Source organism: Pseudomonas sp. LABIM340, assembly GCF_040017195.2.
In the GTDB taxonomy this organism is placed as follows: domain Bacteria; phylum Pseudomonadota; class Gammaproteobacteria; order Pseudomonadales; family Pseudomonadaceae; genus Pseudomonas.
On the sequence record NZ_CM200227.1, the window covers coordinates 3,775,333 to 3,890,675 of the forward strand.

Annotated in this window: 94 protein-coding genes (2 of these 94 only partly in view); 57 read left to right on the forward strand and 37 right to left on the reverse strand. The window is 66.5% G+C overall.

Annotation, left to right across the window (positions count from 1 at the left end; all coding sequences use genetic code 11):
• From ABKS89_RS17290 to ABKS89_RS17305, 4 genes are all read right to left on the reverse strand, one after another.
• Positions 1 to 4,598, reverse strand: the start of a protein-coding gene (locus tag ABKS89_RS17290; RefSeq protein WP_348586270.1) for a non-ribosomal peptide synthase/polyketide synthase. Its footprint begins 8,170 nt before the window's first position; the window shows 4,598 of its 12,768 coding nt (coding positions 1-4,598); it begins with the start codon at positions 4,596 to 4,598; its stop codon lies off the left edge, out of view.
• A gap of 154 nt (positions 4,599 to 4,752) precedes the next feature.
• Positions 4,753 to 5,739 carry a TauD/TfdA family dioxygenase gene (locus ABKS89_RS17295; protein WP_348586271.1) on the reverse strand — a complete coding sequence of 329 codons (987 nt, stop codon included), beginning with the start codon at positions 5,737 to 5,739 and terminating at the stop codon, positions 4,753 to 4,755.
• A gap of 22 nt (positions 5,740 to 5,761) precedes the next feature.
• Positions 5,762 to 6,484, reverse strand: coding sequence for a thioesterase II family protein (locus ABKS89_RS17300; RefSeq protein WP_138214345.1), 723 nt, complete (start codon positions 6,482 to 6,484; stop codon positions 5,762 to 5,764).
• A 3-nt stretch (positions 6,485 to 6,487) separates the two neighbouring features.
• Positions 6,488 to 6,706 (reverse strand): MbtH family protein, encoded by a 219-nt coding sequence (locus ABKS89_RS17305; protein WP_138214346.1) that lies wholly within the window; start codon positions 6,704 to 6,706, stop codon positions 6,488 to 6,490.
• A 347-nt stretch (positions 6,707 to 7,053) separates the two neighbouring features.
• Between ABKS89_RS17305 and ABKS89_RS17310 the strand changes: the two genes are divergently transcribed.
• Entirely contained in the window at positions 7,054 to 7,590 is a 537-nt protein-coding gene (locus ABKS89_RS17310; RefSeq protein WP_138214347.1) for an RNA polymerase factor sigma-70, read from the forward strand.
• A gap of 3 nt (positions 7,591 to 7,593) precedes the next feature.
• On the opposite strand, the gene ABKS89_RS17315 is transcribed toward ABKS89_RS17310, so the two are convergent.
• Positions 7,594 to 8,391, reverse strand: a complete 798-nt coding sequence (locus ABKS89_RS17315; RefSeq protein ID WP_348586272.1) for an AraC family transcriptional regulator — start codon at positions 8,389 to 8,391, stop codon at positions 7,594 to 7,596.
• Between the two features lie 94 nt (positions 8,392 to 8,485).
• Between ABKS89_RS17315 and ABKS89_RS17320 the strand changes: the two genes are divergently transcribed.
• Positions 8,486 to 9,379, forward strand: coding sequence for a DMT family transporter (locus tag ABKS89_RS17320; protein WP_348586273.1), 894 nt, complete (start codon positions 8,486 to 8,488; stop codon positions 9,377 to 9,379).
• Positions 9,380 to 9,475: 96 nt separating this feature from the next.
• Here ABKS89_RS17320 and ABKS89_RS17325 read toward each other — a convergent pair whose 3' ends face one another.
• Positions 9,476 to 10,531 (reverse strand): NAD(P)H-dependent flavin oxidoreductase, encoded by a 1,056-nt coding sequence (locus ABKS89_RS17325; protein WP_348586275.1) that lies wholly within the window; start codon positions 10,529 to 10,531, stop codon positions 9,476 to 9,478.
• A gap of 108 nt (positions 10,532 to 10,639) precedes the next feature.
• Between ABKS89_RS17325 and ABKS89_RS17330 the strand changes: the two genes are divergently transcribed.
• On the forward strand, positions 10,640 to 11,512 hold the full coding sequence (locus ABKS89_RS17330; protein ID WP_138214351.1) for a LysR family transcriptional regulator: 873 nt from the start codon (positions 10,640 to 10,642) through the stop codon (positions 11,510 to 11,512).
• Entirely contained in the window at positions 11,509 to 12,669 is a 1,161-nt protein-coding gene (locus tag ABKS89_RS17335) for a YbfB/YjiJ family MFS transporter (protein ID WP_348586276.1), read from the forward strand. Before ABKS89_RS17330 ends, ABKS89_RS17335 begins: the two co-directional genes overlap by 4 nt.
• 73 nt (positions 12,670 to 12,742) lie before the next feature.
• On the opposite strand, the gene ABKS89_RS17340 is transcribed toward ABKS89_RS17335, so the two are convergent.
• A complete protein-coding gene (locus ABKS89_RS17340; protein WP_081516986.1) occupies positions 12,743 to 13,183 on the reverse strand; it encodes a carboxymuconolactone decarboxylase family protein in 441 nt (146 codons plus the stop codon).
• 149 nt (positions 13,184 to 13,332) lie between these two features.
• Here ABKS89_RS17340 and pdxR point away from each other — a divergent pair, with 149 nt between their 5' ends.
• On the forward strand, positions 13,333 to 14,763 hold the full coding sequence (gene pdxR, locus ABKS89_RS17345; protein WP_348586278.1) for a MocR-like pyridoxine biosynthesis transcription factor PdxR: 1,431 nt from the start codon (positions 13,333 to 13,335) through the stop codon (positions 14,761 to 14,763).
• A 311-nt stretch (positions 14,764 to 15,074) separates the two neighbouring features.
• Positions 15,075 to 15,365, forward strand: a complete 291-nt coding sequence (locus ABKS89_RS17350) for a putative quinol monooxygenase (RefSeq protein WP_138214354.1) — start codon at positions 15,075 to 15,077, stop codon at positions 15,363 to 15,365.
• Between the two features lies 1 nt (position 15,366).
• Here the strand turns inward: ABKS89_RS17350 and ABKS89_RS17355 are convergent, their stop codons facing one another.
• On the reverse strand, positions 15,367 to 16,155 hold the full coding sequence (locus tag ABKS89_RS17355; RefSeq protein ID WP_348586280.1) for an SDR family NAD(P)-dependent oxidoreductase: 789 nt from the start codon (positions 16,153 to 16,155) through the stop codon (positions 15,367 to 15,369).
• 405 nt (positions 16,156 to 16,560) lie between these two features.
• Between ABKS89_RS17355 and ABKS89_RS17360 the strand changes: the two genes are divergently transcribed.
• The 5 genes from ABKS89_RS17360 to ABKS89_RS17380 are packed head-to-tail and all read left to right on the forward strand — an operon-like array spanning position 16,561 to position 32,967.
• Positions 16,561 to 27,138, forward strand: a complete 10,578-nt coding sequence (locus ABKS89_RS17360) for a cadherin-like domain-containing protein (RefSeq protein ID WP_348586282.1) — start codon at positions 16,561 to 16,563, stop codon at positions 27,136 to 27,138.
• Between the two features lie 38 nt (positions 27,139 to 27,176).
• A complete protein-coding gene (locus ABKS89_RS17365; RefSeq protein WP_348586284.1) occupies positions 27,177 to 28,766 on the forward strand; it encodes a TolC family protein in 1,590 nt (529 codons plus the stop codon).
• On the forward strand, positions 28,753 to 29,529 hold the full coding sequence (locus ABKS89_RS17370) for an efflux RND transporter periplasmic adaptor subunit (protein ID WP_348586286.1): 777 nt from the start codon (positions 28,753 to 28,755) through the stop codon (positions 29,527 to 29,529). Before ABKS89_RS17365 ends, ABKS89_RS17370 begins: the two co-directional genes overlap by 14 nt.
• Positions 29,522 to 30,862: an efflux RND transporter periplasmic adaptor subunit gene (locus ABKS89_RS17375; RefSeq protein ID WP_138214359.1), complete on the forward strand. Its 1,341-nt coding sequence runs from the start codon at positions 29,522 to 29,524 to the stop codon at positions 30,860 to 30,862. The genes ABKS89_RS17370 and ABKS89_RS17375 overlap by 8 nt, the downstream gene beginning before the upstream one ends.
• Before the next feature lie 5 nt (positions 30,863 to 30,867).
• Entirely contained in the window at positions 30,868 to 32,967 is a 2,100-nt protein-coding gene (locus tag ABKS89_RS17380) for a site-2 protease family protein (RefSeq protein WP_348586288.1), read from the forward strand.
• Between the two features lie 97 nt (positions 32,968 to 33,064).
• Here ABKS89_RS17380 and panB read toward each other — a convergent pair whose 3' ends face one another.
• Positions 33,065 to 33,889 (reverse strand): 3-methyl-2-oxobutanoate hydroxymethyltransferase, encoded by an 825-nt coding sequence (gene panB / locus ABKS89_RS17385; protein ID WP_348586290.1) that lies wholly within the window; start codon positions 33,887 to 33,889, stop codon positions 33,065 to 33,067.
• A gap of 86 nt (positions 33,890 to 33,975) precedes the next feature.
• Between panB and ABKS89_RS17390 the strand changes: the two genes are divergently transcribed.
• From ABKS89_RS17390 to ABKS89_RS17415, 6 genes are all read left to right on the forward strand, one after another.
• Positions 33,976 to 34,770: an AraC family transcriptional regulator gene (locus ABKS89_RS17390; RefSeq protein WP_348586292.1), complete on the forward strand. Its 795-nt coding sequence runs from the start codon at positions 33,976 to 33,978 to the stop codon at positions 34,768 to 34,770.
• 177 nt (positions 34,771 to 34,947) lie between these two features.
• Positions 34,948 to 37,245 (forward strand): 5-methyltetrahydropteroyltriglutamate--homocysteine S-methyltransferase, encoded by a 2,298-nt coding sequence (gene metE, locus ABKS89_RS17395; RefSeq protein WP_348586293.1) that lies wholly within the window; start codon positions 34,948 to 34,950, stop codon positions 37,243 to 37,245.
• A 216-nt stretch (positions 37,246 to 37,461) separates the two neighbouring features.
• Positions 37,462 to 38,226 carry a precorrin-6A synthase (deacetylating) gene (gene cobF / locus ABKS89_RS17400; protein ID WP_348586294.1) on the forward strand — a complete coding sequence of 255 codons (765 nt, stop codon included), beginning with the start codon at positions 37,462 to 37,464 and terminating at the stop codon, positions 38,224 to 38,226.
• A gap of 120 nt (positions 38,227 to 38,346) precedes the next feature.
• The gene (locus ABKS89_RS17405) at positions 38,347 to 38,913 is read left to right on the forward strand and encodes a cysteine dioxygenase family protein (RefSeq protein WP_138214364.1); all 567 of its coding nucleotides are present in this window, start codon (positions 38,347 to 38,349) and stop codon (positions 38,911 to 38,913) included.
• A gap of 118 nt (positions 38,914 to 39,031) precedes the next feature.
• Positions 39,032 to 40,165, forward strand: coding sequence for an HD domain-containing phosphohydrolase (locus ABKS89_RS17410; RefSeq protein ID WP_348586296.1), 1,134 nt, complete (start codon positions 39,032 to 39,034; stop codon positions 40,163 to 40,165).
• A gap of 48 nt (positions 40,166 to 40,213) precedes the next feature.
• Positions 40,214 to 44,194, forward strand: a complete 3,981-nt coding sequence (locus ABKS89_RS17415; protein WP_348586297.1) for a hybrid sensor histidine kinase/response regulator — start codon at positions 40,214 to 40,216, stop codon at positions 44,192 to 44,194.
• Positions 44,195 to 44,204: 10 nt separating this feature from the next.
• Here the strand turns inward: ABKS89_RS17415 and ABKS89_RS17420 are convergent, their stop codons facing one another.
• On the reverse strand, positions 44,205 to 44,981 hold the full coding sequence (locus ABKS89_RS17420; protein WP_253450500.1) for an IclR family transcriptional regulator: 777 nt from the start codon (positions 44,979 to 44,981) through the stop codon (positions 44,205 to 44,207).
• Between the two features lie 177 nt (positions 44,982 to 45,158).
• On the opposite strand from ABKS89_RS17420, the gene ABKS89_RS17425 reads away from it, so the two are divergent.
• The 4 genes from ABKS89_RS17425 (at position 45,159) to ABKS89_RS17440 (ending at position 48,707) form a co-directional block, all read left to right on the forward strand.
• Positions 45,159 to 45,917, forward strand: a complete 759-nt coding sequence (locus tag ABKS89_RS17425) for an ABC transporter substrate-binding protein (protein ID WP_138214368.1) — start codon at positions 45,159 to 45,161, stop codon at positions 45,915 to 45,917.
• A gap of 110 nt (positions 45,918 to 46,027) precedes the next feature.
• Positions 46,028 to 46,684: an amino acid ABC transporter permease gene (locus tag ABKS89_RS17430; RefSeq protein WP_138214369.1), complete on the forward strand. Its 657-nt coding sequence runs from the start codon at positions 46,028 to 46,030 to the stop codon at positions 46,682 to 46,684.
• A complete protein-coding gene (locus ABKS89_RS17435; protein ID WP_081516968.1) occupies positions 46,681 to 47,424 on the forward strand; it encodes an amino acid ABC transporter ATP-binding protein in 744 nt (247 codons plus the stop codon). The genes ABKS89_RS17430 and ABKS89_RS17435 overlap by 4 nt, the downstream gene beginning before the upstream one ends.
• The gene (locus ABKS89_RS17440) at positions 47,421 to 48,707 is read left to right on the forward strand and encodes an NAD(P)/FAD-dependent oxidoreductase (protein WP_348586299.1); all 1,287 of its coding nucleotides are present in this window, start codon (positions 47,421 to 47,423) and stop codon (positions 48,705 to 48,707) included. The genes ABKS89_RS17435 and ABKS89_RS17440 overlap by 4 nt, the downstream gene beginning before the upstream one ends.
• Positions 48,708 to 48,730: 23 nt before the next feature.
• Here ABKS89_RS17440 and ABKS89_RS17445 read toward each other — a convergent pair whose 3' ends face one another.
• Positions 48,731 to 49,504, reverse strand: coding sequence for an AraC family transcriptional regulator (locus tag ABKS89_RS17445; protein ID WP_253450511.1), 774 nt, complete (start codon positions 49,502 to 49,504; stop codon positions 48,731 to 48,733).
• A gap of 221 nt (positions 49,505 to 49,725) precedes the next feature.
• Here ABKS89_RS17445 and ABKS89_RS17450 point away from each other — a divergent pair, with 221 nt between their 5' ends.
• The 4 genes from ABKS89_RS17450 (at position 49,726) to ABKS89_RS17465 (ending at position 54,823) form a co-directional block, all read left to right on the forward strand.
• On the forward strand, positions 49,726 to 50,820 hold the full coding sequence (locus ABKS89_RS17450) for a polyamine ABC transporter substrate-binding protein (RefSeq protein ID WP_348586300.1): 1,095 nt from the start codon (positions 49,726 to 49,728) through the stop codon (positions 50,818 to 50,820).
• Positions 50,821 to 51,028: 208 nt separating this feature from the next.
• Positions 51,029 to 52,387 carry a glutamine synthetase family protein gene (locus ABKS89_RS17455; protein ID WP_138214373.1) on the forward strand — a complete coding sequence of 453 codons (1,359 nt, stop codon included), beginning with the start codon at positions 51,029 to 51,031 and terminating at the stop codon, positions 52,385 to 52,387.
• Between the two features lie 40 nt (positions 52,388 to 52,427).
• Complete coding sequence (locus ABKS89_RS17460) at positions 52,428 to 53,513, forward strand: polyamine ABC transporter substrate-binding protein (protein WP_138214374.1); 1,086 nt, start codon at positions 52,428 to 52,430, stop codon at positions 53,511 to 53,513.
• Positions 53,514 to 53,527: 14 nt separating this feature from the next.
• Complete coding sequence (locus ABKS89_RS17465) at positions 53,528 to 54,823, forward strand: NAD(P)/FAD-dependent oxidoreductase (protein ID WP_348586301.1); 1,296 nt, start codon at positions 53,528 to 53,530, stop codon at positions 54,821 to 54,823.
• A gap of 189 nt (positions 54,824 to 55,012) precedes the next feature.
• Here ABKS89_RS17465 and ABKS89_RS17470 read toward each other — a convergent pair whose 3' ends face one another.
• Positions 55,013 to 55,816, reverse strand: a complete 804-nt coding sequence (locus ABKS89_RS17470; protein ID WP_348586303.1) for a helix-turn-helix domain-containing protein — start codon at positions 55,814 to 55,816, stop codon at positions 55,013 to 55,015.
• Between the two features lie 245 nt (positions 55,817 to 56,061).
• Between ABKS89_RS17470 and ABKS89_RS17475 the strand changes: the two genes are divergently transcribed.
• Complete coding sequence (locus ABKS89_RS17475) at positions 56,062 to 56,472, forward strand: MAPEG family protein (protein WP_138214377.1); 411 nt, start codon at positions 56,062 to 56,064, stop codon at positions 56,470 to 56,472.
• Between the two features lie 7 nt (positions 56,473 to 56,479).
• On the opposite strand, the gene ABKS89_RS17480 is transcribed toward ABKS89_RS17475, so the two are convergent.
• Complete coding sequence (locus ABKS89_RS17480) at positions 56,480 to 57,520, reverse strand: RNA methyltransferase (RefSeq protein WP_348586304.1); 1,041 nt, start codon at positions 57,518 to 57,520, stop codon at positions 56,480 to 56,482.
• Between the two features lie 111 nt (positions 57,521 to 57,631).
• Between ABKS89_RS17480 and ampC the strand changes: the two genes are divergently transcribed.
• Positions 57,632 to 58,774 (forward strand): class C beta-lactamase, encoded by a 1,143-nt coding sequence (ampC, locus tag ABKS89_RS17485; protein ID WP_348586306.1) that lies wholly within the window; start codon positions 57,632 to 57,634, stop codon positions 58,772 to 58,774.
• Between the two features lie 526 nt (positions 58,775 to 59,300).
• Positions 59,301 to 60,386, forward strand: a complete 1,086-nt coding sequence (locus tag ABKS89_RS17490) for an MBL fold metallo-hydrolase (RefSeq protein WP_138214380.1) — start codon at positions 59,301 to 59,303, stop codon at positions 60,384 to 60,386.
• A 109-nt stretch (positions 60,387 to 60,495) separates the two neighbouring features.
• Here ABKS89_RS17490 and ABKS89_RS17495 read toward each other — a convergent pair whose 3' ends face one another.
• Positions 60,496 to 61,200 carry an MgtC/SapB family protein gene (locus ABKS89_RS17495; protein WP_138214381.1) on the reverse strand — a complete coding sequence of 235 codons (705 nt, stop codon included), beginning with the start codon at positions 61,198 to 61,200 and terminating at the stop codon, positions 60,496 to 60,498.
• A gap of 357 nt (positions 61,201 to 61,557) precedes the next feature.
• A complete protein-coding gene (locus ABKS89_RS17500) occupies positions 61,558 to 62,502 on the reverse strand; it encodes a GlxA family transcriptional regulator (protein WP_348587593.1) in 945 nt (314 codons plus the stop codon).
• A 119-nt stretch (positions 62,503 to 62,621) separates the two neighbouring features.
• On the opposite strand from ABKS89_RS17500, the gene ABKS89_RS17505 reads away from it, so the two are divergent.
• Complete coding sequence (locus ABKS89_RS17505) at positions 62,622 to 63,416, forward strand: alpha/beta fold hydrolase (protein ID WP_138214383.1); 795 nt, start codon at positions 62,622 to 62,624, stop codon at positions 63,414 to 63,416.
• A gap of 202 nt (positions 63,417 to 63,618) precedes the next feature.
• On the forward strand, positions 63,619 to 64,239 hold the full coding sequence (locus ABKS89_RS17510; RefSeq protein ID WP_348586307.1) for a cell wall hydrolase: 621 nt from the start codon (positions 63,619 to 63,621) through the stop codon (positions 64,237 to 64,239).
• Positions 64,240 to 64,250: 11 nt separating this feature from the next.
• On the opposite strand, the gene ABKS89_RS17515 is transcribed toward ABKS89_RS17510, so the two are convergent.
• Entirely contained in the window at positions 64,251 to 64,772 is a 522-nt protein-coding gene (locus ABKS89_RS17515; RefSeq protein ID WP_138214385.1) for an RrF2 family transcriptional regulator, read from the reverse strand.
• Between the two features lie 323 nt (positions 64,773 to 65,095).
• Here ABKS89_RS17515 and ABKS89_RS17520 point away from each other — a divergent pair, with 323 nt between their 5' ends.
• Positions 65,096 to 66,298, forward strand: a complete 1,203-nt coding sequence (locus ABKS89_RS17520) for an NAD(P)/FAD-dependent oxidoreductase (protein WP_138214386.1) — start codon at positions 65,096 to 65,098, stop codon at positions 66,296 to 66,298.
• Positions 66,299 to 66,607: 309 nt separating this feature from the next.
• Here the strand turns inward: ABKS89_RS17520 and ABKS89_RS17525 are convergent, their stop codons facing one another.
• Positions 66,608 to 67,216 (reverse strand): TetR/AcrR family transcriptional regulator, encoded by a 609-nt coding sequence (locus ABKS89_RS17525; protein ID WP_348586309.1) that lies wholly within the window; start codon positions 67,214 to 67,216, stop codon positions 66,608 to 66,610.
• A 103-nt stretch (positions 67,217 to 67,319) separates the two neighbouring features.
• Here ABKS89_RS17525 and ABKS89_RS17530 point away from each other — a divergent pair, with 103 nt between their 5' ends.
• From ABKS89_RS17530 to ABKS89_RS17540, 3 genes are all read left to right on the forward strand, one after another.
• Positions 67,320 to 68,552 (forward strand): oxygenase MpaB family protein, encoded by a 1,233-nt coding sequence (locus tag ABKS89_RS17530; RefSeq protein ID WP_348586310.1) that lies wholly within the window; start codon positions 67,320 to 67,322, stop codon positions 68,550 to 68,552.
• Between the two features lie 102 nt (positions 68,553 to 68,654).
• Complete coding sequence (locus tag ABKS89_RS17535) at positions 68,655 to 69,353, forward strand: AzlC family ABC transporter permease (RefSeq protein ID WP_138214389.1); 699 nt, start codon at positions 68,655 to 68,657, stop codon at positions 69,351 to 69,353.
• Positions 69,350 to 69,664: a branched-chain amino acid transport AzlD family protein gene (locus ABKS89_RS17540; protein ID WP_348586311.1), complete on the forward strand. Its 315-nt coding sequence runs from the start codon at positions 69,350 to 69,352 to the stop codon at positions 69,662 to 69,664. The genes ABKS89_RS17535 and ABKS89_RS17540 overlap by 4 nt, the downstream gene beginning before the upstream one ends.
• 13 nt (positions 69,665 to 69,677) lie before the next feature.
• Here ABKS89_RS17540 and ABKS89_RS17545 read toward each other — a convergent pair whose 3' ends face one another.
• Positions 69,678 to 70,238 carry a TetR family transcriptional regulator gene (locus ABKS89_RS17545; protein WP_518300947.1) on the reverse strand — a complete coding sequence of 187 codons (561 nt, stop codon included), beginning with the start codon at positions 70,236 to 70,238 and terminating at the stop codon, positions 69,678 to 69,680.
• Positions 70,239 to 70,439: 201 nt separating this feature from the next.
• Between ABKS89_RS17545 and ABKS89_RS17550 the strand changes: the two genes are divergently transcribed.
• From ABKS89_RS17550 to ABKS89_RS17585, 8 genes are all read left to right on the forward strand, one after another.
• The gene (locus ABKS89_RS17550) at positions 70,440 to 70,775 is read left to right on the forward strand and encodes a hypothetical protein (RefSeq protein ID WP_081516947.1); all 336 of its coding nucleotides are present in this window, start codon (positions 70,440 to 70,442) and stop codon (positions 70,773 to 70,775) included.
• A 74-nt stretch (positions 70,776 to 70,849) separates the two neighbouring features.
• On the forward strand, positions 70,850 to 71,515 hold the full coding sequence (locus ABKS89_RS17555; RefSeq protein ID WP_138214392.1) for a M24 family metallopeptidase: 666 nt from the start codon (positions 70,850 to 70,852) through the stop codon (positions 71,513 to 71,515).
• A gap of 15 nt (positions 71,516 to 71,530) precedes the next feature.
• The gene (locus tag ABKS89_RS17560) at positions 71,531 to 71,872 is read left to right on the forward strand and encodes a gamma-glutamylcyclotransferase family protein (protein ID WP_138214393.1); all 342 of its coding nucleotides are present in this window, start codon (positions 71,531 to 71,533) and stop codon (positions 71,870 to 71,872) included.
• A gap of 285 nt (positions 71,873 to 72,157) precedes the next feature.
• Positions 72,158 to 72,373, forward strand: a complete 216-nt coding sequence (locus ABKS89_RS17565; protein ID WP_138214394.1) for a hypothetical protein — start codon at positions 72,158 to 72,160, stop codon at positions 72,371 to 72,373.
• 374 nt (positions 72,374 to 72,747) lie between these two features.
• On the forward strand, positions 72,748 to 74,250 hold the full coding sequence (locus ABKS89_RS17570; protein ID WP_348586313.1) for an APC family permease: 1,503 nt from the start codon (positions 72,748 to 72,750) through the stop codon (positions 74,248 to 74,250).
• A 104-nt stretch (positions 74,251 to 74,354) separates the two neighbouring features.
• A complete protein-coding gene (locus ABKS89_RS17575; RefSeq protein WP_348586314.1) occupies positions 74,355 to 75,536 on the forward strand; it encodes an iron-containing alcohol dehydrogenase in 1,182 nt (393 codons plus the stop codon).
• A gap of 270 nt (positions 75,537 to 75,806) precedes the next feature.
• A complete protein-coding gene (locus ABKS89_RS17580) occupies positions 75,807 to 76,490 on the forward strand; it encodes a DUF2272 domain-containing protein (RefSeq protein WP_138214397.1) in 684 nt (227 codons plus the stop codon).
• 32 nt (positions 76,491 to 76,522) lie between these two features.
• Entirely contained in the window at positions 76,523 to 77,131 is a 609-nt protein-coding gene (locus ABKS89_RS17585; RefSeq protein WP_138214398.1) for a hypothetical protein, read from the forward strand.
• A gap of 1 nt (position 77,132) precedes the next feature.
• Here ABKS89_RS17585 and ABKS89_RS17590 read toward each other — a convergent pair whose 3' ends face one another.
• A complete protein-coding gene (locus tag ABKS89_RS17590; RefSeq protein ID WP_348586316.1) occupies positions 77,133 to 78,035 on the reverse strand; it encodes a LysR family transcriptional regulator in 903 nt (300 codons plus the stop codon).
• Positions 78,036 to 78,179: 144 nt separating this feature from the next.
• Between ABKS89_RS17590 and ABKS89_RS17595 the strand changes: the two genes are divergently transcribed.
• A complete protein-coding gene (locus tag ABKS89_RS17595; protein WP_348586317.1) occupies positions 78,180 to 78,665 on the forward strand; it encodes a GFA family protein in 486 nt (161 codons plus the stop codon).
• Positions 78,666 to 78,668: 3 nt separating this feature from the next.
• Here the strand turns inward: ABKS89_RS17595 and ABKS89_RS17600 are convergent, their stop codons facing one another.
• Positions 78,669 to 78,884: a DUF1127 domain-containing protein gene (locus ABKS89_RS17600; protein ID WP_348586319.1), complete on the reverse strand. Its 216-nt coding sequence runs from the start codon at positions 78,882 to 78,884 to the stop codon at positions 78,669 to 78,671.
• A gap of 107 nt (positions 78,885 to 78,991) precedes the next feature.
• On the opposite strand from ABKS89_RS17600, the gene ABKS89_RS17605 reads away from it, so the two are divergent.
• Positions 78,992 to 80,500 (forward strand): winged helix-turn-helix domain-containing tetratricopeptide repeat protein, encoded by a 1,509-nt coding sequence (locus ABKS89_RS17605; RefSeq protein WP_348586321.1) that lies wholly within the window; start codon positions 78,992 to 78,994, stop codon positions 80,498 to 80,500.
• A 241-nt stretch (positions 80,501 to 80,741) separates the two neighbouring features.
• Positions 80,742 to 81,731, forward strand: coding sequence for an AraC family transcriptional regulator (locus ABKS89_RS17610; RefSeq protein ID WP_138214403.1), 990 nt, complete (start codon positions 80,742 to 80,744; stop codon positions 81,729 to 81,731).
• Positions 81,732 to 82,017: 286 nt separating this feature from the next.
• Here ABKS89_RS17610 and ABKS89_RS17615 read toward each other — a convergent pair whose 3' ends face one another.
• Together ABKS89_RS17615 and ABKS89_RS17620 are read right to left on the reverse strand one after the other, a co-directional pair.
• Positions 82,018 to 83,955 carry a tyrosine-protein phosphatase gene (locus ABKS89_RS17615; protein WP_242015351.1) on the reverse strand — a complete coding sequence of 646 codons (1,938 nt, stop codon included), beginning with the start codon at positions 83,953 to 83,955 and terminating at the stop codon, positions 82,018 to 82,020.
• A 130-nt stretch (positions 83,956 to 84,085) separates the two neighbouring features.
• Positions 84,086 to 84,478 (reverse strand): GFA family protein, encoded by a 393-nt coding sequence (locus ABKS89_RS17620; protein WP_348586323.1) that lies wholly within the window; start codon positions 84,476 to 84,478, stop codon positions 84,086 to 84,088.
• 214 nt (positions 84,479 to 84,692) lie between these two features.
• On the opposite strand from ABKS89_RS17620, the gene ABKS89_RS17625 reads away from it, so the two are divergent.
• Positions 84,693 to 85,907, forward strand: a complete 1,215-nt coding sequence (locus ABKS89_RS17625) for an MFS transporter (RefSeq protein WP_138214405.1) — start codon at positions 84,693 to 84,695, stop codon at positions 85,905 to 85,907.
• A 192-nt stretch (positions 85,908 to 86,099) separates the two neighbouring features.
• Complete coding sequence (locus ABKS89_RS17630; RefSeq protein WP_348586325.1) at positions 86,100 to 88,370, forward strand: TonB-dependent receptor; 2,271 nt, start codon at positions 86,100 to 86,102, stop codon at positions 88,368 to 88,370.
• Positions 88,371 to 89,016: 646 nt separating this feature from the next.
• Here ABKS89_RS17630 and ABKS89_RS17635 read toward each other — a convergent pair.
• Together ABKS89_RS17635 and ABKS89_RS17640 are read right to left on the reverse strand one after the other, a co-directional pair.
• On the reverse strand, positions 89,017 to 90,393 hold the full coding sequence (locus ABKS89_RS17635) for an ATP-binding protein (RefSeq protein ID WP_348586326.1): 1,377 nt from the start codon (positions 90,391 to 90,393) through the stop codon (positions 89,017 to 89,019).
• Complete coding sequence (locus ABKS89_RS17640) at positions 90,393 to 91,115, reverse strand: response regulator (RefSeq protein WP_138214408.1); 723 nt, start codon at positions 91,113 to 91,115, stop codon at positions 90,393 to 90,395. The genes ABKS89_RS17635 and ABKS89_RS17640 overlap by 1 nt, the downstream gene beginning before the upstream one ends.
• A 188-nt stretch (positions 91,116 to 91,303) precedes the next feature.
• Here ABKS89_RS17640 and ABKS89_RS17645 point away from each other — a divergent pair, with 188 nt between their 5' ends.
• Genes ABKS89_RS17645 through ABKS89_RS17655 form a run of 3 tightly spaced genes read left to right on the forward strand, consistent with a single transcriptional unit; the run spans position 91,304 to position 94,286 of the window.
• Complete coding sequence (locus ABKS89_RS17645; RefSeq protein WP_348586328.1) at positions 91,304 to 92,449, forward strand: ABC transporter substrate-binding protein; 1,146 nt, start codon at positions 91,304 to 91,306, stop codon at positions 92,447 to 92,449.
• Complete coding sequence (locus ABKS89_RS17650) at positions 92,446 to 93,510, forward strand: FecCD family ABC transporter permease (RefSeq protein WP_348586329.1); 1,065 nt, start codon at positions 92,446 to 92,448, stop codon at positions 93,508 to 93,510. Before ABKS89_RS17645 ends, ABKS89_RS17650 begins: the two co-directional genes overlap by 4 nt.
• Positions 93,507 to 94,286, forward strand: a complete 780-nt coding sequence (locus ABKS89_RS17655) for an ABC transporter ATP-binding protein (protein ID WP_138214411.1) — start codon at positions 93,507 to 93,509, stop codon at positions 94,284 to 94,286. Before ABKS89_RS17650 ends, ABKS89_RS17655 begins: the two co-directional genes overlap by 4 nt.
• 4 nt (positions 94,287 to 94,290) lie before the next feature.
• Here ABKS89_RS17655 and ABKS89_RS17660 read toward each other — a convergent pair whose 3' ends face one another.
• Positions 94,291 to 94,782: a DinB family protein gene (locus tag ABKS89_RS17660; RefSeq protein ID WP_348586330.1), complete on the reverse strand. Its 492-nt coding sequence runs from the start codon at positions 94,780 to 94,782 to the stop codon at positions 94,291 to 94,293.
• A gap of 116 nt (positions 94,783 to 94,898) precedes the next feature.
• Here ABKS89_RS17660 and ABKS89_RS17665 point away from each other — a divergent pair, with 116 nt between their 5' ends.
• Entirely contained in the window at positions 94,899 to 95,741 is an 843-nt protein-coding gene (locus tag ABKS89_RS17665; RefSeq protein WP_138214413.1) for a LysR family transcriptional regulator, read from the forward strand.
• Between the two features lie 3 nt (positions 95,742 to 95,744).
• Here the strand turns inward: ABKS89_RS17665 and ABKS89_RS17670 are convergent, their stop codons facing one another.
• From ABKS89_RS17670 to ABKS89_RS17710, 9 genes are all read right to left on the reverse strand, one after another.
• Positions 95,745 to 95,870, reverse strand: a complete 126-nt coding sequence (locus ABKS89_RS17670; RefSeq protein WP_277873402.1) for a hypothetical protein — start codon at positions 95,868 to 95,870, stop codon at positions 95,745 to 95,747.
• Between the two features lie 100 nt (positions 95,871 to 95,970).
• Positions 95,971 to 96,894, reverse strand: a complete 924-nt coding sequence (locus ABKS89_RS17675; protein ID WP_348586332.1) for a 2-hydroxyacid dehydrogenase — start codon at positions 96,892 to 96,894, stop codon at positions 95,971 to 95,973.
• A 109-nt stretch (positions 96,895 to 97,003) separates the two neighbouring features.
• On the reverse strand, positions 97,004 to 98,026 hold the full coding sequence (gene souR, locus ABKS89_RS17680; RefSeq protein WP_348586334.1) for a transcriptional regulator SouR: 1,023 nt from the start codon (positions 98,024 to 98,026) through the stop codon (positions 97,004 to 97,006).
• A gap of 123 nt (positions 98,027 to 98,149) precedes the next feature.
• The gene (locus tag ABKS89_RS17685) at positions 98,150 to 98,623 is read right to left on the reverse strand and encodes a BRO-N domain-containing protein (RefSeq protein ID WP_348586335.1); all 474 of its coding nucleotides are present in this window, start codon (positions 98,621 to 98,623) and stop codon (positions 98,150 to 98,152) included.
• A 312-nt stretch (positions 98,624 to 98,935) separates the two neighbouring features.
• The gene (locus ABKS89_RS17690; RefSeq protein WP_348586337.1) at positions 98,936 to 100,162 is read right to left on the reverse strand and encodes an MFS transporter; all 1,227 of its coding nucleotides are present in this window, start codon (positions 100,160 to 100,162) and stop codon (positions 98,936 to 98,938) included.
• Positions 100,163 to 100,186: 24 nt separating this feature from the next.
• Positions 100,187 to 100,927: an SDR family oxidoreductase gene (locus ABKS89_RS17695; protein WP_348586339.1), complete on the reverse strand. Its 741-nt coding sequence runs from the start codon at positions 100,925 to 100,927 to the stop codon at positions 100,187 to 100,189.
• A 68-nt stretch (positions 100,928 to 100,995) separates the two neighbouring features.
• The gene (locus tag ABKS89_RS17700; RefSeq protein WP_348586341.1) at positions 100,996 to 101,580 is read right to left on the reverse strand and encodes a TetR/AcrR family transcriptional regulator; all 585 of its coding nucleotides are present in this window, start codon (positions 101,578 to 101,580) and stop codon (positions 100,996 to 100,998) included.
• Positions 101,581 to 101,660: 80 nt separating this feature from the next.
• Positions 101,661 to 102,029, reverse strand: coding sequence for a hypothetical protein (locus ABKS89_RS17705; protein WP_138214418.1), 369 nt, complete (start codon positions 102,027 to 102,029; stop codon positions 101,661 to 101,663).
• Between the two features lie 336 nt (positions 102,030 to 102,365).
• The gene (locus ABKS89_RS17710; RefSeq protein WP_348586342.1) at positions 102,366 to 103,949 is read right to left on the reverse strand and encodes a GMC family oxidoreductase; all 1,584 of its coding nucleotides are present in this window, start codon (positions 103,947 to 103,949) and stop codon (positions 102,366 to 102,368) included.
• 128 nt (positions 103,950 to 104,077) lie between these two features.
• Between ABKS89_RS17710 and ABKS89_RS17715 the strand changes: the two genes are divergently transcribed.
• A complete protein-coding gene (locus ABKS89_RS17715; protein WP_138214420.1) occupies positions 104,078 to 105,124 on the forward strand; it encodes an AraC family transcriptional regulator in 1,047 nt (348 codons plus the stop codon).
• A gap of 12 nt (positions 105,125 to 105,136) precedes the next feature.
• Here ABKS89_RS17715 and ABKS89_RS17720 read toward each other — a convergent pair whose 3' ends face one another.
• The 3 genes from ABKS89_RS17720 to ABKS89_RS17730 form a co-directional block, all read right to left on the reverse strand.
• Positions 105,137 to 107,671, reverse strand: coding sequence for a LuxR C-terminal-related transcriptional regulator (locus ABKS89_RS17720; protein WP_348586344.1), 2,535 nt, complete (start codon positions 107,669 to 107,671; stop codon positions 105,137 to 105,139).
• 136 nt (positions 107,672 to 107,807) lie between these two features.
• Complete coding sequence (locus tag ABKS89_RS17725; RefSeq protein WP_138214422.1) at positions 107,808 to 109,178, reverse strand: DUF1329 domain-containing protein; 1,371 nt, start codon at positions 109,176 to 109,178, stop codon at positions 107,808 to 107,810.
• A 16-nt stretch (positions 109,179 to 109,194) separates the two neighbouring features.
• Positions 109,195 to 111,090, reverse strand: coding sequence for a DUF1302 domain-containing protein (locus ABKS89_RS17730; protein WP_348586346.1), 1,896 nt, complete (start codon positions 111,088 to 111,090; stop codon positions 109,195 to 109,197).
• Between the two features lie 344 nt (positions 111,091 to 111,434).
• Here ABKS89_RS17730 and ABKS89_RS17735 point away from each other — a divergent pair, with 344 nt between their 5' ends.
• From ABKS89_RS17735 to ABKS89_RS17755, 5 genes are all read left to right on the forward strand, one after another.
• A complete protein-coding gene (locus ABKS89_RS17735; protein WP_138214424.1) occupies positions 111,435 to 112,046 on the forward strand; it encodes a hypothetical protein in 612 nt (203 codons plus the stop codon).
• Between the two features lie 215 nt (positions 112,047 to 112,261).
• Positions 112,262 to 112,852 (forward strand): c-type cytochrome, encoded by a 591-nt coding sequence (locus tag ABKS89_RS17740; RefSeq protein WP_348586348.1) that lies wholly within the window; start codon positions 112,262 to 112,264, stop codon positions 112,850 to 112,852.
• A 9-nt stretch (positions 112,853 to 112,861) separates the two neighbouring features.
• Positions 112,862 to 113,917, forward strand: coding sequence for a c-type cytochrome (locus ABKS89_RS17745; RefSeq protein WP_348586350.1), 1,056 nt, complete (start codon positions 112,862 to 112,864; stop codon positions 113,915 to 113,917).
• 325 nt (positions 113,918 to 114,242) lie between these two features.
• Positions 114,243 to 115,079, forward strand: a complete 837-nt coding sequence (locus tag ABKS89_RS17750) for a PhzF family protein (protein ID WP_348586351.1) — start codon at positions 114,243 to 114,245, stop codon at positions 115,077 to 115,079.
• A 42-nt stretch (positions 115,080 to 115,121) separates the two neighbouring features.
• On the forward strand, positions 115,122 to 115,343 hold the start of the coding sequence (locus ABKS89_RS17755; RefSeq protein ID WP_348586353.1) for an alpha/beta fold hydrolase. It continues 687 nt past the right edge of the window; 222 of the gene's 909 nt are visible here — the first part of the coding sequence; its start codon is at positions 115,122 to 115,124; the stop codon falls past the right edge of the window.

The window sequence follows — 115,343 nt, forward strand, 5'->3', positions numbered from 1 at the left end:
TCGATGCGGAAGCCGCGAATCTTCACCTGCTGGTCGACGCGGCCGAGGTAGTCCAGCGCGCCGTCTTCACGCCAGCGCACGCGGTCGCCGCTGCGGTACAGGCGGAGGCCGTCGGAATAAGGGTCGGCCACGAAGCGTTCGGCGGTCATGCCGGCGCGCTGGTGGTAACCACGGGCCAGGCCATGGCCGCCGATGTACAGCTCGCCGGCCACACCGCGCGGCAGTGGCTGCAGGCGGTCGTCGAGGATGTACAGGCTGCGTTCGCCGACCACTTCGCCAATGGGTGCGTAGGCGGCGCCGCAAGTGGTGCGGGCGTCGGCTTTCCACAGCATGGGAGTGACCACGGTTTCGGTCGGGCCGTAGCCGTTGATCAGGTGTTCGGGTTTGAGCGCCCGGTGCGCCAGGTGGTAGGCCGCTTCGGGCACCGCATCACCGCCAAAGCAGTAGATGCGCATGCTCGGCGCGTGACCGGTGATCAGAGCTTGTTCAGCCAACTGCTGCAGGTAGGCCGGCGGGAAGGCGGCGACCGTCACGGCATGGCGGCGCAGCTGGTCCAGGGTCTGCTCGGCGGTCCACAGCGCGTCATTGCGGATCAGCAGGCTGCCACCGTGGGACAGCGCGGTGAGCCAGCGTTCGTGGGCGCCGTCGAAGGCGAAGGACATGAAGATCAGCTCGCGGTCCGCCTCGCTCATGGCGTAGCGCTGGCCGATGGCGCGGCAGTGCGCGGCGATCTCGCCGTGGGCGACGGCAACGCCCTTGGGCTGGCCGGTGGAGCCGGAGGTGTAGATCAGGTAGGCGAGGTTCTGCGCCTGGATGCGCAGCAGCGGACGCACGGCCAGGGCGTTGCCGAGGTCGGCCTCTTCCAGCACCAGGCGCTCGACGCCTTCGGGCAGCGGCAGGCGCTCGGCCAGCTCGGCGTTGGTCAGCAGCAGGTCGACGCCGGCGTCCTGCATCAGCCAAGCCAGGCGCTCCTCGGGGTAGTCGACGTCCAGCGGCAGGTAGGCGCCTCCGGCTTTCATGACCGCCAGCAGGGCCAGCGGGATGTCCACGCCGCGCGGCAGCGCCACGGCGACCCGGCGTTCCGCACCGATGCCGCGCTGGATCAGGCGTTGCGCCAGGCGGTTGGAGCGATCCTCCAGTTCGGCGAAGTTCACCTCGCGCAGCTGGTCGATCAGCGCGACCTTGGCCGGATGGCGGCGGGCCTGGGCGGCGATGGTCTCGCTCAGCGCCTCAAAGGCCGGCGCGTCACCGGCCACGGCGATACTCCAGTCGCTGGCGGGCAGCCAGTCGCGGGCGTCCAGCACGGCGTCGGCATTGAGCTGCGGCAAGGCGCGCAGCAGGTCGAGGAAGTGCCCGACCAGGCGTTGCATGCCGTTGGCGGCGTAACGCTCGCGGGCATAGCAGAAGCTAAGACGCAGGCTCTGCTCGCCCTCACGGACGCGCAGCACCAGGTCGAAGGGGGTTTCCAGGTCGAGCTGTTCCAGCGCTTCCACGCTGACGCCGGGCAGGCCGTTGCCGGCGCGCGGCTGCCACTGGTGGTCGAAGGCGACCTGGCACAGCGGGTGGCGGCCGTGGCCGCGTTCGGGTTGCAGCGCCTCCACCAGTTGCTCGAACGGCAGGCCCTGGTGCGCCTGGGCTTGCAGGAGGTCGTCGCGTAGTTGGCGGAGCACGCCGCGCAGGCTCGCGCCTTCGGGCAGCTCGCTGCGCAGCACCAGCAGGTTGACGAAGAAGCCGACCAGTCGCTCGCTGTCGAGCTGCTCGCGGCCGGCCTGGGTCAGGCCGATGCGCAGGTCGTGCTGGCCGCTGTAGCGCTGCAGCAGCAGGTTGTAGGCGCTGAGCAGGAGCATCGGCAGGGTCGCGCCGTGGGCCTGGGCGAGGCTGCGCAGCTTGCCGGTCAGCTCGGCGTCCACTTCGCGCTCGATCAGCTCGGCGCTCTGGCCTTTTTCACCGGTCGTAAAAGGCAGCTCCAGCGGCGAGTGCTGGTTGCCCAGGCGCTCGCTCCACCAGTCCAGCAGGCGGGCGCCCTCGCCCGCTTCCAGCTTGTGCTGCTGCGCGGCGGCGAGGTCGAGGTACTGGCGCGAAAGCGCCGGCAGCACCGGCTCGCGCTGTTCGACGATGGCGCGGTAGCACTCGGCGAACTCGTCCAGCAGCAGGTTCAGCGACCAGCCGTCAGCGATGATGTGGTGCACGCAGAGCAACAGCGCCTGGCGGCCGCCGCCGAGGTTCTGCAGGCGCAGGCGCAGCAGCGGGCCGCTGGCCAGGTCGAAGGGTTGCGCGGCGAAGGCCTCGGCGTCCTCGCGGGCGGCGATGTCGCGGCGGGCGTTGCCCAGGGAGCTGAAGTCGCTCTCGGTGAGTTCTACCTGCGTCTCATCGGACAGGTTCAGCGACACCTCGCCATCGGCCTGTTCGATGAAGCGGCTGCGCAGGGTTTCATGGCGGCCCAGCAGCACGGCGAACGCCTGCTCCACTGCTGGCCGGCGCAGTTCACCGCGCAGGTTCATACGCCCGGCGATGTGGTAGACGGCGCTTTCCGGCTCCAGCTTCCAGAGGAACCACAGGCGGCGCTGGGCCGGCGACAGCGGCAGCAGACCGTCACGCGTGACTTGCGGCACGCTTTCGACTTCAGTGATCGGCAGGGCTGCCAGGGCGGCGACGAAGGCACCGAGCTCCGGCGCTTCGAACAGCAGACGCAATTCCACAGCGCGGCCGAGGCGTTCGCGCAGGCGCGCCATCAGCTGGGTGGCCTTGATGGAGTTGCCGCCGAGGGCGAAGAAGTTGTCGTCACGGCGGATCGCCGGCAGCTCCAGCACTTCGCTCCACAGCGCGGCGATGGCTTGCTCCTCGGTCGAGAGCGGCGCAACCGGCTTGGCGCTGGCGCCATCGCTGATCGGCTCGCCGGCGCGCTGGATGGCGTAGGCCTGCAGGCTGCCATCGAGCAACTGGGTGCGGCAGGCCGAGCGTTGCAGCTTGCCGCTGGAGGTCTTGGGCAGTGCGCCCGGCTCCAGCAGCGCCACCACCAGCGGCGCTTCCTGGAAGGTTTCCGCCACGGCGGCGGAGATGGCCCTGGCCAGCGCCTCGGCGGAGATCAGCTTGCGCACGCTGCGCCCGACTTCGGCGGCGATACCGATACCTTCGCGGCCCTGATGCTCGATGGCGAAGGCGGAGACGCGCCCTTTGCGCACCAGGTCCACCTCTTCCTCGACGCAGCGTTCCAGGTCCTGCGGGTAGAGGTTCTGGCCACGGACGATGAGCATGTCCTTGAGGCGGCCGGTGACGAAGAGTTCGTCGTTGTGCAGGAAGCCCAGGTCGCCGGTGCGCAGCCAGGTGCGGCCGTCCTTTTCGACGAAGGTGCGCGCGCTGGCTTCCGGGTTGCGCCAGTAGCCGAGGGCGACGCTGGGGCCGCTGCTCCAGATTTCGCCGACGCGATCCGGGCCGAGGCTTTCGCCGCTCACCGGGTCGACCAGCAGGATTTCATGGTCGGGCTGGGCCCGGCCGCAGTTGATCAGCGAGGTACCGCGACCCGGGCGGGCGATGTTCTCGCCCAGGGCATCGAGGTCTACTTCCAGCTGGCCGATACCGTCGCCGCGTATGCCGCCGGTGACGAACAGGGTCGCTTCGGCGAGGCCGTAGCAGGCGTAGAAGGACGAGGCGTCGAACTGCGCCGGGGCGAACCAGGCGGCGAAGCGCTCCAGGGTGTCCGGGCGGATCGGCTCGGAGCCAGAGAAGGCCACGCGCCACTTGCTCAGGTCGAGGCCCTCCATGGCCGCCTCGTTGACCCGTTCGCAGCACAGGCGGTAGGCGAAATCCGGCCCGCCGCTGACCGTGCCGCCGAAGCGGGCGATGGCTTCCAGCCAACGGCGCGGACGCTCGAGGAAGTAGCGCGGCGACATCAGCACGCATTCGATGCCGCTGTAGATCGGCTGCAGCAGGCCGCCGATCAGGCCCATGTCGTGGAACAACGGCAGCCAGCTGACGATCACGTCGTCGTCGCCGATGCCGAAGCCGTGGCGGATCAGGCGCTCGTTGGCCACCAGGTTGCCGTGGCTGACCTGCACGCCCTTGGGCGTCGAGGTGGAGCCGGAGGTGTACTGTAGGAAGGCGATGTCGTCGTCGGCCAGCTCGGGCATCTGCCACTCGACGGCCAGCGCCGGGTCGGCCTGGTCCACCGCCAGCAGCAGCGGGCTGTCGCCGTTCTCGCGCTCGCAGGCCGGACGCAGGGCTTCGATCAGCGTGGAATCGGTGAGCACCAGGCTCGGTTCGGCGTCATCGAGGATCGAACGCAGGCGCGCCAGGTGCTGTGGGCGCACGGATTCCGGCGGATAGGCCGGCACGGCGATGATTCCCGAGTAGAGGCAGGCGAAGAACGCGGTGACGTACTCCGGGCCGCTGGGCAGCAGCAATACGGCGCGGTCGCCGTGCTGGCCGTGGCGCAGCATCCAGGCGGCCATGGCGCGGGCGCGCTCGTCCAGCTCGCGGAAGCTGATGGGCTGTTCGACATTCTCGGCGATGAATCGCAGGGCAGTCTTGCGCGGCATTTCGCAGGCGCGTTGCAGCAGGGCCTCGACCAGGTTTCCTGCGGCTTCGTAACGGTCGTTCATGACATCACCTGTTCTGTCGGCGGGCGCGTGGGGCCCGCCGGAGGGAAATTCGTGGGTTCAGCTGTTTTGCGCTCTGGGGATCGGAGAGCCGAACTGCTCACTCGCTCCGATCAGTCCCCTCTCCCTCTGGGAGAGGGAGCTATCCGTGCAACCTTCAGGCTTGCGCGTCAGCGCCATGCCCTTCCGCCATCGCCACAACTACCTTGCGCGGGCCGCTGAACGGCGAGCGCGCGTGGGCGGCGAGCATGTTGTCGAGCATCAGGACGTCACCGCTGTACCAGGGGAAGCTCACCTTGGCCTCCTCCAGCACGCCGCGGATTTCGTCGAGTACAGAGGGCTCGATAGGGCTGCCGTCGCCGTAGTAGACGTTGCGCGGCAGGTCTTCCTCGTCGACGATTTCCAGCAGGCTTTCGCGCACTTCCGGCGGCAGATTCGAGACGTGGAACAGGTGCGCCTGGTTGAACCAGACCCAGTCGCGGGTGACGGGGTGCTGCGCCACCGCCTGGCAGACCTGGCGGGTACGCAGCTCGCCGTCTTCCTTCCACTCCCAGCCAATCTGGTGGGCCTTGCAGTAGGCCTCGACCACCGCCGGATCATCGCTGTTGAACACCTGCTCCCAGGCCACGTCCAGGCCGTTGCCGAAGTTGCGGGTGTACATCAGCCCGCGTTCGCTGAAGCGGCGACGGATGCCTTCGTCGACCCGGCGGTAGATCTCGCGGCTGTCAGCGATCGGTGTCTCGCCGCCGCTCTGCGCGGCCTGCACGCAGTAAAACCAGATCTTCATCGGCCACTCGCGGGTGTAGGCCTGCTCGTTGTGCAGCGGGATGTGCTGGTGCGGCGGGTATTCGGTAGAGGTGTACACACCGCTGGTGACGTTGCTGCGCGGGGTGGAGCCGAACTCGTAGTTGAGCAGCGAATGGCCGAAGCCGGCGGCGAACTCACGGAAGCGCTCTGCCGCGCCGACCTGGAAACCACGGAAGAGGATGCCGGCGCAGACCGGCAGGCGTTCATCCACCAGAGGGCGCAGCTCGGCCAGGGCGTCGAGCAGGTCGATGCCTTCGCCGCGAGCCTGCACCAGCAGCGGCAGGCCGCCGCGTGCTTCGGCCAGGGGAGCAATGTCGAACAGAGTGGAGCTGGGCATCGGGAGTCTCCGCTTGAATCGATCAGGCCAGCGCCGCGCTGGTCGACTGTCCGGGCTGGCGCAGGTGGCCGAGCAGCAGCTCGAGCAGGCGCGCCTCGCCGGCATTGAGGAAGAAGTGGCCGCCATCGAGCATCTCCAGGGAGAAGCCGGCGCTGGTCTCGTCCTGCCACGCGGACAGGGACTCCACCGAGAGCCGGTCAGCCTTGCCGCCGAACACGTGGATCGGGCAGGCCAGCGGCGCTCGGCGGCGGTAGTCGTAGAGGCCGCACAGGAGGAAGTCGGCGCGCATCACCGGCAGGGTCAGGCGCAGCATTTCCTCGTCGGCGAACACCGCTTCGGGCGTTCCGCCCAGGCGGCGCATGCGCTCGATCAACTGGGCATCGCTCTGCTCCTGCGCCAGCTCGCGATGGCTGTCGCGGCGCGCCGGCGCAGAGGCCGCCGAGGCGAACAGCGCCTGCGGCACCGGCAGGCCGCGCTCACGCAAGGCGTGGGCCAGTTCGAAGGCCAGCAGGCCACCGAGACTGTGGCCGAAGATGGCGTAGGGCTGGTCCAGGCGCGCAGCGATTTCATCGGCCAGCTGGCTGGCCAGGGCGCGCAGGTCGGTCTGCAGGTCTTCGGCGAAGCGCCGGCCACGGCCGGGCAGCTCCACCGGGCAGACTTCGATCCAGCCCGGCAGCTGGCGCTTCCAGCGCGCATAGACCATGGCGCTGGCGCCGGAATACGGCAGGCAGAACAGACGCAGCATGGATCAGTGCCCCGCCGCCTGACCGTCCATCTTCTGTCGCAGGCTGAGCGGGCGCATGTCGGTCCAGTTGGCTTCGACGAAGGCCAGGCACTCGGCCTTGCTCCCCTGCTTGCCGGCTTCGCGCCAGCCGGCCGGGACTTCCTTGTACTGCGGCCACAGCGAGTACTGCTCTTCACCGTTGACCAGCACCTTGTAAACCGCATCTTCGCGATCGAACGCCATCGCCCTTCTCCTTCCGCTGTATGGGATGCCGGCCACCGGCCATTACCGATGTTTTCCAGCTCTGCCAAGAAGACGAGGGAGACAATGAAATAGTTAGTGTTCTCGGATGCGATTAATTCTCATAAGATATGCGCCGGCGAAATTTCCTGGCTTGCCCTTCACCCGAGTGCCGAGAGATCTGACGAATGGATGCGAATGAAAAATCTTCACACTTGTGTGGGAACCCTGTCGCAGAGCGATAGTCGGAGTCTCTCGAATAAATTGATAATAATTATCATTTGATCTAGATTGGCCGCCTCAACCCATGTGGACGTCCCCGCCTCCGCCGCCGCATAGGAAACCCTTGCATGTCCAAGCCAATGCCCGCCGAGTCGCGCCCCGCTCTCCACGAGCTGTTCGCTACCCACCGGCAGACCTTCATCAATGCGGCCGCACGCATCCTCGGCTGCCGCAGCCATGCCGAAGACGTGGTCCATGATGCGTACATCAAGCTCAATGCGAGCGACCTCACTCCCGGCATCCAGTCGCAGAGCGGCTATCTGATGCGCGTGGTGCGCAACCTGGCCATCGACCTCTATCGCCGCCAGGCGCTGGAGAAGCGCTACTCGGGTAGCGAGGAAGAAGGCATGCACATCGCGACGCCGTCCGCGTCACCGGAGATCGAGCACGAGGACCGGCAGACCCTGGAGGCCATCTCCAGCGCCCTGCAGACGCTGCCCGAGCGCACGCGCTACGCCTTCGAGATGTATCGCCTGCACGGCCGCACGCAGAAGGAAATCGCCGAAGAACTGGGCGTCTCCCCGACCCTGGTGAACTTCATGGTGCGCGATGCGCTGATCCATTGCCGCAAGACCCTGAAGGGCCTGGAGGACGGCAAGCTGTAAGCCTCAGCCTTCCGCCAGGGCGCGGAAGGTCGAGCGATACTGCTCCGGCGTGGTGCCCGACAGCCGCCGGAACATCGCGATGAACGCCGAAGGGCTGCTGTAGCCCAGGTTGAAGGCGATCTGCTGTACCCCTTCCCCCGATGCCAGCGCCTCGATGGCGGCGAGAAACCGCAGGCGCTGGCGCCATTCGCCGAACGACATCCCCAACTCCCGCTGACAGGCCCGCGCCAGGGTGCGCTCGGTGCTGTGCACGCGCTCGGCCCATTGCGCGAGGGTGCGGTTGTCGCCGGGCTCGGCCTGCAGCGCGGCCAGCACTTCGCCGAGCGCGCCGCCACTGGCGTACGGCAGGTAGTCGTCGTGGGGCTGCGCGGCCTGCAACTGGTCGATCACCACTTCGGCCAGGCGCTGGTCGGCGGCGCTCTGCGGGATGTTCACCTGGCGTGCGGCGAAGTCGGAGAGGATCGCCTTGAGGATGTCGCTGATGGCCAGGGTGCAGGGGCTCTGCGGCAGCTTGCGCGCCAGTTCGGCGGACACGTAGAGCGAGCGGTAGATGATGGCCTGGCGGTTGTAGCAGCTGTGTTCGAGCCCCGGCGGTACCCACACGGCGTACTGCGGCGGCGAGAGGAAGCGCTGGCCGTCCACTTCCAACTCCATCACCCCGTGGGACGCGTAGTTGAGCTGACCCCAGGCGTGACGATGGCTGGGGGAATGGGTTCCAGCGTCGAACTCGTCGTAGCGGAAGTACAGATCGGCGGGCAGCTGGTCGATGTCGGGAAGCGGGAGCGGCAGTACGCGGGTCATGTCCGAATGCCGGGGTGGATTGTCCGGTTTTCATTATACGTCTGGTTTCGGACGAGCAGACAATACGCTCCGTTATCCCCGGAAGCGTTCCTCCATGAATTACCTGTTCCCCCTGCTGGCCGTGGTCATCTGGTCCGGCAATACCGTCGTCAACAAGCTCGCCGTCGGGCAGATCGCCCCGGCGGAGATCGGCTTCTACCGCTGGGTGCTGGCCGGCGCGCTGCTGACGCCCTTCCTGCTGCGTGCCACCCTCGCCCACTGGCCGGTGATCCGCGCCAACCTGCGCAAGATCGTCACCCTCGGCCTGCTCGGCATGGCCGTCTACCAGTGCCTGGCCTACTACGCCGCCGCGCTGACCTCGGCGACCAACATGGGCATCATCCTCTCGCTGATGCCGCTGATGTCCCTCGCGCTGGCGTCGGTGCTGCTGAGCCACAAGCTGAGCGTCGCTGCCGTGCTGGGAGCGCTGGTCTCGCTGGGCGGCGTGCTGCTGGTGATCACCCAGGGCAACCCGCAGCAACTGATCAGCCACGGCGTGAACCTGGGTGACGGCATGATGATCGTCGCCACCCTCGCCTACGGCGTGTATGGCGTGCTGCTGAAGAAGTGGAACCTGCCCCTGCCGCCGCTGCTGATGCTGTACCTGCAGGTGCTGGTGGCGATTGTCGCGCTGGCGCCGCTGTACCTGGCCTCGCCGCACCATGGCCTGAACGCCGCCAACCTGCCGCTGGTGCTGTATGCGGGCCTGCTGGCCTCCATCGTCGGCGCGCTGGCGTGGATGCAGGGCGTGCAGCGCATGGGGCCGAGCCGCATGTCGCTGTTCTTCAACCTGCTGCCGGTGCTGACCGCTGCCATCGCCGCCGTGGTGCTGGACGAACAGCTGACCAGCTACCACCTGGTGGGCGGCGCGCTGACCCTGGCGGGCGTGCTGCTGGCCGAACTGTGGCGACCGCAGGAGAAGCCCGCCGCCGCCGTCAGCGCACGTTGAGTCGGGGGCTTTTGTAGGGCGCATAACGCGCCAGCATTATCCGCCGTGAATCCGCTGTGAGTGGCTCGGCGGATAACCTGTTCCAGGTTATGCGCCCTACGCTCGACCGGCGTGGAACTCGGTCATCAAGGTCGCGACCAGCTTCGCCGCCGACATTTCCCGCGATAGCGGCGCGCCCTGCCCGGCCCATTGCACGGCAAAGTCCGTGTTGCCCTTGGCGGTCGCGGCGGCGGTCAGCGCCTTGGCGGCGTCATAGGTGATCGGGTAGTCGGGCAGCGCTGGCGCATCAGCACTGCCCAGATCGGTGAACAGCCGGTTGACCATGCCCCGCGCCGCGCGGCCGGAAATCGCCGCTGTCACTTCGGTTCGCTCCCCGCGCTCGACCCGCAGCGCCGCCTTGAACGCGGCGTTGGCCGAGGACTCGTCGGCGGAGATGAACGCCGTGCCCATCTGCACCGCCTGCGCGCCCAGTTCGAACACCGCACGCATGCCCTGCCCGTCCATGATCCCGCCCGCCGCGATCACCGGCAGCCCGGTGCCTTTCACCAGCGTACGGACCAGTGCGAAGGTGCCAATGCGCGCGTCCTTCTCCGGCTCGAACACGCCCCGGTGGCCGCCAGCCTCATAGCCTTGCGCAACGATGGCGTCGATGCCCGCCGCCTCGATGGCGCGACCTTCCTCCAGACAGGTGGCGGTGGCCAGCAGGCGGATGCCGGCGGCTTTCAGGCGGTCGATCCAGTCCTGCGGCGGCAGGCCAAAGTGGAAACTGACCACGGCCGGGCGCGCCTCGATGAGGAATTCCAGCATCTGCGGATCGGCCAGGAAGCTGCGGTAGATCTCGGTGATCTGCGCTGGCGGCCGCGCATCGAACTCGGCGAACAGCGGGCGCAGGTGTTCCAGCCACGCGGCCTCGCGAGCCGGGTCCGCCACGGCCGGGCGGTGGCAGAACAGATTGAGGTTGAGCGGCTTGTCGGTCAGCGCGCGGGTCTGCTCCAGCAGGGCGCGGGCCTGCGTGGCATTGCTCGCGCCCAGCCCGATGGAACCCAGCCCGCCGGCATTGGACACCGCAGCGGCCAGCGCCGGGGTGGATACGCCGACCATGGGCGCCTGGATGATGGGGTGCTGGATGCCGAGCAGTTCGGTGATGGGCATGACGGGGTCCTCGTGGTCGGCAATAGGGCCGACTGGCTGATTGGCACTTGACCAACAATCTCACAAAGAGAATATTAACGGCAACTTGTTCTCTAACGAAGATCAATCATGGATCTCTCCAGCCTGGAAATCTTCCGCTGCGTGGCCGAGGAACAGAGCGTCACCCGCGCCGCCGCCCGCCTGCAACGCGTGCAATCGAACGTCACCACGCGCATCCGCCAGCTCGAGGAAGACCTCGGCGCAGCGCTGTTCCTGCGCGACGGCAAGCGCATGACACTGACCGACCAGGGCCGCGAATTCCTCCGCTACGCCGAGCAATTGCTGGCCCTGGCCAGCGAGGCGCGGCAATCGCTGCACCCGCACAGTGCCACCGGCAGCCTGCGCCTGGGCAGCATGGAGGCCTCCGCCGCCAGCCGCCTGCCCGAACCGCTGGCGCGCTTCCACCGCGCCTACCCCGAGGTGGAACTGCACATGACCACCGGCCACAGCCAGAAGCTGCTCGGCGAAGTGCTGAACCGCCAGCTGGACTGCGCGCTGATCGCCCACCCGGACATCCTTCGCGCCGAGCCGGGCTTCGAAGCGAAGCTGGAGCGCGGTCTGCGCGCAGAACCAGTATTCCGAGAGGAACTGCTGCTGGTGCTGCCGGATAACCATCCGCCGGTACGCCGGCCGGAGGATGTGCAGATTCGTACCCTGGTCGGCTTCACCCGTGGCTGTACCTATCGCCAGCTGGCAGAAGGCTGGCTCAAAGGCGCTCCGCTGGCGGTGCAGGAAGTGGGCTCCTACCACGGCATCCTCGCCTGCGTGAACGCCGGCTCCTGCATCGGCGTGCTGCCGCGCTCGGTGCTGGAGCTGCAACGGGACGTGCCGGACCTGCAGGTGGTGCCGCTGATGGAAGTGGACACCCTGCTGATCTGGCGCGATGGCTACGCCACCGGCGCCTTCCAGCGCTGGCGGGAAACCCTGGAGGCACGCCCATGAGCCGCGCTCGTCGCCTGCCCGCCGCGTTGTCGGCGGCACTGATCCTGGCCGTCGGCATGGGCTTCGGCCGCTTCGCCTTCACTGGACTCTACCCGTTGATGGTGCGCGACGGAGTGCTCAGCGTCACCGGCGGCTCCCTGGCTGCCTCGGCCAACTACGCCGGCTATCTGCTTGGCGCGCTGCTGCTGGCACGCAGCCACGAACGGCATGCCGCGCGCATCTGCGTGATCGCGCTGGTCGGCACCTTGGCTACCCTCGCCGCCATGGCTGTTCCGGCACCGGCCTGGTTCGCCATCGGCGTGCGCCTGCTGGCCGGCGTGCTCAGCGCCATGGCGCTGGTCAGCGCCGCGCAGTGGCTGTTGCAGAGCATGGGCGAAAGCCATGGCGCACCGATGATGTTCGCTGGCGTGGGGATCGGCATCCTGGTCTCGGCGGAGCTGATCGCCGCTGGCAACGCCTTCGGCCTGGGCAGCGCGGCGATCTGGTGCGTGCTGGCGCTGGCCGGGCTGGTGCTGTCGCTGCTGGCCGCGCCTGCGCTCGGCCGGGAAGCGCCGGCCAGGCCGCATCAGGCAGTGAACGGAGCGGGGCCGGCTCCGGAGCTGTCCGCGCCGATCATCCTGCTGGTCTACGGGCTGGCCGGCTTCGGCTACATCATCACCGCCACCTACCTGCCGCTGCTGATGAAGAGTGGCCTGGGCGCCATCGACCCGTTGCAGGTCTGGGCCGCGTTCGGCCTCGGTGCTGCGCCATCCTGCTTCCTCTGGCATCGCCTGCACCTGAAGCTGGGCGGCCGGCGCGCATTGGCGCTGAACCTGCTGGTGCAGGCAATGGGCGTGATGCTGCCGGCGCTGGGCGACTCCGCCTTCCTTTACCTGGGCAGCGCGGTGCTGGTGGGCGGCAGCTTCATGGGCACCGTGACCATCGCCATGCCAGCGGCCCGAGCGGTGGCCTCGCAGGTGCGCTTCAACATGCTCGCGGCGATGACGGCGCTGTATGGCGTCGGGCAGATCGTCGGGCCACTGGCCGCCAGCGCCCTGCGCGGGCTGACCGGCAGCTTCATCCCGGCGCTGGGGGCTGCGGCCAGCGCGTTGCTGGTTGGGGCGCTGTGCTGTCTCCCCCTGCGTCACGCCGAGGTGGAGCCCACGCAGGGCGCATAACCTGGAACAGGTTATCCGCCAGCTGCCGCGCGGCGGATAACGCTGGCGCGTTATGCGCCCTACAAGGTGCAACTCACGCAGGCGGCTGCTGGCGGAAGGACACGCCCAGGCGGTTCCACACGTTGATCGCGCCGATGGCCACGGTAAGGTCCACCAGCTCCCGCTCGCTGAACTGCTCGCGGGCGAGCTGGAAGACCTCCAGCGGCACCTTGGATTCAGACAGCAGCGTCACTGACTCGCACCAGGCCAGTGCCGCGCGCTCGCGCTCGGTGAAGAACGGCGACTCACGCCAGACGCTGACGGCGAACAGGCGCCGCTCGGTCTCGCCGTTGCGGCGCGCTTCCATGGCGTGCATGTCCGCGCAGAACGCGCAGTTGTTCACCTGCGATACCCGCAGGCGCACCAGTTCCAGCAGCGGCTTCTCCAGCGACAGCTCGAAGATCGCGGCTTCCAGCGCCAGCACCGCCTTCAGCGCTTCCGGCGAGGCGGTGTAGTAATCCAGGCGTGGCTCCATGACGGCACTCCAGAAGTTGACCGTGCCATTGTGCGCCGAGGCGTGCCAGCCACAAGTGACCAATCCGCGGAATTTCGACCGCGCAACTTCACCGCGCCCCGCGCCGGCGCTACGCTTGCGCCACTGCCCAGAAGCTGCGGAGTTCGCCCTTGGAGCTGCACCTGATCATCCACGGCCAGAAGGATCTCGCCGGGCAACTCTATCGCCAGCTGCGCGAAGCCATCGACTCCGGCCGCCTCGCCGCCGGCACCCGCCTGCCGCCCAGCCGGCTGTTGGCCGAACAGTTGGGCATCTCGCGCAAGACCATCTCCGACACCTACGCCCAGCTCACCTACGAAGGCGTGCTGGTGGGCAAGATCGGCAGCGGCACCTTCGTCAACACCCATCTGCCGCGCCACGACCGGCGCCAGGACGGCGTGCGCTTCGCCAGCCAGGACAACATCGAACGCTGGGCCAATCTCGACACGCGCCTGCGCCACCCCGGCGCGGGCACGGCGAAGGCCGACTTCATCGGCGGCGCCACCACCCAGCTGCAGTTCCCCCAGGAGGAATGGCGGCGCTGCGTGAACCATGCCTTGCGCCAGATGACCGGCCTGCGCGGGCACTACAGCTCGCCCGAAGGCATCGCCCCGTTGCGCGACGGCATCGCCCGGCACATTTCCTATGCCCGTGGGGTGAACTGCCAGCTGGACGACGTGATGGTCTGCAACGGCGCGCAGCAGGCGCTGGACCTGCTCGCCCGCGTCATGCTCCGCCCCGGTGACAAGGTGGCCATGGAAGACCCCGGCTACACCCCGGCGCGGCTGATCTTCCAGACCCTCGGCGCCGAGGTGGCCAGCGTGCCGGTGGACGCCGAGGGCATCTGCGTCGACCTGATCCCCGACGGTACGCGGATGATCTACACCACGCCGTCGCACCAGTTCCCGCTGGGCATGCCGATGAGCCCGGCACGCCGCGAGACCTTGCTCGCACGCGCCCGGGAACTGGGCGCACTGGTGATCGAGGACGACTACGACAGCGAATTCCGCTACGAAGGCCGGCCCACCGACGCGCTGCAGAGCCTCGACCGTCACGGCGTGGTCGCCTATATCGGTACCTTCTCCAAGGTGCTGCTGCCGGAACTGCGCCTGGGCTACCTGATCCCGCCGCCCAGCCTGTTCACGGCGCTGGTGCGGGCGCGGCAGATTTCCGACTGGCACAGCTCGACGCTGCCGCAGTGGGCGTTGGCCAAGTTCATCAGCGAGGGCTACCTGCTCAAGCACATCCGCCGCTGCCACGGCATCTACGCCGGGCGCCGCGAGCGCATCCTGGCGCGGCTGGCGGGCGACCTGTCGCCCTGGCTGGAAGCGGTGCCGTCGGTGGCCGGCTTCCACCTCACCGCCCTGCTGCGCGAGCCGGTCAACGTGGCACTGCTCTGCGAACTGGCGCGCAAGGTCGAGGTCGGCCTCTACGGGCTGGCGCCCTTCCATCATCAGGCGCCGGTGCGCGACGGCCTGCTGCTGGGTTTCGGCGCCATCGACACGCTGGACATCGACCCGGCGCTGGACAAGGTGCGCGACCTGTTGCAGCAGTTGGCCTGAGCCTGGTTATCCCTCATACGCGCCCTGGAGCGCAGGAGCGGGCTCTTTCCACGATCAGTTCCGGCCGCTCCGTGCCTATCCGGCTGACAGCATTCCTGGTTTGTCCCCTGCCAAACCCTGCCTCCGGCGTACCAGCGTCCCGTGGATGCCCCCCATCACTGGATTGGCCCGGCGGTTTTCCCCGGAATTGGCGGTTCAGCCAGAAGCGGCGCGGCCGTAACCTTTCCGCATCGGTTTTGAAAGCCGGTTCCGGCCTTTACCGGACCCCAGCGTCAGCGCCCAATGGCCACCCAGCACAAAGGAGCCTCGCCATGTCCCCGTCCGCCATTGCCATCGTTCGCGTCCAGGCATTCCCCGGCCAGGCTGCCGCGCTGGGCGAGCATCTCACTCAATTGGTCGGCCAGGTCCGCCAGCAACCCGGCTGCCAGGGCAGCGAGTTGCAGGAATTGGCCGCCGACCGCTGGCAGGTGCTCACCCGCTGGGCCAGCCAGGCCGAGCTGGAGGCGCATCTGGCCGGCCCGAAAGCGCAGCAGTGGCTCGGCCAGCTTGGCTGTGGCGACCTGGCACTGGGGCTGGAGTTCGAAAGCCGCAGCGCCGACTGACTCAGAACGCCGTGCGCACCAGCCCGCCATCCACCCGCAGCGCCGCGCCGTTGGTGGCCGAGGAAAGCTCCGAGCAGACATAGATCACCAGGTTGGCGATCTCCTCGGGACGGGCGAAGCGCTGCAGCAGCGAGCCCGGCCGCGCGGTGCGGAAGAACTCCGCCTCGAATTGCTCGAACGGCTGGCCGCCGGAGAGCTTGTCGACGAAATCACCCACGCCCTCGGACGCGGTCGGCCCCGGCAGCACGGCGTTCACCGTCACCCCGGTGCCCGCGCAGTATTCGGCCAGACCGCGGGACAGGCCGAGCTGGGCGGTCTTGGTGACGCCGTAATGAATCATTTCCAGAGGAATCTGGATGCCGCTCTCGCTACTGATGAACACCACCCGCCCCCAGTTCTTCTGCTTCATGCCCGGCAGGTAGGCACGGGACAGGCGCACACCGGACAGCAGGTTGACGTCGAGGAAGCGCAGCCATTCCTCGTCGGCAATTTCCTCGAAGGGCTTGGGATCGAAGATACCCAGGTTGTTCACCAGCACATCCAGCGCCGGGTAGCGCTTCACCAGCGCGGCAATCTGCTGCGGGTCAGAGAGGTCACCGGCGAAACCCTCGACCTTCGCATCGGCCTGCCCGTCGCGGATGCGCGCCAGGGCATCGTCCACCGAGGCCTGGCTGCGGCCATTGAGGATCACCCTCGCCCCTTCGCGGGCCAGGCCCTGGGCAGTGGCGAAACCGATGCCCTTGGTCGAACCGCTGACCAGGGCGAGCTTGTCTGACAGGTGCAGATTCATGGTGCCTCCAACGGTGGGAAAGACAGGACCCGGTAGTGAACCGGGGAGCGAAGGAAGGAAAGAGAATAGGCGCTGGTTTCCACCCGCTGCCAGTTGCTCCCGAGCAACACTCCAGAAAAGCCAGCGCCCGCCGATCGTCATCAGTACGCGCCACGCTCGGCACAACCCCCCACAAGCTCTAGATCGGGCAATTCGCCCGACTCCTGTCCAGATGCCTTGTCTGACGGGCCTTTCGCCATCTCTTTGTATGATCGCTGTTACATTTCCGCGACATTTTCAGTGCCAATGTGTCGGTTATGTCCCTGTTCTGCTGGCGAAAATTCCAATCCCGACTAGCGTCAATTCCGTAAGCAGATATGCGTAGGACTGCTTTTCTCTGGGGATTTACCAGCCGGAAATAGGGAAATGCAGGCCAAATACCGCTCGAAGCTCTTCCAGCCAGTCGCCCACGCCCTGGCCCTGGAACAACGCATCCTGTTCGACGGCGCCGCCGCCGCCGCCGTCGATCAGCAGCATCACGACAGCACCGCTGCCGAGGCGAAGGACACGGCCAAGCCGGCCACCGCCGTCGAGGCACGCGCGCAGGCAGCCGCACCCACGCAGACGGCGCCGCGCAACCTGGTGGTGATCGATGCCCGCCTGGAGAACCGCGACCAGCTCGCCGCCAATCTGCCGGTGGGCACCACCGCGCTGGTGGTGGACGCCGGGCAGGACGCCGTCGCGGCCATCAGCAACGCGCTGACGCAACTGGGCAAGGTCGACTCGATCCAGATCTTCTCCCACGGCGCCACCGGCCAGTTCACCCTGGGCAACCAGACCTTCACCAGCCAGAGCGTCGACCAGCTCGGCGATCGCCTGAGCGCCTGGCGCGGCGAGCTCAATGCCGGTGCGGACATCCAGCTCTATGGCTGCGACGTCGGCGCTGGCAGCGCCGGACAGGCGCTGGTCAACGAGCTGGCGCGCTGGACCGGCGCGGACGTCGGAGCCTCCAGCAATGCCACCGGTTCCACTGGTGCGGGCGGCGACTGGAACCTGGAAGTGCGCGCGGGCGACGTGGACAAATCCATCGCCCTGAGCGCCGATACCCTGGTGAGCTTCCAGGGCCTGCTGGCCGATGCCAGCCCCACCGTGGCCATGGGCAGCGGCGGCTCAACGGTGCGCCTGGGCGATACCTTCACCTTCGACGTCATCTTCAGCAACCCGTCTACCCAGGTTGGCTACGCGCCCTACATTGACCTGTTCATGCCGGCCACCGGCCGCGACGGCGATGACGGCGCCACCTTTGTTTCCGCCACCTACCTGGGCCAGGCGGTGAACAGCTACGTACTCACCTTCGACGCCAGCGGCAATGCCACCCATCCCCTGGCCAAGGATGCCAACGGCAATGCCCTGGTAATCAACGCCGCCAGCGTCGGCATGAAGCCCGGCGACCAGATGGTCGTGCTGCAGTTGCCCTACGCCAGCGTCACCAGCGGCCAGCCAGCCATCGACATCCAGATCACCGCGCAACTGAGCAACCTGGCCGATACCAGTTATTCCGACGGTGCGCCCAACCTCACCATCAATGCCCGCGGCGGCTTCGAGTACGGCAACGATTCGCTGAACAACCCGGCGCAGGACCCGACCCTGGTGGAGGCCGCGCTGCACAGTTTCGTGGTCACCCCGACGCTGCTGTCAGTAACCCAGACGGTGAATATGCCCGAGGGCGAAACGGTCACCGGGCCGAACTTCACCCGTACCGAAACGGTGACCGTGACCCCGGCTACCGGCCAGACCCTGAACAACGTGACCGTCACCCAGACGGTGCCCGACCAGGTCCACGTCAGCTCCATCACCCCGGGCCCCGGCGGCACCCTGGCGTCGATCACCCTGCACGACGGCACCGTGCTGACCAACCCGACGCTGATCGCCGCGGCGCTGAACAACCCTAACACCTTCGTCGCCAGCTACACCATCCACTACGACACCCTGACCGGCCCCAGCACCACCCAGGTCGGTTTCTATGTGCCGGAGATCGACGCGGCCGGGCGACCGGTGCTCGACCCCGCCACGGGCAACCCGCGCACCATCACCTTTGGTACCGCCACGGTGAACGGCGACTGGAACCCGCTGGACACGCGCGACCGACCTACCGACCCGGACGGCTATCCCTTCACCGTCACCGGGGACGGCGCGGGGATCACCTTCGTCGCCAAGTCGATCACCCTGCTCAAGACGGTGAACCTGCAGACCGACGTCGGCACTCCCGGCATCACCCCCGGCGACACCCTGCGCTACACCATGGACGTGGCCATCTCCGACTTCTACGCCTTCGGCAAGAACATCCTCGGCCAGGGTACCTTCACCGTCACCGACCAGCTCAGCGACGGCCAGACCTTCTCCGCCGCCAACGCGCCCACCATCGTCATCCAGCAACACGGTGCGTCGCAGGTCATCCCGGTGATCTACACCGCCACAGTGAATGCCGATGGCAGTACCACCATCGTCTTTGATATCGGTGCTTCCATCGCTGCAGCCATCCAGGGGCCGGGCGTCTATGCGCTGTTCGGCGATCTCTGGGACGATGATGTGCAGGAAGGCGCCACGCGGATGTCCATCGTCTACGACGCCACCATCGACACCACCTACACCTCCGACCACCCGCCCCATGACCAGCTCAACGAGGGCGACAGCGTCAGCAACAATGCAACGGTGGATGCCACCGTGCTGCGCGACTCGCTGAACATCGGCGGCGAGCAGACCGACGGCTCCGGCACCACCAGCACCATCGACACCTCCAACATCGATATCACCCTGACCCAGGTGAACGGCGGCAACCCGCCGGCCAACGGCGAACTGCGTCCCGGCGACGTGGTCACCTTCACCATTACCTACGACCTGCTGGTGGCGGACTACGAGAACTTCAAGCTCACCGCCTACCTGCCGTTGCCGCTGCTCAACGCAACGGGCATCAACTGGAGCATCGGCAACGGTGTCGGCCAGTGGAGCTTCGGCGCCGGCAACAGCATCCTCGACGTGCCCGACAGTGTCACCACCGGGGCCGGCAACTCGATCATCTTCGACTTCGGCAACTATGTTTCCGGCGGCCTCAACGGCGGCACCGTGCAGGTGCGCTTCACCATGGTGGTCGGCGATCAGCCCTATGCCGACCAGCGCGAACTCGACGTGCTGGCACAGTCCAGCCAGACCACCACCATCGACAAGACGCCGCTGATTTCCTCGGATGTCGCGGTCATCGAATCGGTCGCCGAACCGGTGCTGGACATCAAGCACGGCGTGGTTTCCACCACCAACGGCACGGTCACCGGCACCACCGGCACCTGGGCCCAGCCGGGTACCACCGGTGTTCCCTTCAGCGGCAGCGTCACCAGCCTGGCGGCCGTGGACGGCAACGTCAGCGGCATCGACGGCGCCGATACACTGCGCCTGGCCACGGCGATCAAAAACAGCGGTGGCGGCGGCGCCTACGATGTGACCACCAGCATCACCCTGCCGGCGGGCCTGGCCTTCGTCGGCGGCGGTCTGTCGACGGCCAACCTGCAGATCTATCGCGGCGACGGCACTCTGCTGGTACTCAACACCGACTACAGCGTCAGCGGCAACAGCATCACCTTCATCGACCGCAACAACCAGGGCGCCCTGCTCGCCGGCCGCGCCGGTGCCCCTGACGGCAACGACGCCGCCGGGCGCAATGTGGTGGTGATCACCTACGACGTCACCGTGAGCAACGCCATCCTCGCCTCCAGCACCCTGCAAAGCAGCGCGGCGCTGACCCACTACGCCAGCGTTGAGGGCGGGCAGGACTTCACTCCGGTGGACATCGTCGAAGTCGCCAACCAGCAGGTGGCCGCGCCGACCATCACCAAGACCTACCAGGACGGCAGCCTCACCAACGACGACTCCAGCGCCGGCCACACCAGCGGCAGCAACCTGGTGATCGGCGAGAAAATGACCTACGACATCGTCGTCACCCTGCCCGAAGGCAGCACCGCCAACCTGCGTCTTTCCGACCTGATCCCGCCGGGGCTGCGCCTGGACCTCACGGCCTTCGGCGGTGCGGGCTACCAGATCATCTACAACGCCGCAGACAACGGCATCGATCCGTTCAGCGGCGCGCTCACGCAGGCCTTCGCCGGCTCTGTCAACGTCCTCACCTTCAGCGGCGACGGTAGCGATGGCGGCGACCTGAACCTGCTGTTCAGTGCCGCCGGCTCCACGGCAGACAACAACATCGGCAACAACGCCTTCGTCATCCGCCTGGTGCTGGTGGCGAGCAACGTGCAGAGCAACCAGCAGGGCGTCACCCTGAACAACGGCGCGCAGCTGACCTATAGCGACCCCGACGGCGATACCCCCAACGGCGCCACGGCGGTGGACCGCACCGTCGCCAGCCCGCAGCAGCCTTCGGTGACCATAGTCGAGCCGACCCTCACGGTGAGCCAGCAGGTCACCTCCACGCCCACCTACGGCGGCTTCGACGAAGGCGACACGGTCACCTACACCATCACCATCAGCAACACTTCCGGCACCAATGCCTTCGATCTCAGTCTGCTGAACATACTGCCCACGCAGCTGGACAACATCGTGATCACCGGCAAGGTCTACAACGGCGCCACCAACAACGGCGGCGTGGACTTCATCATCCAGAACGGCCAACTGGTCACCGCCAGCGGCGCCAACATCGATATCGCCAATGGCGGCAGCATCATCATTTCCCTCTCGGGCGTGGTGAACGACACGGCAGCCGGCCAGGCAGTCATCACGAACAACGTCGTGGTGCGCTGGACCAGCCTGGACGGCCTGAGCAACACCACCGACACCGGCGCGGGCGAGCGCGGCGGCGACGACGGACTGCTCAATTCCGGAGTGCTCAACGACTACCGGCAGATCAGCACGCTGCTGATTCCCGTCACCAATGGCATCCAGGTCTCCCGCGTCGGCGGCCTCGACGCCACGCCGCCAGCGACCAACTCCTCCGGCGCCACCGATACCGCCGGCCTGGAAGAAACCGTAGTGGTCGGCGAGATCGTCCGCTACCGCGTGGCGATCGTAGTGCCCACCGGCGTGAACCCCAATTACCAGATCCGCATCGAGTTGGCTCCCGGGCTGGAGTTCATCCCCGCCGACCTCAACAACATCCTTATCGCCCTGGGTTCCAGCGCCATTGGCGGCCTCACCACCGACGCCACCGACCTGATCAGCGGCGGCACCCTGGGCATGGTCGGCAACCAGAACAGTGACGTATCGCTGCCGATCCATCCCGACCTGTCCGGCGACAAGCCCACCGGCATCTTCAACATCAACAGCGGGCGCCTGCAGATTTCCCCTGATGGTCGGACCATCACCTTCAACCTGGGCAACCTGACCAACAACGAGATCAACGACGGCGATATCGAAGGGGTGATCCTGGAATTCAACGTGCGCGTCGCCAACATCGCCAGCAACCAGTCCGGCGCGCAGCTGAGCATGAATGTGTTCGAACATGTCGGTGCCGGCGCCGGGGTCGACCGCGGGCACAGCGCCACGATCTTCGAGCACGTGGTAGAGCCAGGTTTCACCGGCATGGACAAGTCGGTCATCGACATCGCCACCGGCAGCGTCGCCGGCACGACCCAGGCGACGGTCTCGGTCAGCTTCACCCAGAACGGCGAAGTACCGGCCTACAACGTCGTGCTGCGCGACCAGTTCCCCAACGGCAGCGACTACGCGATCCAGAGCATCGTCATCAACGGCACCAGCTACACCACCGGCAACCTGCCGGCGGGCGTCACCGCCAGCGTGGTGGGCGGCCAGGTGGTGCTCAACTTCGACCAGCTGAACGTCAACGACAAGGTACAGGTGATCTACAGCGTCACCCTGCCCAACACCATCGTTCCCGACGACGTCACCAGCTCTGCGGTCCTGACCTGGACCAGCCTGCCCACCAGCTTCGAGAACGCCGGCTGGGGCGGCTCGCTGCCACTGACCGCCGGCGGCGCCGATGGCGAGCGCACCGGCCAGGACGGCGTCAGCGGGCTGAACAATTACATCCTCAGCGATGGCGCCGGCATGGGCGTGGTGCAAGGCACCCTGTGGGATGACACGAAGTCCGCCACCAACAGCATCACGCCCGACGGCCCCGGCCTGGGCGGCATTGACGTGACCCTGACCTGGGCCGGCGACGACGGCGTGTTCGGCAACGCCGACGACCGCACCTTCAGCACGGTGACCGCCGCCGACGGCACCTACCAGTTCGCCATCCTGCCCTCAGGCAATTACCTGGTGGCGGTGGCGCAGAACTTCGCTCAGGCGAGCAACAACCGCTTCCACGTGCGCGTCGACACCGACAGCGGGACTGCCACCGTCGGCCTGGGCAACATCAACCTGAACCTCGCCGAAGGCGCCATCGGCATCGCCAATGCCGGCTACGTGCATATCAACGAAGCGCCGATCAACACCGTCGCCGACCAGCATGGCCAGGAAGACACGGTGCTGCACATCGTCGGCCTGGCCACCAGCGACGTGGACGTCGACGCCGGCAATGCCAACGGCATCATGACCGTCACCCTCAGCGTGGTCCACGGCGTGCTCTGGCAGACCGGAACGGCACCAGGGCCGAACGACGCCCCGCCTGCCGGCGCCGGTCGCACCCTGGTGCTCACCGGCACCCTGCAGCAGATCAACGTGTTGCTCAGCCAGATCTATTACAAGGGCGACCAGGACTTCAACACCGCCCGCAATGCCGAAACCCTCACCATGGTCACCAACGACCAGGGTAATTTCGGTGACGCGGACGGCGACGGCATCCCCGGCGAAAACCCCGACGACGCCCTGAAAGACACCGACACCCTGAACATCGTCATCGACCCGGTGAACGATGCGCCCATCGCCCATGACGACATCGCCATCGCGGTGGAAGCCGGCGGCCTGAACAACAACGCTCCGGGTGTCGACCCCACCGGCAACGTGCTGGACAACGATACCGACGTCGACATCCAGACCAACAACGATGTCCTGCGCGTCACTCACATCGCCAGTGTCGTCAACACCACCGGCATCGCCGTCACCCTGGGTAGCCCCGTCGTGATCCAGGGCCGCTACGGCACCCTGACCATCACTGCCACCGGCGGTTTCCAGTACGTGGTCGACAACAACAATGCCGAGGTGCAGGCGTTGCGCACCGCAGGCGACTTCATCATCGACACCTTCCAGTACACCGTCAGCGACCTCGGTGGACTGACCAGCCAGGCGTTGATCACCGTCGACATCCACGGCGCCAACGACACACCGGTGGCGCAAAACGACACCGGTGCCGCCATCGAAGCCGGCGGCACCAACAACGGCACCCCCGGCAGCGATGCCGTCGGGAACGTTCTGGACAACGACAGTGACGTGGACGCAATAGTCTACGGCGAGACCAAGGCCGTCAGCCTGGTCCGCTTCGACGGCACCGGCGGTGGCGCTATCCTGCCGGTCGCCCCCGGCTCACCGACCACCGTTGCGGGCCTCTACGGCAGCCTGACGATCAACTCCGACGGCACCTATCGCTACGTGGTGGACAACAACAATCCCGTGGTCCAGGCGCGGTCCCCCAGCGACCCTCTCCTCTCCGAGCAGTTCACCTACCAGGTCACCGACAAGGGCGGCCTGAGCGCCATCGCCACCCTCACCATCACCATCCAGGGCGCCAACGACGCGCCGGTGGCAGTGGACGACCACGGCAGCGCCACGGCCGGCGCCAGCGACGGCAGCCCGGCACCGGTCAACGCCAGCGGCAACGTGATCACCGGTAACGCCGGGGTGGGCACTGACACTGACGTCGACAACGTCGACCGGCCCAACGCCGACAAGCTCAAGGTCGACGGCGTGCGCTCCGGCCTGGAAAGCGCCGGCGGCACCCTGACCGGTGTCGTCAACGGCATCACCACCAACATCGCCGGCACGGTCGCCCGGCTGGCCAACGGCAGCATCATCAGCGGCAACTTCGGCCAGCTCAGCCTGAACGACGACGGCACCTACACCTTCGTGGTCAACAGTGCCGATCCGGCCATCCAGGCACTCACGGCGAACCAGAGCCTGGACGTCATCTTCACCTACCGCATCCACGACACCGGCGGGTTGACCGACCAGGCGCAGCTGGTGATCACCGTACTCGGTGTGAATGACCCGCCCGTCGTGCAACCCGTCGTGATCCACGCCACCGAGGCCGGCGGCCTCCTCAACAACGTCGCAGGCCTCGACCCGACCGGCAGTATCCGGGGCTCCTATGTCGATCCCGACGGCGATGTCCTGACCATCACCGCCGTGGTCAACCCCAACGGCGTCAGCGGCAACGTGGGGGCGGACCTGGCGGGCAACTACGGCGTACTGCTGCTCAACGCCGACGGCAGCTACCGTTTCGTGGTCAACAACCTCGACCCGGCGGTGCAGTCGCTGCGTACCTACAACGACACGCTCAGCGAAGTCTTCACCTACAGCGTCAGCGACGGGAACGGCAAGACGGTCACCCGCACGTTCACCATCATCATTCACGGGCAGAACGATACCCCTATCGCCGCCGACGATACCGGGACCGCCATCGAGGCCGGCGGCACGCTGAACACCACGCCCGGAGCGCCCGCCACCGGCAACGTGTTGCCCAACGATCTGGATGTGGACGGCGCGGCTTACGGAGAAACCCATGTGGTCGACGCTGTGCGCACCGGCACCAAAGGCGCCGGCGGCACGCTGATTGACCTGACCGCCAGCGGCGGCGTGATCGCTGGCACCTACGGCACCCTGACCCTCAATGCCAACGGCACCTATACCTACACCGTCAACGACAGCCTGGCCGCCGTGCAGGCACTGAAGAACGGTGATTCGCTGACCGAAGCCTTCACCTACCGCATGCACGACACCGCTGGCGCCAGCTCCATCGCGCAGTTGACCATCACCATCGAAGGCCGCTACGACGCCCCGGTGGCCAACGACGACATCAACTACGCGGTGGCCAACCTCGACGGCAGCGGCGGGCGGAACCCCGCCGGCAACGTGATCACCGGCCTGACCGGGATCTTTGCCGGCATCGGTGCCGACACCGACGTCGATGCCGGCGACCACATGCGCGTCACCACCATCGCCGTCGGCCCGGAAGGCGCGCAGGTAAACACCGTGACGGTGACACCCGGCAGCCCGCAGACCATCGTCGGCGCGTTCGGCACCCTGGTGATCAATGCCGACGGCAGCTACCAGTACTTCGTCGACAGTACCAACCCAGACATCATCTCCCTCGGCCCGCTGGCCTTCGCCCTGGAATCCTTCACCTATCAGGTCACCGACGATGGCGGACTGAATGACCAGGCCACACTGATCATCCTGATCCGCGGGCGCAACGAACCACCAGTGACCGAACCCGATTTCGGCTCCGCCGTGGAGGACGGCGGCCTGCACAACAACGTGCCGGGCAGCAATCCATCGGGCAACGTGCTGGCCAACGACACCGATCCGGACACCATCACCACCATCCCGCAGGACGTGATGCATGTGGTCTCCTACTGGGCCGGCGACGGCCCCCTTCCGCCCGATGCCAGCGTTCCCGGCCAAAGCCTGCGTGGCCAGTACGGCACCCTGACGCTCAACGACGACGGCAGCTGGAGCTACGAGCTGGACAACTCCCTGCCGGAAGTCGAAGCCCTGCGTGCCAGCGGCCAGACCCTGCAGGACAAGTTCACCTACCTGGGTGCGGATATCTGGGGCGGCGCCACGCCCGGCCTGCTGACCATCACCATCGACGGGCGCAACGACACGCCCATCGCCAGTGACGACAACGCGCAGGCGGTGGAAGCCGGCGGTGTCAACAACGGCACGCCCGGCATCGACCCGCGCGGCAACGTGCTGGACAACGACACCGACGTCGACGGCGTGCAGTACGGCGAAACCAAGTCGGTCGTGGACTTCACCAACCAGAACGGCAGTACGGCCAATGCCGGCAGCGTCCTGCAAGGCCTCTACGGCAAGCTGGTCATCAATGCCGACGGCAGCTACGAGTACCGCGTCGACAACGACAACCCCACCGTGCAGGCCATGCGCAGCGCCAACGAGAAGCTGCAGGAAGTCTTCACCTACCGCATGCGCGACACCGCTGGCGCCACCTCGGACGCGCGCCTGACCGTGGTCATCCAGGGCGCCAACGACAACCCGGTGGCACGCGACGACAGCAACAGCGCCACCGACCAGACGCCGGCCCCGCAGGCCACCGGCAACGTGCTGCCCAACGACAGCGACGTGGATGGCGGCGACTCGCTCACCGTCACCGGCATCCGCACCGGCCAGGAAACCGGCAGCGGCACTGCGGGTGTGATCGGCCAGCCGATTGCCGGGCGCTACGGCACGCTCGTGCTCAACGCCGACGGCAGCTACACCTACACCATCGACCTGACCAATCGCGAAGTGCTGGCGGCAGCAGGCCTGGGGCAAGTACTCAAGGACTACTTCACCTACACCATCAGCGACCTGGCCGGCGCCACCGACGATGCCGTGCTGACCATTACCCTGGACATCGCCACACCGTACATCCCGCCGGGCCCGCATTTCGACCGCTTCGGCGACGACGGCTACCCGCGTGACCGCCTCCCGGACGTAGACCCGGCGATCTTCGTGCAGCCGGTGGTCGAGCGCATCGACGATCGCCTGTCGCTGTCCAACTGGGGCGCCGACGGCAGCAACATCGACATCTTCGCCACGCCGGAAATCGAGAGCCCGTCGCTGGGCTCACAGCTGGGCCAGGTCAAGGGCCAGTTCGTCGCCCGCGCCGTGGCCGAAAGCCGCCGCGCGGCAACTCTGGACAAGAACTGGGTGGACGGCCGCCACGGCGTCATCAGCCTCAGCGCCGACGGGCTGTTGCCCGACCCGTCGATCTGGGCGCCCTTCCCCGCCGACATGGTCGGCAAGGCTGACAAAGCGCAGAACACCCAGGGCTTCCGTGCCCAGCTGCGCGAGGCCGCCCAGCGTCGGAGCGGCCAATGAGGAACTCGCGACTCTTTAGGATCGATCAAGGACAGACTATGCCTGCCTACGCACTGAAATGCCTGAGCGCCACCATCACCGTCAGCCTCTTCCTCAGCGCCTGCTCGGCGTTCGAGCCCAAACCCTACACCGAGGAGGAAATGCGCCAGCGGGTGATCGACGACCAGGCGCGGATGTACAAGGAGCAGGAACCGGTCAGCGGGCCGATCACCTTCTACGAAGCCTCCGCCCGAGCATTGAAATACAACCTCGACTACCGCCTGAAGCTGCTGGAAAGCGCGCTGGCCTCTGACCTGCGTGACGTCACCAGCCACGAGATGCTGCCGCGAGTGGTCGCCTCCGCCGGCTATGCCGGGCGCAACAATGACTCCGGCGGCACCTCCATCGGCATCGAGGACCGCCAGGTCAGCCTGCGTCCGTCCACCTCGGAAGAGCGCTATCGCCAGCTCTACAGCCTCGGGCTGTCCTGGAGCCTGCTGGACTTCGGTGTCGCCTACTACCGCACCCAGCAGAAGAACGACCAGATGCTGATGGCCGAGGAACGCCGCGAGAAGGTCGCGCAGAACGTCCTGCAGGACGTGCGCAACGCCTACTGGCGCGCGCTGGGCGCCCAGCGCCTGCTGCCGGAAGTGGACGGCCTGCTGATGCGCACCCACCGCGCGCTGACCTCCGCCCGCGAGGCCGAGGGCAAGGGCCTGCTGCCGCGCCAGGACATCCTTGCCTACCAGCGCGCCCTGCTCGACTCGGTGTACATGCTCACCGTGCGCCGCCAGGACCTGGAATTCGCCCGCGCCGAACTGGCCGCGCTGATGTCGCTGCCGCCGAACACCAAAATGGTCCTGGCCGACCTCGGCGAACAGCCGCTGCCGCTGGTGACCAACAACGTCGAACAACTCGAACGCCTGTCCCTGGAACGCCGCCCGGAGATCATGGAGGAGTGGTACCGGAAGCGCGTCGACATGAACGACCTGAAGATCGCCAAGGCCCAGCTGTGGCCCAACGTGAGCTTCAACTACGGCTACGAGTACGACTCCAACAAGTACCTGTACAACAACGACTGGAACCAGACCGGCATCAACGTCTCGATGAACCTGCTGCGCCTGGCGCAGTACCCGGACATCAAGGCCGCCGAAGCCAGCCAGGAAAAGACCGACGACATGCGCCGCACCGCGCTGTCCATGGCCATCCTCACCCAGGTCCGCGTCGGCCTGCTGCGCTATCAGTTGGCGAAGCAGGAAGTGGAGTTCGCCGACGAGAGCCTGCGCGTCGACCAGAGCCTGCTCAGCTACGCCCAGTCCGCCCGTGGCGCCGCCCTGGGCAGCGAACTGGAGCTGATCCGCGCCGAGGGCCGCTTCCTGCTCTCGCGCTACCAGCGCGAAGCCGCCTACTCCGACGCCCAGGCCGCCTGGGGCCGGCTGTACAACTCGGTGGGCTTCGAGGTGATGCCCCGGGAGATCGAGAACCACGACGTGAAGACCCTGGCGCGGGAAATCCAGCGCACGCTGGAGCAGCAGACCAGCACCAACCTGCTCGCCAGCAGCGGCGCCACGACCATGAAATCAACCGTTCAACCGACCGCTGGGCAAGCATCCGCAGGGCAGAAGGAAATCGCCAATGCCGCGCAGTAAGCCGTACCTGCTCCTCCCGCTATGCCTGATGCTGCTCCAGCCGGCGCTGGCCGATGATGCGCCCAGCGGCCTGCCGCCACTGCCCGACAACCAGGACCCCGGCGCCATCCGCGTGCTGCTGGTGTCCAACCTGGAAACCACCCTCTCCGCGCAGATGAACGGCACCCTCGGTGCGCTCAAGGCAAGCCTGGGCGACAAGGTCGCCAAGGATGCCGAGCTGGCCCAGCTCAACTGCGTGGAGGTCAACGCCCGCGCCAAGGTCGCCGCCGCCGAACTGAACATGGCCCGCTCCAATCTCGCCGCCAAGCAGAACCTGCGCAAGCTCAATGCCGTGGGCGACCTGGAAGTCGCCATGGCCAACACCGAGGTGCAGAAGGCCGACGGCGCCCTCACCCTGGCCCGCGCCCAGGCCGGCTACTGCCTCGTCGATGCGCCCTTCTCCGGGCGCATCGCCAAGGTCTACGTCAAGCCGTACCAGACAGTGACGGCCGGTACGCCGCTGTTCGACCTGGTCAGCGACGGCGCGCTGAAGGTCCGTCTCAACGTGCCCTCGTCCATGCTGCCCAGCCTGCGCCCGGACATGCCGCTGGAAGTGGACATCCACGAAACCGGCAAGCACTACCCGGCCAAGGTCAGCGTGATCAACGCGCGGGTCGACGCCGTGGCGCAGACCGTGGAGCTGGAAGCGAAACTGGACGCCAGCTACCCCGAACTGATCGCCGGCATGAGCGGGGTCGCGCGCTTCCCCGAAAGCCATGAGTGAGCTGCTGCCGCCACCCCAGCTGCTGCTGAGCCTGGCCAATGTGCGCGACAAGGCTCTGACGGCCGACTCCCTCGGCGCCCTCGCCTTCAGCATCGCCAACGACCTGTTCCCGCTGCTGCGCTTCCACCAGGCGCTGGTGTTCGCCTGCCATGAGTCGCGCAACGAGCTGCTGGCGGTGTCCGGCCTGGCCAAGCCCACAGAAGACTCGCCCTATCTGGTCTGGCTGGAGCGCGCCAGCCGCTGGGTCGCCGGACAACTACCCGACGCCACGCCCACCTGGCTGGCCCGCGACGCCATCGAACCGCCTGCCGACATCGCCGAAGGCTGGAGCGAATGGTGGCCCGCCGGACTCTGGTGCGTGCCGCTGCACGACCGCGCCGGCAAGCGTCTGGGGCTGGTGCTGTTCCTGCTCGACGAGCCGCCGGCGCGGAACCTGCAGCCGCTGCTGCAGGGCATCTGGCAGACCTGGGCGCACGCCTGGGCATCGTTCGGCCCGCGCACCCGCCTGCGCTACTGGCGACCGAGCAAGCGCCAGGTGCTGGTCGGCGTGATCGCGCTGGCCGCACTGCTGCTGATCCCGGTGCGGCAGACCGCCCTGGCGCCGGCGGAAATCGTCTCGCGCAACGCCCAGGTGATCAGCTCGCCCATCGACGGCGTGATAGTCCGGATGCTGGTGCGGCCGAACCAGAGCGTCGAGGTCGGCACGCCGCTCTTCGAACTCGACGAAACCACCCTGCGCAGCCGCGCCGATGTGCTGGCCAAGGAAGTCGCCGTGGCCGACGCAGAACTCATGGCCGCCAGCCAGCGTGCCTTCGACAACCCGCAGAGCAAGAGCGAGCTGTCGGTGCTCGACGGCCGCTCTCGCCAGCGCCGCGCCGAACTGGCCGCCGTGCAGGCGCAACTGGCGCGCACCCGCGTACTCGCGCCGCGCGCCGGCGTGGCCGTGTACAGCGACCCCAACGACTGGCTGGGCAAGCCGGTGGTGACCGGCGAACGCATCCTGCAGATCGCCGACCCGAAGGCACCGGGCATGCGCATCCAGCTGCCGGTAGCCGATGCCATCGCGCTGGAGCCGGGGGCACCCGTGGCGTTGTTCCTCACCGCCTACCCGCTCGACCCGCTGCACGGGGAAATCCTCGACACCAGCTACCAGGCCAAGCCCAGCGATGAAGGCGTGGCGTCCTATCGCCTGCTGGCCAGCGTGCAGGACGCCCCGCCCCATGCGCGCCTGGGCCTGCACGGCACCGCCAAGCTCTACGGCGAGCGCGTGGTGCTCGGCTACTACCTGCTGCGCCGCCCGCTGGCGTCCCTGCGCGCCTGGACCGGCTGGTAACGGCGATGGACATTGCCGCCGAAGACCTGCCCACCCCGCCGCTGCGCGACGACCTGCGCCTGGACGAAGCCGCGCCCGGCCCGGACGGCGAGCCGGTATGGGTGATCCAGGACAGCGTGCTCAACCGCTTCTACCGCATCGGCTGGCTGGAGTTCGAATGCCTGCTGCGCTGGGAGCAGACGCCCCGGCAGATCAGCGAGCAGATCGCCGAGCAGACCGCGCTCAAGCCCGATGCCGAGCAGGTGCTGGGTTTCCGCCAGTTCCTCGAACACCACCAGTTGCTCCGCCCCGGCCCCGAAACCCTGGCGCGGCTGGCCGCGCGCAGCGAAGGCAAACAGTGGACGACCTGGAACTGGTGGCTGCACCACTACCTGTTCTTCCGTATCCCGCTGCTGCGCCCGCAGCGCTTCCTGCGCGCCATCGCCGGCAGCCTCGACTGGCTGTTCAACCGCTACGTGGCGATGCTGGTGCTGCTGCTCAGCCTCGCCGGCATCGTGCTGGTGGCGCACCAGTGGGACACCTTCACCCACGACGTGGTGGAGTCATTCTCCTTCGAGGGCCTGCTCAGCTTCGCCGCCGCACTGGTGGTGGCGAAGACGCTGCATGAGCTGGGTCACGCACTGGTGGCGACGCGGCTGGGGCTGAAGGTCGCGCACATGGGCATCGCCTTCGTGGTGATGTGGCCGATGCTCTACACCGACACCGGCGAGAGCTGGAAGCTGCGCAGCAACCGCCAGCGCCTGGCGATTGCCAGCGCCGGGATCATCACCGAACTGGGTCTGGCCGGGTTGTCGACGCTGGGCTGGGCACTGGCCGACCCTGGTCCCTTCCGCAACGGGTTGCTGTACCTGGCGACCACCAGCTGGGCGCTGTCGCTGGCCCTGAACGCCAGCCCCTTCATGCGCTTCGACGGCTACTTCATCTTCTCCGACCTGCTCGACTTCCCCAACCTGCACGAACGCGCCGGCGCCCTGGCGCGCACCACGCTGCGGCGCAACGTGCTGGGGCTGGACGAACCCTGGCCGGAGCACTTCCCCACCGGCAAGCGCCGAGCGCTGGTGGCCTTCGCCTTTGGCACCTGGGTCTACCGCCTGCTGCTGTTCCTCGGCATCGCCGTGGCGGTCTACTACTTCTTCTTCAAACTGCTGGGGATCTTCCTGTTCGCCGTGGAAATCAGCTGGTTCATCGTTCAGCCTGTGTGGCGCGAACTCAAGGTCTGGTGGCAGCGCCGTGCGGAAGTGAAGCCGCGGCGCAAGCTGGTGTTCCTCGCGCTGCTCGGCGCCATCGTCCTGCTGCTCGCCATTCCCTGGCGCACCCAGGTGCATGCCATGGGCGTGGCGCGTGCGGCGCAGCAGCTGCACGTCTATGCGCCCTTCCCTGCGCTGCTGCGCGACCTGCGCCCGGGCGGCGAAGTCGGCAAGGGTGAAACCCTGGCGGTGATGGAAGAGCCCGACATTGCCGCCAAGGTAGCTGGCAGCGAGGCGAGTATCCGCGGTTACCAGGGGCGGCTGGCGGGTATGCTGGCCGACCCGTCCGGACTGACCGAGGAAGCCGTCACCCGCCAGCGGCTGGGCGTGGAGTACCAGCAGGCCCGCGCCGCCCGCAACGAAATGGCCCGCCTCAACCTGCAGGCGCCGTTCGCCGGGCGCTGGATGGACGTCAACCCGGACTGGAAGCCCGGCCAGTGGATCAACACCCGCGAACCCATCGGCGTGCTGGTGGACCCGCAGCACTGGCTGGTGGACGCCTACGTCAAACAGGACGAAGTGCAGCGCCTCACCGACGGCGGCCAGGTGCGCTTCTACCCCGAAGGCGTGCCGCGTCCCATCGAGGGTCAGGTGGTGCTGATCGGCACCACGCGTATCAGCCAGCTGGAACTGCCGATGCTCGCCTCGCGCTACGGCGGCCCGTTGAACGTCAATCCGCAGGGCGAAGCGCTGGTGCCCAACCCGGCGCTGTTCCATGTGCTGGTAAAGCTGGATGGCGCGCCGCCTGGGCTTCACGAAACCCGTGGTCACCTGCAGATCGAGGGCGCCCGGCGCAGCTGGCTGGGCGAAGGTTTCACCCGCCTGCTGGCTGTCGCCCTGCGCGAGAGCGGGTTCTAGCGCCGGAGCTTACCCGTAGGAGCGCGCCATGCGCGCGACCGCGGGCGTGGTCCGCTCCTACAGGTTGATGATCCGTGCTTGCGGCCCCGCGCCGGGCTCACTCCTTCGCCATCCCGAAACAATGCCGCGCCTGCGGGAACTGGCGCTCACGCACCTCGCTGGCGAAGCGTTCGGCCGCCGCGCCGATCAGCTCGTCCACCCGCACGTACTGCTGCGCGAAGCGCGGAATCTGCTCGCCGGACAGCCCGAGCATGTCCTCGGTCACCAGCACCTGCCCGGCGCAGGCAGGTGAAGCGCCGATGCCGATCACCGGGATCTCCAGCCGCTCGCAGACCTGCCGCGCCACAGGCTCCAGCACGCCTTCGAGCACCACGCTGAAGGCCCCGGCGGCAGCGATGGCATCCGCCTCGCGCAACACCCGCGCAACGCCGGCTTCCTCCTTGCCCTGCACCTTGAAACCACCGAGGGCGTTGACTTTCTGCGGCATCAGGCCGATATGCGCCATCACCGGAATGCCGCGCTCGACCAGGAAGGCGATGGTCTCGGCCATCTCCGCGCCCCCTTCCAGCTTCACCGCCTGCGCGCCACTTTCGGCAAGCACCCGCGCGGCGGCGATAAACGCCTGCTGTGGCGAGGCCTGGTAGCTGGCGAAGGGCATGTCCACCACCACGCACGCCCGTTGTGAGCCCCGGACCACCGCGGCGCCGTGGGCGATCATCATGTCGAGGCTGACGGCCAGGGTGTGCGGCATGCCGTAGAGCACCATGCCCAGCGAATCCCCCACCAGCAGCACATCGACGTGCGGGTCGAGCAGCCGCGCCATGGGCGCCGAGTAGGCGGTCAGCACGACCAGACTGCCGGGCTCGCGGCACTGGCGGATGTCGAGGATGGAAAAACGTTGTTGCGGACGGTGAGTACTCATCGGGCTCTCCCACTTCGGGCTGGATTTGACCGGGGAAGACGCTACCATCGGCCCTCCATGACCCACTTCCGACAGTGAGACAAGCTATGCCGCCAGCGGGACAGGATGCTCTGGCACTTCCCGGCTTCACTTCGCTGCCACGCCCGGTGTGGCTGCGTGCCTTCGACATGCCCGCCGGCCACGAGGTGGAGCCCCACTCCCACCCCTGGGGCCAGCTGATGTACGCCGCCAGCGGGGTGCTCGAGGCAACGACCGAGGAGTACGCCTGCGTGATTCCACCGCGCCGGGCGATGTGGCTGCCGGCGGGCGTTCGCCACAGCGCCCGTGCGCGCACGCTGGTGGTGCATCGCAGCTTCTACCTGGCGCCGGAACTGGCAGTCGGCCTGGGGCCGTGCCGCGTGCTGGAAATCTCGCCGCTGCTGGACAACCTCATCCAGCGCGCCAGCGAGTTCCCCCGCGACTACCCCGACGAGGGGCCTGAAGCCCGGCTCATGCAGGTGCTGGTGGACGAGCTGCACAGCGCGCCGAACTCCGGCCTGGCCCTGCCGCTGCCGCGTGACGCCCGCCTGCGGCGCGTCACCGATCACTTGCAGGAACACCCCGGCGAGCGCCTGGGCATCGAGGACTGGGCGCAGCGCGTCGGCGCTTCAAGGCGCACGCTGGCGCGGCTGTTCCGCGACGAGACCGGGCTGTCGTTCCGCGAATGGCGCGAGCGGGTGCGCCTGCTGGCAGCGCTGCCGAGACTGGAGCGCGGCGAGTCGGTGACGCTGATCGCCGGCGAGCTGGGCTACGAATCCACCTCGGCGTTCATCGAGCTGTTCCAGCGCCAGCTGCATACCTCGCCCGGCGCGTTGGCGCGGCAGATGCGCGCCGGCGGGTAGCCACACCGGGGCAGCGCCTGGCTGCGGACTTTGTCCGCGGTCGCGGGCATGGCCCGCTCCCGCAGGGAGCGACATCAACATGAGAATTTCTTATGTTCATCACAAGAACATTGAGTTTGTCTCATGAAGGCCGCGCCGGGAGAATTTCCCCATCGTTGATTCAATGGAGAGATTCACATGGCGCTGGCACACAACCTCGGCTTTCCCCGCATCGGCCGCGACCGCGAGCTGAAGAAAGCCCAGGAAGCCTTCTGGAAGGGCGAGCTGGACGAAACCGGCCTGCGCGCCATCGGCCGCGAACTGCGTGCCGCCCACTGGCAGGTGCAGAAGAACGCTGGCATCGAACTGCTGCCGGTGGGCGACTTCGCCTGGTACGACCAGGTGCTGACCCACTCGCTGACCTTCGGCGTCATCCCAGAACGCTTCCGGGGCCATGGCGAAGCCAAGCCCACCCTGCAGACCCTGTTCGCCATGGCGCGAGGCGTCAGTACGGGGTGCTGCGGCGCGCATGCCCAGGAGATGACCAAGTGGTTCGACACCAACTACCACTACCTCGTCCCCGAGTTCAGCGCTGACCAGCAGTTCGAACTGAGCTGGGAGCAGTTGTTCGAGGAAGTGGAGGAAGCCCACGCCCTCGGCCATCAGGTGAAACCGGTGGTAATCGGCCCGCTGACCTACCTCTGGCTGGGCAAGACCAAAGGGGCCGACTTCGACAAGCTCGACCTCGTGGAGCGCCTGCTGCCGCTCTACGGCCAGATTTTCCGCCGTCTGGCCGCGCAAGGCGTGGAGTGGGTGCAGATCGACGAACCGATTCTCGCCCTCGACCTGCCGCAGGACTGGAAGAATGCCTTCGAACGCACCTACAACCTGCTGCAGAGCGAGCCGCTGAAGAAGCTGGTAGCCACCTATTTCGGCGGCCTGGACGACAACCTGGGCCTGGCCGCCGGCCTGCCCGTGGACGGCCTGCACCTCGACCTGGTGCGCGCACCGGAGCAGTTCCCGACTATCCTCGACCGCCTGCCGGCCTACAAGATTCTTTCCCTCGGCGTGGTCAACGGCCGCAACGTCTGGCGCTGCGACCTGGAGAAGAGCCTGGAAGTGCTGCGCCACGCCCATGACCGGGTGGGTGATCGCCTGTGGGTCGCGCCGTCCTGCTCGCTGCTGCACAGCCCGGTGGACCTGGAGCGCGAAGACCAGTTGGATGCCGAGCTGAAGAGCTGGCTGGCCTTTGCCGTGCAGAAGTGCGCCGAAGTCGCCCTGCTCGCCCGCGCCGTCAATCAACCCGAGGCTCCGGAAGTCATCGCCGCGCTGGAGCAGAGCCGCACCGTGCAGGCCAGCCGCGCCGCCTCGCCACGCATCCACAAACCGGAGGTGAAGGCCCGCCTCGCGGCGGTGAAAGCCGCCGACTGCCAACGCCAGTCGCCCTTTGCCCAGCGCATCGTCAAGCAACGCGCCGGTCTGAACCTGCCGGACTTCCCCACCACCACCATCGGCTCCTTCCCGCAGACCTCGGCCATCCGCCTGGCGCGCCAGGCCTTCAAGCAAGGCAAGCTCAGCGTCGCTGACTACACCGAGGCCATGCACAGCGAAATCCGCCATGCCGTCGAGACCCAGGAAAACCTCGGACTCGACGTACTGGTGCACGGCGAGGCCGAGCGCAACGACATGGTCGAGTACTTCGCCGAGCAGCTCGACGGCTACCTCTTCACCCGCTTCGGCTGGGTGCAGAGCTACGGCTCGCGCTGCGTGAAACCGGCGGTGATCTTCGGCGACCTGAGCCGGCCGAAGGCAATGACCGTAGAGTGGATCCGCTACGCCCAGAGCCTCACCAGCAAGGTGATGAAGGGCATGCTGACCGGCCCGGTGACCATGCTGATGTGGTCCTTCCCGCGCGAGGACGTCTCCCGCGAAACCCAGGCGCGCCAGCTGGCCCTGGCGATCCGCGACGAGGTCGTCGACCTGGAGCACGCCGGTATCAGGATCGTGCAGATCGACGAAGCCGCCTTCCGCGAGGGCCTGCCACTGCGCCGCAGCGACTGGGGCCGCTACCTCGACTGGGCCACCGAAGCCTTCCGCCTGTGCGCCTCCGGCGTGCGCGACGAAACCCAGATCCACACCCACATGTGCTACAGCGAGTTCAACGACGTGATCGAATCCATCGCCGCCATGGACGCCGACGTGATCACCATCGAAACCTCGCGCTCGGACATGGAGCTGCTGGAGGCCTTCGAGAAGTTCGAGTACCCCAACGAAATCGGTCCGGGCGTCTACGACATCCATTCGCCACGTGTGCCGGGCAAGGACGAGATGGTCAAGCTGCTGCGCAAGGCCGCGCAGCGGATTCCCGCCGAGCGCCTGTGGGTCAACCCCGACTGCGGCCTGAAAACCCGTGCCTGGCCGGAAACGGAAGCGGCGCTGGTGAACATGGTCGCGGCCGCCCGCGAGCTGCGCAAGGACGTGGCGCTGCTGGGCTGAGAGGGCGCTCCACCCATCCTGCGGGCTGAGGGCGATGACGCCCGCGTAGGGCGCATAACGCCCCAGGCGTTATCCGCCAAGGCGGATAACCCGTGCCGGGTTATGCGCCCTACGTTGCCGCAGGTTCATCTCGTACCGCGGCGATCCGGCAGATGAGCGTGGCGCCGGACAGGCATAATCTGGAGCCCCTCCGAACGAAGACACGCAGGACCAGACATGAAGCAGCTGCTCATCATCGGCATCGGCGCCGGCGACCCTGAATACCTCACGGTGCAGGCGATCAACGCGATGAACCGCGCGGACGTGTTCTTCCTCATGGACAAGGGCGCGGCCAAGGACAAGCTGATCCAGCTGCGCCGCGATATTCTCCAGCGCTACGTCTCCCATAGCGATTACCGCATCGTCGAAGCCGACAGCCCCGAACGCGTGCGCGAAGGCGACTACGCCGGGCAGGTGCGCGACCTCAACCAGGCCAAGCAGCAGGTTTTCAAACGTCTGATCGAGGACGAACTGCAGGACGGCCAGTGCGGCGCCTTCCTCGTCTGGGGTGACCCCTCGCTCTACGACAGCACCCTGCGCATCCTCGATGCCGTCCTGCGCGAGGGCCGGGTGAAGTTCGACTACCAGGTGATCCCCGGCATCACCAGCGTGCAGGCGCTGGCCGCACGCCATAAGGTGCCGCTGAACGCCATCGGCCAGTCAGTGCAGATCACCACTGGTCGCCGCCTGGCCGAGGGCTTTCCGGCCAACGCGGAAAGCGTCGTGGTGATGCTCGACGCCGAGGACACCTATCGCCAGCTGAACGACCCGGACCTGGAAATCTACTGGGGCGCGTACGTTGGCACGGCGGACGAGATCCTCCGTAGCGGGCGGCTCGCCGAGGTCGGTGAAGACATCCAGCGCACCCGCCAGGCGGCCCGCGAGGCCAACGGCTGGATCATGGACACCTACCTGCTGCGGCGCGCGCCGAAGGACGGCTGAGCAGACACGCAGGGCGCATGACGCCCACGGCGTCATCCGCCGTACCGTTCTGAGCAGGCTCGACAAAAGCGGCTAGAGTCATTTCGTTGTGTCGCCAACGCCCGCCGGAGCGCACCGCTCATGCCGAACGCCACCCTCGCCCGCTTCATCGAACACGCCACCCAGCTCAGCCGGCAGGAATCCGAACCCTGCCAGTGCGTGGCCTCGCTGGCGCCCTTCATGATGGAGCTGCTGGCCCATGCCGGCGACTTCCTCGAAGCGCACCACTACCAGAGCGACCCGTTCCACTATGCGCGCAACCTGATCTACCAGGCGCCGGACGACAACCTGTCGCTCTACGCCCTGGTCTGGTCGCCGGGCCAGTGGACGCCGGTGCACGACCACGGCAGCTGGGGCGTGGTGGGGATAGTCGAGGGGGTACTGGAGGAACGCAGCTACGTCTGCCTGTCCGCTGACCGCAACCGTGACGAGGGCATCGAACTGGTCAAGGGCGGCATGATCCTGCTGCCGCCCGGCGCGGTCACCAGCTTCGTCCCCAACCCCGACCACATCCACGTCACCGGCGTCCCCGCCGACCGCCCGCGCGCAGTCAGCCTGCACCTCTACGGGCGGATGATGAACAACTACCACATCTATGACGTCGAGGCCGGCACGCGGCACTTCGTCGAGGTGGAACACAACGGCTGAAATACCCGCCGAACACGCCTGCCGGATCACCCCGGAGGCTTGCCCGGCGCGATCTATACTCACACCGGCGCACGGGCAGGAAGTCCCGCGGCGCATGCCCTGTGGCGGAGGATGGTCAATGAATGCACCTGGTCCCGTTGTTCGTCCGACGATCCTGATCGTCGACGATGCTCCCGAGAACCTCACGCTCCTCTCGGAACTGCTCAAGCTGCTGTACCGCGTCAAGGCCGCGCGAACCGGCGAGAAGGCACTGCAGATCGCCCAGTCCGACGATCCGCCGGACCTCATCCTGCTGGACGTGATGATGCCCGGCATGAACGGTTTCGAGGTCTGCCGACGTCTGCGTGAAGACGCCCGTACGCAACGCATCCCGGTGATCTTCATCACCGCCCAGGTCGCCGCCGACGAAGAAATCCGCGGCCTGGAACTGGGCGCCGTGGACTACCTGACCAAGCCGATCAACCCGCCCACCGTGCTGATGCGCGTGGACAACCAGCTGCGCATCAAGGCCGCCGCCGACTTCCTGCGCGACCAGAACGAATTCCTCGAACAGGAAGTACAGCGCCGCACCCGCGAGCTGGCGGCCATCCAGGACGTCACCATCATCGCCATGGCCTCCCTGGCCGAAACCCGCGACAACGAGACCGGCAACCACATCCGCCGCACCCAGCACTACGTCAGCGCGCTCGCCGAGCACCTGCATCAGCACCCGCGCTTCGCCGCCGAGCTGGACGAGGAGACGCGGCAGCTGCTGCTGAAGTCCGCGCCGCTGCACGACATCGGCAAGGTCGGCATTCCCGACCACATCCTGCTCAAGCCCGGCAAGCTCACCGCCGAGGAATTCGAGCTGATGAAGAAGCACACCACCCTGGGGCTCGATGCCCTGGAGAAGGCCGAGGAGCGCCTGGGCATGGACGTGCCCTTCCTGCGCCTGGCCAAGCAGATTGCCTACGGTCACCACGAGAAGTGGGACGGCTCGGGCTACCCCGAAGGCCTGGCCGGCGACGCGATCCCGCTGTCGGCGCGGCTGATGGCGGTGGCCGACGTCTACGACGCGCTGATCAGCAAGCGGGTCTACAAGCCCGCCATGTCCCATGCGGTGGCGGTGGAGTACATCCAGTCCCAGCGCGGCATGCACTTCGACCCGGACATTGTCGATGCCTTCCTCGCACTGGAAGACGAGTTCCGCGGCATCGCCGAGCGCTTCAACGACAGTGACGCCGACCCGGCCGTGGCAACTCCAGCGGCCTGAAGGGCATAACCCGAAACGCCCGCGCCAACCCTGCCAGGAGGCGGCCCGATGGTGAATCTGCTCGGCTATCTGCAGCGCCTGAAGCTGCGCACCCGGCTGGTGGTCGGGTTCGGCGGCATCCTCCTGCTGGCCCTGTTCCTGGGCCTGTACAGCCTGCATGTGCAGCGCCAGCAGATCGAGCAGATCAACGTCATCTATGAAAAGGAAATGCTCGGCCTCTCGCATATCGAGGCGGCCCGCGTCTCGCTGGCCGGCATGGGCCGGAGCATCCGCCAGTTCGTCCTCGCCACCGACGAGAACGGCAGGGCCCAGGCGGTAAGGCAGTTCAATGAGGTCAGGGCGAATCTGCGCGAGGAGATCGAGCTGGCGAGGCCCCTGATCTACCGAACCCCGGCGCTCCAGGGGCTGGTGCGCTTCGAGGCGGCCTACGAGGAATACCAGGAGCAGGTCCAGCGTGTCCTGGCGCTGAACGACAAGCCGATCCGCCCTGGACAGTCCACCGATCTGGGTGCCATAGCCCTGCTGTCCTCCACTGCGCTGCAGCGTCCGGGCGAGGTGGCCAACCAGGCCCTGGCCGAGGTAGCGCAGATCAAGCGCGAGGGCGCCGACCTGGAAGTGAACATGGCCACCGAGCGCTTCCACCGCAGCGTCCAGCTGACCATCTGGCTGTTGGCGATGGGTCTTGGCGGCGGCATCCTGTTCGGCACCCTGATCAGTTGGTCGATTCGCAAACCTGCCGACGGCCTGCGCTTTTCGGTCGATGCACTGAGCAAGGGCGACCTGGATATCGAGGTGCCCTTCCAGGACTTCCCCAACGAGATCGGCGAACTGGCCCGGGCCATCACCGCGCTGCAGTCCGAGGCGCGGCAGATGGCCAACCAGCGCTGGGTGAAGACTCAGCTGGCGACCCTCAGCAGCCGCATGCAATCCGTTGCCGGCTCCAGCGAGCTGGGCGACCAGACCCTGGCTGCGCTGGCTCCACCACTGGAATTGCGCCGCGCCTCCCTGCATGTGCATGAAGAGGACACTGCCGAACTGGTCCTGCTGGGCAGCTACGCGGCACCGCCGGACCTGCCCCGCCGCTTGCCCCTGGGCCAGGGATTGATCGGCCAGTGCGCCAAGCAGCGCGAGCCGATCCAGCTGCGCCAGCCTGACCGCGCTCTGGAAGGCGAATACGCACCGCCGCTGTTCCTCGACGTCCTGCCGCTGATCCATGGTGAGCGCCTGGTCGGCGTGCTGGCCCTGGAAGGCTTGAGGGAAATGGGGTCGAGCCGGCGCGCCCTGCTCGAGGAGTTCATCCCGATGCTGGCGATGAACCTGGAAATCCTGGAGCGTTCTTCGCGCACCGAGCAGTTGCTGAAGGAAACCCTCACCCAGGCCGAGCAGATGGAGCAGCAGGCGGCCGCGCTTCAGGAAAGCGAAACGCGCCTGCAGTACATCCTCGACTGCAGCCCGGTCAGCGTCGCCATTTCCACCCATGGAGAGCTGCACCTGGTCAACCCGGCCTTCGTCGCGAGCTTCGGGCTCAAGGCTGGCGACGAGGCTGCCGGGCTCTATGTCGACGAGGCCGAGCGCGAAGCGGTCTGGAATGAGCTGCTGTCCGGTGAGCGGATGCTCGAGCGCGAGGTTCGCCTGTATGACGGCCAGGGCGGCGAGCGCAATATCCTCGCGACCTACCTGCCGATCATCCACCACGGCGAGCCCGCCATGCTCGCCTGGCTGTACGACATCACCGAGCGCAAGCTGGTCGAACAGCAGATGCGCCGCGCCAAGGAGCTGGCCGAAGAAGCGACCCGCGCCAAGAGCGAGTTCCTCGCCAACATGAGCCACGAGATCCGCACGCCGATGAACGTGATCATCGGCATGAGCAGCCTGGCCCTGAAAAGCGGGCTCGATGCGCGCCAGCACAACTACGTGCAGAAGGTGAACCGCTCCGCCGAGGGGCTGCTGGGCATCATCAACGACATCCTCGACTTCTCGAAGATCGAGGCCGGCATGATGAGCGTCGAGCACGTCGAGTTCCGCCTGGAGGACGTGCTCGAGCAGTTCTCCGCGCTGGTCGGATTCAAGGCCGAGGAGCGCTCCCTGGAGCTGCTCTTCCAGCTCAGCCAGGACCTGCCGACCTCCCTGGTCGGCGACCCACTGCGCCTGGGGCAGATACTGCTCAACCTGGGCAACAACGCGGTGAAGTTCACCGAACGCGGGGAGATCGTCCTCGGCATCGAACCCGTGGCCCTGGGCAGCCAGGACGCGGAACTGCACTTCTGGTTGCGCGACACCGGCATCGGCATGACCGCCGAGCAGTGCGGACGCATGTTCCAGTCGTTCATCCAGGCGGACTCCTCCACGTCGCGTCGCTACGGTGGCACCGGGCTGGGGCTGTCGATTTCCAAGAGCCTGGTGGAACTCATGGACGGACGCATCTGGGTGGAGAGCGAGCCGGGCAAGGGCTCAGTGTTCCACTTCCACGCGCATTTCGGCATCCCCGAGGCCGCCGCGCCCCGACGCATGCTGCGGGCGGACGAACTGCTCGGGGTGCGCGCCCTGGTGGTCGACGACAACGCCTCGGCGCGGGAGATTCTCTCCGGCATGGCGCTCAGCTATGGGCTGGAAGTGGATGTCGCGCGCAACGGCAGCGAGGCCCTGGAGTGGATCAGCGAGGCGGAACAACGGCATTTACCCTACCAACTGGTGCTGGTCGACTGGCAGATGCCGGGCATGGATGGCATCGAGGTGGTCGCGCGGCTGCATGACGGTCACTGCGAGAACGTCCCGGCGGTAATCATGGTCACCGCCTTCGGCCGCGAAGAAGCACTCGACGCCGCCCAGCAGCGCGGCGTCGAACTGGGCACGGTGCTGACCAAGCCGGTGACACCCTCCACCCTGCTGGAGTCGATCAACATCGCCCTGGGCAAGCAGAGCGTCGTCGAGCCGCGCAGCCGCGAACGGCAGAGCGCCACCGACGAGGCCCTGGCCCGCGTCACTGGCAGCCGGGTATTGCTGGTGGAAGACAACGAGCTGAACCAGGAGTTGGCGATGGAGCTGCTGGGCGATGCCGGCATCGAGATCGTGCTGGCCTGCAACGGCCAGGAAGCGCTGGACCGGCTGGCCGTCGACCGGCGTTTCGACTGCGTACTGATGGACTGCCAGATGCCGGTGCTCGACGGTTACGCGGCAACCCAGGCACTGCGCCAGCGCCCGGAACTGGCGCAGCTGCCGATCATCGCCATGACCGCCAACAACATGGCCGGGGACCGCGAACTGGCGCTGGCCGCCGGCATGAACGACCACATCGCCAAGCCCATCGACCCGCCCGCGATGTTCCTCACCCTGTCGCGCTGGATCGAGCCGCGGCAGCGCCCGGAGGCTGCGAGCGCACCGACGCCGACCTCACCGCCTGCCAGCCAGTTCGACCTGCCGGGTATCGACAGCCGCGCCGGACTGGCCACCTGCGCCGGCAAGGCGGCACTCTACGAACGACTGCTGCAGCGCTTCCGCACCAGCTACCTGGACTTCGTCGGCGAGTTTCGCGCCCTTGACTCGGAGGCCGACCCGACGGCCCGTCGCCGCGCCGCCCATACCCTGCGCGGGGCAGCCGCCAACATCGGCGCCCTGGCGCTGGCACGGGCTGCCACGGTGCTCGAAGACGCCTGCCAGGGGCCTTCCCCGGAAGAGCTGATCTCACGCCTGCTGTTCGATGTGCAGGCGCAGTTGGAAACGGTGCTGACGAGCCTGGCGAACCTTGGCGCAGCGCCACCCGCAGTGCCTTCCGCAGCAGCGCCTGCTGCCGCCATGCCCGAGGAGCAGATCAGCGTCCTCCTCCAGCAGCTGCACGTCTTGCTTGAGGACAGCGACACCAGCGCCGGCGAGCTGATCGGCCGGCTGGGCAGCGCTTTCGCAGACCCACCACGGGCCAGGCTGCTGCGGGAGATTACCGAAGCCGTCGAGGGCTTCGACTACGAGCGCGCCCTGACGCAGCTGCAACGGCTGCAGGACGCGGCGCCCGAGCCTCTGCAGCCGCAAGCCTGAGCGTGCGGCCTCAGAGCGTCCGGATCGAGGTGCTGATCGCCCGTGCGCATTCGATGGCCGCCGGCGCCAGGCGGCGTTCGGCGTCCTCGCGGGTCCAGCGGCTGGTGGGCGCCACCACGTGCACCGAAGCCACCGGCCGGCCCTGGCTGTTGCGCACCGGCGCGGCCACCGCCATGTCGCCCAGGAACAGCTCCTCGCTGTTGATCGCATACCCCTTGCGGCGGATCTCGGCGATCTCCGCGAGGATTTCCTCCAGCGAGGTGCGGGTGTACTGGGTGTGGCTGGACAGGTCGCTGCCCTGCAGCAGTTCCAGCACCTCGTCATCGCTCAGCGCACTCAGGAAGGCGCGGCCCGAGGCGGTGCAGTACATGGGGATGCGGCTGCCGATGGGCAGATGGATCGGGATGAACTTCGGCCCCACGAAGCGCGCGACGTAGAGCATGTCCGTGCGCACCGGCTCGGTGAGGTTGGTGGTCTCGCCGGTGGTCTGCGCCAGCTCCGCGAGGAAGGGATTGGCGACGTCCACCAGGGTGTCGGCGGCGAGGTAGTTGTAGCCGATCTCCATCACCTGCGGCGTCAGCTGGAAGCGCTTGGTCTGCGGATGCTTGCTGACGTAGCCCAGCGCTTCGAGCGTGTGGATCATCCGCTGCGCCGAACTCTTGGTGATGTCAGCGGCCTCGGCCACCTCGGCCAGGTTCATGGTGCGGTTGCTCGCATTGAATCCGCGCAGCACGGCCAGGCCCTTTTCCAGCGACTGGTTGAACAGGCTGTTTTCGTTGTCGCTCATGTCTCGTCCTTGGCAAGGAACACGCCTTTATCAGGCATTAAATATCGATATGCGATATTTATAAATCTCTTTACGATTCTTGTAAATCATTTATATTGCGACTAACGCCTCCTGCCGATACTCGAGGCTATCCATAACGCATAAAGACAACAATCCGCGTCAAATGGGAGTTCACCAATGCATCCTCGCCTCCGCGTGTTTTCCTGCGCCCTCGCGCTCGTCGCCAGCTGCGCCGCATCCCTGGCCGCCCAGGCCGAACCTCTGAAGGTCGGCGCCACCGCCACCGGCGTGCCGTTCACCTTCCTCGACGTCAAGACCAACAGCATCCAGGGCATGATGGTCGACTCCGCCCAGGCCGTGGCCAAGGCCGGCGGCTTCGACGTGGAAATCGCCCAGACCACCTTCGCCGCGCTGATCCCCTCGCTCACCGCGAAGAAGATCGACCTGATCTCCGCCGCCATGCTGCGCACCCCCGAGCGGGAAAAAGTGGTGCAGTACTCCGACCCGGTGTTCGAGTACGGCGAAGGCCTGGTGGTGCGCGCCGACGACGACAAGGCCTACACCAGCATGGATGACTTCAAGGGCGAAGTGGTCGGTGCCCAGGTCGGCACCATCTTCATCGACAAGCTCAACCAGCGCGGCATCTTCAAGGAAGTGCGCGGCTACGACTCCCTCGCCGACCTCACCCGCGACCTGGCGCTGGGCCGCATCAAGGCCGGCTTCGGCGACCACCCGATCCTCGCCTACCAGATGGCCAAGGGCAGCCTGAAGAAGGTGCGCCTGGTGGACAGCTACCAGCCGCAGATCAAGGGCGAGGTCTGCCTGATCCTGCGCCAGGGCGACCCGCAGCTGCTCGCCCAGGTCAACCAGGGCATTGCCAGCATCAAGGCCGACGGCACCCTCGCCGCCATCATCGGCAAGTGGCACCTGGACTGACGTCCGCCTTTCTTCACGCCACCCCCGAGACTTACCCGCACCTTTCGCCGGAGCCCAGCGCCCGGTGAAGGGTGACGGCCGCCCTCAGTTTCCCGCTCACGGACATCCCTATGTTTCTCCAGAATGCCCTGGACTTCCTGCCCATTCTATTGAGTGGCGCGGTGGTCACCGTGCAGGTCACGATTGCGTCCTTCCTGCTCAGCTCGCTCATCGGCCTGGCCTTCGCCCTGATGATGGTGTCGAAAATCCGCGCCGTGGCGCTGTTCGGCATCTCCGTGGTCAACGTGATCCGCGGCCTGCCGATCATCGTGCAACTGTTCTATATCTACTTCGTGCTGCCGGACTTCGGCGTGCAGCTTTCCGCCATGCAGGCCGGCATCATCGGCCTGGGCATCGCCTACTCGGCGTACCAGGCGGAGAACTTCCGCGCCGGCATCCAGGCCATCCAGCAGGGGCAGATCGAAGCCGCCGAATCCCTCGGCATGCGCGGCCCGATGATCATGCGCCGGGTGGTGCTGCCGCAGGCCTTCCGCATCGCCCTGCCGCCCTACGGCAACACCCTGGTGATGATGCTCAAGGACTCCTCGCTGGTGTCCACCATCACGGTGGCCGAGATGACCCGCGCCGGCCAGCTGATCGCCTCCTCGACCTTCGAGAACATGACCGTTTACACCCTGGTCGCCCTGCTCTACCTGGCCCTGAGCCTGCCGCTGTCGTTCGCCCTGCGCCGCCTCGAAGCGCGCATCGCCACGAGGAAGAAAGCATGATCCGCATCCAGTCGCTGCACAAAAGCTACGGCAGCACCCGCGTCCTCGAAGGCATCGACCTGTCGGTGGAGAGCGGCCAGGTGGTGTGCCTGATCGGCCCGTCCGGCTCGGGCAAGTCGACCCTGCTGCGCTGCATCAACGGCCTGGAGACCTACGAGGGTGGCGACATCCTGGTCGGCCAGGAACGCGTCGACCGCCACGCCCACTCCATCCATGAAATCCGCACCCAGGTGGCGATGGTGTTCCAGCGCTTCAACCTGTTCCCTCACCGCACCGCCCTGCAGAACGTCATGGAAGGCCCGGTGTACGTGAAGAAGGAGCGCCCGGACGCCGCCCGCGAGCACGCCCGCGCCCTGCTGGAAAAGGTCGGCCTGAGCCACCGCATGGACGCCTACCCGGACGAACTCTCCGGCGGCCAGCAGCAGCGCGTCGCCATCGCCCGCGCCCTGGCCATGCGGCCCAAGGCGATTCTCTTCGACGAGCCGACCTCGGCGCTGGACCCGGAGCTGGTGGGCGAAGTGCTGGCGGTGATGCGCAAGCTCGCCGACGAAGGCATGACCATGGTGGTGGTGACCCACGAGATGGGCTTCGCCCGCGAAGTGGCGGACAAGGTCTGCTTCCTCTATGGCGGGCGCATCGTCGAGGAAGGCGCGGCCAAGGATGTGCTCGGCGCGCCGAGCCAGCCGCGTACCCAGGAATTCCTCCGCCGTCTGCTCAACACCGACGGGGGCCAGGCATGAACGCCCAGCCCCTGGCACTGCCGCCCTCGCTCTGGGCAGCCACCGCGAACGCCGGCCCGGCCACACCGGCGCTGGCTGAAGACAAGCAGGTCGACGTCGCTATCGTCGGCGCCGGCTATACCGGGCTGGTCACCGCCCTGCACCTGGCCCGCAACGGCGTGCGCGTCTGCGTGCTGGATGCCGGCGAGCCGGGCTGGGGCGCTTCCGGGCGCAACGGCGGGCAGGTGATCCCCGGACTCAAGCATGACCCCGACGACCTGCGGCGCATGTTCGGCGGCGACAAGGCCGAACGCCTGATCGACGTTGCCGGCGGCGCTGCCGATGAAGTCTTCGAGCTGATCCGCCGCTACGACATCGACTGCGAAGCAACCCGCAAGGGCTGGATCCAGCCCGCCGCCTCGCCCACCGCCCTGCGCGCCATCGAGAAACGCGCCGAGCAGTGGCGCCAGCGCGGCGTGCCGGTGGAGATGCTCGACAAGAGCAGCGTCGCCCAGCGCATCGGCAGCAACGACTACCTCGGCGCCTGGGTCGACCCGCGTGCCGGCAGCGTCCAGCCGCTAAGCTATGTGCGTGGCCTAGCCCGTGCTGCGTTGAGTGAAGGTGCCGCGATCCACGGCCACACCCGCGTGAGCAACCTGCGTCGCCACGGCAGCGGCTGGCAGCTCAGCACCGATAGCGGGCACAGCGTGACCGCCGAACGGGTGATCCTCGCCACCAACGGCTACACCGACGACCTCTGGCCGAAACTGCGGCAGACGGTGATCGCCGCCAACAGCTTCATCGTCGCCACCAGGCCCCTGCCGGACCACCTGCGACGCAGCGTGCTGCCCAATGGCGAAGTCTGCTCGGATGCGCGCCGGCTGCTGCTGTACTTCAAGCAGGACGCCCGTGGCCGGCTGTTGCTGGGCGGTCGCGGGCCGTTCGCCGAGCCGCGTTCGCCCAGCGACTGGCTGCACCTGAAGCGCTCGCTGCTGGGGCTGTTCCCGCAGCTGGCCGAGGTCGAGTTCGAGTACCAGTGGAGCGGCCGCGTGGCGCTGACTCCGGACTTCATGCCGCGGCTGCACGAACCGGCGCCGAACCTGAGCATCCTGCTGGGCTACAACGGTCGCGGCATCGCCATGGCCTCGACCCTGGGCCGTCACCTGGCGGAACGTGTGCTGGACCGCGAGAAGGACTTTCCCTTCCCCGTCACCCCAGTGCGGCCGATTCCCTTCCATGGGTTGCAGCGCCTGTACCTGGGTGTGGGCATCGCCTGGTATCGGCTGCTCGACGCCGTTCTCTGAGAGTGCCCGGCCTGGCGCCTACGTCAGGCCGGGCTGCCTTCCTGCAGCGCTGCCAGGTAGGCACGCGGCGGCTGCCCGGTGTGCTCGCGGAAGCAGCGATAGAACACCGACAGCGAATTGAAGCCCACGGCGAAAGCCAGTTCGTCGATGCGCGCCGCCGGTTCCTCGCGCAGGCGCTCCAGCAGATGGCCGATGCGCGCCTGGTTCAGGTAGCGGTAGAAGCTCTGCCCGAGCACCTGGTTGAGCAGGTAGGAAATCTGGTTGCGCGTGTAGCCGGTGGCCCGCGCCAGGCGCTCCAGGTCCATCTCCGGATCGAGATAGGGATGGGCGCTGCCGAAGTAGGACTCGATATCCAGCAGCATCTTGCCCACCTGGGCCGAGTTCAGGCCCAGGCGGCGCTGATCCTTGACGCCCTCCTCGCGCTGTTCGCGCACCGGCGTAGCGTACTCGTGGACGCGCCAGATCAGCCCGTCGCGCACAGTGATCGCCTCGCTGGCGCGGAACGACGCCAGCCGGCTGCTGCGCCGCAGCGTCAGGCGCGAGCGGTACTGGATGAAGGCCGTGTCGCCATCGGCGCGAATCTGGTCGATGTGTTCGATGTGATGCTGCGGGCTGCGCGGCATGGCCGTGCGGATATAGCCGGGCAGCTCGCTGGCGGGGATTTCCAGGTCGTTGTAGAAGTCGCAGTACTGCACCTGCGGATGGAACATCGCCAGCACGCCTTCGACGTCGCGGTTCATCCAGCACTGGTGGTAGCGCGTGACCACTTCGCGGGTGCGCTCGGTTTCATCATTCATGGTTTTCCCTCCGCCTGGGCCGCAGCGTAGGGCGCGGGCAGCGCGCTGCACAGTGCCGCGGGTCCGCAGCAGCATCGCCGATTCCGCCCGTGCACGGAAGAACGACGCAAAGCCGCGCCGCGCCTAGTTTTCGGCCAGGGCCGAAAACAACAGAACAAGGCCCGTTTCCCACCTGCCGATCGCATTGGCGCCGCGCTAGCCGGCGTCCTCCAGGAGTGAAGATGAACAAGCGTGCTTTGGGTTGTCTGGCCGGTCTGCTGGCCGGTGCCGCGTTGCCGGTGCTGGCGGCGCCGCAAGAGGTGCATTTCGCCAACTGGGCCGACTACATCGGGCCGACCGTGCTGGCGGACTTCCAGAAGGAAACCGGGATCAGGGTGGTGCTCGACGCCTTCGAGTCCGACGAAGTGCTGGAAGCCAAGCTGCTCACCGGGCATTCCGGCTTCGACGTCGTGGTGCCCTCGGCGGACTTCCTCGCCCGCCAGCTCAAGGCCGGCGTCTACCGCCCGCTGGATGACGCGCTGCTGCCCAACCGCAAGAACCTCGACCCCGACCTGCTGGCCCGCGTGGCGCAGTCCGACCCGGGCAACCGCTTCGCCGTACCCTACCTCTGGGGCACCGTCGGTATCGGCTACAACCCGGCGAAAATCAAGGCCGCGCTGGGCGCCGACGCGCCGCTGGACTCCTGGGACCTGGTGTTCAAGCCGGAGAACCTCGCCAAGCTCAAGGGCTGCGGCGTGGCCTTCCTCGACTCGCCGGCGAAGATCCTGCCGCTGGCCCTGCACTACCTGGGCAAGGACCCGAACAGCAACAACCCGGCGGACTACGAGGCCGGCACCAAGCTGCTGGAAAGCCTCAAGCCCTCGGTGACCTACTTCAGCTCGACCAAGTACATCGCCGACCTTGCCAACGGCAACGTCTGCGTGGCCATCGGCTTCTCCGGCGACGTGCTGCAGGCGCAGAAAAGCGCGCAGGAAGCCGGCGGAGCGGTGGACGTGCAGTACAGCGTGCCGAAGGAAGGCACCAACATCTGGTTCGACAACCTGGCCATCCCCAAGGACGCGCGCAACCCCGAAGGCGCCCACGCCTTCATCAACTACCTGATGCGCCCGGATGTGATCGCGAAGACCAGCGACTACCTGCACTACGCCAACGCCAACGTGCCGGCCAAGGCGCTGATGGACCAGAAAGTCCGCGAGAACCCGGCGGTCTACCCCAACGCCGAGCTGGTCAAGGGCATGTACGTCAGCCTGCCGCCGAGCCCGTCGATCCTGCGCCTGATCACCCGCGACTGGAGCCGGATCAAGTCCGGGGTCTGATCCCGCAGCCGTTGCGTTCACACCAGCAGCCCCGGCCGCCACGGCGTCCGGGGCTGTCTGCATGGGAAGCGGGAGCTTTTTGACGACGATTCCCAAGCCTTGCGGAAAGTGGATAGAACGCACGCCTGCCTCCGGCCGACACTAGCCTCGCCTGGCAGCAAGACGCTGCACGTGCACCCATTACAAAACCAAAAAGACCGAGGCTTGTATGACCACCCCCGCCGAGCAACTGGAGCAACGGCTGAAGCAACAGAAAATCACCGAAGTCGAATGCGTGGTGAGCGACCTCACCGGCATCGCCCGCGGCAAGATTTCCCCCACCAACAAGTTCCTCGGCGAAGGGGGCATGCGACTCCCCGAAAGTGTCCTGCTGCAGACCGTCACCGGCGATTTCGTCGATGATGACATCTACTACGACCTGCTCGACGAAGCGGACATCGACATGGTCTGCAAGCCCGACCCGGACGCCATCTACCTGGTGCCCTGGGCGCTGGAACCGACCGCGATGGTCATCCACGACACCTTCGACAAGGTCGGCAACCCCATCGAACTGTCCCCGCGCAACGTGCTCAAGCGCGTACTCAAGCTCTACGCCGACAAGGGCTGGAGCCCGGTCGTGGCGCCGGAGATGGAGTTCTACCTGACCAAGCGCAGCAGCGACCCGGACTTCCCGCTGGAAGCCCCCGTCGGCCGTTCGGGCCGCCCGGAAAGCGGCCGCCAGAGCTTCTCCATCGACGCCGCCAACGAATTCGACCCGCTGTTCGAAGACGTCTACGACTGGTGCGAACTGCAAGGCCTGGACCTGGACACGCTGATCCACGAAGACGGCCCGGCGCAGATGGAAATCAACTTCCGTCACGGCGACGCGCTGAGCCTGGCCGACCAGATCATCGTGTTCAAGCGCACCATGCGCGAAGCCGCGCTCAAGCATGACGTCAGCGCCACCTTCATGGCCAAGCCGATCACCGACGAGCCCGGCAGCGCCATGCACATCCACCAGAGCGTGCTGGACATCGCCACCGGCCAGAACATCTTCGCCGCCGAAGACGGCTCCATGAGCCAGTTGTTCCTGCACTACATCGGCGGCCTGCAGAAATACATCCCGAAAGTGCTGCCGATGTTCGCACCCAACGTAAACTCCTTCCGCCGCTTCCTGCCGGACACCTCCGCGCCGGTGAACGTCGAATGGGGCGAAGAGAACCGCACCGTGGGCCTGCGCGTCCCCGCCGCGCCGCCGATCGCCATGCGCGTGGAAAACCGCCTGCCGGGCGCCGACGCCAACCCGTACCTGGCGCTGGCCGCCAGCCTGCTCTGTGGCTACCTGGGCATGATCGAGCAGATCAACCCCAGCGCCGCCGTCCAGGGCCGCGCCTACGAGCGCCGCAACCTGCGCCTGCCGATCACCATCGAGGACGCGCTGCAGCAGATGGAAGACTGCGACGTGCTCAAGGAATTCCTCGGCGAGAAGTTCGTGCAGGGCTATGTCGCGGTGAAGCGCACCGAGCACGAGAACTTCAAGCGCGTGATCAGCTCCTGGGAGCGTGAGTTCCTGCTGCTGAGCGTCTGATCCTCATCCCTGACTTCACAACAACAATTCGGGAGTCCCCATGAGACTGCTGCGCACCCTTGCGCCCTTCGCCCTGGCAACCCTAGCCTCGGCCGCACACGCTGCACCGACGGTCAGCATCTACAACTGGACCGACTACATCGCTCCGGACACCCTCGCCGGCTTCCAGAAGACCACCGGGATCAAGCCGGTCTACGACGTCTTCGACTCCAACGAGACACTGGAAGGCAAGCTGCTGGCGGGCCGTTCCGGCTACGACGTGGTGGTGCCGTCCAACCACTTCCTGACCCGTCAGGTGCAGGCCGGTGTGTTCCTCGAACTCGACCGCAGCCAGCTGCCGAACTGGAAGCACCTGGACCCGGTACTGCTCAAGCTGCTGGAACAGAACGACCCGGGCAACAAGCACTCGGTGCCCTACCTGTGGGGCACCAACGGCATCGGTTACAACGTCGCCAAGGTCAAGCAGGTGCTGGGCGTCGACAAGATCGACTCCTGGTCGGTGCTGTTCGAGCCGGAAAACATCAAGAAGCTCCAGGCGTGCGGCGTGGCGTTCATGGACTCGCCCGACGAGATGATCCCCTCGGTGCTCAACTACCTGGGCCTGGACCCCAACAGCACCAACCCGGCGGACTATCCCAAGGCCGAGGCGAAGCTGGTGGCGGTGCGTCCGTACGTCACCTACTTCCACTCCTCCAAGTACATCTCGGACCTGGCCAACGGCAACATCTGCGTGGCCTTCGGCTACTCCGGCGACGTGTTCCAGGCCGCCGCCCGCGCCAAGGAAGCCAAGAACGGCATCGAGATCGCCTACAGCATTCCCAAGGAAGGCGCGAACCTGTGGTTCGACCTGATGGCGATCCCCTCGGATGCCGGCCATCCGGAGCAGGCCCTGGCGTTCATCAACTATGTCCTCGATCCGAAGGTGATCGCCGGCATCAGCGAATACGTCGGCTACCCCAGCGCCAACGCTGACGCCAAGACCCTGCTGCCCGAGGAAATGCAGAACAATCCCGAGGTCTACCCGAGCCAGGCCGTGCTCGACAAGCTGTACATCGCCAAGGCGCCGCCGCCCAAGATCATGCGCCTGATGACCCGCAGCTGGAGCAAGATCAAGTTCAACCAATGATGCGAGAAAGTCCCATGAAGCACACCGAGGAGCACGCCGCGTCCTATTACGCCGCGACCGCCCGCGACCGCCAGCAGTACCCTCCCCTGGCGGGGGATGTGCGTGCGGATGTCTGCGTGATCGGCGGCGGCTTCACCGGCGTGAACGCAGCCCTGGAGCTGGCCCGGAAGGGCCACTCCGTGGTGCTGCTGGAAGCCCGGCGCATCGGCTGGGGCGCCAGCGGGCGCAACGGCGGGCAGCTGATCCGTGGCATTGGCCACGACGTCAGCGGCTTCGCCAGGTACGTCGGCGAGGAAGGCGTGCGCTACCTCGAGCAGGCGGGTGTCGATTCGGTCGCCCTGGTCGCCGAGCGCATCCGTCAGCTGGATATCGAGTGCGACCTGCGCTGGGGCTTCTGCGAGCTGGCCAACACCCCGGCGCAATACGCCGCGATGGTCCGCGAGCAGGACTCCCTGAGCACTTCGGACTACCCCCACGAGACGCGTCTGGTACCGCCGGAGCGCATGCGCGAAGTGGTTGCCAGCGACCTCTACGCGGGTGGGCACATCGACATGGGCTCGGGCCACCTGCACCCGCTCGACCTGGTCAAGGGCGAGGCCCGCGCGGCCAAGGCCTTCGGTGCGCAGATCTTCGAGCAGAGCCCGGTACTGCGCATCGAGCACGGCACCACGGCCGTCGTTCACTGCGCCCAGGGCCGCGTGCTGGCGAACACCCTGGTGCTCGGCTGCAACGCGCACCTTGAAGAGCTGGAGCCCAAGCTCACCGGCAAGGTGCTGCCCGCCGGCAGCTACGTGGTAGCCACCGAGCCGCTATCCGAGGAAGTGGCGGCGCAGTTGATCCCGCAGAACATGGCGCTGTGCGACCAGAAGGTGGGGCTGGACTACTACCGCCTGACGGCCGACCGTCGCCTGCTGTTCGGCGGTGCCTGCCACTACTCCGGCCGCGACCCGGCGGACATCGGTGCCTACATGCGGCCGAAGGTGCTGAAGGTGTTCCCGCAACTGGAACAGGTGAAGCTCGACTACCAGTGGGGCGGCATGATCGGCATTACCGCCAATCGTTTCCCGCAGGTCGGCCGGCTGAAAAGCCATCCGAACGTGTATTTCGCCCAGGGCTATTCCGGCCACGGGCTGAACGTCACGCACTGGTCGGCCAAGCTGCTCGCCGAAGCCATCCACCAGGGCGAGAGCAAGGGGCTGGACCTGTTCAGCGCCGTGCCACACCTGACCTTCCCCGGCGGCAAGCTCTTGCGTTCGCCGCTGCTGGCGCTGGGCATGGCGTGGTATCGGGTGCGCGAGTTGCTGGGCTGATCACTGGCTCTGCGGTAAACGAAAAAGCCCCCGATTCGGGGGCTTTTGTCTTCTGCAGCGGACTGCGTTCGTGATGGTCCGGCGCGCTGGCTGTCGCAGGCATGGCCAGCTCCTACAGGCAAACTCCGCTGTAGGAGCGGGCCATGCCCGCGATCCGCGGACAACGTCCGCGCCTATGACTGATCGCCGCTACCAGGCCCGACCGCCCTGCTTCGCCGTGGTCTTCGGATACTCGCCGAACAGCGCGAAATACGACTGGGAAAACCGCCCCAGGTGCCAGAACGACCACTTCATCGCCACCTCGGCGACGGTCATGCCGGACTCGGCGGCTGCCAGCAAGTCGCGCCGCGCCGCGTTCAGGCGTCGGTTGCGTAACCAGACGATGGGCGGGATGCCGGCGTAATGCAGGAACGACTGCTGCAGCGTGCGCGGCGAAACGCCCACCTTGGCGGCGAGATCAGCCATGCCGAACTGCTCGTCGGGGCAGTCGTTCACCACTTCCTTGACCCGCTGCACCACGCGCTTGGCCTGGACGATGGAGCGCGCCCGGCGTTCGCCATCCAGCGGCGCTTCGCACAGCAACGAGAAACAGTGGGAGACGATGCTCTGCGCCACGCCCGGCGCATCCATCGGGTCGCCGCCGGCCGTGGCGCCGGTCAGCAGGTTGCTCAGCGAAGTCGCCACCGACTGGCAGTGGCCCGAGCGCAGCGGCGTCAGCACCAGGTCGGCGAAAGCATCGGCCGGCTGGCCCCAGTTCGCCGACTCCTTGATCACCACCGCCACCTCACGGTAGTTCTCCGGGGTGACCCAGGCGTTGCGGGTCTCCCCGTCGAGCAGGTAGAGCGCGTTGTCGGACATGTCGAAGCTGAACACCAGGGCGCCGGGCGGGGCGTGGAACTCCTGCTCCACGCGCAGGTTCATCTGCTCTTCAAAGAGCTCGATCCCCTCGACTTCAGCGTGCAGGATGCGCCCGGCGAATCGCCCGGCGGACATCTGCGTGTACTGCTGTTCCCAACCAGGAATGGCTATGCGCTGCTGATCTACTTCTTGTGCTTCGACAACCCGGATCGCCATACCCAGCCCTGCTGGTTTTTTCAGATGCGGAAGGCTACCAACCGGGGCGAACCTCATGCAAGTCAAACGCAGCTGCCATCGGCTCTGGCGCCGCGTACGGCAACTCCGTTCGTCGCCTATAGTGAGCCCCATCCGCCCGTTTCCCGAGTGAAGGATCACCCACCATGCACCCGCTCATCCTGCCCATGGCCACCCACGTTGCGTGGGCCGCACTCCTCTACGCGCTGCTGACCGTCGCCCGCGCTCCGAAGATCTGGGGTATTGGCCAACGCGCGGACGGCAGTAATCCCTGGGCCGATGTCGAACCGCGCATCAGCGCCAACCTGTCCAACCAGTTCGAATGGCCGCTGTTCTTCTACGCCGCCAGCCTGCTGCTGATCCAGCAGCGGCTAGACCTGGCCGCAGCGACCTGGCTCGCCTGGCTGTTCATCGCCGGCCGCGTGGCGCACAGCGGCGTGCAGATACTCACCCGCAACATCCGGCTGCGCGGGCTGGTGTTCACCGTCAACTTTCTCGCCGTGCTCGGCTTGTGGGTGGTGGTCGTCCTGTCGCTCTCGGGCAGGCCCGCTGCCTGAGCGGCGGCTAGAGCAAGGGACTGCGCCGGCGGGTGGTGGCGATAAGCTCGGTGGCCCGCGCACGTAACTGGCCGCAGCCGCCATCGACATCCTGCCCGGCGCTGTTGCGCACCTTGGTCAGCACGCCACGACTGTGCAGGTAGCGGACGATCTCGACGATGCGTTCAGCGTCCGGGCGCTGGTACTGGTCGCCTTCCAGCGCATTGAAGGGGATCAGGTTGAGCACGCCGAACTTGCCCTTGAGCAGCCGCAGGATGCCGTCGAGCTCTTCCTGGCTGTCGTTGACGCCCTTGAGCAGCGTCCACTGGTACTGGATCGGGTAGTCCGTGGCGCGCGCATAGGTCTCGCCCTGCTCCACCAGCTCTTCGGGCGTCAGCTTCGGCGCGCGCGGCAGCAGGTGCTCGCGCAGCTCGGCATTGCTGGTGTGCAGCGACAGTGCCAGGGCCGGCTTGATCCGCTGCTGCGGCAGGCGCTCGAAGACGCGCGGGTCGCCGACGGTGGAGAACACCAGGTTCTTGTGGCCGATGCCACCGTCGGTGCCGAGACGGTCGATGGCTTCGAGCACATTGTCGAGGTTGTGCGCCGGCTCTCCCATGCCCATGAATACCACCTTCTTCACCGGCCGAACGCGCCGCGCCAGGACCAGCTGGGCGACGATCTCGGTGGTGGAAAGCTGGCGCAGCAGGCCGCTCTTGCCGGTCATGCAGAAGCGGCAGCCCACGGCGCAGCCGACCTGGGTGGACACGCATACGCCGCCGCGCGGCAACAGCACGCTCTCCACCATCTGCCCATCGGCCAGGCGCACCAGCAGGCGCTCGGAGTTGTCGCCACCGGGATGTCGCGAATGAATGGTCGCCAGGGCGTCCAGCTCGGCGGCAACCTGCGCCACACCGTTGCGCACGCTCAGCGGCAGGAAATCCTCGGTGGCCTGCCGCTTGGTCCCGGCATCCAGCGGCCGGCCCTGCAGCCAGGCGCGCAGCATCCGCGCGCGGTGCAGGGGCAGCGCGCCAAGGTCGGCGAGGCGTTGGTCGAGGTCACAGATTCGCATGGGGCGCGAATCCTACCACCAGCGCGGGCACAGGCGTAGCGCTGCCGGTCTGGCTGGAGACCTGGCCGCGGCGATGCTAGGGTCAGCCCATTGCACTGCCAGGAAGTCGCCATGCACCGGACCGCCCCGCTCGTACTCAGCCTCACCTGCCTGCTCGTCGCCGGCCTCGCTCAGGCCGCCCCACCGGACTTCGATGCCAAGGTGAACAAGCTCGCCCAGCAGGTCATGCGCGAGCAGAACATCGCCGGCCTCGCCATCGGCATCACCGATCACGGCGAGCAGCGCTTCTACAACTTCGGCGTGGCGTCGAAGGAGAACAAGCAACCGGTGAGCAGCGACACGCTGTTCGAGATCGGTTCGGTGAGCAAGACCTTCACTGCTACCCTCGCCGGTTTCGCCCAGGCCGCGGGCAAGCTCAAGCTGGAAGACAGCCCGACACGCTACCTGAAGGAACTGCGCGGCAGTGCGCTGGACAAGGTGACGCTGATCCAGCTCGCCACCCACACCGCCGGCGGCTTCCCGCTGCAACTGCCTGACGAGGTGAAGACGCCCAAGCAGCTCACCGACTACTACAGGAACTGGCAACCGCAGTACCCCGCAGGCAACCAGCGCAGCTACGCCAACCCCAGTATCGCCCTGCTCGGCATCGTCACCGCAAAGGCGCTCGATGTGCCGTTCAAGACCGCGATGCAGCGCAACGTCTTCGCGCCGCTGGGCCTGAGCAATACCCACATCGACGTGCCGGTGACCCGCCAGGCCATCTACGCCCAGGGCTACGACAAGGATGATGCTCCGGTGCGGGTGAGCCCTGACCAGATCGCCGACGAGGCCTATGGCGTGAAATCCAGCAGCCGCGACCTGCTGCGCTTCGTCCAGGTGCAGCTGGGCGAGGTGAAGCTCGGTGACAAGCTGCGGGCGGCGGTGGATGCCACTCGTACCGGCTACTACCAGGTCGGCCCGATGACCCAGGACCTGATCTGGGAGCAGTACGCCTACCCTCCCAAGCTCGCCGAACTGCAGCAGTACAATGGCAGCAGCATGGTGCTGCAAAGCCAGCCGGTAACGGCGCTGCGCAAACCGTTGCCGCCGCAGCAGGACGTCTGGGTGAACAAGACCGGCGCCACCGGTGGATTCGGCGCCTACGTGGCTTTCGTCCCGTCGAAGCAGCGCGGCATCGTCATCCTCGCCAACCGCAACTACCCCAACGAGGTGCGGGTGAAGCTGGCCTGGGACATCCTGTCGAAGCTCAACTGAGCCGCCCGCTTTCCCTCTCCGCTGCCATACGGTTCGCGAGCATGGCTCGCTCCTACAGAGAGACTCCGCCATCAACCTGTAGGAGCGGGCCATGCCCGCGATCCGCGGACAAGGTCCGCGCCAGCCACCGGCACCAAAACCACCGGAAAACAATCGCGGACGGCGTCCGCTCCTACGCTCATGGCCGGGGCAGGCGCAAGGGCTGTCGCAGGCATGGCCAGCTCCTACAGAGAGACTCCGCCATCAACCTGTAGGAGCGGGCCATGCCCGCGATCCGCGGACAAGGTCCGCGCCAGCCGACAGCACCAAAACCACCGGGGAAACAATCGCGGACGGCGTCCGCTCCTGCGCTCATGGCCGGGGCGGGCGCAAGGGCTGTCGCAGGCATGGCCGGCTCCTACAGGGAAACCCCGGCGCGCTTTCATCGATAACGGTGATGTTCTGAATCAAAATGCCGGTAATGCTCCCTGGCGGCGGAACCTGTAGCGTGCTTCCCTGACGCATTCCGCCACTGAGGATCAGTGCCTTGCCCCGTCTCCCACTGCACCGCGCGCCCATCGACGACTACAGCCACTCGCCGCATTACATCGCCGGGAGATTCCGCAACCTCAAGGCACGCCCGGCCGACATGCCGGAACCGAGCGCGAGAGTGCTCTGGGATGTGCTGTTCAACAAGCCGAAGAACACCGTGCCGCGAGCCCCGGTGCCGGTGCGCGCGCTGAGCCGTGAAGAGCTGGAGCAGGCGCCCGACCGCAGCCTGTACCGCCTCGGCCACTCCACCCTGCTGCTCAAGCTGCGCGGCGGCTGGTGGCTGACCGACCCGGTGTTCTCCGAACGCGCCTCACCCTTCAGCTTCGCCGGGCCCAAGCGCTTCCACGCGCCGCCGATCGCCCTGCAGGACCTGCCGCCGATCCGCGGCGTGATCCTTTCCCACGATCACTACGACCACCTCGACCGCGCGACCATCGCCGTGCTGGCCGAGCGGGCGGAAGTCTTCCTCACCCCGCTGGGCGTGGGCGACCGCCTGCTGGACTGGGGCGTGCCGGCGGAAAGGATCCGCCAGCTGGACTGGTGGCAGAGCACCACGGTGGACGGCCTGTGCCTGACCGCCACCCCGGCGCAGCATTTCTCCGGCCGCGGCGTGCGCGACGGCAACCGCACCCTGTGGTGCTCCTGGGTGATCGAGGACGACAGCCTGCGCGTCTTCTTCAGCGGCGATACCGGCTACTTCGACGGCTTCGCCGAGATCGGCCGGCGCTTCGGCCACTTCGACCTGACGCTGATGGAAACCGGCGCCTACAACGAACACTGGCCCTACGTGCACATGCACCCGCAGCAGACCGTGCAGGCGCATCAGGATCTCAACGGCCGCTGGCTGCTGCCGATCCACAACGGCACCTTCGACCTGGCCATGCACGCCTGGTACGAGCCCTTCGAGCGCGTACTGGAAATCGCCGGCGAGCGCGGGCTCGCCGTCACCACGCCGATGATGGGCGAGCGCATCGACCTCGTGGCACCCCATCAGGGTGAGCGCTGGTGGCGCGGCGTGGTGGCCGAAGAGGCCCGCGCACCGGCACCGCGCTGCGGCTGCCGCACCGCCCGCGAGAGCTGAGCCTGAACCTGGGCTTTTGTAGGATGGCGTAGAGCGTAGCGATACCCAACAACGCATCACACCAGCAGCATGGGTATCGCTGCGCTCCACCCATCCTACGGTCCAGAGTTCAATCGCTGACCAACTCGAACAGCTGCCAGCGCACCGAGCTGACGCCCTTCTCCAGGCTGATCCGGCTGACCATGCGTTCCAGCTGGCCGGTGGCGCCGTGGCCGCCGAGCAGCTCGGCGCGCACTTCCAGTTTCGCCGGGTTGGCCTGGTCCTCGCTGTGCAGCGACTGCAGGCGCAGCTCGCTGCTGTCCAGGCTGTGGAGCATCAGGCTGCGCACCTGGATCTCGTCTTCGGCGCGGCAGATGACGGCGACGCCATAACGCTGCTCCGCCTCGTTGGCCGGCAGCACGTCCTGCTGGTTGATGCGCTGGGCGATGTCACGCAGCAGGATGTTGGCGCAGAGCACCACCACGCTGCCCAGCGCAGCTTCCAGCAACAGCCCCATGCTGCACAGCACGCCGATGGCAGCGGTGCACCAGAGCGTGGCGGCAGTGTTCAGGCCACGCACGTTGAGGCCATCGCGCATGATCACGCCACCACCGAGGAAGCCGATCCCCGACACCACGTACGCAGCGATACGCGGCGCATCGGCGGATAGCCCCGGCGTCGCCTGGGTCATCAGCACGAACAGGCAGGCACCGGTGCTGACCAGCGCGTTGGTGCGCAGGCCGGTGAGGCGCTGGCGCAGTTGGCGTTCGGCGCCGATCAGGGCGCCCAGGATGAGTGCCGCGGCGACCCGCAGCAGGAAGATTTTCCAATCCATGTTCCACCTCGTTTGCAGCGCAGCGCCGCTCCATGCGCCGGGCCATGCCGGCGCGCATTCGGGTGATGGATTGCGAGGGAGCGAAGGGCCGGATCGGCCCCGCAGGGGAATGGTGAGACGTCATCCCGTGGCGGGATGCGTATCGCCACTGTCCGCAACGCAGCGAGACAGTGGCAGGGTTCTGCCGGACGGCTCGCTGTTCAGACCTGTCGCAATCGACCAGGACAAGTGTCCAAGGCAGGACTCCTCTGTGGATTCAAAAAAAGCGACCGGACCCGGTGTGAGCACTGCCCGGGACAGCTACCGGCCGCGAGTCGTCATCATCGCGCGGCAGCCTTAAGGATTCCTTAGCACCCGTCAGGCAGAGCCCTGGCGCCAACGCGCCGGGGTGGTGCCGACCCGCGCCTTGAACAGGCGGACGAAGAAACTGACGTTCTCGTAGCCGACCTCGGTGGCGATCTCGCGCACCGACAGCTGGGTCGCCAGCAGCAGTTTCTTCGCCTTGTCGATGCGGACCTGCTGCAGATAGAGATTCGGTGGCAGCTTCGTCGCCTCGCGGAAACGGCGCTTGAAGGTGCGTTCGCTGACACCGGCCTGACGCGCCATGCGCTCGATGGTCAGCGGTTCGGCGTGGTGGCTTTCGATCCAGTCCTGCACCCGCAGCACAACGTCGTCGCAATGGTTGCGATGGCCCGGCAGGATCGGCCCGAGGCGGTGCGGGTCGGCGACCAGCAGGTGGGTGGCGCAGAGCTGGGCGAAGCGGTCGCCGCAATCGCGGGCGAGAATATCCAGCAACGCATCGAAGCAACCATTGAGCGAACCGGTGCTGTAAAGCCCGCCCTCCTGCAGGAAGGACTCCCGCGCCACGAAGCTGCACGCCGGATAGCGCTTGCCCAGTTGCCGGACGAACGCCCAATGCGTGGCGAGCAGGCCGCCATCGAGACGCCCGCTGGCTGCCAGCCAGGCGGCGCCCGTGGTCAAAGCCAGCACCCGCGCGCCAGCGTCGATATGCCGGCCCAGCCACGCCAGCACCCGCGCATCCGCCTCGAAGCCGGCCAGACGCGGCCCCTCGATGGCCGGCAGGACGACCAGCGAGGCGACCTCGACATCCGTCAGCGCAGCCTCCGCCGTAATGACGTGGCCGCCCGCTGCGCACACCGGCGCGCCATCGACAGAGACCACGCGCACCGCAAATGAGGGCTCCACGCCCAGATGCTGTTCCAGCAAAGCCGCAATGCGGAAGAAGTCCGCCGCCGAAAACAACCCCATCGCCCAACAGCCGTCATAGGCCAGAATCGCCACCTGTTTCAAACACCCTCCTGGCCCGATCGGACTATGCATACGCCCGTCTGAACATCGCCTCGGGCACCTGGCGGGAATACTATGACCGAACCCACAGCGAGTCAGTACAGGAGAGTGTCATGTCGTTGCCCGTCACCACCCGGGAGCACTGGATCAGCAGCGAGAAGGGCCAGTTGTTCACCCAGGACTGGACGCCTGCCGAAACCGTCGGCGAGCCGATCCTGCTGCTGCACGACTCGCTGGGCTGCGTGACCTTGTGGCGCGATTTCCCGGAGCAGCTCGCGCGCAACACCGGGCGCCAGGTGATTGCCTACGACCGCCTCGGCTTCGGCCGCTCCGAGCGCTATCCCGGCGCCCTGCCGCTGGACTTCATCGACGACGAGGCGCGCAGTTTCTTCCCCCTGCTGCAACGGCACTTCGGCTTCGAACGCTGCGTGGTGTTCGGCCACAGCGTCGGCGGGGCCATGGCGGTGGCCTGTGTGGCACAGCATCCGCAGGCGTGCGCGGCGCTGATCACCGAGTCGGCCCAGGCCTTCGTCGAGCACCAGACCCGCGACGGTATCCGCGCCGCCGAGGTGGAGTTCGCCCGCGAAGGGCAGTTGGAGCGCCTGCAGAAGTACCACGGAGACAAGGCCTTCTGGGTGCTGCGCGCGTGGGTCGATACCTGGCTGTCCGACGATTTCAGCGACTGGAACCTGGATGCGAAACTGGCACAGGTGAAGTGCCCGATCCTCAGCCTGCACGGCGAACAGGACGAGTACGGCTCGGCCGCACACCCGGAGCGTTTCACCTCGGTGCCCGGCGTACCGACGATGCTCAGGCTGCTGCCCGATTGCGGCCACGTTCCGCACCGCGAGCAACAGCCGGCGGTACTGCAGGCGGTAGACGAATTCCTTCAGCGCTATGTGCCCTAGGCCCCGTCACTCGTGGGCTGCGGCGGCTACCGTCTGGCTGGAAAGTTGAATCTAATTCCGCGCAGCACAGTCACAACGACCAGGCGCAGTCGCCTCGCCACGTCCAGACGGAGGGAGGCGGCCTGAAGGGCGTCGTTGCGCGACTGCTTCGCAGGATTCGCACAACGACCTGACTGATTTCGCTGCGCAGGTAGGTTCGAACATGTGCCGCCTTCTTCCGTTGTTGCTGCTCACCCTGTGGGCGCCCTCTTCCTTCGCCGCCTCCATCGGCACCTCTACCGACGAGAAAGCCCAGGCCGCGGTGAACAAGGCCGAAGTGCTGGAGCAGCAGGTCGCCCACCCGGCGACGGCAGTAACCAGCCCGGCACCCATCAGTAAATCCGAGGTCAAGGCGCTGGACCCGTCCGGCAAGGCGCCGCTGGACGACGCCATCGTCTGCCTGTCACGGACCATCTACTGGGAAGCCAAGGGCGGCGGCAAGGCGGACATGGAGGCAGTGGCCAACGTGGTGCTCAACCGCATGGGCCACGGTGGTTTTCCCGACACCGTGTGCGGCGTGGTCAAGCAGGGCCAGGCGCAGAAGCACTGCCAGTTCTCCTGGTGGTGCGACGGTCGCTCCGACCAGGTGGAAGAGAAGAACCGCTACGACATCGCCAAGGAAATCGCCCGCCGGGCGCTGAACCAGCAGCTCAGCGACCGCACGCGCGGCGCCATGTACTTCCACGACCGCCACGCCTCGCCTGGCTGGGCGAAGGAATACATCCGCACGGCAGAGACCGACGAGTTCGTCTTCTACAAGCCGCGCGGCGGTGATGCGCGCTAGGTCGCTTCAGGTCAGCTGACGGCGCTGGAACCGTCGCGCTGGCCGTCCATCCAGCGCACCAGGGCCTCGCCGAACTCCGGCGGAGCCTTGCGCCCGACGCGGCGCGCGAGGTCAAGCACGGTGTGCTGGGCCAGGGCCTCTTCCATGCGCTTCTGCGCGGTGAGCATGACCGCGTGGATCGAGCAGGTGCCGCAGGTCGCCCATTCCGGGGGCGAGCCTTCGAACACGGCGCAGCGCCCACGGATGTCGCGGCACTCGAAGATCTGCTTGTCGCCGTCGATGGCCCTGACGATATCCAACACGGTGATTTCGTCCGCCGGCCGCGCCAGGCGGAAACCGCCGCGTACGCCTTCAGTGGCCGCCACCAGTCCGGCCTTGGCCAGCTTGGTGAAAACCTTGGCGAGCAGTTCCTGGGGCACGCCCTGCAGCTCCGCCAGCGCACGCACGCTGGAGTCACGGCTGTCGCCCTTCTCGTCCGTCAGGTAGAGCAGGCAATGAATGCCGTACTCCACTCCCGCACTGTACAAAGCCATCACAAACTCCGACTAGATCAGTCGCATTATTCTCAAGCCACCCCGGGCATCCGGCAAGCACTTAAGCATGCATCCTGACGAACTGTCATCCGCAACACGCGGCCTGCAGCGCTTTGGCGTGTTCGCCGTATAAACAGAAGCAGCGGCTTTTTCCCGCTCCGGTCGTGACGAACGGTCGGAGTTTGCGGTAGAAATCGGTTGCGCCACTTAACTACGACAAATATAGTCGCAGTTATCCGAGGCGAGCCGGGAAGCGAACCGCTCCGATATCAGGCACTCGGGAACCCAACAACCTGGATTCATCCTTTTCATCGGAGAGCACCATGAAACAACGCATCCTGATCGTCGGCACCGGTTTCGCGGGTATGTGGAGCGCCCTGAGCGCCACGCGTCTGCTCGACCTGCACCAGCGCGGCGACATCGAGGTCGCGGTCCTCGCGCCCCAGGCCGAACTGCGCATCCGCCCGCGCTTCTATGAGCCGAACGTGCACCAGATGGCCGCGCCGCTGGGCGACCTGTTCGGCGCCGTGGGGGTGACCTTCATCCAGGGCAGCGCCGAGCAGATCGATGTCGACGGCCGCCAGCTGGACTACCGCAACGCCAGCGGCGAAATCGCCACCCTGGGCTTCGACCGCCTGATCCTCGCCAGCGGCAGCAAAGTCGCCCGCCCCGCTCTGCCGGGCATCGAGCACGCCTTCGACGTGGACGACATCGACCAGGCCGTGCGCCTTGAAACGCACATCCGCGCGTTGCACCAGCTGCCGGAGTCCGAAGCACGCAATACCGTGATCGTTGCTGGCGGCGGTTTCACCGGCATCGAGACCGCCGCTGAAATGCCGGCGCGACTGCGCGAAGTGTTGGGTGCGGATGCCAAGGTGCGTGTGATCGTGGTCGACCGTGGCGCCGAGATCGGCGGCGCCCTGGGCGTCACCTCGCAGTCCGTGGTGGCTGAAGCCTCCTCCGAGCTGGGCGTGGAATGGCGCCTGAAGGCTTCGGTGGAATCCATCGACGAGAACGGCGTGACCCTCTCCAGCGGCGAGCGCATCGAGGCAAAAACGGTGATCTGGACCGCCGGCGTGCGCGCCAGCTCGCTGACCGAACAGGTTTCCGGGGAGCGCGACCGCCAGGGCCGCCTGCACGTGGACCGCAACCTTCAGGTGATCGGCCAGGACGCGGTATTCGCCACCGGCGACACGGCTTACGCCGCCACCGACGATGTCGGCAACTACGCGCTGATGACCTGCCAGCACGCCATCGCCCTGGGCCGCTCGGCCGGCAACAACGCCGCCGCCGACCTGCTGGGCGTGGCGCCCATCCCCTACAGCCAGCCCAAGTACGTGACCTGCCTGGACCTGGGCGCCTGGGGCGCGCTGTTCACCGAGGGCTGGGACCGCCAGGTGCGTTTCCAGCGCGAGGAAGGCAAGAAGATCAAGACCGAGATCAACACCGTGTGGATCTACCCACCGGCCGCCGATCGCGCCACCGCATTGGCAGCAGCTGACCCGATGATCCCTGTCGTGGCCTGATGCGTTGAGCAGAGCCCCGGTTGGCGCGAGCCTTCCGGGGCTTTTTCATGCCTGATTCGAACGATTTTCCCTGTAGGAGCGGGCCATGCCCGCGATCCGCGAGCAGAGCTCGCGAAGTCCTCGCAGCCAATCTGAAGCCCCCTGCGAACAACGTGATCCGACCTGAGCGCCGGCCTTGCCGGCGGTTCGCGAGCATGGCCCGCTCCTACAGGTGACGACTGCGCGGCGGAATCTGAACTCACCCCGGTGAACCGTGGTGATGCGCCCCGAAGACCGGCCCTGCCGGCGGTTCGCGAGCGTGGCTCGCTCCTACAGGTGGCGGTTGTTTCGTGGCAGGCAAAGGGATTCGACCATCCGTGCCAGCGTATCGATCACCTCTTCGCGCCCCAGCAGCGGCTGAGCCTCGCTCAGGTAGCGCGCGGTGGTGTACTGCACGGAGTTGATCACCACGAACAGCACGGCCGGCAGGTTGTCGATTCGATAGTCGTCGAAGTGGCGCATCAGGTATTGCCGGCACACCTCCATCATCTGCTGCTCCAAGGTCTGGAACACCGGCGCGGAATTGAGCCGGTGCCAGTGCCGCAGCAGCTCACGCTGCGCCGCATCGCCCTCGACCTGCTCGAAGATGCCCTCCAGCACCGCGCGGGTAACGCTGCCGATGTCCGCGCCCAATAACGGCGTGACACGCTCGTGCACCACCTTCATCAGCGTGCCGGCGCGCTGCATCAGCAGGGCCTCGACGATCATCTCCTTGTTGGCGAAGTACTGGTAAAGCGAGCCGACGCTCACCCCGGCGCGGCGCGCCACGTGGTTGGTGGTCAGACCATCGAGGCCGCGCTCGCCGATTTCCAGCGCCGCCGCCTCGACCAGCACCGCCACCATCTCGCTGGCGCGCTGCTGCGTGGGTTGCTTCCTCATGCCTGCCTCCTGGTGCGAGCCGGATGCGAGTTGAATGCGAGCAAATACTCGCAATAGCGTAATTCGAGGAATCCGCCCGGCCACCCAACCAAGGTATGAATCGATGAGCGCAACCGCCCTGCCCACCCGCCACGGCGCCGACCTGCAGCGCGCCCGGCGCACCGCCGCGCCGGTCAAACGTTTCCTCAAGGGCCCGAGCGAACCGGATGCGCTGACCTGGCAGGCCATCGGCGAGTCCCTCACGGTGGGCGATGCGCCCATGGATACGCTGGTGGAGTGGATGTTCGACGTCGGCCTCGGCACCGGCATGCGCCTGTACGAACAAGCGCTCAACCAGGGCATCGCCACCATCCCCGAGGCACCCGAAGCGCTGCAGACCTTCTTCGCCCAGGTCGACACACTGCCCGACTGGGTCGACCAGCAACGTCTCGATGAGGGCGCCCGTGCCTGCGGTCTGTCCGGGCTCACCGGGATGCGCGTACTGCGTGATCTGGGCCTGTTGGCCGGTTACCAGGCTTCCGGCATCAACCGCACCCTGGTGCTCACCGGCGCGCTGGAAAAAGGCCCGCAGCGGCGCATCGCCGAAACCACCAAATGGTGGATCGACTGCACCCGTCCCGGCGGCATGGCGCGCGGCGCAGCGGGTTATCGCAGCACGTTGCACGTCCGGCTGGTGCATGCTCTGGTGCGGCGTCGGGTTTCACGACTGGAGGACTGGGACTTCGCCCACTACGGCCTGCCGGTCAACCAGGGCGACATGCATGCGACCTATCTGGCCTTCTCGGCGATCTTCCTGATCGGCCAGCGCATGCTGGGTGTGGCCCTGAGCCGGAGCGACCGCGAAGCCATCATCCACCTCTGGCGCTACATCGCCTGGCTGATGGGTGTCGAGGAGCGCTGGCTGTGCGCCAGCGAGAACGATGCGATCCGCGCGCTCTACCACAACCTGCTGTCCCAGGCGCCGGCGGACGACAGCAGCCGCATCCTCGGCTCGGCGCTGGTGGACGAACCGCTGCAGCGCCACTACGCCAACTTCGCCTGGCTGCGCGGGCGGCTGAACCGCGCCATCCACCTGAGCATCGCCGGTACGTTCATCGACGCCCACGGCCGCCGCGCCCTCGGCTTGCCCGGCGGCAGCCTGCCCTGGTACCCGCTGCTGACCGCGCCGCCGCGCTTCATCTTCCACTGCCTGCTGCGCGCACTGCCCGGAGGCCGCAGCTGGCTGGTGCGCCACGGCCTGCAAAACCAGGAGGATTACCTGCGCACCCTGTTCGGCGGTGCCGATCCGCGACTGATCTCGCCCACGCATCTGGCGGGAAGCGAACGGCAGGCCTGACGGTACTCCCCATGCCAAGGGGGCAAACAGCAAGAATGTTCAAGCCAGGCGACAGGTTTCTCTGCCACGCTGAAAGTACTTACCTGCCTGCAAGAAACGTTCATGTCCCAAGATCAGCTTCCTTCACGCGCTTTCCTCAGGGGCGCCATCGACATCATGCCGCTGTCCCTCGCGGTCCTGCCCTGGGGCCTGCTGGCCGGCTCCCTGGCCATCGACGCCGGCCTCTCGCCACTGCACGGCCAGGGCCTGTCGGCCATCGTCTTCGCCGGCGCCGCGCAACTGGTGGCCATCGGCATGCTCAAGGGCGGTGCTGGGTTCTTCTCGATCATGATCACCACCCTGCTGCTGACTTCACAGCACCTGCTCTACGGGATGACCATGCGCCCGGTGATTTCCCCGCTGCCAGGGCGCTGGCGCGCCGGGCTGGGCTTTTTGCTCACCGACGAACTGTTCGCCCTCACCAGCGGCCATGACCGCGAAACCTTCAACCGCTGGTACGCCCTGGGCGTGGGCCTGACGTTCTACATCGCCTGGAACCTCTTCACCCTCGCCGGCGTGCTGGTCGGCACCAGCATTCCCGGCCTCGAGCACCTGGGGCTGGACTTCTCCATCGCCGCCACCTTCGTCGCCTTGATCGTGCCGGTGGTGAAGAACATCCCGACCGTGGTCTGTGTCGCCGTCTCGCTGTTCTGTTCGGTGCTGCTCAGCTACTGGCAGGTCGGTTCGGCACTGGTGCTTTCCGGGCTGGCGGGGATGTTCGCCGGCTTCCTCTGCCAGAAATTCTCGGGGGTGCGCGCATGATGGCCTGGGCAGTGATCTTCGGCATGGGCCTGATCGTGTTCTTCAACCGCTACGTGTTCCTCGAACCGCGCCTGCCGATTCGCCTGAGCAGCAACGTCCGGCAGTTCCTCGGCTTCGCCGTGCCGGGGATGCTCACGGCGATCTGCGGTCCGATCGTGTTCCTTCCCGAGCACCAGCTGAACCTGCGCCTGGACAACCCCTACCTGCTCGGCGCCATCGTCGCCGTGGCGCTGGTGCTGTGGACGCGCAATGTGCTGCTCAGCATGCTCCTCAGCATGGGCGCGTTCTACCTGCTGCGCTGGTGGCTGTGACCTGCACCGGGCTTCAGCGCGCCTCGCCCCGCCCGTAGTACGCCAGCACCAGCTGCACCAGCGCTTCCTCGATGCCCTCGCGCCGCCCCGGCGCCAGGGCAGCGGGGTCCTCCAGCAGGGCGCGCAGCACACCACCGACGGCGTGGGCGAGGACGAACACCTCGGGCTCGTCGAGCTTGCGCAGCTGCTGGTCATGACCGACCAGGCCGTGGGTCACCAGGTGAGTCATGATGCTGCCGCGCAGCGCCGGCAGCGGGCTGCCGCCGCCGCGGGTCATCAGGTAGTGCATCAGCGCCTTGTGCGCGCCGGTGCGCCCGCCGTAGGCACTGACGGCCGCGTGGACCACCGCGCGGATGCGCTCGCCGGGCGTCTCCGGCGGGCGAGCGGATAGCGCACCCATGATGCCGGTGGCCAGCGCAGCAAGTTCGCGTCGCGCCAGTTCGTCGAGGATGCGCTCCTTGTTGGGGAAATACTGGTAGAGCGAACCGACGCTCACCCCGGCCAGTTCCGCCACGTGGTTGGTGGTGAAACCCTCCAGGCCATGACGCTCCAGGATGCGCCGGGACGCCTCCAATATGAGTTCGACCTTCTCCAGCGCCCGCGCCTGCCTCGGCAAGCGACGGCTATCTGGCTGATTTTCCGCAGTTTTTCGGTTCACCTGGGGCCACCGGAAAAGCGAGTACAGCAAGCGCCGCATCCTTCCTATCATGGCAGCCACAACGAAGCCGGCAAGGCGAGCGGATGAACCGCGGCGGCCGGCCCGGGAGATCCCGCCATGAGCCACAAGAGCCACACCGCGCAACTGGACGACGACATCTGCGTGCACATCTTCGCCGCGTCCGGCGCCATGGTCGGCGTGTGCCTGACAGTGGTCGGCATCCTGCGCATCATCGTCGGCCAGCACCGCGTCGACCTGATCGGCCAGGACATGCTCGCGGTGAACACGGTGATCTACCTGGCCACCACCCTCGCTGCCTATTTCGGCCTGCGCACCCGCAAGCTGCAGCGCAACCATCGCCTGGAGCGCCTCGCCGACACCCTGTTCCTGGTCGGCTTGAGCATCACTACCCTGACGACCGCCTTCATCGCCTGCGCAATGTCCTGCTGTTGAGCCCGCGATTGAATTTCCCTACCGGTATGTAGAAATATATACGGCGATAAGGTTGTCGCTCAGAGAGAAGAAGAATGAATACCGCCGTGTACGCCAAGGAAGCCGTCGGCGCGAATTACGCGCTGGAATCGATGCAATACGCCCAGGCCCGCACCTGGGAAGCCGTGGACGCCATCGCCGCCGCGATCGTCCCCGGCATGACCGAGCTGGAAGCCGTCGCCATCGGCAAGCAGGTGCTCGCCGACCTGGGCATGGAGCGCATCTGGCACCCGCTGCTGATCCGCTTCGGCGCCAATACCCTGAAGACCTTCAAGCAGCGCTCCGAGGGCAACCCGGTGCTGGGTGAGAACGACATCTTCTTCATCGACATGGGCGTGGTCTGGCGCGGCCATGAAGGCGACGCCGGCGCCACCTTCGTCACCGGTGACGATCCGCAGATGGCAGCCTGCGCGGCGGCGGCAAAGACGCTGTTCCAGCGCGTCGAGGCGCGCTGGCGCGAGACCGGCTGCAGCGGCGTCGAGCTCTATGACTTCGCCCACCAGCAGGCCGAGGCCATGGGCTGGAAGCTCAACCTGGACATCAAGGGGCACCGCGTCAGCGACTTCCCACACGCCATCTACCGCGCCGGCGACCTGGGCGACTACGCCGAGCAGCCCCACCGCGGCCTGTGGATCCTGGAAATCCAGATCGCCCACCCTAGCAAGGCCTACGGCGCCTTCTACGAAGACCTGCTGGCCTGACCCGGAGCCCCTGCGATGACTGGAAACGTACTGCTGTTCTCCTACGGCACCCTGCAGGACAAGGCCGTGCAACTGGCCAGCTTCGGCCGCGAGCTGCAAGGCCGCGCCGACGCGCTGGTGGCCTTTCGCACTGACTGGGTGGAGATCACCGACCCGGCCGTGCTCGCCACCAGCGGCAAGACCCACCACCCCATCGTTCAGTACAGCGGCGAGGAAGACGACCGCGTGCCCGGCACCGTCTTCGAGATCACCCCGCAGGAGCTGCTGGCTGCGGATGCGTACGAAGTATCCGACTACCAGCGGATCAACGTCCGGCTGCAGTCGGGCCTGCAGGCGTGGGTCTATGTGAAGGCCTGACGACAGGCCGGACTCGTTAGGCGCCTTGCATGGATTCATTAGCAGGGCTTCAGGGTTGGCTATTTCGCGTCCAGCAATACGTTGATCGCATTCCCCCTCCAAGCCAGCTATTCCGCTGGCTACAGGCCAACTCCCGACTCGGCGGGGGCTGGCCTGAATCAACTGCCCTGCGCGATTCGATCATTCCCAGCAGTTTTCCTCATGGGTTCGTGCGGTGATCGGTCAGTAGACTGTGGCCACTCGCGAGCAACACCCTTCAGAAGTCCACTACCCGAGAATTCCTTCATGAAACTGCTCACTGCCAGTGTCCTGTCCCTCGCCGCCCTGCTCGCCAGCCAGGCCTCCATGGCCGAAGAATCGGCCCTGATGACCAACCGCCTGACCGAGTCCAACTATCAGGCCATGCAGGCCACTCGCGCCAAGACCGACGCCGAGCAGCAGACCGCACAGAACGCCCAACCGGATGCCGAGAAGAAGGCCGGGCAGGACAAGCACTGCTGATACTGCTGTACGCCGGGAGCGCGCCGTCGCTCCCGGTTTCCGCCTTTCCCGCTCCTTACCTGCCCTCCGCCCAGCCTGATCGCTGGCACGCCCGCGCCTATACGGGCAATCCCCTGCCTGCCCTGGCATCATTCCGGCAACCACCCCACAAACATCAGCCTGAATTGATGTCAGCCCAATCAAATATGAATTTTTCCTGATGCGGCAGCGCCCTACTCTGGCCACGCGCTGCACTGACGGCGCCAGCTACTCAGCCGTCCCTAGAGACGCGGGTTCTCGATAACAACTCCAACTGCCCCGAGGATCTCCCATGCGCCTTCGCCCGCTCATGCCTGGCCGTGAATCCCCCTTTTCCCTGAACACCGGAGGTCGGCATGTCTGACCTTCGCAGCTCCAACACCGCCGCCAATGGCGACGAAAGCCTGCTAGCCAGCCATGGCTACCGTCAGGAGCTGGACCGCGGACTGAACCTGTGGTCCTCGTTCTCCGTCGGCTTTGCCACCATTTCCCCGGTCGTCGGCATCTACTCGGTGATGTCCCTGGGCGCCATGAGCGTCGGGCCGTCCTGGGTGTGGATCGTGCCGCTGTGCCTGCTGCTGCAGCTGACCGTGGCGCTGGTGTATGCCGAACTGTCCTCGCAGTTCCCCCTGGCCGGCGGCTGCTACCAGTGGGTACGCCGGCTGATTGGCGACCGCGCGGCCTGGTTCACCGGCTTCCTCTACCTCGCCTCAGCCCTCGCCTCGCTGACCACGGTCGCCTACCTGGGCGGCTTCTGGCTCGGCCTGCTGGTCATCGGCGAACCGCCATCGGCCAACGCCCAGGTCCTCTGCGGTGCGGCGCTGCTGGCCCTGGGGCTGGGCGTGAACCTGCTGGGCATCAACCCGCTGAAGTACTTCGTCAACGCCGGCATCTTCGCCGAGGCCATCGCCTCCATCGGCATCGGCGTGCTGTTGCTGCTGTTCTTCCGCAACCACTCCTTCGAGATGCTGTTCAGCAGCCTGAATGCCCTGGAAGTCTCCGGCGGCACCTACTGGAGCGGCTTCCTCACCGCGCTGGCGGTGGGCGGCTGGGCCTTCCTCGGTTTCGACGCCTGCTCGCAGATTTCCGAGGAAACCACCGACGCCCGCGTCTCCACACCCCGCGCCATCCTGCGCTCGATGCTGGTGGTCGGGTTGACCGTGATGCTCACCGCGTTCGCCGTGACCCTGTCGTACAAGGACCCGGCCGCCGTGGTCAGCGGGCAGATCATCGACCCGGTGACACCCGCCGTGGTGGACGCCTTCGGCGCCTGGGCCGAGCGGCCGTTCGTGGCCATCGTGCTGGTCGCCTTCGTTGCCTGCGTGGTGTCGGTGCAGACCTACATCGGCCGCGCCATCTTCGGCATGGCCCGCGATGAAATCCTCCCCGGCTCCGCCCTGCTGCGCCGCGTGGACAAGCGCAAGGTGCCGATGGCCGCGATGGTCTGCAGCACCCTGCTGGCCAGCCTGGGCCTGGCGCTGGGGCTGAACGCCACCGCGGTGGGTACGCTGATCGCCTTCGGCAGCGGCGGCTTCTTCTTCGTCTTCCTGATCGTCGCCGCCAGCGCGCTGTATGCCCGCCTGAGCGGCCGCTGGGACCCGGACAAGGGCGCACTGAAGCTCGGCCGCAAGGGCCTGCTGGTCAACGTCATCGCCGTGGTCTGGCTGGTGTTCGAGGCGATCAACGTGGCCTGGCCGCGGGAAATGCTCGCCCCACCCGGCGCACCCTGGTTCCAGGTCTGGGCGGTGGTCGTGGTGTTCTCCGTCCTCGCCCTGTTGGGTTTGGCCTACCTGTTCATCGCCAAGCCGCACCGCCGCATCGCCACCAGCCTGAGCTTCGCCGGCCGCGCGGTCGGCTGAGCCATCCCGGCACCGAGGCATCGGTGCCCCTCTTTCCCTCCTGCCTGGCCGGGCCGCCTTGCGCCCCGGCACGGGCAGCTCATGCCTGAAATCCGGAGCTTCCCATGTCCACCCTGAACTACTGGAACTACCCCACGGAAATCCTCTGCGGCGTCGGCGCCCTCGACCAACTGGCCGAGCGCTGCCGCCTCGCCGGGATGCGCAAGCCGCTGCTGGTCACCGACCCCGGCATGCTCGAACTGCCGCCGCTGCACGAAGTGCGTCGGCGCCTGGAGGCCGCCGGTATCGACTACGCGCTGTTCCATGGCTTCTCCAGCAACCCCGCGCTGGAGGAAGTCACCAGCGGCGCCCTGGCCCTGGCCGAAGGCGGCCACGACTCGCTGATCGCCCTGGGCGGCGGCAGCGCGCTGGACGCGGCCAAGGGCATCGCCCTGCTCAGCCGCGATGCCGATGGCCTGCACAACTTCGAATGGTCGCAACTGATAGCGCATTACCCCACCTTGGGCGACCATCCCGCCCTCGACCTGCCGCCGCTGATCGCTATTCCGACCACCGCCGGCACCGGGTCCGAACTGGGCCGTGAAGCCGTGCTGACCGACACCTCGCGCGGCATCAAGATCGTCGTCGGCCACCGCGAACTGCTGGCCCGCTCGGTGATCCTCGACCCGGCGCTGACCGTCGGCCTGCCGAAGTCGCTCACCGCCGCCACCGGCATGGACGCCCTGACCCACCACCTGGAGTCGCTGTTCTCGCCGCTCTACCACCCGATGTCCGCCGGCGTCGCCCTCGAAGGCGTGCGCCTTGTGAAGGAGCACCTGCAGCGTGCGGTGCACAACGGCACCGACCTGGCCGCCCGCGAAGGCATGCTGGTGGCCTCGGCCAGCGCCGCCGTGGCCTTCCAGAAAGGCCTCGGTGGCGTGCATGCGCTGGCCCACCCGCTGGGAGCGAAGCACCACAAGCACCATGGTCTGCTCAACGCGGTGCTGTTGCCCTACGTGCTGGTGGCCAACCGCTCGGCCATCGAGGCAGACGCCACGCGTCTCGCCCGCTACCTGGAGTTGCCGGAAGCCAGTTTCGACGGCCTGCTCGGTTGGGTGCTGGAACTGCGCTCGTCCGTCGGCATTCCGCATACGCTCAAGGAACTGGGCCTGAACGGCGAAGACGCGCCGTGGGTCGGCGAGCAGGCGGTGGCGGATATTTCCTCTTCCGAAACCAACGCCCTTCCACTGCAAGCCGGGGACTACTCGCGCATCTACCTCAACGCGATAGCAGGACGGCTTGCATAACCCTTTACGGCAGGACGGCACCGGTGGAGGTTAACCGACGTCCTGCGCTCGGGTTCCGGATGACCGGCAGTGAAGCCTGCTCGTCGCCGGAGCCGTGCGGCCACTTCGGCTCAGGCCCCATCCTCTCCAATGGAAATAATGCAGATATCCAAATTGCAGAACCAATTCCGAATGACTCGATAAAATTAGAAGCCGGTCCCTCGGAAGTAACCGCACAACCGCCAGAACACGCAATCGGCCCTGTCATGAAAACAACGTCAGGAAACCACCATGTTCACAGACGAATTACTGGAGCGTACAACTTCTGAATGGGAAAGATTCGGAAAGGACACCGGCCGCAAAGATAAATACATAGCCCCGGACAAATCCACGACCACGGAAAAGTCCACCGGTGGAAAGCTCAACCCAAGAAAGGAAACTGTCGACCCCTACTCCAGCCGGATAGCCGATTACTGGTTGGCGGTGGAGAGCAAGGATTACAAGAGTCTGGTCAAGACCTATGCAAAGGACAAGGGCAAGCTCGATGGCACCATCAATATTGCCTGGTCGGCGGCTTTTATTTCCTATTGCATGCAAATGGCCGGGGCCGGTGCATCCTTTCCTTACTCGCCAGGGCACTACCGCTGGATATACAACTCGATCAAGAACAGAAAAACCAACAAGCTCTCCGCAAGCCTGGTTGGCTACCGTCCCGCAGAACTACCCTTGAAACCCGGCGATCTGCTGGGCAAGTCGAGGATCCCTGGAGTTGCCTATGACAACGTGCTTGATGTTGGCTGGTTTGAAAGCCATTCGGATGTTGTCGTCGAGGTCGACGCTGGCGAGAGCAAGGCATTCGTTATCGGTGGCAACGTCGGCCAATCGGTGAGCAAGGTCGAAGTGAAGCTGACTCCCGAGGGGCTGGTTGCGAACCCTGCTGAATGGCTCGTGCACATCAGAAACAACATTCAGTAACAGCGACCGGGTTTTCGACAGGGAGAGTAGCCATGGCTAACAACGAAGCCAGTCCATCATCAATTCTAGGCAACGGAAATACCGCACCCTTCATATCAGTTGCCCTGGGATACTGCCTGTTAATTTCACTGCCATTTATTGTCTTCCTGCTGATACAAGCATTAAGCAGCGGCCCGCAGGGAGAAAAGACCATCCCGGGATGGTTGTCGGAGACGACCTACGTGGTCATAGTCCGGCTGGCGTTATTCAGTGCAGTTTTATGCTTTGGGGCTCTGGGATCGGCAATCAGCCTGATCTCCAGAGTACGCAACGGCGAAGCATTGCTTCCCGTCGTAACGGTGCACGAACTGATATCGGTGCAAACCATTGGCGCTGTCTTTGCGCTAGTGCTTTCGCTCATTTTCATGGGCAACCTGATAGCCGGTTCCATCTTTCCAAGCTGGGACCCTTTCTACACCATCGTCTACTCCCCTCCTGCTTTTGCAAAGTTGCTGGTTTGGTCTTTCATCGCCGGGTTCTTCGAGCGTTTCGTCCCTCATATGCTGGACAATCTTTCGAAGCGGGCCGACGAACAGGAAGATGAGCCACCACGCCTTCCATTTCCCCGGAAAGACGTATCAGACGAAAAGAGCGAGTCGTGACTTAAGCCGACAGGCCGTGCACGCTCAGCAGATCTTCGATGAAGGCGCGGGCGGCCTCGCTGCGGGGCCGCCCGGCGTAAGTGATCATGCTGTGGGTTACCTCGTAGCAGAGTTTCTCCGGTAGCAGCGGCTTCATCCGCCCGCGCTCGACCCAGATGTTCGCGTAGTGGGTCGGCAGATAGCCCAGGTGCGTGCCGGCCAGCACCGAATGCGCCACCGCCTCCATGTGATGCGCGGTGGCGCTGCTGCGTTCGGGGCGGAACGGCAGTTCCTGGTCCGCCGGCAGGAAGCCATGGCGCACCCAGTTGTACTCGGCGATCTGCTTCAGCGTCGGCTTGCGCGCGCTGAACAGCGGGTGGCGCTCGCCGCAGAACACGCCGATCTCCTCGGTGTACAGCGGCAGGTAATCCAGTGTCGGCCGGGTGCGGCTGAAGTAGGAGATCGCCAGGTCCAGCTGTCCATCGATCACCGCCAGCTCCAGCTCGGTGGGCGAGTTCACGTAGAGGTTCAGCTGCACGTCGTGCTCGCGGCCGTGGAAGGCCGCCAGGGTCTCGTCGAAGCGCGCCTGCGGCAGGGTCGTGACGTTGTCCGCCAGCCCGAGGTACAGCTCACCCACAAGCTGGCCGGACAGCGCCTGGGCCTGGTCGCGGAACAGCCCGATGGCGTCGAACATCGTCTGCGACGCTTCGAGAATCCGCTGCCCTTTGGCCGTCAGGCGGAAGCCGCCCTTGCCACGCTCGCACAACCGGTAGCCCAGGCGCTTTTCCAGGCTGCCGATGTGCATGCTGATGTTCGACTGGCTCATGTTCAGCTCGGCCTGCGCCGCGGTGAAGCCGCCGCACTTCACCACGGAGGCGAAGATGCGCAGCAGGCGCAGATCGAGGTCGGTGAAATTCCTGAGCATGGGCAGAGTCCGGCGCCGGGCGGGCGGCTAGTCTACTGCACGGGGCGGAGCCAGTCCCGCGGGTGCGATCCGATGGAATCCCCGGCGCGCCCGCGAGTCCTTCTTCAGATACCCCTCACAGACCATCCAGCACGGAGAGACGCCATGCTGCTCGAAGGTTCCTGCCACTGCGGCGCCGTGCACTTCAGCCTGCACAGCGCCCATCCCTACCCTTACCAGCGCTGCTACTGCTCGATCTGCCGCAAGACCCAGGGCGGCGGTGGCTATGCGATCAACCTCGGCGGCGACGCCGCCAGCCTCAAGGTGCGCGGGCGCAAGCACATCAGCATCTACCACGCGAAGCTCCGCGAGGAAGGCCAGCGCACCCACACCAGCGGCGCCGAGCGACACTTCTGCAGCCAGTGCGGCAGCGGGCTGTGGCTCTATGATTCACGCTGGCCGGAACTGATCCATCCCTTCGCCTCAGCCATCGATACGCCGTTGCCGGTGCCGCCCGAACACACGCACCTGCTGCTGCGCTCCAAAGCCAGCTGGATCGAGCTGGAGGCCGGGGCCCATGACCTGCAGTTCGACGACTACCCGCAGGAGTCCATCGCCCAGTGGCACCAGCGTCTCGGACTGGAGCAGTGATAGTCATGCGCGCCAGAACGGCTTGGCGATCTCCTGCGCCACCTGGCGGCGCGTCAGGCCGATGTCCTCGATCAGGTGCGGATTGGCCCTGGCCATGCAAGCGAGCTGACAGCGGACCTGCGCACGCGTCTGCCAGAGCGCAAGCAGTTGCAGCAGGGACGGCAGGCTGAACGACCGGCGCGAGGCTTCCGGCAGCAGCAGGCGGGGAGTATGGTTCATGGCAACCTCCGTTCGACTCGTGCCTCATGGGGCCGAGCATGGCGGTCGCCCGCGGCGCCGTCCTCAAGCCGCGCCAAACACTTCCAAAAACTTGCAAAGGGGGCGTCATGCAGCAACCGCGTCTGGCTTTCGGCCCCTTCGTGCTCGATGGCCCAACCGGCGTGCTCAAGCGCGACGAGCAGCCCGTCGCCATCGGCTTTCGCGCGCTGAACCTGCTGCAGACCCTGCTCGAGCGGCCGGGTGAGATTCGCACCAAGGCCGAGCTGATGGACGCCACCTGGCCGGGTCTTATCGTCGAGGAAGGCAACCTCACCGTGCAGATCGCCCACCTGCGCAAGGTGCTCGGCGAAGCAGCGGACGGCAGCTCGTGGATCACCACCGTGCCCCGTGTCGGCTACCGCTTCAGCGCTGCCGTGCGGCGCCTGGCGGACGCGCCGCGCACGCCGCCGGCCTTGCCGGAGGAGCCGTCCATCGCCGTGCTGCCCTTCGTCAACCTCGGCGACGACCCGCAGCAGGCCCTCTTCGCCGACGGCCTGACCGAAGACCTGACCACCGAGCTTTCGCGGGTCGGCGGGCTGTTCGTCATCGCCCGCACCTCGGCCTTCGCCTACAAGGGCAAGGCCATGGACGTGCGCGAGATCGCCCGCGAGCTGGGCGTGCGCTACCTGCTCGAGGGCAGCGCCCGGCGTGCCGATGCGCGCGTGCGGATCAACGCCCAACTGGTGGACGCCAGCACCGGCGAGCATGTCTGGGCCGAGCGCTTCGAGAGCCGCGTGGAGGACCTCTTCGACCTGCAGGACCAACTGACCGGGCAGATCATTCAGGCCCTGCTCGGCCACTTGCGCACACCGCTGCCGCGCAACCGGCCGAAGAACCTGGAAGCCTACGAACTCTGCGTGCGCGCCCGCCAGCTGATGGATGATTCGCCGCTGGCTGCACGGGAAGCGCACCTGATGTTGAGCCGCGCCATCGCCCTCGACCCGCAGTATGCCGAGGCGCGGCGCTGGTTGGCGATGAACCACTGGATGGGCTGGATACACAGCGGCGGCCCGACCCCGCTGGAGCGCGAGACTGCCCTGGCGCAAGCGCGCGAGGCAGTGGCCATTGACCCCAACGATGCCGGCTGCCGCTGGAGCCTGGCTTATCTGCTGACCTACGAGCGTGCATACGCAGAAGCCGATGCGCAGTTCCAGCGCGCGCTCGAGTTGGACCCCAATGACGCCGACGCCTGGACGGCGCTGTCCGACGTCAGGGTGCTCGCCGGGCGCATCGACGAAGGCCTGGAGCACATCCGCCGGGCCTTTCGCCTCAACCCCTTCCCCGCCGGCTGGTACTACCTGACGCTGGGCCAGGCGCAGTACGCGGCGCGCGATTACCAGGGCGCGATCCAGACCCTGCGCCGCGACGAGACCTACCGCAGCAGCTCGCGGCGTTTCCTTGCCGCTAGCCTCGCGCAGCTGGGCCGGCTGGACGAAGCCCGTGCGGAAACCGAGTTCTTCCTGGTCACCAACCCCGGCTTCACCATCCGTCACTGGGTGGACACCGAGCCGCTGCGCGATGCGGCGGTGAGCGAACACTTCGTCGAAGGTTTCCGCAAGGCGGGCCTGCCGGATTGACGGGTTGCGTCACCTCGTAGGGCGCATAACCCGGAACGGGTTATCCGCCGGCCACCCTGGCGGATAACGCTGGGGGCGTTATGCGCCCTACACCTGCATCACCCTTTGATTGAAACGGCGGGCGGACTTCGCGCCGGCATCACGGATTTGTAATCCACGCCCGCTAACTTGCTCGCCCACATTCCGCGCCCCGGCACACAACAGCCGGAGCGGCCCGACCGGCGCTGCCAGAAGACGGACCATGACGGTAGACACGAGCACCTCGCGCAAGCAGTTCCTGATCCGCTCCGAGAACATGACCGCCGACGATTTCGGCGAGCTGTACACGCGGATGTTCGGCAACCTCTATTCGGGGATGCCACGGCCCGAAAAACCCATCGCCATCGGCGGGGTCTACGGTCGCTACGAAGGCGTGAGCTTCCGCCGCCTGAGCTTTCGCGGCGACCTGCTGGCCGAGATGCCGGACCTGGACGACGAGATCACCTTCATCTTCCCCAGCGCCGGCCGCGTCGTCTTCAACCAGTGCAGCGACAGCGTCGGCCTGCCCAGTGTCGGCCTGGCCATGGAGAAGGCCTCGGTGCGCTCGGTCGGCTTCATCGACGGCCACGCGCATCACGGTCTGTCGGTGCGCCGTTCGCTGTTCGCCCGCCGCCTGGCGACCCTGCTCGGCCGGCCGATCACCCACAAGGTGCGCTTCCAGCCACGGGTAGACCTGAGCAACGAAGCCTTCCAGGGCATCAAGGCCATCGTCGCCATGGCCACCGGCAACGAGTTCGACCTGCTGATCAATTCCAGCGCGTTGATGCCGGCGCGCCTGCAGGAAATGCTGGTGGACTCGGTGCTGGAAATCTGGCCGCACAACTACAGCGACGCGCTCCGCCGCCCTGCCCCGCAAATCGCCCCGCGCCATGTGAAGCTGGCCATGGACTACATCCAGGAGCATCCCGATGCGATGGTCAGCGGCAGCGACCTGGCCGAGCTGACCAACGTCAGCCTGCGCGCCCTGCAGGACGGCTTCCGCCGCTTCGTCGGCAGCTCCATCGTCGCCTACCAGCGCGAAGTGCGCCTGCAGCGCGCCTATGACGCGCTGCAGCAGGACAGCGCGCAGTCGGTCAGCGAGATTTCCCTGGCGCTGGGCTTCAGCAACGTCGGGCGCTTCTGCCAATACTTCCAGAACGCCTACGGCGTGACCCCGGCGGACCTGCGCAGGAACCTGACGCTGCCCGTGTAGCGCGTGACCCGGAACGGGTTATCCGCCGGCCACCCTGGCGGATAGCCCTGTGTTCAGGCTGAGCCCCCTCACCCTAGCCCTGGCTGCGCGCCCCGCTCTGGAGGGAGAGGGAACCGTCCAGCGCAGGATGAAACCATGGTGTCAGCCGGCACGATCTGCTCCCTCTCCCCTGGGAGAGGGCTGGGGTGAGGGAGTGAGCGGGCACGAATCTAATCAGGTCCGGAGTGCGCAAGAAAACGGCCCGTCGCGATTTCCGCGACAGGCCGTTTTTACAGCACGATGGCAATCAGAACTGATAGCTGGCCTTCAGAGTGCCACTGGCACCATGGCTGCCGCTACCGCCCAGTACGCCAGCTTCGGCGCCGACGCTGAAGTCGCCCTGGCTGGCGGTCAGGCTGAACGCGCCGCTGAACTGGTCGCGGTTGTCGAAGGCGGCACGCTGGGAAACGTCCAGGCCCAGCAGGTGGCCTTCGCTGTCGACCTTGTAGTCACCCAGCGCGTGGTCGTAGCCCACTTCCAGGCCCGGCACCATCTGCCAGCCGCTACCCAGCGCCACGGGAGCGAAGGAAGCCTTGAGGTTGGCGTAGGCGCTGCGGCGGTTCTCGCTCATGTCGTCGACGTCCAGCGCCAGCTCGCTGCCCTTCTCCTGGAAGCCGTCCAGGTCCAGGTGGCTGTAGCGCAGGCCGATGCTCGGCTCCAGGGTCACGCTGGACACCGCCGTGCGATAGCCCAGCGCGATGCTGCCACCACTGAGGTTGCCGCTGGTGTCGCCCTTGGCTTTGCCCAGGCCGCCGCCGATATCGCGCTTGCTGTCGTAGTCGAGCCAGCCGTAGCTGAGGTCGGCATCGACGAACAGGCCCTGCTCCAGGCCGTCGAGGGCAAAGCGCGCGCCGCCACGGATGAAGGTCAGGTCGGTATCCACGTCACCACCGGCGCCGCCGATGCTGCCCTTGCTGTAGCCGAAGCCGGCGTTGCCGCTGAGCTGCTCGGAGAAGCGCTGTGTCAGGCCGATCATCATGCCCTGGGTGTGTTCGTTGCTGCTCTCGGCGCTGGAGGTGGCGGAGTTGCCCTGGTAGCCGGCCAGCGCGGTGGTCCACAGGCGGGTCTGCCCGGTCTTCAGGTCGACGCCGCTGGCATAGGGCGCGGCGGCGCGGTCGATCAGCGCATCCTGGCGCAGCAGGTAGCTGGCCGCGTCGGCATGCACCTGGCCGCCGACGGTGGACTCGACACCGCCGAGGGTGCCAGCGTCGATGGCCGACTGCAGGTAGTAGTTGTACGCGGTGTAGTCGCCGGACAGGCTGCTGTTCTGCAACTGGGTCAGCAACTGCGCGCCGGCGGCAGCGTTGCCGGAGAGGCCTGCTACGCCCGGCAGGGTGCTGTAGTAGACCATCTTGCCGCGCAGCACGTAGATGGTTTCCTGGGACAGGCCGAGGCCTTCCTTCAGGTAGTTGTCCATGGTGCCGTACTCGGCGGTCACCTCGTCCAGGCCGGCCTGCAGGTAGCTGGCCTGCACGCCCAGCAGCGGCTCATAGATGGCCGCCATGCTCGCCGGCAGCATCGCCAGAGTCGCCTTGACCCGCGCGGCGGTGTAGTCGTTGGTGGCCAGGTAGTTTTCCATGATGGTCTGGCTGTCCACCCCGGCGATGCTCAGCAGCACGGCGGCGGTCCAGCCGGTGCGGTCCTTGCCGGCGGTGCAGTGGAACAGCGCGGCGCCGTCGGCGGCCGCCAGTTCGTTGAACAGAGTGGTGAACTGGCCGCGCATGCCGGCATCGCTGACGAAGGCGCGGTTGGTCTCCTCCATCATCTCGATGGCCTGGGCGGCGCTGGTGAAGGAGATGTTGGTGACGTTGGCGCCGGAGGTGGTGCTGCCGATGATGTCGATGTTCTGGTAGGTCGCGCCGGCCGGCAGGGTGTCCGGCGTGCCGGCGATTTCGCTCGGGGTACGCAGGTCGAACACATCGCTGATGCCCAGGCTGTTCAGTACCGCCAGGTCCGTGCCCTTGGGGGTCAGCGCGTTGGAACGGTAGAACACCCCGGAGCGCATCACACCGTCGTTGGACGTGGTGTAGGCGGTGGTGGTGCCGGCGATGTCACGGAAGTTGTCGATGCCGGTCAGGTGCGGAGTGTCCAGTGTGTAGGTCTCGGCCGCGTTGGCGCAGGCGATGGACAGACTGAGCAGGGACAGGCCGAGGGTGGATGCGGAAAGCAGAGCGCGATGGAACACGATGTAGCCTCTTTGAGCTTTGTTGGCGGGGGCTACTATCGGTGGCGCTCGGGACTCGAATGTGACAGTTCCGCGCCCGGCGCAAATGGGCGCGCGATCTGTCCGTGAGCTGCGTTTTCTGTCCGTGCGGCTAGTCTTCGCTGCGCCCGCCGGACTCGCGGTCGCGCTCGTAACGATGGCGCGTGGGGAACGCCGGCAGCCACGCCTCGCGGCGGCAGGTCCAGAGTTCGTAGGTGGGCTGGAAGCGGTCCGGCTCGTCCAGCGCGCCGAGGCTCACTTCCACTTCGTCGCCGCTGCGGCCGAACACCGATGAACCGCAGCGCGGGCAGAAGCATCGCCCCTGATACTCCTGCGTGTCGCCTTCGATACGCACGGCGCTCTCGGGGAAGATCGCCGAGGAGTGGAACAGCGCGCCATGGTGCTTGCGGCAGTCCAGGCAATGGCAGATACCGACCCGGTATGGCTGGCCCGTCGCCTCGATACGCAAGCTGCCGCACAGGCAGCTGCCGGTGGTCTTGTCCATGTTTTAGCTCCTCTCGTGCCCGAAGAAGATGGGTTGACCGGCTCTGGCGGCGCCCGCTCCGCCAGTCCGACGCGCGGGAGATTTGGCCGTTTCGCGATATTCGTCGTCCGGATCGCGTGAGACAGCCAGGGTCCGCACGCCTAGCATAGGCCTCCCAATACGAAGAACCCGGCGCGCCCTGCCCGCGCGCCACACCTTGCTGCCCCGGAGTCCCATGTCTACCACCGCTTCTTCCCTGGCCACGCCGTCCGTGGCCAGCCAGGCCAGCCCGCTGGTCATGCGCGTGATCGGCGCGTGCGCCCTCGCCCACCTGACCAACGACCTGATCCAGGCCGTGCTGCCGTCGATCTACCCGGTGCTCAAGGCCAACTACGGCCTGAGCTTCACCCAGGTCGGCCTGATCACCCTGACCTTCCAGCTGACCGCCTCGCTGCTGCAGCCCTGGGTCGGCTACCACACCGACCGCCATCCCAAGCCCTGGCTGGCGCCGCTGGGCAGCGTCTGCACGCTGATCGGTATCCTCATGCTGGCCTTCGTCGGCAGCTTCCACGCCATCCTGCTGGCCTCGGCGCTGGTGGGCATAGGCTCCTCGACCTTCCACCCGGAAACCTCGCGCATCGCGCGGCTGGCCTCCGGCGGGCGCTACGGTCTGGCGCAGTCCACCTTCCAGGTCGGCGGCAACGCCGGCAGTGCGTTCGGCCCGTTACTGGCAGCGGCCATCATCATTCCGTACGGCCAGGGCAACGTGGCCTACTTCGGCCTGTTCGCGGTGTTCCTCGTCGGCGTGCTCTGGGGCCTGAGCCGCTGGTACAGCCACCATCTCAACCTGTTCAAGCTCAAGGCCGGCGGCGTGGCCACCCACGGGCTGTCCAAAGGCCGGGTGACCGCGTCCCTGGTGGTGCTGGCGCTGCTGGTGTTCTCCAAGTACTTCTACATGGCAAGCTTCACCAGCTACTACACCTTCTACCTGATCGAGAAGTTCGACCTCTCGGTGGCCAGCTCGCAGCTGTACCTGTTCGGCTTCCTCGGCGCGGTGGCGGCCGGCACCTTCTTCGGCGGCCCGGTGGGCGACCGCATCGGCCGCAAGGCGGTGATCTGGTTCTCCATCCTCGGCGTCACGCCCTTCACCCTGGCGCTGCCCTACGTCGACCTGTTCTGGACCAGCATCCTCAGCCTGGTGATCGGCTTCATCCTCGCCTCGGCGTTCTCGGCCATCGTGGTCTACGCCCAGGAACTGGTGCCGGGTAACGTCGGCATGATCGCCGGAGTGTTCTTCGGCCTGATGTTCGGCTTCGGCGGCATCGGCGCGGCCTTCCTCGGTCACCTGGCCGACATCCACGGCATCGAGTACGTCTACAAGCTGTGCTCCTACCTGCCGCTGCTGGGCTGCCTGACCATCCTGCTGCCGTCCACCAAGAAGAAAGCTTAAGCCTTCTGCCGCCGGCCCCGAGCCGGCGGCAGACCCTTCGCCCGGCCGTTCTTGCGCGGGCAAATGTAATGGATTGTTGTAAAGCGCGCCGAGCCTCGCCGGCGATACATTTGCGCCGCCTGGGCCACGGGCCATCACTGTTAGCCTTCCCGCAATGCAAATAACTCGCATTTGCCGGAGAGCTTTCCGTCCATGTCGTCCCGCCTGAACCTCACTCCCGTTACCCGTTCCGAAGCACCTCTCACCCTCGCCCCCATCGTCGGCCTCGCCACCTTCATGGCGATCCCATTGAGTGCCTGGGCAGATCAGCCGCCCTCTGCCGATGACCAGGACGCCCTGGCCCTGCCCGACAGCACCGTGCAGGCCACCCAGGAGTCGCCCTACAAGGTCGACCGCGCCAGCTCGGCGAAGTACAGCGAACCGCTGCGCGATACCCCGCAGAGCGTCACCGTGCTTTCCGAGACGCTGCTCAAGGAGCAGAACGCCCAGAGCCTGAAGGACGCCCTGCGCAACGTGCCGGGCATCACCTTCAACTCCGGCGAGGGCGGTGGCGGCGTCGGCGACAGCCTGACCATCCGCGGCTTCAACGCTGACGGCAATATCTACCGCGATGGCGTGCGCGACCCGGCCAAGTACTCGCGCGACGACTTCTTCAACACCGAGGGCGTGGAGGTCTTCAAGGGTTCCAGCACCGCAGCCTGGGGCGTCGGCGCGGTCGGCGGCGCGGTCAACCTGGTGACCAAGACCCCGCAACTGGACGATTTCAACCTGCTCAGCGGCGGCGTCGGCACGGCCAACTTCAAGCGCGGCACGCTGGACGTGAACCACCGCATCGACGGCCTCGGCGAAGGCGCGGCCTTCCGCGTCAACGTGATGGGCGCCAACACCGGCACCGACGGCCGCGACTGGGTCGGCGACGAGCGCTACGGCTTCGCGCCGTCCCTGGCGCTGGGCCTGGGCACCGACACCCGCATCACCTTGGCCTACGAATACCTGCACGACAACGCCACGCCTGACTACGGCATCCCCACCGTCAACGGCAGCAACGGCAGCTCGCCGCACCGTGCCGGCAGCGCCAGCTGGAGCAGCTACTGGGGCTGGCGCAACCTCGACTACGAGAACAACGAATCGCATCGGGTGAACCTGAAGTTCGCCCACGACTTCAACGATTCGCTGAGCCTGGACAGCCGCTTCACCTGGTTCCACCTGGACCACGACTTCTTCGTCACCACCCCCGGCGGCGACCCGAACGCCGGCGCGCCCGGCATCCAGGCCGGCAAGGGCATCTACCGGCGCAATATCAACACGCCGCTGCGCGAGCAGACCAACGAGACCTACAGCAACCAGACCAACCTGACCTGGCGCGTCGACACCTTCGGCATCGGCCACACCCTGGTCGGCGGCTTCGACCTGAGCAAGCAGACGCTGGACTCGAAAACCGGCGCGCTGACCGCCGCCAGCCGCACCACCATGGGCAACCTGCCGGTGGCCAGCAACGACTGGTCGAAGTACCCCTATGCGCTGGACACCTACACCTCCGCCAAGCAGTCGGTGGAGCAGCTGGACAAGGCCTTCTACCTGCTCGACACGCTGAAATTCGACGAGCACTGGCAGCTGCACCTGGCTGCCCGCCAGGACCACTTCGACACCCGCGTGCTGGACAGCCAGACCCGCGCCAGCCAGAGCGCCGCCTGGGTCGACAAGGGCAGCTCCTCGCAGAACGAGAAGCTCACCAGTGTGCACACCGCGCTGACCTACAAGCCGGTGGAAAACGGCAGCCTCTACGTCAGCTACGCCAACGCCAGGCAGCCTTCGGGCGTGCTCGCCGTGGCGCAGACCGGCAGCATCGCCTCGACCAAGGGCGATCGTGGCAAGACCTACGAAGTGGGCAGCAAGTGGGAGTTCCTCAACGGCCAGCTGGCGCTCAACGGTGATGTGTTCGAGACCAAGCGCCAGCTGACCTACATCGATGACGAGGAGCTTTCCGCCTACACCGGCGGCGAGGAGCGGGTACGCGGCATCGAGCTGTCCGCCAGCGGCAACATCACCCGCAACTGGTCGCTGTACGCCGCCTACGTGCACCAGAACAGCAAGCTGGTGAAGCCCTACAACGGCTCGGACAAGGGCGTGCAACTGGCCAACACCCCGCAGAACGCCCTGAGCCTGTGGAGCACCTGGCAACTGCCGGACGACCTGGCCCTGAGCTACGGCGTGCAGTACGTGGACGACGTGAAGATCTACCCCGGCCTGGGTTCGACCATGACCCGCGCCGGCCAGACCACCGTGCCCGGCTACGTGGTGCATGACGCCATGCTCAGCTGGCAGGCGACCCAGGACGTGCAGCTGCGCCTGAACGTCAACAACCTCTTCGACAAGCACTACTGGAGCCAGTACAACGGCCGCGGCTATGGCGTGCCCGGCGCGAGCCGTGGCGCGGTGCTGAGTGCGGACTATTCGTTCTAAGTGAGGACAGCCTGCGCCGAACCTGCTTTTCGTAGGATGGCGTGGAGCGAAGCGATACCCATGCTGCAGACGGGTATCGAGGCCGCCCGGGGCCGGTTACGGAAACGCTGCTGGCCCGTCCATCTCTTCAACCGCGAACCTGTCCGCCAACAGGACTCCCTCCCCGGAAACCCGACGGGCAGGTTCGCGACCCAATCCCCGCTCCTACAGGGGAATCGAAACCTGTCGATTGTCTGCACGAGGGCCGGCGGGATTTTGTAGGAGCGGGCCATGCCCGCGACCACCGCGACAGCGGTGCCATCGCACAGCACCGGCCTGTCGGCCGGATCGCGGGCACGGCCCGCTCCTACAGGGGAATCGAAACCTGTCGATTGTCTGCACGAGGGCCGGCGGGATTTTGTAGGAGCGGGCCATGCCCGCGACCACCGCGACAGCGGTGCCATCGAACGGCGCCGGCCTGTCGGCCGGGTCGCGGGCATGGCCCGCTCCTACAGGGGAATCGAAACCTGTCGATTGTCGGCACGAGGGCCGGCGGGATTTTGTAGGAGCGGGCCATGCCCGCGACCACCGCGACAGCGGTGCCATCGCACAGCACCGGCCTGTCGGCCGGATCGCGGGCATGGCCCGCTCCTACAGGGGCTGCCCTTCAGGTGCCACGATCGAAGATCAACGTCGCTTCCAGCCCACCGCCGTCGCGATTGCGCAGCTCTAATCGACCATGGTGCGCTGCGGCGATGGTCTGGGCGATGCTCAGCCCCAGCCCATAGCCGCCGGTGGAGCGATTGCGCGACGGTTCCAGCCGGTAGAAGGGCTCGGTCACCCTCCCCAGTTGCTCCGCCGGAATGCCCGGCCCGCGATCCAGCACGCGGATGCACAGGGCCTGTTCGCTGTCCTCGACCTCGATGTCAGCACCACCGGCATAACGGATGGCGTTCTCCAGCAGGTTGAGCAGCGCCCGCTGCAGGCTCAGCGGGTAACCCGCCAGCGGCTGCAATGCGCGCCCGATCAGCGAAACCCGCTCGCCCTGCTCCTCGAAATCTGCCTGCAAGCTCTGCAGCAGCGCGTTCACATCGAGGTTCTGCCGTGCCTCGTCGAGGTCGCTGCCGCTGATGAAATCCAGGGTCGCGGTGACCATGCCTTCCATGTCGTCGAGGTCCTTGCGCATCTTTTGCCGCGCGGTTTCGTCGTCGAGCATTTCGGCGCGCAGGCGCAAGCGGGTGATGGGCGAACGCAGGTCGTGGGACACAGCAGCAAGAAAGCGCATGCGCTCGCCGAGGTTGTGGATCAGCCGCTGCTGCATGGCGTTGAAGGCGCGGGCGGCGCGGCGCACTTCCAGCGGGCCTTCCTCGGCCAGCGGCGGGCGCTGGATGTCCTGGCCCAGGCCTTCGGCGGCGCGCGCCAGCTTGTCCAGCGGACCGATGGCCAGGCGCACTGCCAGCAGGGCCAGCAGCACCACCACGAGGATGCGCAGCAGGTACAGGCGCAGCAGGTAATCCAGTGCCACGTCGAGGGTCGACTGGCTGCTCCAGCCCTGCCCTTCGATCATCGCGATGCGCAGCCAGCGGCCATCGTCCAGCGGCGCTTCCAGCAGCAGGTGCGCCTTGGCGCCATTGCCGGTGAACAGCCCGGTCAGCCCGCTGCGCTCGCCGGCACCGTCATGCAGCTCAACGCGCAACAGGCGCAGACCCTGTGAGTCGCCGCCCTGATCGTGAACCGCCCGACGAAGCAGGCGCTCGGCTGCTGGGTCGAAGGAGCCATCCGGCTCGTCCGCCGAATCCACCAGGCGCGCCGCGAACCCCGGCCGATCGAGCGCACTCAGCGCCTGCGTAAAGCTCCCCGGCTGACGCTGGTGCAGGTGCTGCAGATCAGTCAACCGCGCGGCCGCCAGGCGCAGGGGAATCTCCAGCGCCTGGGTGTGGCGCACGTCGTACCAGATGCTGCCGGTGAGCACCTGGGCGGCGATCATCCCGCCCACCAGGATCACCACCAGCCGCCCGAACAGCGTGCGCGGCCACAGGCGCATCAGACGCTGACCACGTCTTCGGCGGTGAGCATGTAGCCCTGGTTGCGCACGGTGCGGATCAGCTTCGGCGACTTCGGATCGTCTTCCAGGTGCTGGCGCAGGCGACTGACGCAGACGTCGATGGCGCGGTCGAATGGCAGGCGCTCCTTGTCGAACACCTGGCGCAACAGGAAGTCGCGGCTCAGCGGTCGATTGGGATGCTGCAGCAACAGGCGCAGCAGGCGGAAATCGGAACCGGCCAGGGCGATGCTCAGGCCGGCCGGCGAGCGCAGGTGACGGGCGCGGGTATCCAGCTCCCAGCCGGCGAAGCGCAGGGTCGCCGCCTCGTCCACCTGGGCGCGCTGCGGGAAACTCTGCACCCGGCGCAGCACCACCTTGATCCGCGCCAGGAGCTCGCGCGGGTCGAAGGGCTTGGGCAGGTAGTCGTCGGCACCCATCTCCAGACCGATGATGCGGTCGATCAGCGTGCCGCGTGCGGTGAGCATGATCACCGGCACGTCGCTGCGCGCGCGCAGGTCGCGGCACAGGGTCAGGCCGTCCTCGCCGGGCAGCATCAGGTCGAGCACCACCAGGTCCACCGGCTGCACTTCCAGCTGGCGCTGCATCTCGCGGCCATCGGCGGCGGCGGACACCTGGTAGCCCATGCCCTTGAGGTAATCGGCCAGCAATTGGCGGATCTCGGGATCGTCGTCGACGACGAGGATGTGGTCTGGCCTGGACATCGGGAAACTCGCGGCGGGTCGCTATCGTTCCGACTGTCGGCAGGGGCTGCACGGCGCAAATGTAATGGAATGTTGTGGCGCGGGATTTCGCGCCCCTCCAATACAAAGCCGCCCGGCTCACCCGCGACGGCGGCGGTAGAGTGGATTGCAAATGCGATTAATTCTACTTCATGCCCAGGTCGTTCCGCATGCCCTTCCTGTCGTCCCGCGCTTCCCGCTCCCGTCTGACCCAGTCCCTCGCCACCCTCGCCCTGCTCTGCCTCGGCTGGTTCGGCCTCGCCCTGCCCGCCCAGGCGCTCACCGTCACCGACGTGCTCGGACGCAAGGTCGAAGTGAACGGCAACGCCCAGCGCGTAGTGCTGGGTGAGGGCCGACTGTTCTTCGCCCTCGCCCTGCTCGACCGCGACAATCCCTTCCAGCGCGTGGTCGGCTGGCAGAACGACGTGCGCCTGCTCGACCCGCATACCTTCGACGTCTACGCCCAGCGCTTCCCCCAGGTGAAGCAGATTCCGCTGATCGGCCAGGCCTCGGAACAGAGCGTCAGCGCCGAGCAGATCCTCGCCCTGAAGCCGGACCTCGCGGTGTTCAGCATCGCCGGCGAAGGCCCGACCCAGCACAGCCCGATCGCCGACATCCTCGCCGCCGCCGGCGTGCCGGTGGTGTTCGTCGATTTCCGCGTGCACCCCATCGAGGGCGTGCGCACCAGCCTGACCGCGCTGGGCGCAGCGCTCGGTCGCCAGGCCGAGGCGGACCAGTACCTGAAGTTCTACGACACCCACCTGCAGCGCATCCGCGACGGCGTGGCCGGGCTGGATGACGCACACAAGCCGAGCGTGTTCCTCGAGCTGCTGGCCGGCGTCTGGCAGGCGCCGGGCCACACCACCGGCAAGAGCGGTCTGGGCAGCGTGATCGACGCGGTGGGCGGACGCAACATCGCCGCCGGCGTGGTGCCCGGCGCGCTGGGCGACATCAGCGTGGAGTACGCCCTGTCGGCGAAACCGGATATCTACATCGCCACCGGCAACCGCAATCCGGGGCTGATCCTCGGCGCCGGCGTCAGCCAGCAGCAGGCCCGCGAGAGCCTGCAGAAAGTCCTGCAACGCCCAGAGTTCGCCACCCTCGACGCCATCCGCAACGGCAAGGCCCATGGCCTCTGGCACGACTTCTACAACTCGCCGTTCAACATCCTTGCCATCGAAGCCATGGCGCGCTGGGTCCACCCGGAGCGCTTCGCCGATCTCGATCCGGCAAAGACCCAGGCGCAGATCAACCAGGACTTCCTGCGCATCGGCCTGGACGGCACCTACTGGATCGACGCCGGCAAGCCTGAATGAACGTTGCCGCCGACAACATCGACCTGCAACTGGCGCGCCGTGAGCGCCGGCTGCAACTGCGCCGCCGTGGGGCGGTGCTGGTGGTCCTGCTCGCCCTGCTGCTGGCCTCCATGGCCTGGGACCTGCTCAGCGGGCCGTCCGGGCTGACGCCTGCCGCGCTGTTCCATGGCCTGCTGCATCCGGGCGAACTGGAACCGAGCCAGCGGGTGATCATCTGGAACGTGCGCCTGCCCTACGCGGTGATGGCGCTGCTGGTGGGTGGCGCGCTGGCCCTGGCCGGTGCGGAGATGCAGACCATCCTCGACAACCCGCTGGCCAGCCCCTTCACCCTCGGCGTGTCGTCTTCCGCTGCACTGGGCGCCTCGCTGGCGATCTTCTTCCACCTGGGCAACGCCTGGCTTTCCGCCAACGCCGCGGTGTCGCTGATGGCCTTCGTCTTCGCCTGTCTTTCGCTGGTGCTGCTGCAACTGCTCTCGCGCCTGCGCGGAGGCGGCGTGGAAAGCCTGGTGCTGTTCGGCATCGCCCTGGTGTTCAGCTGCAATGCGGCGGTGGCGCTGCTGCAGATGATGGCCAGCGAGGACGTGCTGCAACAGCTGGTGTTCTGGACCCTCGGCAGCCTCGCCCGCGCCGACTGGCGCAAGGCCGGCGCGCTGGCCCTGGTGCTCGCGCTCTGCCTACCGTTCTCCCAGGCCGCCGCATCGAAGCTCACCGTGCTGCGCATGGGCGAGGACCGCGCCCGCAGCCTCGGCGTGGACGTGCGCCGCCTGCGCCGCTTCGCCCTGCTGCGCATCTGCCTGCTGTCGGCGTGCGCGGTGGCCTTCGTCGGCACCATCGGCTTCATCGGCCTGGTCGGCCCGCACATCGCGCGCATGCTGATCGGCGAGGACCAGCGCTTCTACTTGCCGGCCAGTGCGCTGGTCGGCGCGCTGCTGCTGTCGCTGTCGTCGGTGGCCAGCAAGCTGCTGATGCCGGGATTGATCGTGCCGGCAGGCATCGTCACCGCGTTGGTGGGCGTGCCGATATTCGTCGCGCTGATCTGCCGGGGAGGACGCAACGCATGAGCCTGCTCGCACAGAACCTGACGGTTGCCTACCGCCGTCACGCGGTGGTCCACGATGTGACGCTGCCGGAACTCAAACGCGGCACCCTCACCGCCCTGATCGGCCCCAACGGTGCGGGCAAGTCCACCCTGCTGCGCGGCCTTGCGGGCCTTGAGCGTGTACGCGGCGACCTGAGCCTGGACGGCCAGTCACTCGCCTCGCTGTCGGTCGGCGAACGCAGCCGGCGCATCGCCTACATGCCGCAGAACCTGCCCGGCGGCATCGCCCTGAGTGTGCTCGACGCGCTGCTCGCCAGCCTGCGGGTCAACCCATTCGACACCGAACTGCGCCGCGCCGACCCGCTGGCCGCCGCCCTCGAAGCACTGCGCCGGGTCGGCATCCTGCACCTGCGCGACCAGCGCCTGGACCGCCTCTCCGGCGGCCAGCGACAGATGGTCAGCCTGGCCCAGCTGCTGGCGCAGCGCCCGCAGGTGTTGCTGCTGGACGAACCCACCAGCGCGCTGGACCTGAACTACCAGCTGCGGGTCATGCAGTGCGTACAGGAGGAAGTGCGCCGCCATGGTCTGATCGCCATTGCCGTGCTCCACGACATCGGCCTCGCCGCGCGCTACGCCGATCAGCTGGCGGTGTTGCACCAGGGCCGGCTGGTCGCAGCCGGGGACGCCGAGAGCATCCTCACACCGTCGCTGTTCGGCGCGGTCTACGGCGTGCAGGCGCGGGTGGAACGCTGCTCGCGGCAGACCTTGCAGATCATCATCGACGAAGTGGCCTGCTGAGCCCTCAACCTTCGCGGCGCTCGGGCTGGGTGGCGTGCACGAACACCGTGTAGGTGTCCGCTGGGTGCGCCACGCCGGCCTGGTCCAGCGCGCGGGCAATGGAGCCGCGGTGGTAGGTGGCGTGGTTGAGGATGTGGAAGAACATTTCCTCGCGGGTCAGGCTGCCGCTGCGGCCATCGGTGAAACGGAAGCGGATGACTTCCGCCGCGCGCTCCGGAGTCAGCGCGGCAAGCTGTTCGACGTACCACTGGCCGGAGGTCAGCAGGCGCTCGCGCAACTCGTCATAGCCGGGTACTGCCTGGGTGTTGGTGGCCGGGTGCGGGTCCGCCTCGCCGCTCAGGCGCGCGCGGAACAGGTCCTCGACGATGGCCATGTGGTTGAGCTGCTGGAGGGCAAAGGCGTGTTCTTCGGGGAAACGCTCGGGCTCGATCCGGGCGATGGCATCCAGTGCCCGGCGGTCCGACCAACATTTGTAGGCGAAGGCCTGGCTCAGCATCGCGATTCCTTGTCAGCAGCTACTCAAGACGAAGGCAGCACTGTAGCGCATCCGGCGCTTGGGTTGTGCCGGCCCAGCTGCCAGACTGACGCCAGCCCCAAGGACGATTCGCTGCCATGAAAACCCCTGATATAGAAGCCATCCGCGCCTTCCTGCTGGTCGCCGAGCTGAAGAGTTTCACCCGCGCCGCCGAAGCCACCGGCGCCACCCAGGCGGCCATCAGCCTGAAGATCAAGCGTCTGGAGGAATCCCTCGGCCGCCCGCTGCTGGAGCGCACGCCGCGCCGCGTCACGCTGTCGGCCCACGGCTCGGTGTTCCTCGCCAGCGCCCGCCGCCTGCTGGCCAGCTACGACGAAACCCTGCGTTGCTTCGACACCCCGCGCCGTACCCTGCGCATCGGCGTCAGCCACCACATCCTCGGCGCCGACCTGAGCCATTGGCTCAAGCGTCTGGCCCAGGCCGACCCGGAGGTAATAGTCGCCTTCAGCCTCGGCACCTCGCGGCAGATGCTGGAGAGCTACGAAGAAGGCGCGCTGGATATCGCGCTGATCCTGCGCCACGACAACCGCCGCCAAGACGGCGAGGTGATCGGCAGCGAACGCTTCGGCTGGATGGCCGCCGAGTCCTTCGAACTGGAGGATGGCTCGCCGCTGCCGCTGGCGATCCAGCCGGCGCCCTGCGGCATGCGCAGCATGGTCGAAAACGCGCTACAGACGCAGAGCCGTAGCTGGACCGAAGCCTTCGTCGGCTCGGGAATTCTAGCCATTGGCGCGGCAGTGTCGGCCGGTATCGGCATCGGTGCCATGGTCGAACGCATGGCGCCATCAGGTTGCACGGATGTGCGCGAACGCTTCGGCCTGCCGGAGCTGCCGCCCCGCGACGTGGTGCTCTACAGCGCCCATCGCGACGCCCAAACCCGCGCGCTGATCAGCACGCTGAGCCAGGCTATCGCCGTCTGACGTTCAGTGCAGCAGCACACCCACGCGCGCCAGGAACGACGCCAGCGCAAGGATCAGCGAGCCGCACAGGGCGACGGCGGCAAAGTGGGTGAAGGCGAAGTCGCGGGCTTCGATCGGTTCGTGGTCCATGAACGGCAATTCCTGAACGGCGGTTGGGAGCCGCCAGTATCGAAAGTGCCGTGCGGGACAAACAGCGCGCGCCGGCTATTTCAGTGATAAGCGAAACGCGTCAATAACCGGTCTGACGATTCACCGTGTGCAGCAGTTCGGCGCCTTGCAGGTCGCGCAGGATGTTCTTCGCCACTGCCGCCGCGCCACCCTCAACCTGCATGGTGCTGGCGATGTGCGGAGTGACCCAGACGTGCGGGTGCGACCACAGCGGATGGTCTTGCGGCAGCGGTTCCTCGCGGAATACATCGAGGATCGCCGCGCCGACCTGCCCCGCATCCAGCGCCGCGACCAGATCCGCTTCCACCACGTGCTCTCCGCGGCCAACGTTGATCAGCCCCGCCCCCTTGGGCAATTGCGCCAGCGTCTCGCGGTTGAGGATGCCGCGGGTGCTGTCGGTCAGCGGCAGCAGGTTGACCAGGATGTCGCACTGCGACAGGAAGATCTGCAGCTGCTCGGGGCCGGTGTAGGTCTGCACCCCGTCGATCTGCCGCTCGGAGCGGTTCCAGCCCAGCAGCTGGAATTTCAGGTGACGCAGTTGCGCGACGCACGCCTGACCCAGCTGGCCGAGGCCCATCACGCCGACGCGGCTGCTCGCCGCCGGCAGGATGCTCAGCGGCTCCCAGACCTGACGGGCCTGCTGCACGCGGTAGGCCGGCATCTCGCGGTGCAGGGCCAGCGACGACATCACCACGAACTCAGCCATGATGTCGGCCAGGGAATCATCGACCATGCGCACCAGCGCCACCGACTCGGGGATCCTCGACAGGTCGAACTGATCGACCCCTGCGCCCGCCGCGAACAGCACGCGCAGGCCGGTGTAGCGCTCGATATCCTCGACCGACTTCCAGGTCAGCAGGTAGGTGACGCGCGCCGGGTCAACCGCCTCGAAGCCTTCGACGAATTCCAGGTCGGGCACCTGGGCGGCCAGCAGGGCCCGCCACTTCTCGGCGTGTTCGGGTTCGGCGTTGTAAAGAAAGATCACGTCCTGTTCCTCGCTCTTGTTGTTCGCACGTCCTGGCAGTTAACCAGCCACGCCGCGCGAGGAACAACACTGTCGAAGCACTGCGGGCCCGCAGACCGACCCACCCTGCTTACTTGGCCGAGCGCACGCAGCCAAAGCGCACTTCCTTCGACGGCGAATGGCCGAAGAAGGACGTGTAGCACTTGCTGAAATGGCTGGGCGAAACGAAGCCGCAAGCCAGCGCCACTTCCACCAGCGACAGGTCGGAATGCTGCAGCAGGCGCCGGCTTTCGGTGATGCGCAGCTCCAGGTAGTAGCGCACCGGCGAGGTGCCCAGCTGCTCCTGGAACAGCCGCTCCAGCTGGCGTTTGGAGCGGCCCACGCACTCGGACAACTGGTCGGTGCTCAGCGGCTCCTCGATGTTCGCGCTCATCAGGTTGAGCACGTCGCGCAGCGGCTGGGTCATCTTCTCGTGCAGTGCCGGGCGGGTGCGCCGGTAGCGCGATTCCTCGAAGGCGAGGATATCGACGATACCCTCCACCAGCTCGCGGCCGTGCAGGTTGTGAATCCACTCCAGCACCAGGTTGAAGGCACCGGTCGGGCTGCCGGCGGTCAGGCGGTTGCGGTCGAGGATGTAGCTCTCGGCGGTCACCACGCTGTTGCGCGCGACCTCCGCCAGCGAAGCACGGTTTTCCGGGTGCACCGCGCACTTGTACCCATCCAGCAAACCGGCCTTGCCAAGGAACCAGGCGCCGTTCCACAGGCCCGCCAGGACGATGCCGCGCTCGTCGGCGAGGTGCAGCAGACGACTCAGGTTGGGCATGTCCTTGAGCGGCGTGCGCAGGCCGCCGCAGACCACCAGCAGGTCCATGTCCAAGTATTTGCTTTCCAGCGCGGAGGCCGGGCAGATCACCAGGCCCAGGTCGCTGGTGACCGCTTCGCCATCGAGGCTGTAGGTGCGCGTGGCGAAGGCGCCTTCGCGGATCAGATTGGCGGTGACCAGGGTGTCCAGCGCCTGGGTGAAGGCCGGTAGCGAGAAGTTCTCCAGCAGTACGAAACCGACCTTGCGTGGCCCCTGCGAGTCAGCTTTCCGCTCGCCGACGAAGCGCAGGTTCTGCCCCTGCATGGACTCGCTGAACTGTCGTCTTTCCACTGCTGCGTACCCCTGCAATTTCTTCTCGGCAGAGGCAATCACCGGCCGGTTCGCCCGACACAGAGCCTTGCCTGCCGCTTGTGGAAGCGGATTATACAAACGCCCTGGCGCCGGGCTACTGCTTCACCCCCGGCGCCACCACCGCCCGCGCCGCTCCTCGCGCATCAGCCTCGGCACCTCGCCCATCGGTACCCAGTACTCGCCCTGCCAGTCCAGCACCGCCAGCGGCCGCCCTTCCCCCCGGGCTTGCAGGCGTTTCGGCAGGCCCGACGCCACCCGGCCCTGGTCCCTGAGCGTGGGCAACACATGGCCGGTGAGCCACATGCGCAACTGCCGATGCTCCGGATCACGAAATCGCTGCAGGACGTGAAAGGCGCCAAAGTCACTGACCAGCAGTGCGTCCTCTTCGCCGCTGCCGGTCACCAGGCGCACCTCGCGAAAGAGGTCCTCATCCATTCGAAGCACATAGGCTTCGACCCGCTCGCGGATCAGATAACCCAGCTCGCGAGCGACCAGCCAGGGCTGGTTGTCGATCAACACGCCGCGCAGGGAACGGTTGTAGCGATGGAATACGGTGGGAACGTAGATGTCGTCCATTGAGATAGGCCCATATATGACTGTCCTTGAAACCGCCTCATCCGTCGCCAAACGGATTGGGAGGCGGAACCGCGCAGGGTTGGCGAACCGGCAGTCATCACCCGGCAGACCCGAAGGTCTCCCTGCGCGGCTCGCCATAGCAAAGCACTGCGGCCGCAAAACAGCGGCGCAGGACTTATCGGTGCGAATCGCACAATGACTTTAACCGGGTCGCCAAACCCGCTCCCCTGTCGCTTTCACAAGGGTCGGGCGAGGTTATGGGGAAGGCGTACAGCGGTCAAGCGAGGACTGTTTGGCGTTTGTGGCTGTCGATCAGGCGGGGGCCCAGGCAGCGCGCCGATAGCCCAGCCAGACCAACAGGGCCGCCATTACCTGACTGCAAGCAAAGAGCAGGAACACCGCCCCCGTGCTCCACTGGGCAACGAGCAGGCTCCCGGCGATGGCGGGCGAGATGATCGCCCCCAAGCGGCCGGTCGCCAGCACCAGCCCCACGCCACTGGCGCGAATCGCGGCCGGGAAGGACTGCGGCGCGAGGACGAACAGCGCCGCGACCGTGCCATTGAGCGCCATCCCGGCGATGATGCCAACGGTAACGGGCAGCGCCGATCCGGCGACCAGCGAGGCCATGAGTACCATCACCAGGGCGTTGAGCAGCAGCAGTCCGAGCAGTAGAGCCCGTCCTCTACTGCGGTTCGCCGACAAGCCCACCAGCAACGCGCCAAGCATGCCACCGCAGGACAGTAGCAGCCCATCGACGGCCCCTTGCTGCTCGGTGAATCCGTTGCGGACCATCAGTGTCGGCGTCCAGCTCATCACGAAGTAGAAGCCCGCCATCGCCAGGAACAACGCCAGCGCGAGCGATGCGGTCAGCCGCCACTGATGGGCAGCGAACAACTGCCCGTAGACCTCGCTGCGCGGCACTCGCGCCGTGGTGGCTGCGAGCCTGATGAACTGCGGTGACTCGCGCAGCCAGAATGCGCCCGCCGCCGTGCCGGCCAGCGTGACTCCGCCACCGGCCAGGAACACATAGCGCCAGCCGATCCATTCATTGAACTGGTGCGCCAGCAGCCCGCCCAGGCCCGCGCCCAGGGCAAAGGCGACCGATTGCAAGGCAATGGCCAGGTTCCTCCGGCGTGGGCTGGCCGACTCGTAGGCCAGCACATTGGCGCCCACCAGTACCGCGCCGATGCCCAGGCCGGTGAGCACCCGCAGAAGCAGCAGCTGGAAGTAGTCCTGGCTGCAGAACGACAGCAACATGCTCAGGCCGCTCAACGACAGCGCCGCCAGCAGCAGTGGCCGGCGGCCGTGCAGATCCGCCCGGGAGCCGAGCAGCGAGCCACCGGCCATGCCCAGCAGGCTGGCGCTGAGCAACACGCCAAGCTGGCCCGCGCCCAGCCCCCACTCCGCGGACACCCGGCTGCCGGTAAAGGCCATCGCCATGGCGTCCAGCCCGTCGATGACGTTGAACAGCATGCACAGAATGACCACGCTCCATCGCGACTGCGGGCATGCGTCGTTCTCGGTCAGGGTTTTGCGCACGGTATCTTCCCGGGACATCGGCAATTACAGGGCATAGCCGCCATCCAGTGTCAGGCTTGCCCCGCTCATGTGGGCCGCTGCCGGGCTGGCGAGATACGAGACCAGCCCGGCGATTTCCGCAGGCTGGGCCACTCGCCCCAGCGGCACCTGCTCTGCGAGCGCCTGCAGGTGGGCTTGCGTCATGTCGGTCGCGGTAGGGCCCGGCTGGATATTGTTGACGGTGATCCGGCGTCCCGCCAGGTCCAGCGCAAGCCCCTGCACCAGCCGCGCCACGGCGGCCTTGGTCATCGAGTACACGGCGCCTTCCACCGACGTGCGACCGGATGCCGTGTTGCTGCCGATGGTGATCACCCGCCCACCGTCTCGCATGCGGGCTACCGCAGCCTGGACCGAGAGAATGACGCCGCGGATGTTCACGTCGAGCATCAGGTCGAGGTCCTCGACGCTGAGCGTATCGATGCGCGCAAGCCGCAGCACGCCGGCGTTGACGACCGCCACATCAAGCTCACCGAGTTGCGCGACTGCCGCCGACACCGCGTCCCGTATGGCGCTGGCGTCCTTGCTGTCGGCCTGGATGGCAAGCGCATGGCCGCCGCTGGCTTCGATCTCGTCGACCAGCGCCTGGGCGCTGTCCGGGCGTGAAACATAAGTCAGCGCCACCGAGAATCCGTCGGCGGCAAGTTGCCTCACCGCCGACGCGCCGATGCCTCGGGATCCGCCGAAAACCATGGCGACCTTGTTGCGCCCTGCTTCATTGATCTTCATCGCCTCACCTTTATTGACTGTTCAGTCCAAAATTTGACGAAAAAAAGCGCGCGAATAGCGTCGACTGTTCATTGGCTTTTCAGACGATCGACGGAGAAACGCGCCATCGCCTGGAGCGACCCGGCATCCGCGCCACCTCGGGCGCCGAGTTGGATACCCATCATGGTCATCTGGAGGAAAGACGCCGCCTCGGACGGATCGATCCGCGCGGCCAGCTCACCTTGCTCCTGCCCTTCGCGGATGCGCGACTGCAAGCCGGCGTGAAGCCGGGCGGAACCGCGCTCCGCAAGCGCTCGGACGTCGGCGTCGGTGCCACCGAACTCGCAGAGCGCACCAACGCCCATGCAGCCGAGAGCACGCAGCCCATCATCCGTTTCGATCAGTCCGACCAGCAGGTCCTCGATGCCTGCACTGGGCGATGCCGGACTGTGCAGCCGGCCCAGATGCCCGCGCAACGTGTTGGCCTGGTAGGCTTCCAGCGCTTCGAGATAGAGCGTGCGCTTGTCGCCGAAGGCGTTATAGAAACTCTGCCGACCGATACCCATCGCCTGCAGGAGATCCTCGGTCGAAGTGGCGGCGAAGCCCTTCGCCCAGAACACCCTTGTCGCGTGTTCCAGCGCCAGTTCCCGGTCGAATTCACGTGGTCTGCCCATGACGAGAGCCTCGCCTTATTGGACAGATCTGTCAATAATCATCGGGCGCCACTGATCGTAGCGCCCTCCTCCGCCGACCATCAGGCGACACCCGAGTCCTGCGACGAAGCCACACGCTTGCCCAGCGGCGTTCTGCCGAAACCATCGGCGGCCAGAGTCTGCTGTACCGGTGCTTCCGAGTTCACCCGCATGCCCAGGGGCGTCCGGCTGAAACCGTCCTCAGCAAGGGTTTGCTGTGCCGGCACTTCCGAGTCCACGCGCATGCCCAATGGAGTGCGGCTGAAGCCATCTTCAGCCAGCTGCGGTGCCACGTTCTTGTCGGCCAGGGGCGTCAGCTGGAAGCACACGGCGCCTTGGGCACAGCTGGCTTCAGCAGCAGCGTTGGCGTGCATGGCCACACCGGCGAACGAGAAGGCAACGGCGGTTACGAAGGTCTTCAGATTTTTCATGGCATCGATCCTCAAGGGGTAAGGGGGACAGCCCATCGGAGCAGGACACCACGCACTGGAGAACCTTGAGGTGCTTGCCGTGCCGCTGAGCTGTTGGTGCTCATTTAGAGCCCTTGGGGTATCTGCACCATGTCGAAAACAGTCGCCGTCATCTCCACGCATGTCAGAGCGGCCGCCAGATACATTGGCATACACAGGAGTTCCCGATAGCCGCCGGAACGCTGTTCGATTCCGCCATGGCAACACCACCTGAGAGCCATCCGCGCCCGGCGACCTACGCGGAACACCTCTTCCCGCTGCGTTGGCCAGGCGCCTGCCCAGCCACGCAGGCGCTGCTCAGTCCGCGATGATCCACTCCGCGGCGCGCTCCGCGATCATGATCGACGGGGCGTTAGTGTTGCCGCCGACCAGCGTGGGCATGATCGAGGCGTCGACGACTCGCAGCCCTTCGATGCCGTGTACGCGCAATTGCCCGTCCACTACCGCCATCTCGTCATTGCCCATCTTGCAGGTGCCGACCGGGTGGTAGACGGTATCGGTGCGCCTGCGCAGCAGATCGATCAGTTGCTCGTCGCTGGAGAGGTTCTGGCTGTACAGGTCCTTCAGGCCGTACCTGGCCAACGGTGCCTGGCCGACTATGTCCCGGACCATGCGGTAGCCCTTCAAGAGCGTGCTGACGTCGTCGTCATGGCCGAGGAAGTTCGGGTCGATACGCGGCGCGGCGAAAGGGTCTGCCGAGTGCAGGCCGACGCTGCCGATGCTTTTCGGCCGCAGCACGCAGACATGGCAGCTGAAGCCATGTCCCCAGTGCAGCTTGCGGCCATGGTCATCGATCGGGCCGATCACCGCATGCAACTGGATATCCGGGCGCGCCAGGTTCGCGGAGGTCTTCAGGAACCCGCCGCTCTCGGCGCAGTTGCTGGCGAAGGGGCCGGTGCGCTGGCGGGTGTAATCGAAGAAGGCCTTGCCCATGCGCACGGAGCCCCTGGCGGAAATGCCCAGCAGGGAGGTGTCATGGCTCTTGTAGCAGGCCACGATGTCCGGGTGGTCCTGGAGGTTTTTGCCCACGCCGGGCAACTCGTGCTGCAGGGCGATTCCGTGTGGCTTGAGATCGGCCTCTGCACCGATACCCGACAACATCAGCAGATGCGGGCTGCCGAACGCTCCCGCACTGAGCAGGACCTCCTTGCGCGCCTTGATCTCCAGGCGCTCGCCCTTGACCGACACCTGCATGCCCACGGCGCGCTTGCCTTGCAGCAGGATGCGCTGGGCCGTGGCTCCGGTAATCACCGTGAGGTTGCCGCGAAGCTCGCGGATGGGCTTGAGGAAGGCCGAAGCGGTGCTCCAGCGCCGGCCCTCGCGGATGGTCACGTCGTAGTGCCCCACCCCTTCCTGCTCGGCGCCATTGAAGTCCGCATTGCGCGAGTGCCCGGCCGACTGGGCCGCATCCAGGAAGGCGTTGGTGACCGCGTGCGGCTGCACCCGGCCGACATACAACTCGCCATCGCCACCATGGTAGTCACAGCCGCCGAGATGATGCCCCTCGCTCTTGCGGAAGTACGGCAGCACGTCGTCATAGCCCCACCCCGGATTGCCCAGGGCCTGCCAGTCATCGTAGTCGCTGCGATGCCCGCGGATGTAGATCATGCCGTTGATCGAGCTGCTCCCACCCAGGGTCTTGCCGCGCGGCTGGTAGCCGACTCGGCCGCCCAGTCCGGGTTGCGGGACCGTCTGCAAGGCCCAGTTCACATGGCGAGTCGGCAGGATGGCGGCGACGCCGATCGGCGTGTGGATCAGCGGCGAGGTATCTTCCGAACCGGCCTCCAGCAGGCACACCCGCACCGAGGGGGCGGCACTCAGACGATTGGCCAGTACGCAGCCGGCCGAGCCGGCACCCACGATGATGTAGTCGAATTCCATAATTGTTCTTCTCGGTTCGCGGACGATACGCACCGAGCAGCATTTCTCGGCGCAGACCGCTGGAATTCTTCGCCGCCGAGGCGCACATTAATTGACTTTCAACGACTGATTTTTGATTTTCGACGACTGTGACCGCCCTTATCCGCACGACCTCGTTCATCGGCTTTCCGCAGTTGGTCGCCCAGCTGGGCGGGGATTGCGAGCATTTGCTGGGCCGCTTCCAGATAGCCCCCGCCGCACTCGAAGACGACGAGGCACGGGTGCCGCTGCGCTCCCTGGTGGGCGTGCTCGAATGCGCCGCCAACGAACTGGACTGCCCCGACCTGGGCCTGCGCATGGCCGAATATCAGGACCTGCAGGTGCTCGGGCCGGTGGCGCTGATCGCACGCAATTCAGCGACGGTGGGCCAGGCGCTGGAGGAAATCTCGCGGTTCATCGGCTATCACAGCCCCGGCATCGATGTGCAGCTCGACCGCAGTGATCGCCAGGCGCCACGGCTGCTGATCGAGATTCGCCTGCCCGGCCCCACGCGCCTGCGGCAGATGCAGGAGCTGGCACTGGGAGTTGGCCACAACACCCTGAAGCTCCTGTGCGGCAGCCAGTTCAGCGCCCGCTCCGTGCTGATCAGCGGAGCCGGCGCACTGCCCCCCGCCCGCTACAAGCGCTATTTCAAGAGCCCGGCGTACTTCAACCAGGATTGCAACGCCCTGGTCCTGAGCAACGAGCAACTGGGCATGCGCATCGAACAGCAGGACCCGCAGCTGCACCGGGTGATGCTGGATTACCTGCGCCCCTTCGACGCCCAGGCTGCCGCAGGCCTGGTACGCCAGGTGGAAAACCTGATCCTGCGGACCCTGCCCACCCAGCGCTGCCGGATCGGCCTGATCGCCGAGCAGCTCGGCCTGCATGAGCGGGTGCTGCAACGGCGTCTGGCGGAGCTCGGCACGGGATTCGAGCAGGTGCTCGAACAGGCTCGCCGCTCCTGCGCGCAACGCTATCTTGCCGAGCGCCACATGCCGATGTCGCAGGTCGCGGGATTGTTGGGCTACAGCGAGCAGAGCGTGTTCAATCGCGCCTGCCGTCGCTGGTTCGACGACACGCCGCGCGGGATACGGCGACAACTGCTCGACGGCAACGCCGCAGTTGATCCCGACGGTCCGCCCGGCTATCGCTAGCGGAGCTTGACGCTACCTCACCAGTCCCAGTTCCTTGGCCCGGACAATGGCCTGTGTACGCCGGGCCACTCCCAGTTTCACGTTGATCTTCTGCGCATGGCTCTTGACGGTGTGCAACGAGATGAACAGCTGCTCGGCGATGTCCTGGTTGGACAATCCCAGGGCAATCATCTTCAGTACCGACAGCTCGCGCGGGCTGAGCAGCACTGCGGCAGACTGTTGGTCCTTTGGCCTGAGCGAGTCCTTGCCCCAGCGAATCAGGCCGGGATTGCGCAGGCTGCAGTGGTACTCGGCGCTGAGCATGCCGGTCTGCCGCGACAGCGCCATCGCGTCGAGCAACGCCCGCTGTGCGCCGCCCTGCTGGCCCTTGGCATAGAGCGCTTCAGCCATGCCGAACCACAACTCGATGGCGAGACTACGGCGCTCCTGCCGCAGGGCAGTCTTGAGCATGCTCTCGAAGGCTTCGCTGACGTCTTCACCCATCGCCTGGCGTGCATGCAGCAGCGCTACCTGCAGATGCTGAACCAGCTCGGGATTGCCATACGGTGGCCTGTAGCACTCTGCGCCGCTGTACTGCCGAAGCCCCTCTTCCAGCGCAGTACGAGCACGGCCGGCATTGCCTTCCTGAATCCACAGCCGGGCATAACCGAGCAGCAGCAGGTTCTGGTACAGCGGTTCGGTGATATTGCGGAACTGCAGCAGGCGTTCCGCATCGGCCAGACGCTGGTGAGCCTGGCCGAGTGACTTCTGCATCGCATCGAGTTCGGCCAGGCCGATGTAGCCCCAGGAGGCAGCCGGGTCCTCGCAGTCCAGGCACTCCTGCAGCCCGGCTTCATAGTGCCCACGGGCCATGGCGTAGTCGCCCCGCCGCGCCAGCAAGGCACCCATGCGCAGCCGCGTCCGGCCGCGCAGGGGGTTGGCCTCGCCCTTGCCCTCGACGCACAACTCCCGGTGCAACTGCTCGGTCAGATGAAGCGCCTGAGCGAGTTCGCCACGCATTTCCAGCAGCTGCACCTGCTGCAACAGCAGCACCGCTTCCAGCATGCGGCTTCCATGGCGGCGTGCCATCTTGATGGCATCGCGATGGAACTGCTCGGCCGTCTCCATTCGCCCATCGACGATTTCCACTTCGATCAGTGCGGTGAGCACGATCACGTGCTGCGCCCAGGCGGACTCCGGCAGATGCTCCAGCGCCTCGCGCAGGTGCCGTGCGTCAGCCTTGCCCCGGTGATATTCGAGTTTGCCGGACAGCGCCTGGCACTGCGCGAGCAGCTCACGCTGACGCTGCGCCGTCGGTTGCGGCAGGAAGCGTTGCAGTTGCGCCGCACAGTCTTCCGCCTCATCGAGGCGGCCGCTGATGAGCAGCGCCCAGGAGTTCAGGATCAACAGGCGTGGCGTGCTGGAGATCAGCTCGCCAGGCAGCAGGTTGCGCCACCTGAGCACTCGCGCCATCTGGCTGCCGTGCAGCAGCCGGTCGCGGGTGAAGTGCTGCAGCAGGCTGGCGGCTATCTCGGGTTGCTCGGCGAGCAGCGCGTAATCGATTGCCTGGCGAACCTGAGCGCGCCCGGCGGACCACTGGCAGGCATGGCGGTACAAGGCCCGCTTCAGGCCCTGGGCAACTTCCGCCGCCAGAATGCTGCCCACCGCCGGCCGAACGCGATACAATCCGAGATCCGCATCGAGCGTCTCGATGAACACACCCGCGTCGAGCAGTTGCTGCAGCAGTTGCTTGCCTTCGCCAGCGCCCAACACGTGATCGCACAGGGAGTCGTCGAAGTCCTGCAGGCAGGACAGCTTGCACAGCGCATCACGCAGCTCGCCGGAAAGCTCCGCAAGTACCTCCTGTTCCAGATAACGTCGCACCAGCGCGTTGCCCTGCATCGCCTCGGGCAACTGTCCGGGGTCTCGACCATGCAGGCGCAGACGGATGCCGGCGAACCAGCCATCGGTCTGCATCATCAGGGTCTGCACGCTGGTCACCGGCACCTCGCCATACAGGCTGCCCAGCAGTTCGCTCAGTTCGGCAGCCGTCATGGCCAGGTCTTCTGCACCGAGCTCCAGCAGCTCACCATCCAGCAGCAGACGCTCCAGTTTGCAGACCGGCCTGCGGCGACTGGCGATCCACCAGGACACGGTCGGCGCCGACGCCCGCAGCAAGAGTTCGAGGAGGCGGTCCATGCGCTCGTCCGCCGCTCGCGGCAGATCATCGAGCATGATCCAGAGCGCGCCTGCGCGTTGCGCCAGGCAGTTGAGCACGGAGATGGGATCGCTGTCGGCGAGCTCCAGCGCTGCGGCGAGCAGGCGCAGCAAGGCCACGTCGTCCAGCACCAGGCCCTTGAGGTCGAGCCATAGCACCTGGGTCTGTTCGGGACGGGCCAGGGCACATTCGCGCAGCAGCACGCTCTTGCCGCTGCCCGCCGGGGCGCAGATCAGCCGCAGCCGGCAGCGCGCTGCGAGCAGGATCTTGCTGAGACGGGGACGCGGCAGAAAGCCGGTGGGCAACGAGGGAACGCGGCACGGGTCTGAATAGATGTTCGCCGTGGACATGGCGTTACTCGCTGATACAAAGTCCGCCATGGTACGACTTGCCCCCGAGGCTGTATTGGGCTTGCCGACGATCAGGCATAAAAAAGGGCGGCTGTTCGGCCGCCCAACACGGAGTTGCTCGGTGAAACGGCCGAGGTCAGCGAACGCCCGTCTGGCGCAATGCTGCCGGGGTGTAGTCCGCGGCAAGCGCCTTGGCGCCGAACACGATGCTCTGCTTCTCTTCGTTCTTCAGGCCCATGACCGAGTAGCGGCCCGAGATGACATCGTAGAGAGTCTCGGCGGTGTAGCCCGGCACTTTCTGGTTGTAATACTGCTGCGCGTGACCCTCGCCGACACGCCAGAGCTGGCCACGGCCGTCGTAGTGGTCGACCTCGGCCAGTTGCCAGGTGTCCTCGTCGAAGAACATGTGGCGCTTGGCGTAGATGTGCCGCTCGCCCTCCCTGAGCGTACCCACCACTTCCCAGACCCGGTGCAGCTCGTAGCGGGTGAGGTCCTGGTTGATATGTCCCGGCTTGATGATGTCGTCGTACTTCAGCGACGGCGAGTCGAGCTTGTAGCTGTTGTAGGGGATGTACAGCTCCTTCTTGCCGACCAGTTTCCAGTCGTAGCGATCCGGCGAGCCGTTGTACATGTCGTAGTTGTCGGAGGTGGCCAGGCCGTCGGCGGCAGTTGCCGGGCCGTCGTAGGCGACCTGCGGAGCACGTCGTACGCGGCGCTGCCCGGCGTTGTAGAGCCACGCCTGGCGAGGCTCCTTCACCTGGTCGATGGTCTCGTGTACCAGCAGCACGTTACCCGCCAGACGCGCCGGCGCGGTCACCCGCTGGATGAAGTAGAAGAGGATGTTGTCGCCCTTGGCCTTGTCGAAGTCCGGCAGGTTGGCGGGATAGGACACTTCGTCTTCGAAGTGCACCATCGAGAACGATCCATCTACCTGCGGCTGCACGCGGGTGATGTAGCGATGGATGTTACCGCCGCGGTAACGCGTTTCGTGGTTCCACACCAGCTCTACGCCAGTCTTCGGGATCGGGAAGGCGTAGTAGTGGCTGTCGAAGTTCTGCAGGCCGTTACCGCCCCCGACCAGCTCGGTATGCTGCGCGCTGCTCCTGGCCGCGGCGTAGATGTCATCAGGCAGCGCCGCTGTACGGTGCGTCGGATACACCGGGATCTTGTAGCTGTCCGGATAGCGCTTGAACATCGCCATCTGGCCTTCGGTCAGCTTGTCCTTGTACTGCTCGGCGTTGGCCGCAGTGATGACGAACAGCGGCTTCTCGCTGGCGAACGGGTCGGCCAGGAAGCCCTTGGCATCTACCGCCCCGGCATTCACCGGCAGGCCACCGGTCCAGGCCGGAATACTGCCGTCGGCGTTACCCGCTTTCTCGGCGCCCATGGGCGTGAGGGTTCCACCCAGCTGCGCCACTTCGGCCGCCGGAGCGGCAGCCATCACGCTGCTGGCCAGTAGCGAGAGGGCCAGCACGCCGGATTTCAACAGTGTTTTCTGAGTCTGCATGGCAGGGTCCTCTGGGTTAGAAGTTCACGCCGAAACTGAGCGCGACGAAGTCCCTGTCGACCGACGTGTTGTAGTCGCCGCCAAAGAAGTCGGTATAGGAAAGGCTGGTGGTGTAGGTGTTGGCGTAGTCCGCATCGAGGCCGAAGCTGACCGCCTTGCTGCCTTCGTTGAACAGGCCGTTGGGACCGTAGCCGTGAACGTCGTGCGACCAGCTGATGTTCGGCCGCAGGTTCACCCCGGCGAAGACGCTGTTGTAGTCCCAGATCGCGCGGGCGCGGTATCCCCAGGAAGTGGCGGTGACGTAGCCGTCGTCGCTGCAGTTGGTGGTCAGGTTGGTGAAGTCGTTGTTGCCCACCGCACCGGCAATGGTGGTCTGGTTGAGCGCGCGGCAGGTATTGACCGGCCCGGTGGCGGGCAGCGGCCCCGGCCCGTAGACAGGGTCGCGGCCGTAACGCGCCTCACTGGTAGAGTCGAGCCCACCGACATGCACCACGCCCACCTCGCCCACCAGGGTCAGGCGCTCGGCGCCCATCACCTGATCGAAGAAGTGCGTCAGGGTGGTCTGGAACTGGGTGATCTCCTTGCGGCGATAGCCGTGCAGGTCACCACCCGGCGTGGCCTGGAGCACCGAGGCATTGCCGTAGGCCGCGTAGGCCACCGGGTTGATCGCCGCGAGCGGGCCGACGCCGGAGAACAGCAGGTCAGTCGTGTTGAGCTGGACGGGCGCGTTGGGACGGTAGCTGACTTCGCCACTCCAGGCCGTGCCGGTGGGCAGCGTGGTCGAGAAGCTCAGGCCGTACAGGTGGATGTCTTCCGGATACTCCATGAAGTAACTGGAATTCCCCGCCACCACCAGGGGCGCGGCTGCACCGGTGCGGCCGGCCACGTTGTAGAGGCTCTGCGAGGGCGCGCTGACGCTGAGGAACGGCGCGCGGCTGTGATAGTTCATGAAGTAAGCGCCGAACTCTGTGTTCAGCGGGTCGAACATGTAGCGCAGGGCCAGGCCCCATTGACCACTGTCACGGGCATCGCGATCCGCACCGCGGCGGACCAGGGTGCCCTCGCCGTTCTGGTCGATGTCCATGCTGGTGCCCGGCAGCGCGGCGTTGATCGCATTGCCGGCGGCGAGGTTGTTGGTCAGCAGGCGCAGGTTGTTGCTGCAGCCGTCGGCCACCACGTCCGCCTGGGAGAAGAAGGTGCCGCAGTTGTCGACGACCGTCTGGTCCCACTCCAGCTGGTAGAAGGCTTCTGCCGAGAGGCTGTCGGTCAGGCTCTGCGACACGTAGAACATGTTCACCGGGATCAGGCCTTCCCTGATCTCGGCACCGGGGCGGCGGAAGGCGGCAACGTCGATCGGGTTGACCGAGTTGATGCTGTTGAGGATGAAGGTGCTCTCCCCCCAGCTCACGACCTGCTTGCCCAGGCGGACCGAGCCCGGCTGATCGGCAATGGTGTAGTTGTGGTAGACGAAGGCATCGAGCATTTGCGCGCCGGCGGACTTCGCGCCCTCCTTGCGACCGCTGTCGTCGATGTCCTTGAACGGCCGGCTTTCGTCCTTGAGCTCGAAGTCGTACCAGTACTTGCCGCGCAGGAACATGCCGGTGTCTTCGTACTTCAGCTCGAGGTCGTGAATGCCCTTGAAGATCTTCGAGAAGGTCTTGCCCTTCTTGAAGTTCAGGTGCCCGTCATCGGTGGTCTGCGACAGGCCCTTGCCGCCGTTGTTGACGCCGATCAGATCCGGATCGCCGCCGCGCAGTGCCCAGCTGGCCCCCACGGACAGAGACGAGTCGAAGGTTCCCTCGACTTCACCGATATTGAACGTGACGGCCTGGGCCTGTGCGGCACAGCCCAGCGCGACGGCAAGCGCCAGGGCGTTAGGGGCGAATCCGGCGCGCGCTTTTGTTGTTGTCATGCGGCTTTCCCGTGGTTGGTGTTGGCCCGGGAAAACTAATCAGTACGAGACAGCGACGTAAGCGACGAAGTAGGGATTCAGAAACTCATACTTAGGTATGAGTGCAGCCCATCGCATTGCCCGCCGGCGACAGCAATTGCCGAATCTGGCCGCCAGCAAGAGAGCGGCAGAGCCCCTCGCCCAAGCTTTCCCCTGGCGCATGCCCTGTCGTGAAATGCTCATTGCTCCGACTGACTGGCGGGCAGATCCACCGGGTGCTTCCTCACCGCGCGTCTAAGCTCTTGCGACACAAGGGGCCTGGGGCGATCCCATGGAGTCGGGCCGCAAAGCCAAGGAGACTGCGCATGTTCAGATTCATCAAGACCACCATTGCCGGCGGGCTGCTCTTCATTCTTCCACTGGTTCTGCTGTTCATCCTCATCGAGAAGGCCATCCACCTGCTCAGCGGCCCCCTGCAGAAGGTGCTGCCGATCTTCGAGGGTTTCTCTGTCGCGGGAGCCACCTCCGTCACCGTGGCAGCCATCTTCGTGCTACTGCTCTTCTGCTTCCTGGCGGGCCTGCTGGCCAGGACCGCCGCGGCATCCAGAGCGCTACGGGCGCTGGAAGACCGGCTACTCGGCAATCTGCCGGGCTACCAGTTGCTCAAGGACGCGACAGCCCGCTTCACCGGCATGGAGAACATCGAGGGAGCGCGGGTCGTGATGGTCATCCAGGAAAGTGGCTACAGGTTCGGCCTGTGCCTGGAAAGCCGGGAAGACTGGCTGCTGGTCTACATGCCTGACGGCGGCCCCGCAGGCGGCACCGCAGGCGAGGTGCAGACACTGACCGCGGATGCCGTGGTGATGACCGACATCCCCTGGCTTTCGCTTCTGGCCTGCCTTCGCCGGGGTGGGCGCGGCGCACTGGAGCTGGCAGCGCCCTACCTGGACGGGAAAGCGTTACCCGCCCGTGACTGACGATCTACCGCGCCAGTGCGCAAGGTGCGCAGCCATCGCCGCCGTGCTCGGGAGGCTGGTGGCCGGAGAGGCCTGCAGGTCACGTCGCCCCACCACTCGCTCTGTCACTGGCGACATCGAGCTGCCTGGAGCGCCGGCCCGGCAATGACGCCGTCCACGCCGGATCGCGCCGTCTACACTCAGCGCAGTCGCAGCATGTAGAGGCGGGAAACTCGATGCTCAGATGGCCTTCTGTCGTACTGATTTCATGTATTGCCGGAGCGGCCGTCGCCGACGAAGTACCGGATGCTGTTCAAGCCTGTGCGGTCTGCCATGGAATGCATGGCGAGGGCACCGCACAAGGGCCGGTGCTGGCCGGGCTGTCGGCCAGCTACATCTCCGCGCAGGTCGCGAACTTCAATGCAAGACGACGCAGCAATGCACTGATGGGGCCGATGGCGGAAGCCTACGCCTCGGCCGATCTGCTGCAGCCTGCCGCTGCCTACTTCGCGGCGCAAGGCAAGACACCAGCGCTGCAGGTGCGGGGCCAGAACCCGGCCGCCTCCCCGGCGGAGAAAATCTACTACCAGGGCGACATGGCTCGCGACATCCCGGCCTGCTTCAGCTGTCACGGCCCCTCGGCCATCGGCGGCGGCCCCTTCCCGAGACTGGCCGGGCAGCAGGCGAGCTACCTGGAAGCCCAGCTGAACGCCTGGCGCAAGGGCGAACGCAGCGGCGATCCGGACGGCATGATGGCGGCCATTGCCAAGCGTCTGAACGACAAGGACATCACTGCGCTGGCCAGTTATCTGGCGGCGATTCGCTGAGGAGCGCCCATGAACAGGCCCTTGTTCTACCTGTCGCTGGCAGGATGCATCGCGTTGCCCGCCCATGCTGCCGACGCAGTGAGCACCGCCATGGAAGAAATCACCGCGCAACCCAAGGCCAGGGACGCCCACTACTTCACCCCGCGGGACCTTGCGAGAATCCCTGACGGCGCCTTTGGCGACAAGATCCGCCGCGGCTATCAGCTGATCGTCAACACCCAGCAGCTCAAGGGGCGCTACGTCGGCAACCAGCTGAACTGCACCAACTGCCACCTCGACGCGGGCACCAAGGCCTATGCCGCCCCGCTGTGGGCGGCCTACCTGGCCTACCCGGCCTTCCGCAAGAAAGACAATCGGGTGAACAACTTCGCCGAACGCGTGCAGGGCTGCTTCAACTACTCCATGAACGGCAAGGCCCCCGAACTCGGCTCGCCCGAGCTGGTGGCCATCTCCGCCTATTCCTACTGGCTGCTCATGGGCGGCCTGCTGGACATGTACGGCATGCGGGACAAGCCTGTGCCCGAGCTCAACGATGAGGCGCTGCAACGCGGTGGTCGCGACGAATCCTTCAAGCTGCCGGGACCGTTGACCGGCAAGGTGAAGATGGAAGGACGCGAACGGATGCCTGGGCGCGCCTTCGCCGCCCTGCCCGAGCCACCGCTGGCCTACTCGCCGCAACGAGGCGAACAGGTTTACGCGCAGCACTGCGCCGTCTGCCACGGCGCACAAGGCGAAGGGCGCAAGATGGCCGACGTGCCGGTGATCCCGGCGTTGTGGGGAGCCGATTCGTACAACTGGGGCGCCGGCATGCATCGCGTCAACACAGCAGCCACCTTCATCTACGAGAACATGCCGCTGGGCAAGTCCGTGCAACTGAACGTCCAGCAGGCCTGGGACGTGGCGGCCTACCTGAACAGCCAGGAACGGCCACAGGACCCGCGCTTCGACGGCAACGTCGCCAGCACGGCCAAGCGCTTCCACGGCTCAGATCAGGGCTACTACGGCCAATCCGTCAACGGTGTGCTGCTCGGCAGCAAGGCATTTCCGGCTGGTGTCGGGCACTGAGCCGGCAGGCTCCTCCGACGAGCACAGGTCTGAAAGTCCGACAATCAGAAAGGGGGCCCCATGGCATAGATACTGCTCAAGGCAAAACACGAGCTCATCGAGGCGCCGCCGCCGCCCCTCTTCTTCCTCGTCATCCTGCACATCGTCGCCGTCATTCGCGCACTCATGACCGATGCTCGGCCGGGCACGCTCGGAAGTCTGCCTGGCGGCGCAGGCGCCCTGTCGCCAAGAGCATCCTGACTGGGCAGCCTTTCATTGTTCTCGCGCAGTGATTAGTCTCGCGCCCGACCACTAGTGCCCCGCCGATCCCTACCAAGGAAATCCGATGCCGCTCGCCTTGCAGTTCGAACAGGTCGATGTCTTTGCCGAACACCCCTACGAAGGTAATGCGCTGGCCGTAGTAGTGGATGCCGACGAGCTGACCACCGAGCAGATGCAGGCGTTTGCGCGGTGGACGCAACTCAGCGAGACCACCTTTCTGTTGAAGCCGCAAACGCCGGAAGCGCATTACCGCGTGCGCATCTTTACCCCGCTGCGCGAACTGCCCTTTGCCGGCCACCCGACTCTGGGAAGCTGTCAGGTATGGCTGGATCAGCAGGAAAACCCCGAACTCGCCGAGATCATCCAGGAGTGCCCGGCGGGCCTGATTCGTGTCCGCCGGCAAGGTCCGCAGCTGGCTTTTTCCGCCCCGCAGCTTCTGCGCAGCGGGCCGCTGGATGCCGCGACGCTCAATCGCATCGAACAAGGTCTCGGCCTCACTGCGGCGCAGATACGCGCCAGCCAGTGGGTCGACAACGGTCCTGGCTGGGCCGGCGTGCTGCTGCGCAGTCGCGATGAAGTGCTGGGCATCAGGCCCGACTACGCCGCACTGCAAGGGCTGAACGTAGGCGTCATTGCTTCGTGGATGGGCCCGGATGCTGAAGCCGATGTGGAAGTCAGAGCTTTCATGGGCGAGGAATGCAACGAGGACCCCGTCACGGGCAGCCTGAATGCCGGACTGGCTCAATGGCTGATCAGCGCGGGCACCCTGAGCGAGCGCTACACCGTCAGCCAGGGCACCGCACTGGGACGCCGGGGTCGACTGCAGATCGAAAGCATTGCCGGGACCCTCTGGGTGGGCGGTGCGGTACAGCGCTGTATTTCCGGCAGGGCCCTCTTCTAAAAGGGGACTACGCTCCTCCAGTCGACCTCTGGAGAGTTCACGATGATCCGCTCCCTGCTGACCGCATCCCTGCTGGTGATCCTGAGTGTTCCGGCCCAGGCCGGCGTGGTGGCTTTCCCCTCCTCCTTTCGTACCCAGAACGTCGCCGTAGACGGCGCGACCATCCACGTGCGCGTCGGCGGCAACGGGCCGGCGGTGGTGCTGCTGCATGGTTTCGGCGATACCGGCGACATGTGGGCACCGCTGGCCACGGACCTGGCCAAG

Coding starts and splice junctions, on each gene's coding strand:
- ABKS89_RS17515 (WP_138214385.1), bottom strand. CDS start 64,772: ATGGCTTTGTACAGTGCGGGAGTGGAGTACGGCATTCATTGCCTGCTC.
- ABKS89_RS17425 (WP_138214368.1), top strand. CDS start 45,159: ATGCATCCTCGCCTCCGCGTGTTTTCCTGCGCCCTCGCGCTCGTCGCC.
- ABKS89_RS17510 (WP_348586307.1), top strand. CDS start 63,619: ATGTGCCGCCTTCTTCCGTTGTTGCTGCTCACCCTGTGGGCGCCCTCT.
- ABKS89_RS17375 (WP_138214359.1), top strand. CDS start 29,522: ATGAGTGAGCTGCTGCCGCCACCCCAGCTGCTGCTGAGCCTGGCCAAT.
- ABKS89_RS17315 (WP_348586272.1), bottom strand. CDS start 8,391: ATGACCCGCGTACTGCCGCTCCCGCTTCCCGACATCGACCAGCTGCCC.
- ABKS89_RS17590 (WP_348586316.1), bottom strand. CDS start 78,035: ATGCTCAGGAATTTCACCGACCTCGATCTGCGCCTGCTGCGCATCTTC.
- ABKS89_RS17665 (WP_138214413.1), top strand. CDS start 94,899: ATGAAAACCCCTGATATAGAAGCCATCCGCGCCTTCCTGCTGGTCGCC.
- ABKS89_RS17360 (WP_348586282.1), top strand. CDS start 16,561: ATGCAGGCCAAATACCGCTCGAAGCTCTTCCAGCCAGTCGCCCACGCC.
- ABKS89_RS17415 (WP_348586297.1), top strand. CDS start 40,214: ATGGTGAATCTGCTCGGCTATCTGCAGCGCCTGAAGCTGCGCACCCGG.
- ABKS89_RS17730 (WP_348586346.1), bottom strand. CDS start 111,090: ATGACAACAACAAAAGCGCGCGCCGGATTCGCCCCTAACGCCCTGGCG.
- ABKS89_RS17440 (WP_348586299.1), top strand. CDS start 47,421: ATGAACGCCCAGCCCCTGGCACTGCCGCCCTCGCTCTGGGCAGCCACC.
- ABKS89_RS17405 (WP_138214364.1), top strand. CDS start 38,347: ATGCCGAACGCCACCCTCGCCCGCTTCATCGAACACGCCACCCAGCTC.
- ABKS89_RS17740 (WP_348586348.1), top strand. CDS start 112,262: ATGCTCAGATGGCCTTCTGTCGTACTGATTTCATGTATTGCCGGAGCG.
- ABKS89_RS17295 (WP_348586271.1), bottom strand. CDS start 5,739: ATGCCCAGCTCCACTCTGTTCGACATTGCTCCCCTGGCCGAAGCACGC.
- ABKS89_RS17560 (WP_138214393.1), top strand. CDS start 71,531: ATGACTGGAAACGTACTGCTGTTCTCCTACGGCACCCTGCAGGACAAG.
- ABKS89_RS17300 (WP_138214345.1), bottom strand. CDS start 6,484: ATGCTGCGTCTGTTCTGCCTGCCGTATTCCGGCGCCAGCGCCATGGTC.
- ABKS89_RS17520 (WP_138214386.1), top strand. CDS start 65,096: ATGAAACAACGCATCCTGATCGTCGGCACCGGTTTCGCGGGTATGTGG.
- ampC (WP_348586306.1), top strand. CDS start 57,632: ATGCACCGGACCGCCCCGCTCGTACTCAGCCTCACCTGCCTGCTCGTC.
- ABKS89_RS17365 (WP_348586284.1), top strand. CDS start 27,177: ATGCCTGCCTACGCACTGAAATGCCTGAGCGCCACCATCACCGTCAGC.
- ABKS89_RS17725 (WP_138214422.1), bottom strand. CDS start 109,178: ATGCAGACTCAGAAAACACTGTTGAAATCCGGCGTGCTGGCCCTCTCG.
- ABKS89_RS17390 (WP_348586292.1), top strand. CDS start 33,976: ATGCCGCCAGCGGGACAGGATGCTCTGGCACTTCCCGGCTTCACTTCG.
- ABKS89_RS17695 (WP_348586339.1), bottom strand. CDS start 100,927: ATGAAGATCAATGAAGCAGGGCGCAACAAGGTCGCCATGGTTTTCGGC.
- ABKS89_RS17620 (WP_348586323.1), bottom strand. CDS start 84,478: ATGGACAAGACCACCGGCAGCTGCCTGTGCGGCAGCTTGCGTATCGAG.
- ABKS89_RS17480 (WP_348586304.1), bottom strand. CDS start 57,520: ATGCGAATCTGTGACCTCGACCAACGCCTCGCCGACCTTGGCGCGCTG.
- ABKS89_RS17645 (WP_348586328.1), top strand. CDS start 91,304: ATGCCCTTCCTGTCGTCCCGCGCTTCCCGCTCCCGTCTGACCCAGTCC.
- ABKS89_RS17580 (WP_138214397.1), top strand. CDS start 75,807: ATGTTCACAGACGAATTACTGGAGCGTACAACTTCTGAATGGGAAAGA.
- ABKS89_RS17650 (WP_348586329.1), top strand. CDS start 92,446: ATGAACGTTGCCGCCGACAACATCGACCTGCAACTGGCGCGCCGTGAG.
- ABKS89_RS17630 (WP_348586325.1), top strand. CDS start 86,100: ATGTCGTCCCGCCTGAACCTCACTCCCGTTACCCGTTCCGAAGCACCT.
- ABKS89_RS17600 (WP_348586319.1), bottom strand. CDS start 78,884: ATGAACCATACTCCCCGCCTGCTGCTGCCGGAAGCCTCGCGCCGGTCG.
- ABKS89_RS17370 (WP_348586286.1), top strand. CDS start 28,753: ATGCCGCGCAGTAAGCCGTACCTGCTCCTCCCGCTATGCCTGATGCTG.
- ABKS89_RS17475 (WP_138214377.1), top strand. CDS start 56,062: ATGCACCCGCTCATCCTGCCCATGGCCACCCACGTTGCGTGGGCCGCA.
- ABKS89_RS17735 (WP_138214424.1), top strand. CDS start 111,435: ATGTTCAGATTCATCAAGACCACCATTGCCGGCGGGCTGCTCTTCATT.
- ABKS89_RS17605 (WP_348586321.1), top strand. CDS start 78,992: ATGCAGCAACCGCGTCTGGCTTTCGGCCCCTTCGTGCTCGATGGCCCA.
- ABKS89_RS17575 (WP_348586314.1), top strand. CDS start 74,355: ATGTCCACCCTGAACTACTGGAACTACCCCACGGAAATCCTCTGCGGC.
- ABKS89_RS17700 (WP_348586341.1), bottom strand. CDS start 101,580: ATGGGCAGACCACGTGAATTCGACCGGGAACTGGCGCTGGAACACGCG.
- ABKS89_RS17550 (WP_081516947.1), top strand. CDS start 70,440: ATGAGCCACAAGAGCCACACCGCGCAACTGGACGACGACATCTGCGTG.
- ABKS89_RS17625 (WP_138214405.1), top strand. CDS start 84,693: ATGTCTACCACCGCTTCTTCCCTGGCCACGCCGTCCGTGGCCAGCCAG.
- cobF (WP_348586294.1), top strand. CDS start 37,462: ATGAAGCAGCTGCTCATCATCGGCATCGGCGCCGGCGACCCTGAATAC.
- ABKS89_RS17570 (WP_348586313.1), top strand. CDS start 72,748: ATGTCTGACCTTCGCAGCTCCAACACCGCCGCCAATGGCGACGAAAGC.
- ABKS89_RS17420 (WP_253450500.1), bottom strand. CDS start 44,981: ATGAGCGACAACGAAAACAGCCTGTTCAACCAGTCGCTGGAAAAGGGC.
- ABKS89_RS17610 (WP_138214403.1), top strand. CDS start 80,742: ATGACGGTAGACACGAGCACCTCGCGCAAGCAGTTCCTGATCCGCTCC.
- panB (WP_348586290.1), bottom strand. CDS start 33,889: ATGAGTACTCACCGTCCGCAACAACGTTTTTCCATCCTCGACATCCGC.
- ABKS89_RS17455 (WP_138214373.1), top strand. CDS start 51,029: ATGACCACCCCCGCCGAGCAACTGGAGCAACGGCTGAAGCAACAGAAA.
- ABKS89_RS17460 (WP_138214374.1), top strand. CDS start 52,428: ATGAGACTGCTGCGCACCCTTGCGCCCTTCGCCCTGGCAACCCTAGCC.
- ABKS89_RS17435 (WP_081516968.1), top strand. CDS start 46,681: ATGATCCGCATCCAGTCGCTGCACAAAAGCTACGGCAGCACCCGCGTC.
- ABKS89_RS17355 (WP_348586280.1), bottom strand. CDS start 16,155: ATGAATCTGCACCTGTCAGACAAGCTCGCCCTGGTCAGCGGTTCGACC.
- ABKS89_RS17685 (WP_348586335.1), bottom strand. CDS start 98,623: ATGGACGACATCTACGTTCCCACCGTATTCCATCGCTACAACCGTTCC.
- ABKS89_RS17430 (WP_138214369.1), top strand. CDS start 46,028: ATGTTTCTCCAGAATGCCCTGGACTTCCTGCCCATTCTATTGAGTGGC.
- ABKS89_RS17505 (WP_138214383.1), top strand. CDS start 62,622: ATGTCGTTGCCCGTCACCACCCGGGAGCACTGGATCAGCAGCGAGAAG.
- ABKS89_RS17325 (WP_348586275.1), bottom strand. CDS start 10,531: ATGCCCATCACCGAACTGCTCGGCATCCAGCACCCCATCATCCAGGCG.
- ABKS89_RS17720 (WP_348586344.1), bottom strand. CDS start 107,671: ATGTCCACGGCGAACATCTATTCAGACCCGTGCCGCGTTCCCTCGTTG.
- ABKS89_RS17450 (WP_348586300.1), top strand. CDS start 49,726: ATGAACAAGCGTGCTTTGGGTTGTCTGGCCGGTCTGCTGGCCGGTGCC.
- ABKS89_RS17635 (WP_348586326.1), bottom strand. CDS start 90,393: ATGCGCCTGTGGCCGCGCACGCTGTTCGGGCGGCTGGTGGTGATCCTG.
- ABKS89_RS17565 (WP_138214394.1), top strand. CDS start 72,158: ATGAAACTGCTCACTGCCAGTGTCCTGTCCCTCGCCGCCCTGCTCGCC.
- ABKS89_RS17540 (WP_348586311.1), top strand. CDS start 69,350: ATGATGGCCTGGGCAGTGATCTTCGGCATGGGCCTGATCGTGTTCTTC.
- ABKS89_RS17305 (WP_138214346.1), bottom strand. CDS start 6,706: ATGGCGTTCGATCGCGAAGATGCGGTTTACAAGGTGCTGGTCAACGGT.
- ABKS89_RS17535 (WP_138214389.1), top strand. CDS start 68,655: ATGTCCCAAGATCAGCTTCCTTCACGCGCTTTCCTCAGGGGCGCCATC.
- ABKS89_RS17380 (WP_348586288.1), top strand. CDS start 30,868: ATGGACATTGCCGCCGAAGACCTGCCCACCCCGCCGCTGCGCGACGAC.
- ABKS89_RS17655 (WP_138214411.1), top strand. CDS start 93,507: ATGAGCCTGCTCGCACAGAACCTGACGGTTGCCTACCGCCGTCACGCG.
- ABKS89_RS17320 (WP_348586273.1), top strand. CDS start 8,486: ATGAATTACCTGTTCCCCCTGCTGGCCGTGGTCATCTGGTCCGGCAAT.
- ABKS89_RS17330 (WP_138214351.1), top strand. CDS start 10,640: ATGGATCTCTCCAGCCTGGAAATCTTCCGCTGCGTGGCCGAGGAACAG.
- ABKS89_RS17465 (WP_348586301.1), top strand. CDS start 53,528: ATGAAGCACACCGAGGAGCACGCCGCGTCCTATTACGCCGCGACCGCC.
- ABKS89_RS17670 (WP_277873402.1), bottom strand. CDS start 95,870: ATGGACCACGAACCGATCGAAGCCCGCGACTTCGCCTTCACCCACTTT.
- ABKS89_RS17750 (WP_348586351.1), top strand. CDS start 114,243: ATGCCGCTCGCCTTGCAGTTCGAACAGGTCGATGTCTTTGCCGAACAC.
- ABKS89_RS17335 (WP_348586276.1), top strand. CDS start 11,509: ATGAGCCGCGCTCGTCGCCTGCCCGCCGCGTTGTCGGCGGCACTGATC.
- ABKS89_RS17595 (WP_348586317.1), top strand. CDS start 78,180: ATGCTGCTCGAAGGTTCCTGCCACTGCGGCGCCGTGCACTTCAGCCTG.
- ABKS89_RS17705 (WP_138214418.1), bottom strand. CDS start 102,029: ATGAAAAATCTGAAGACCTTCGTAACCGCCGTTGCCTTCTCGTTCGCC.
- ABKS89_RS17530 (WP_348586310.1), top strand. CDS start 67,320: ATGAGCGCAACCGCCCTGCCCACCCGCCACGGCGCCGACCTGCAGCGC.
- ABKS89_RS17410 (WP_348586296.1), top strand. CDS start 39,032: ATGAATGCACCTGGTCCCGTTGTTCGTCCGACGATCCTGATCGTCGAC.
- ABKS89_RS17445 (WP_253450511.1), bottom strand. CDS start 49,504: ATGAATGATGAAACCGAGCGCACCCGCGAAGTGGTCACGCGCTACCAC.
- ABKS89_RS17585 (WP_138214398.1), top strand. CDS start 76,523: ATGGCTAACAACGAAGCCAGTCCATCATCAATTCTAGGCAACGGAAAT.
- ABKS89_RS17745 (WP_348586350.1), top strand. CDS start 112,862: ATGAACAGGCCCTTGTTCTACCTGTCGCTGGCAGGATGCATCGCGTTG.
- ABKS89_RS17660 (WP_348586330.1), bottom strand. CDS start 94,782: ATGCTGAGCCAGGCCTTCGCCTACAAATGTTGGTCGGACCGCCGGGCA.
- metE (WP_348586293.1), top strand. CDS start 34,948: ATGGCGCTGGCACACAACCTCGGCTTTCCCCGCATCGGCCGCGACCGC.
- ABKS89_RS17470 (WP_348586303.1), bottom strand. CDS start 55,816: ATGTCCGCCGGGCGATTCGCCGGGCGCATCCTGCACGCTGAAGTCGAG.
- ABKS89_RS17495 (WP_138214381.1), bottom strand. CDS start 61,200: ATGGATTGGAAAATCTTCCTGCTGCGGGTCGCCGCGGCACTCATCCTG.
- ABKS89_RS17340 (WP_081516986.1), bottom strand. CDS start 13,183: ATGGAGCCACGCCTGGATTACTACACCGCCTCGCCGGAAGCGCTGAAG.
- ABKS89_RS17350 (WP_138214354.1), top strand. CDS start 15,075: ATGTCCCCGTCCGCCATTGCCATCGTTCGCGTCCAGGCATTCCCCGGC.
- ABKS89_RS17310 (WP_138214347.1), top strand. CDS start 7,054: ATGTCCAAGCCAATGCCCGCCGAGTCGCGCCCCGCTCTCCACGAGCTG.
- ABKS89_RS17640 (WP_138214408.1), bottom strand. CDS start 91,115: ATGTCCAGGCCAGACCACATCCTCGTCGTCGACGACGATCCCGAGATC.
- ABKS89_RS17525 (WP_348586309.1), bottom strand. CDS start 67,216: ATGAGGAAGCAACCCACGCAGCAGCGCGCCAGCGAGATGGTGGCGGTG.
- ABKS89_RS17555 (WP_138214392.1), top strand. CDS start 70,850: ATGAATACCGCCGTGTACGCCAAGGAAGCCGTCGGCGCGAATTACGCG.
- ABKS89_RS17710 (WP_348586342.1), bottom strand. CDS start 103,949: ATGGAATTCGACTACATCATCGTGGGTGCCGGCTCGGCCGGCTGCGTA.